Source organism: Nocardia vulneris (assembly GCF_001613425.1).
Taxonomy (GTDB): domain Bacteria; phylum Actinomycetota; class Actinomycetes; order Mycobacteriales; family Mycobacteriaceae; genus Nocardia; species Nocardia vulneris.
In genome coordinates, this window is sequence record NZ_BDCI01000017.1 from 113,329 (window position 1) to 227,819 (window position 114,491).

Sequence of the window (114,491 nt, forward strand, 5' to 3'; positions counted from 1 at the left end):
GCACCCGCCATCAATCCGGTGCCCGCCGGATAGCCCTGATCGTAGAGTCCGCCGACGATCACACCCGCGGCATAGAGTCCGTCGATCGGCTCGCCACCGCCGCGCACCTCGGCGTGCTCGGTCACCGAGAGTCCGCCGTAGGTGAACGTCAGTCCGGCGACCACCGGAGCGAAAAGATAAGGCGGCGTGTCGATATGGGTTACCGCGTCTTTGTCGCCGTTCAGCCGCGCCACCTCGGCACGCAATTGGCCGGCATCGATGCCGAGCTGACGAGCACCGTCCGCCAGAGAGGGGGCGATGATCGACGCCGGGTCGCTGAAATAGCTGTCGGGCAGGCCCCCGGCATTGATCACCTTGCTGTCGAAGATCTGGAATGCGATCTTGCCGGGCTGTTCCATGATCTTCTGCCCGAGCGTGACGTAGGCGAGATTGCTGTACTCGGCGCGTTCGTCGAAGAATCGATGGCCGGACCGGTTGACGACGATGCCGCGCGGAAAGGCGTATCGGGTCAGCTCGTGCGATCGGGACATCTGGCCGGGCAACATATAGCTGGGCAACCCGGTGCCCTGCGGGGTGGTGTGGCATTTTCGCCAGTTGCCGGCCGTGTCCGCGCCCAGCGCGATGGCCGCCGCCAAGGGCAGCCCGTCGTTGAACGGCACGCCGCGCAATTTCACCTCGCGCCAGGGACTGCCCAGGTGGTGCCCGCGCATCTGCGCGTTGCCTTCGAATCCACCGGACGCGAGAATCAGTGCGTCGCAGACGAGCGGGAAGGCCGGTCCCGACCCGAGCACACGGTACTTTCCACCGGCCGCCGGCTCTATGCCGGTTACCGGATTCTCGTAATAGACGACGCCGCCGAGGCGTTCGTACTGATCGAAGTTGCGGTCCTGCAGGCCTTGCCCGCCGCCGTCGAACACGACCGGCACGTCGCCGGGCAGCGGATTCTTTCGCGGCACCCACCGCTGGCCGAGGCCGTGCATCCAGGTGATCGCGCTGTTCGAGCGATGGATGATCGACTCGATGAGTGCGGCGTCGACCTGGCTGCCGGAAACCCGGAGCCAATCGTCGAGGTAGTCGTCCTCGGTGTACTCGCGCCGGCCCGCGAGCAACGTGCCGACGCGACGGTCATCCGGTTCGTCGAGCAGCGCGGCGATGTACGACCGTTCGTGCCAAGGGAACCGCACGCTTTTCGTCAAGGCGCTGTTACCGCCGCGCAGGTCCTTCGGCGCGGCTTCGAGGACGACCACGGACTCCGCACCGGCCTGCCGCGCCGCGATTCCCGCGCACAGACCCGCATGGCCGGCGCCGACGACAACGACCTGCCATTCGTGATGAATACTTGCTCGGGCATTCATGCAGAACCCTCCTATGTCGAATCCCCCTGGGCAGCAGGCTGCCGACGATGAATACGAATCCCCCGTGTGGGTAAACCCCGTCCGACCGCACCGTGCGTGTCCGGTCCGTGATCGCAAACTGGTCGTTCTAGTCTTGCTTCGACTGTGCAGTCCGCCAAGGGTTTTCGCTGTTCAGGCCGCGTTCGAAACAAGCAGGACACGTTCGCGAACACACTCGAACGCGCACCGATCGCTTCGGTCGCGGCGGCTGCCAGCGGTGATGCGCGGCACCGGCACAACGATTCGCGGCCTGTACGAAGCAGAGCGTGAACGAGCGTTCGACCCGCGCCGCACATTCCCCACACGTCACGTGCACAAGCGGCGCGTCATCCGGTGCCGTGCCCGCCGGAGCCGAGCGGCCACCGGAAGAACAAGCCGTGCAGCGCATTTGCGACAAGCCCCGCAGCGACTACATGGGAGTTTCGCCGCAATCCGTTGCGCTCCAAGCAGTTCGACCCCTTAGGGGGTGTTCGTCTGGGGGATACCGTTTCGCGACTTCTGCCATGCTGGAAGCTATGGAGCGAGCGGAGGAGGGTGGGGCCGCCCCATCGCCTGGTGACCTACCTGAGCCGGGCGGGGCCGGTTCTCCTGTCGAATTCATCGCCGTGCTGCGGCTGCTGAAAACGTGGTCCGGGTTGGCTTACCGGCAGCTGGAAGGAAAGGCCGCGGCCTCCGGTGACGTGTTGCCGTCCAGCACGATCGCGACCACACTCGGGCGCGACACCCTGCCCAGGGAGCGATTCGTCATCGCGTTCACCCGCGCCTGCGGCCTCGACGACACCCAGGTGCAGAAGTGGCTCGAGGTGCGTCGTCGCCTCGCCATGCGTGACCAGGTACCGGTTCGGGCCGTCGTCGAGAGTGCGGCCGCCGACGCGCCCGGACCAGTCGCCGAGACGCCGAAACCGGCACGGCGAAAACGTCTTTCGCGCTGGCTGTATCCGGTCGGCTGCGCCGTCGCCGCGGCGATCGGCATCGTGGGGACGCTGGCCGTGCAAGGCTGGGTGCTGCACACCCATGACGACACGCTGCCCACGGCGAGCCAACCGCTGCCCGGGCTGGCGCTCGCGGACGTGGGCAGCTGGGTGCGTATCCAACCGGCCCGCACCCCGGAACTGTGCCTGGCCGAGGGACGCGACCGCACCCAGCGCTACCCCACCGCCATCGCGGCGCAGCGCGTCTGCACGCCGGCGTCGCCGCGGGTCTACCTCGATCCGATCGATGAGGGCACGGTCCAGATCCAATGGCACCACTCGAAATACGGCATCGGCTGCCTCACCGTGCTGGCGGGTGGGCCGGGCGACAACTTGCTCGAGCCCAGGGACGACTGCGCCGACGACAATCCCGCCCAGCAGTTCCGGATCGAGCCGACGGGCCCGGCCTCGGCCGCCCGCTTCCGCATCCGCACCACCGCCACGAACCACTGCCTGGCCCTGCGCGATCAAGACACCGCCGACGGCACCGAAATCGTCCAGGGCCGCTGCTCCGGCGCCCGCGACCAAGAATTCCTGATCCACCTCATCCCACCCGCGTGAACCGGGCACGCGCGGACAACCAGCGTGGGAGTTATCGCGGCCGCCGGTGGTTCAGTGGCCGAGGATGCGAGCGCGTAGTTCTGTGGACCATTGCACATATTCGACGATTGCGCCGTCGGTGTGGCGGAGGTAGACGTAGCGGCCGGTTGCGCTGTGCGCGGGACCGCCGGTGATGGTGGCCCCGGTCGGGGTGAGTGCGGTGATCAGCTCGTCCAGGTCGTCGACGATCACCGGGCCGGTGGTGGCACGGTAGCGGTCGGTGTGTTCGGGCGCGCCCGCGATGAGCAGGAAGTCACCGACCGCGGCGAGTTCGGCCTGTTCGAAGACGAATCGGAGATCGGCTGGGGCGCCGACGAGTTTCTCGTAGGTCGGCAGGGCGGTGTCGAGATCGGTGACGAACAGCCGGGCGTAGGTCTTCAGAATCTGCACGTCGGCGACGCTACGGTGGAGTCGGCGGGCGCGGAACTTGTCGCGACGATTCACGCGTTGTGCGGATGGTCGCGCACCCACCTGGACGAACTTCTCGCCGCCCCGGCGCACCGGCCCGCCACACCCTGACCCCGGCTCTGCCACAGATCCGGACACCTTGGGGCGAAGCAGGTCTGGCGGGCGCTAGAAAGGACAGGTGAATTCCTCTGCCGAACCGTTCCTCTACGACCGTTCGGGTCGCCGCTACGAGATCTCGAGCCCGCGCTGGCGCGGTGACGACGGCACGCCCCTGGCCGTCAGCCCCATGCCGGGTATCGCCCCTGAGCAGATCGTGACGTCCGAACGCTCACTGTGGCGGTATCAGGCGGCGATCCCGGTTCCGGCGCGGCATCGGATCAGCCTCGGTGAGGGTGCGACGCCGATGGTGCCGCTCGACTGGGATGGCCGACGGGTGCACTTCAAACTCGAATGGTTCAACCCCACTTCGAGTTTCAAGGACCGCGGGGTCGCGGTGATGATGTCGCATCTGGCCGGTCAGGGCGTCACGAAGGTTCTCGAAGACAGTTCCGGCAACGGCGGTTCCGCGGTCGCCGCCTACTGCGCGGCCGCCGGACTCGACGCCAGGATCCTCGTGCCCGAGCTGACCTCGGCCGCGAAGATATTGCAGGCCAAGGCCTATGGCGCCGAGATCGAACTCGTGGCAGGCACCCGCGACGAGGTGGCGGATGCGGCGATCCGCCAGTCGGCACAGCTCACCTACGCCAGCCACAACTGGCATCCGTTCTTCTTGCAGGGCACCAAGACCATCGCCTATGAGATGTGGGAGGACCTCGGGTTCCGCGCACCGGACAATGTCGTGCTCGTCGCCGGAGCCGGCAGCAACGTGCTCGGCTGCGATATCGCGTTCGGCGAATTGCTCGCGGCGGGCCGGATCGCACGCCTGCCCCGGCTGCTGATCGGCCAGCCCGAACACTGGGCCACCATCGCCGACACGTGCAACGGGCTCGACCCGGCCGACCGTGCACCACGCGAACCCACGATCGCCGAGGGCGCCGCCATCGCCGACCCGGTCCGGTTGCCCGAGGCAGTCGCGGCGGTCCGCCGATCCGGCGGCGCGGCCGTCGCCGTTCCCGATGCGGCGATCCGGGCCGCGGTGCGCAAGCTCGCGGCCCGTGGGCTCTACGCCGAACCCACCAGCTGCGTCGCCGTCGCCGCACTGGATCACTTTCTCGCCGAAGGCCTCATCGCCGCCGATGAGACCACCGTCGTCGTGCTCACCGGCGCCGGACTCAAATCGTCGGAGCAGATGGCCCGCGTCTTCGACCGATCACCGGCGGTCGAGTGATCCCCCGGCCGACCTTCCGGGACTGACGGCAGAATGTGACCCGGGGGCGTACTAGCCGAGGAGGGCCGATCATGCGCCGGTTGGTGGACATCTCTGTGCCGTTGCAGGCGGATATCGCCTCGGACCCGCCCGGGCATCTGCCGGAGATCGACTATTACACCCACGCGGAGACGGCCGCGGACATGCTCGGCTTCTTTCCCGGAGCGACCCGGGCCGACCTGCCCGACGGCGAGGGCTGGGCCATCGAACGGGTCCGCATCAGCACCCACAACGGCACGCATCTCGATGCGCCGTACCACTATTCGGCCACCATGGACGGCGGCGCACGCGCCATCACCATCGACGAGGTGCCGCTGGACTGGTGCCTGCAACCCGCGGTGAAACTGGACTTCCGGCACTTCGCGGACGGCTACGTCGCGACCGCCGACGATGTCGCCGCCGAATTGCGCCGCATCGGCCACCAGTTGCGCCCGCTCGACATCGTCGTCGTCAATACCTCCGCCGGAACCCGCTACGGCAGTGCCGATTACGTCTCCTCGGGCTGCGGGATGGGCCGCGACGCCACCCTCTACCTCTTGAACCAGGGCGTGCGCCTCACCGGCACCGACGCCTGGAGCTGGGACGCGCCGTTCGTGCACACCGCCGCCCGCTATGCCCGCGACCACGACCCCGCCGTCATCTGGGAGGGCCACCGCGCCGGCCGCACCATCGGCTACTGCCACCTGGAGAAACTGCACAACCTGGAATCCCTGCCGCCCAACGGCTTCCAGATCTCCTGCTTCCCCGTCAAAATCCACGCCGCCTCCGCGGGCTGGACCCGAGCCGTAGCCATCTTCGACGACTGACGGAGCGGGAGCCGCCGCCGCGCCGGCGGGCAGTAATGTGAAACGTCCATCTTGCACGGCCGGACGGAGAACCGACTACCCATGGGCGACGAGCGTCAAATCCTCACCCCCGGCGAAACCTGCTGGCAGATCGCACGTGCCGACCGGCTGGCGTGCATCGTCGACGCGGCCGACTACTTCCGGCACGCAAAGTCCGCGATGTTGCAGGCCCGCAAGCGCATCGTGCTGATCGGCTGGGACTTCGACACCCGGATCAAGTTCGAGCCGCGGGAGCAGACCCTCGAGGGACCGAACCGGCTGGGCAAGTTCCTGTCCTGGCTGCCGAAGCAGCGGCCGGATCTCGATATCTACCTGCTGAAATGGAATGTCGGCGCGTTCGCGGCGATCGGTCGTGGCATGACGCCGATCTTCGTCGTCAACTGGCTGACCGATCGCCGATTGCATCTCGAGATGGACGGCGCGCATCCGATCGGCTCGGCCCATCATCAGAAGATCGTGGTGATCGATGACGCGCTCGCGTTCTGCGGCGGCATCGATATGACCGTCGACCGCTGGGACACCAGCGACCATCAGGACGACAACCACTATCGCACCGAGCCGAACGGCCACCGCTACGGACCGTGGCACGACGCGACCACCGCCGTCGACGGCGAGGCGGCGAAGGCGATCGGCGAACTGGCCCGCGCCCGCTGGAAGGCGGCGACGGGCGAACAACTGGCCCCCGTCGACGAGATCGCCGGGCAGACACCGTGGCCGGACGGACTCGCGCCGACCATGCGCTCGGTGGCGGTGGGCGTCGCACGGACGCTGCCCGAACTCGCCGACCGCGCCGAGGTGCGCGAAATCGAAGCGCTGTATCTGGCGGCGATCGCGGGCGCCACCCGCTCGCTGTACATCGAAAGCCAGTACCTGGCCTCGCGCACCCTGGCCGAGGCGATCGCCGCGCGGCTGCGCGAGCCGGGCGGTCCGGAGATCGTGCTGGTGCTGCCGCGGCACGCGGACGGCTGGCTCGAACAGCAGACGATGGACGGGGCTCGCCGTCGCCTCCTGCACCTGCTGTGGCAGGCCGACACCGAACACCGGCTGGGCGTCTACTACCCGGTGACCGCGGCCGGTGCGCCGATCTACGTGCACGCCAAAGTGCTCGTGATGGACGATCGGCTGCTGCGAGTGGGCTCGTCGAACCTCAACAACCGGTCGATGGGCTTCGACACCGAATGCGATCTGGCGGTAGAGGTCACCCCCGGCACCGCGGACGGCCCGGTGCTGCGGGAAACCATTCTCGGGATCCGGCGCCAGTTGATCTGCGAACATCTCGACGCCGAGCCCGCGAAGTTCGACGCCGCCCTCGCCGAGACCTCGTCCCTGCTGCGCACCGTCGAGACGCTCCGCTGCTCCGGCCGCACCCTGGTGCGGTTCGAACCGGAAACCGTTGCGAACGAAGACAGTCCGCTCGCCGAGAACGAGTTGATGGATCCCGAGCGCACCCCACCGAGCCTGTGGGACACCCCGGTGCTCAGCCGCAGCCTCCGCAGATTGAAGGCGGGCGCGGTGCGCTGGTAGGCACGGCTAGACGCCGCGGTGCCCGTCGGGACCGGTGCCGGGGAGCCGCACCGTCACGATCAGCCCGCCGTCGAGACGTGGTGTGAGGGTGAGGATTCCGTGGTGGGCCTGGGTGATGCTGTGCACGATCGCCAGGCCGAGGCCGACACCGGAGTGATGCGTGCGCACGCGTTGGGTGCCGCGTTGAAACGGCTCGGTCAGCGTGGCAACCATCGGCGGGCTGAGCTTTTCACCTGTGTTCTCGACCGCGAGCACCACCGCGCCGGGCTGCGCGTAGGTGGTGATCCACGCGACGCCGTGTTCGGGCAGGTTGTGCACGATGGCGTTGTGCACGAGGTTCGTCGTCAGCTGCAGCAGCAGGGCGTGCGATCCGACGACGGGGGTCACCTCGCCCGAGGTCTCCAGCGTGACACCGTGCTGTTCGGCAAGGGCGAGCAGCGTTTCGGTGGCTTCCTCGGCGAGCAGCGACAGATCGACGTGCTCGCGCGTGAACGACCGTCGGTCGGCGCGGCTGAGCAGCAGCAGGGCTTCGGTGAGATCGATGGCTCGCGCGTTGACCGTGTGCAGGCGATCGACCAGTTCGCCGGCGTCGCGCCCGCGATCGGTGCGGGCCACGTCGAGCAGTGTCTGTGTGATCGCGAGCGGGGTGCGTAGTTCGTGTGAGGCGTTCGCGGCGAACCGCTGCTGTTCGGCGACGTGTGCTTCCAGCCGGGCGAGCATCGTGTCGAAAGCGTCGGCGAGTTCCCGGAATTCGTCGCGGCGACCCGGCAGCCGGATCCGGTGCGACAGCGACGCGTCGGCGGCCAGCCGCACAGCATCGGTGATGCGGGTCAAGGGGGCGAGCATCCGGCCGGCGAGCAGCCAGCCGCCCGCGAGCCCGAACACCAGCAGGAAGCCGAGCACGGCGACCACGAACGGCGCGAACGCACGGACGAGGACCGAACGGTTGATCCAGAAGTTGCCGTCGGTGTCGATCCAGCCGGCGGGCATGAAATACAAATAGAAGACCAGCAGGGCCGTGAGCAGCAGCACGCCGGTGAGCATGAGGAAACCGGCGTAGCTGAGGGTGAGTTTGAGACGAACGCTCAAACCCGGTGCCCTATCCACCCTCCCCGCCCTCCGCGCCCGGGCCGATGCGGTAGCCGACGCCGGGCACCGTCGTGATGAGCCACGGTTCGCCGAGGCGTTTACGCAGCGCCGAGACCGTGATGCGGACGGCGTTGGTGAACGGGTCGGCGTTCTCGTCCCAGGCCCGTTCCAGCAGTTCCTCGGCGCTGACGACCCCGCCCTCGGCGGCGACCAGCACCTCGAGCACCGCGAACTGTTTCCTGGTCAGCGCGACGTAGCGGCCGTCGCGGTAGACCTCCCGCCGGAACGGATCCAGCCGCAACCCCGCGATTTCGCGCACGGGCGGTCTGCTGTGCGCGCGGCGCCGGTCCAATGCGCGCAGCCGCAGCACGAGTTCCTGGAGCACGAACGGTTTGGTGAGGTAGTCGTCGGCGCCGAGGCCGAAGCCGCTCGCCTTGTCGTCGAGCCGATCCGCGGCGGTGAGCATCAGGATCGGCATACCGCTGCCCGATGCGACGATGCGTTTCGCGATCTCGTCGCCCGAGGGCCCCGGAATGTCCCGGTCGAGCACGGCGATGTCGTAGGAGTTGATGCTCAGCAATTCCAGCGCGGTGTCACCGTCGCCGGCGGTATCGGCGGCGATCGCGGCCAAGCGCAGGCCGTCGCGAATGGCTTCGGCCAAATAGGGTTCGTCCTCGACGATCAATACACGCATAGACTCTCGATTCTGCCAACCGGGACATATCGCGGGCATATCGAAAACCACATACGCGCCGGCAACACCGCGCTGCCTTCACTGAAGGCATGAAACACCATCGATCAGCCCGGCGGACCCGATCGCGGGTTCTCGTCGCGCTCCTGTTCGTCGGCGCGCCCGTCGCGGGCGTCGCCGTCTACCACTCGCTGGCACCGTTGACCTTCTCGGCCGCGCGGTCCCTCGGTGACCACTACGGCCCGCACCGGTCTGCGCCCTCGCCCGGCGCGACGGTTTTCGACGACCGAGCGCCGTCCGTCGCCAACCTCGACCCCGACCTGCTCGATGCCCTGCGCCGGGCCGCCGGCGACGCCGCGGCGGACGGCATCGAGTTCGTCGTCAACAGCGGCTGGCGTTCGGCACAGGACCAGCAGCAGCTGCTCCGCGAAGCGGTCTCGAAGTACGGCTCCGCGCAGGAAGCCGCCCGCTGGGTAGCCACCCCCGACACGTCCGCGCACGTCTCGGGCGACGCGGTGGACATCGGGCCCACCGACAGCGCGGCGTGGCTGGCCCGGCACGGCGCCGCCTACGGGCTGTGCCAGATCTACGACAACGAACCCTGGCACTACGAACTGCGCCCCGAAGCCGTCGAATACGGTTGTCCGGCAACGTATGCCGACCCCACCGAGGACCCACGGATGCAGCGCTGACCAGCACGGCCGCCCCGGCAGCAGCACCGAGGTGGAGTGCCGGTGCGACCCAGGCACCGGTGAAGAGTGCCTTCGTAGCTGCCTGGCAGGTTCACAGCACTACGACCGAGCGCAGCACCTCCTCGTTGCGTAGTTTTCGGAACGCGTCTTCTACCTGGTCGAGCGGGATGGTCTCGGTGACGAAGGCATCCAGATCGAGGCAGCCCTGCCGGTACAGGCCGATCAGGAACGGGAAGTCGCGAGAGGGGAGGCAGTTGCCGTACCAGGCGGATTTGAGTGCTCCACCGCCGACCCGCAGGTCGAGCAGCGGGATGTCGAGCACGATATCGGGGGTGGGCACACCGAGCAGCACGACCGTTCCCGCGGTATCGCGGCTGTAGAAGGCCTGCTTCCAGGTGTCGAGCCGTCCGATCGCGTCGATCACCACGTCCGCGCCGTGACCGCCGGTGAGTTCGCGGATGCGGGCGACCGGTTCGGTGGTGCGTGCGTCGACGAGGTGCGTGGCACCGAACTGCCGGGCCCAGCCGAGCCGGCGCCGGTCGGTATCGACCGCGATGATCTGCTCGGCACCGGCGATGCGGGCCCCGGTGACCGCGGCACTGCCGATTCCGGCGCAACCGATCACCGCGACGGTGTCGCCCCGATCGACCGCGCCGGTCCACAGCGCGGCACCCACTCCCGTCGCGATACCGCATCCGATCAACGCCGCCGCCGCGGGCACGACATCGGGGTCGACTTTCGTGCACTGCCTGGCGTGCACGAGCGTTTTCTCGGCCAGCGCCCCGAGCCCGAGCACCGGCGTGAGCGCGGTGCCATCGGCCAGGGTCGGCCGCTGCCCGGCGGTCAAGGGCGCGGCACAGTTCCAGGACTTGCCGCGCCGGCAGGCCCGGCAGGCCCCGCAGACCGCACGCCAGTTGAGGATCACGAAATCGCCCGGCCCGATCTCGGTCACGCCCGCACCGACCGCCTCGACCGTGCCCGACGCCTCGTGTCCCAGCAGCATCGGGAAATCGCCGCCGCCGCTCCCGTCCCGGTAATTCGCATCGGTATGGCACACACCGCAGGCCTGGATCCGGACTACCGCCTCGCCGGGTCCAGGGTCCGGAATTACTATCTCGGCCACCACGACCGCGGCGCCCACCGACCTCGCGACCACGCCGAGAACGGTCTGCACCATGCCTGCCTCCTCCGACTGAGCCGAGTTCTCGCAGTTCACCGCCAGTGACGCTCTCGACGGAAGCTACCGTGCCGCGGCTCGCCGGGCGCGCAACGCGGCGGGTTTCGACCCTGCCGTCCCGCGAGTCCGTTCAGAAGGGGCGGAAAGCGCGATCGGCGTCGGGGTCTGCGGCGGCGGTGATGATTTCGGTGAGCACGGCCCGGACCATGGCGATGTGTTCCGGGCCGACCCGGGCAGCCAGTCGCCGCTCGTAGTCGGCGTGGAACTCGCGCACCTTCCGCAAAATATCGCGGCCCCGGTCGGACAGGTGCAGGGTCTTGGCGCGTTTGTCCGCCGGGTCCGGTCTGCGCTCGACGTACCCGTGCCGGACCATCTCGTCGACCACCTTGGCCGCGCCCTGCGCGGTGATACCCAGCTGCCCGGCCAATTGGCTTGCGGTGAGCGGGCTTTCGGCCAGGGCGCGGAGCACGTAGCCGTAGGAGGCGCCGGTCAGGTGGTAGCCGAACGTGGCGAGATGGGCGTGCAACTCCCGCACGAACCCCTGGTAGGCCTGTCCGAGCATGATCCCGAAATCCATCCTTGACGCTCCTGCCGTCGATATGTTCAACTCTAGTTGAACACCCTAGTTGAAGATCCGGAGTTACACCATGCCAGTCGTCACATCCGCCACCGCACCCACCTTCGAGGCCCCGTTCATGACCGCCGTCGGCCTGGCCGCGCCGAGCCGGGGATCCACCGAGAACAGCGTGTGGCGCTTCGTCATGCACCCGGGCAATCCCGGTCATGCCCATGCGGTGTCGCGCGAGGAGATCTTCGTCGCGCTGTCCGGGCAGGCCAGCGTCACAATCGACGGCGAGACGCGCGAATTGCACGCGGGCGACGCCCTGATCGTCCCGGCGCACACCGTATTCAGCGTCTCGGTCCCCGGCGACGAACCGTTCGAGGCGGTCGCGATCCTGCCCGTCGGCGCGTATGCCCAAGCACCCGGCGGCGATCCGATCAGCCCGCCGTGGGCTCAATAGTCCCATCCAGCAAGAGTTTTCACAGGAGAAACATGCCTTTCATCACCGCCGCCGAAGCCCCGCGCTTCGAGAACGAGCACGCAAGTTTCATCGGCCTGGCCGCACCCAGCCGCGGTGCCACCGAGAACTGCGCCTGGCGGCTCACCCTCGAACCGGGCGTGGACGCCCCGCCGCATGCCCTCGACCGCGAGGAGATCTTCATCGCCGTCTCCGGCGCGATGACCGTCACCATCGACGGTGAAACCCACACCGTCGCAGCCGGAGACGCCCTCATCGTGCCCGCACACCAGCAGTTCGCGATGGCCAACCCGCACGCCGAACCGTTCGAAGCCGTCGTGGTGCTGCCGGTCGGCGGGCAGGGACTCATCCCCGGCCAGCCGCCGGTCACCGCGCCTTGGGCGCGCTGATCCACAGTGCCGCAAGCATTTCCGCACCGACATCAGGAATGCAGCGTCTGACGCGGGCTGCGGCCGTAACTGGTGCGGTACTCGCCCGCGAATCGGCCCGGGTTGGTGAAGCCCCAGCGCGCCGCGATCACCGCCACCGTGATTCCGGCGGTCGGGTCGGCGCGCACGAGATCGTCGTGCGCGCCGGCCAGCCGCGCACGCCGCAGATACTCGGTGGGCGTGGTGTCGAGGTGGTGCCGGAAGGCCGCCTGCAGCGCGCGGGTGCCGATCCGCGCGGCCGCGGCGATATCGGTGAGCCCGATCGGATCGGCGAGGTGGGTATCGATATAGGCCTTGGCGCGCCGCACCACCGCGGGTGCCGCGAGCTCATCGATCCGGCGTAGTCGGTCCTCGGTCGGATTGGGAAAGGTTGCCAGCAGCGCGATCACGAGATTGCGCGCCGCCTCGTGCATACACAGGGCGTTGGTCGCCGCGGCCGCGTTGCCGATCACCTCGTCGCTGATGTACCGCACCACGGATGCCCAATATCGCGCCTGCTGCGCCGAACGCGGGTGCGCGAAGCTCAGCTCCGCCGGCACCAGCGTCACCTCGGCGATCTCGGCGGCGACGCGCACCGCCAACTCCCGATCGATGACCACCACGACCGCGCGCAGGTCGTCGAAAAGGGCGGACTGTGCCTGCCGTTGATCGCACAGCCCGATGCTGCCCGTACCGAATTCCAGTGACGCACCACCGACGGTGTAGTGACAGCGTCCGTAGAGAATGTGAAATGCGGCCAATCCGTGGAGATCCTGCGCGGCCAGTTGCAGCCGCCCGGTGTTTGCTATTCGATCTATACGAAATCCCGGACACGCTGCCGTGCGAACGCGGAAATCCAACCGTCCAGCATCATCGCAGGCGCAGGAGCCACCCCCACCGTAGGCTCGACCGACGAAGTCTTCGGCCGCATCGACGTCGGTGATGTGGAGCTCACTGAAACACACCAGCGAGCTGTCTTGGATATCCATCAGCCCTACCTCGAAGTTTCGCTGCGACGAGAAACAGTCGGCCTGGCCACGACACCTACCGGGGAAGTATACGAAAGACGAAGCGATTGCGCGACAGGCGAACTCGAGGTCGGGCGATCGCCGGGTACCACGCACATCGTAGCCGCCGAGCAGCGCGCCGAGGGCACAGCCGCAATGCCCGACACTGTACGACGCGCGAAAGCGTTGTCCAACATGCGCATACCGCTGAATACTTCAGTACCCATCGGCATAATTCTTTTATCCGGTCTCCGGCGGACAACCAGGCGAAGGCTCGAGCAACAGGGTCTATTCGCGGTAACTGTTCGTCAGCATGGAGGAAATGTGACTGTCGACGAGGGCGCCAGCACCGTCACGGTGATTCCGGCGGCCATTCATATCGGCACGGCCGTCAGCGTGGATCCCGATGGTTACGCGGCCGTGGTCTGCGGTACCGCGACAAATAGATACCACGATCCCCGGCGCATCGAACTCGTTCTCGAAGAACACTACGGCCGCACTGCCGCATTCGGCAGCGGTGTCAGCAGCGCTATTCCCCCCGACGGTGCCACACACCCATGGAGCGTACTGATCACGACCGACGGCGACCCCTTCTGCGCGCACCATTCCGGCTGTGCCACAGCCGAGTTCGAGCACGAACGGCACGCACCGGCCGAGGTTGCGGCAGCGCGCGTGCATTTCTATTGACCCGGACCGTTCGATGGTTCGGCTGTCCATGGATTCGGTTGCCCGGTAAGAACTTCGGCCTGGAGTAGACCATGACCGCGACGTACTCTCGACTCGCCGAACTCTGGACGGGTCTGCTCGAGCTGCCCGCGATAGCGCTCGAGGACGATCTGCTGGCGACCGGGGCCAGCTCACTCGATATCAGCCGGTTCATCTATGCGATTCGACGGGAGTTCGGCACCACCTTGTCGACGCAGACCGTGTACGACGCGTCGACCATTGCCGGACTCGCACGAGCGTTGACCCGCGCCGCTCCCGCCGACGAACAGCCCTGCGCGGAAGACACTTTCGTTCGGCTGCCGCGCCCGCAACGACTACCGCTGTCCTCGGGGCAGGCCGCATTGCGGTATATCGAAAGACTGAATCCGGCCTCGGCCGCGTATCACATTCCGCTGACGATCCGTGTCCCCGCGGTGCTCGACCACACAGTGCTGCAGGCCGCGCTCGACGACTGCGTGACACGGCACGAGAGCCTGCGGACCCGGTATCCACTCGTCGCCGGAAAGCCTTGCCAGCTCATCGTTCCCGCCGTCGACGCCCGGGTTCCGTGCGCAGTGCGCACGGTCGCGACCGAACAGTACGACCGCGTCGTGACTGAGCTGACCTCGGCACCGTTCGAGCTGGCCGAGCAGCTCCCGCTGCGTGCGACACTACTGCGTACCAGCACGACGGAATCGGTTCTGCTGCTGGTGCTGCACCATATTTCGTTCGACGGCTGGTCGGTGACGCCGTTCTGCCGCGACCTCGCCGCCGCCTACGCCGCTCGCGCGAACGGGCACGCGCCGGAGTTTCCGCCACTACCCGTCCACTACGCCGATTATGCCGTCTGGCAACAGGATCGGTTCGGCGACGCGACCCGGCCCGGCGCTGCCCGCCGACTCGACTTCTGGACCACGACGCTGCACGGCCTGCCACCGGAACCTCGCACGCTCGCCGACCGGCCACGGCCGCCGATCCCGAACGGACCTGCCGGGACGGTGCAGGTGGTCTGGCCGGCCGAGCTGCACACACCGCTGCTCGCCCTCGCGCGAGCGCGACGCGCGACCCTGTTCATGGTGCTGGCCACCGGCTTGGCCGCCGCCCTCACCCGGCGCGGCGGCGGCACCGATATCGCGCTGGGTACCGCGGTCGCCGGACGTACCGACCGGATCTTCGAGGATGTCGTCGGCTTCTTCGTCAATCCCCTGACATTGCGCGTCGATACCTCGGGCGAACCGTCTTTCACCGAATTGCTCACCCGGGTGCGCGGGGTGACTTCGGCGGCCTTCGACAATCAGGACGTGCCGTTCGAACGGGTCGTCGAAGCGGCTGCTCCAGCCCGTACCGCCGGACGGAATCCGCTATTCCAGACCGGCTTGGTGTTGCAGGGATTCCCTTGGCCCGAAATACACTTGGCAGACGTCGCCGCGGAGGTGGCGCTACCACCGACCGGGTGGGCAAAATTCGACCTGTATTTCGAATTCCGCGAGAAACGGGACGCGACGGGTGCGCCGAGCGGCCTCGCGTGCACGGTCGAATACAGTCGGGAGCTCTACGACGAACAGACCGTGCGGGACCTGCTCGTCGAAATGCGCGCGGTGCTGGACGAAGCGCTCCCGGAAGTTTCGGCCGCCACCGGTAACGGCCATCGGCCCGCCCGCGGCCCCACACTTGCCGAGTTGTTCGAGCGGGAAGTGGCCGAACATCCCGACACTGTCGCGGTCCAAGCGCCCGACGCCGAACTGACCTACCGCCAACTCGATTGCCGAACAGCACATCTGGCTCATCGGCTGATTGCCGCCGGGGTCGGCCCGGACGTACTGGTCGGCGTGGCCCTCCCCCGCTCCGCCCAGCGGATCGTCGCCACGCTCGCGGTGCTCCGCGCCGGCGGTGCCTATCTCCCACTGGATCTCGACTATCCGAGAAAGCGGCTGGAGCATATCGTGCGCGATGCCGCACCGCTATTGATCATCGTCGGCAACGACGGCGCCGAGAAATTGTCGGATCTCTTACCGACGGCGGCGACATGGAATGCCGAGTCGCTCGGGCCGCCCGACGAGCCGTCCGGCGAATTCTCGGCCGAGCACCGATCGCGGCCTGCGCATCTCGCCTGCGTGCTGTACACCTCGGGATCGACGGGCCGCCCCAAAGGAGTGCTGCTCACCCACGCCGGCATTGCTTCGTTCGCGCTGGACAGCCGCTTCGCCACCAGCGCGCACCAGCGGATGCTGCTGCACTCCCCGTTCGGGTTCGACCTGTCCACCTACGAGATGTGGGTGCCGCTACTGCACGGCGGGCAGGTGGTGGTGTTGCCGCCCGGCGACGCGGACACCCCCGCGCTGGCTCGCACCATCGAACGCGAGCGGGTCACCGCGTTGTGGCTCACCGCCGCGACGTTCCAGCTGATCGCCGCCGAGGAGCCCGGTTGCCTGCGGCAGGTCCGGCAGGTGTGGGCCGGCGGCGAGGCGGTTCCGCCCGAATCGGTGCGGCAGGTGTTCGCCGCCTGCCCGGAGATCGTCGTGGTCGACGGCTACGGACCGACCGAGGCGAGCACGCTGGTGACCTGTCACGCCGTGCACCGGGCCGACCGGCTCGGCGCGACCGTCCCGATCGGGACCGCGATGGACGGCGTCGGAACGGCCGTGCTGGACGAACGCCTGCGACCGGTGGCGCCGGGCGCGAATGGCGAACTGTACGTCTCGGGGGCCCGGATCGCCCGGGGCTATCTCAATCGCCCCGGGCTCACCGCCACCCGATTCGTCGCCGATCCCGCCGGCGCACCGGGAACGCGGGCCTACCGCACCGGCGATCTGGTGCGGACGGGTACCGATGGCCTCCTGGAGTACACCGGCCGCGCCGACGGACAGGTGAAGGTGCGCGGACGCCGGATCGAGCTCGGCGAAGTCGAGCACGCCATGAACCGGCACCCCGAGATCCGGCAGTCGGCCGTTGTCGCCGAGGGCAACTCACCGCTCGAGCGGCGGCTCGTCGGCTACTTCACCACCGACGGTGACCTCGCTACCGCGACACTGCGGACGTACCTGGCGGACCGCCTACCCCGGCACCTGGTGCCGGATCGGTTGATCCGGCTCGAACGACTGCCGCTCACACCGCACGCCAAGATCGACCGTGCCGCCCTGCGCGCCGCGACCGGCCGTCGACCCCGACCAGAAACTCTCGCAACGCTTTTCGAAAGCCGCGTCGCACAGCACCCCACCGGCACCGCCCTGAGCATCTCCGGCGGCGGCGAGGTCACCTATGCGGCGTTGAACGAGCAGGCCAACCACCTTGCCCGCCTGCTGGTTTCCCGGGGCGCCGGTCCCGAGCGGGTGGTGGCGCTGCTGCTGCCGCGGGGACGCACGCTGATCACCGCGATCCTGGCCGTCGCGAAATCCGGAGCGGCCTTCCTGCCGCTCGACCTGGACTCGCCGCCGGACCGAATCCGGTTCGTGCTCGACGACATTCGACCGCGGCTGGTTGTGCGCCTGGACGAGGGGACGGGAACCGAATGCGGCGCAGAGGAAATCGTGCTCGACCGAACCGGGGGCGCGGATCGGTGGCCGGGCCATGATCTGACCGACGACGAGCGGTGCGCCGCCCTCGCGCTGAACCAAACCGCATATGTGCTCTACACCTCCGGTTCCACCGGGACACCCAAGGGCGTCCTGATCACCCACGGCGGGATCGCCGGGCTGGTTCGCACCGCCGAAACACAGTTCCGGGCCGACGAATCCAGCAGAGTGCTGCAATTGTCCTCCCCCGGTTTCGACATCGGGATCATGGAGCTGTGTACGTCACTGCTCTGCGGCGGCACACTCGTGGTCGCACCCGCCGAACAGCTGCGGCTCGGCGCGCCGCTCATCGAACTCTGTGCCCGACAACGTGTTACGCACTTGATGCTGGCGCCCACCGCGTTGTCGGCGCTGCCCGTCGATTCGTTGCCCTCGGTTCGAGTCCTGGCCGTCGGTGCGGAGGCCGTGCCGCAGTCCCTCGCGGCCCAGTGGGCGCCCGGCCGGATCATGCTCAACGGTTACGGGCCCACCGAGGCGACGGTGTGCGTGACGCTCAGCGAGCCGCTCGACGGCAGCGTGGTACCGCCCATCGGCCGCCCGCTCCCCGGGGTCAGCTGCCACATCTTGGACGACAGCCTGCGTCCCGCGGCGAGCGGCGAAATCGGTGAGCTGTACCTCTCCGGCCCCGGCGTGGCCCGGGGATACGTCGCGCGTCCCGCGGTCACGGCCGGGCGCTTCGTCGCGAACCCGTTCGAGCCGCCCGGTGCGCGGATGTACCGGACCGGTGATCTGGTTCGCGCGCAGGACGCCGGCGACCTCGCCTACATCGGCCGCGCGGACGAGCAGATCAAACTCAACGGAGTCCGGATCGAGCTCGGCGAGATCGAGGCGGCGCTCGGCACGCATCCCGCGGTGCACGCCTGCGCCGTGACGGTCCGCGAGGACCGTCCCGGCATCCGCTACCTGGCTGCCTATTTCGTCGCCGCGCTCGGCACTGCGCCCACCCCGGCGCAATTGCGCGAGCAGCTGCGCCCGGTGCTCCCCGCGAACATGATTCCCTCACGCTACGTCGCGGTCACCGAGCTGCCCCGCACGCTGAACGGCAAGATCGATCGCACAGCGCTGCCGGAGCCACAGTCGGATCGATCCGCCGAGTCACTCGACGAGTCGAGCGAGTTGGCCGCCGAGATACGCCGCATGTGGTGCGAGGTGCTCGGCCGGGACGCGGTGGGACTCGACGAGCCGTTTTTCGAAGCCGGTGGCACTTCCCTGCTACTGGCGCAGCTGCAACAGCGTTTGACGGATCTCTTCGATGCCGAGGTCGATATCGCGGACCTGTTCGAGTACCCCACGATTCGCGCCTTCACCGCGCAGCACAGCCGGATACCGTTGCGGCAACCTACTTCTCGCGCCGATCGGGCGACCACCGAGCAACGGATCGCCGTGGTCGGTATGGCCACCCGGGTGCCGGGCGCAGCCGATATCGATCAGTTCTGGACGATGCTGACCGAGTGCGCCGAGGGAATCGTGCACGGCCCGGCCGACACCGACGGCTTCGTCGCCGCGACCGGCGTGCCACCGGGTGCTCGCGTCTTCGATGCCGAATTCTTCGGCTACTCACCGGCCGACGCACAACGGCTGGACACACAGCAGCGGTTGTTCCTCCCTCTCGCCTGGGCGGCACTGGAATACGCCGGATACGATCCGCGGGCACTGGACCGGCCGGTCGGCGTATTCGCCGGTGCGGGCCTGCCCTACGACTGGCTACGCGCCAATGATTGGCGCGGCCAACCCGATCCGGCCGCGCTGCAACGCATCGGACTGGGAAATCCGCTGCAATTCTTGAGCGCCCACACCGCCTATCGGCTCGGGCTACGCGGACCGGTGGTCACGGTCAACACCGCATGCTCCACCTCGCTGGTGGCCGTACACCTGGCCTGCGAGAGCCTGGTCGCGGGGAAATGCACGATGGCACTGGCCGGCGGAGTGAGCCTGCGACCCGACGGGGAAACCGGCTACGTCTATCAGGAAGGCGGAATCCTGTCCCCGGACGGCCGGTGCCGCCCCTTCGACGCCGACGCCCAGGGCACGATATCCACCGGCGGTGCCGGAATCGTCGTGCTGAAGCGGCTCGCGGACGCGCTGGCCGACGGCGACACCATCCACGCCGTGCTCCGGGGCTCCGCGATGAACAACGACGGCGACCGCAAGGTCGGCTTCACCGCACCCAGTGTCGACGGCCAGGCCGAATTGCTCGACGCCGCCTATCGGAGCGCGGATGTCGATCCCGCCACGATCGGCTACGTCCAAGCCCACGGCACCGCCACGGCCCTCGGCGATGTCGTCGAGGTGCGCGCGCTCGCCAGAGTCCTCGGGCGCTCCGGCGGACAGGCGCGACGCTGCGCGCTGGGCTCGGTGAAAAGCAATATCGGGCACACCGATTCGGCCGCCGGGGTGATCGGGCTGATCGCGGCGATCCTGGCGGTCCGGCACGGTCGCATCCCGGGCGTGGTGCATTACCGTCAACCCAATCCGAAGCTGCACTTGGACCGGACTCCGTTCTACGTCAATGCTCGAACGATCCCCTGGGAGACCGCCGAGGGAGCGCCCAGACGCGCTGGTGTCACGGCCATCGGACTGGGTGGCACGAACGCGCACGTCATCGTGGAGCAGGCAGCCGCACCGGACCCGCGCCCGGAACCCGAACGCCCGCAGATACTGACGATCTCCGCCAGGGATGCGGTAGCGCTGCGGCAAGCATCCGCGCGTCTCGCCGACCAGCTGCGCGACGTGGCAGGCCAGTCACTGGCCGACCTTGCTTTCACGCTCCAGAGCGGCAGGCACGCGTTCGACCATCGACACGCCGTTGCCTGCCGCACCGTCGACGAGGCGATCGAACGGCTGGGCGAAAATTACACCGTCGCACCCGCCTGCGATAAGCCGAAGGTGGCCTTCCTGTTTCCCGGCGGCGGCTCCCAGTTCCCCGCCATGGGCCGCACCCTCTACGCCGAAGAACCTGTCTACCGTGCCGCGTTCGACGAATGCTCCGAACTGTTCCGCAAGCGGCTCGGGTGCGACCTGCACGCGTTGCTCTTCCATGCCGAAACCGGTGATCGCACAGCCACATTGCTGCGCCGCCCCTCGCTCAACTTCGCGGCCGTCGTCACCACCGAAGTGGCCGTCGCGGCGCTGCTCGCGTCCTACGGCATCACGCCCGCGGCGCTGATCGGTCACAGCCTCGGCGAATTCACCGCCGCCCATGTCGCGGGCGTCCTGACGCTCCCGGACGTCGTAGACCTGGTCGCTGCCCGCGGTCTGCTGTGCGACAAGCTGCCGGCCACGGCGGTCGTTTCGGTCTCGCTCGGCGAGGACGAAGTGCGACCGATGCTCGACCCGGCGTTGTCGATCGCGACCGTGAACAGCGTCCGGCACTGTGCGATATCCGGGCCGGTGGACAAACTCGCGGAATTGCGGGAAAGGCTGCACCGCAACGGCATTCAGGTCAAGTCCGTACCCATCGACATGGGCGCGCACTCCGCTGCCACCGATCTCATCGCCGACGAGTTCGCCCGCGAATGCGCGCGCTATCGATATAGCGCACCGGTCATCCCGCTGATCTCCGGACTGAGCGGCGACTGGACGCCCACGGACGAGCCGTTCTCCCCGGACTATTGGGTCCGGCATCTGCGCGAGACCATCCGATTCGCCGACGGGTTGGACACTGTGCTCACCGATCCCGGGTTGATCGCGATCCAGGTCGGCCCCGGGCAGGCGCTGGCCCAGCTCACCCACATGCATCCGCGCTGCGGCGCGGACCGGCTGGTGCTGCCGACCGTGGTGGCCGAGCAGACCGAAACCGACACGGCCGCTGAGCTGCTCGCGCGACTGTGGGAACGCGGCGTCGACATCGACTGGGACGCAGTGCGACACGGCGCACGCCGCCGCCGGGTACCCCTGCCCACCTACCCCTTCGTGCCGGATGCAGGCACCGCGCCCGCACCACTGGTGACGCAACCTGTTGCCGCGCCGAAGCACTCCCCGCCCGATCACTTCGAACAGGTGCTGGCCGAGCTGTGGCGCGAGTTGATCGGCGTGCCCGAGGTACGCGCCACCGACGACTTCTTCCAGGCAGGCGGCGACTCGCACCTGGCCGTGGTATTCCGCAGTCGGATCAAAGATGCTCTGGGCGTCCAGGTTTCGGCGCACGCCTTCTTGCAGTACCGGACCTTCGGCGCGCTCCTGGATCAGCTGCGCCCGGCACCGGCCCCGAGGCCTGCGGAGGCGCCGGTGCTGATCACGCTTCAGCACGGCAGTCCGGACCGGGTCCCGCTCTACCTGGTCCAAGCCATCGGCGGCACCGTGTACTCCTACCGGGACCTGGTCGACTGTCTCGGCGCGGACCGACCGGTGCAGGCGTTCCGTGCCTACGGCATCGAGCCCGGCGAACCGGTCCCGGCGACCATCGCCGAGGCCGCGACCCGCAACGTCCGGGCGCTGCGCGCGGTGCACGCGGGCGGGCCGATCGTGCTCGGCGGACATTCCTCCGGCGGGGTGCTGGCACACGAGATGGCCCGGCAACTGCTCGACACCGGTGAGCCCGTCCGGCTGGTCGCCCTCATCGACACGACGACGTTCACCGACGCGCGTAAGTACAACCTGCGCAACGCCGAGGACGTGCTGGCGGCATTCGAGAGCTTCCGCGACACCGCTCCCGACGCCTGGCGCGCGTTCACGACGGCGATGAACGACGACGCGAATATCCGCGCCGTCATTGTCGCGACCAATACCGCGATCCGCGAACACGAGGCGGCCACCGTCGCGGCCGATCTGCTGTACCTGCGCGCGGCGCAGACCAATGCGGTGTTCGATCCGCACCCGGAAACCGAATGGCGGCAGCTGTTCTCGGGCCGGACCACGGTGCACACCGTCCCGGGGAACCATTTCACGGTGCTGGATCGGCCGCATGTCACCGCGGTGGCGCAGGAACTCCGCCGCGCCCTCGCCGTGTACGACACCGATTCGGCGGGAGCCGCTTCCCCCACTCCGGCCGACCTGTATGCCCTCACCCCGTCCGGGATCCGGATCGGCGGGCTCACCCTGGCCCAGACGATCGAACTGATCAGAGCGACCGGCGGCCTGCCCGAGACCACGGCACTCGACCACCACAAGCACCCCATCGAGCACAGCGAGGACCGAGGCAGGCCATGAACAATCCAGCGACCGGCGACCGATTCGCCACCTACGGTGCGACGTACGCGGAATCCGAAGAACTCCCGTTGCGCAAACATCTGGAAGCGCCGAGCTTCCTGTCCGTGCTCGGCGACCTGACCGGGCGCACGGTCCTCGACGCGGGCTGCGGCAGCGGTTTCTACGCCCGCACCTTCGCCCGGTCGGGCGCGGCGCGGGTGACCGGGCTGGACATGTCCGAAGGCATGCTGGCGGTCGCCGAGGAGCGCGAGCGGACCGACGCCTACGGCATCACCTACGTCCTCGGCGATCTCTCCGATGCCGTGCGACTCGGGCCGGTGGACATCGTCACCGCCGTCTATGTGCTGCCCTACGCGACCTCGCTCGCCCACCTGGCGGCGATGTGCCGCGGTGCCGCCGACGCGCTGCGGCCGGGCGGGCGCTTCGTCACCTTCGCCGTGAACCCCGATTTCGCCACCGATCCGGCGTGGTACGCACCGTACGGCTTCGCGTTGCGCTGTGCGCACACCGGCCAGGAGGGCGAACCGGCCACCCTCGTTTCGGGCATGTTCGATCCCCCGCTGGCGGTCGAGTTGCGCCGCTGGTCGCGGCAGGCGCACGAGACCGCTTTGCGGGCAGCGGGTTTCGACGACATCACGTGGTCGTCGCCGCAGCCGTCGGCCGCGGGGCTCGCCGAATTCGGCGCCGCGTTCTGGGAGCCGTACACCCGAATCCCGCACGCGCTCATCGTCACCGCCCGTCGGCATCGACCGGATCGAACCGGGGAGGAGTAGCCATGGCATCCGAACACGACGTGATCGTCGTCGGCGCGGGGCTCGCGGGGCTGACCGCCGCGACCACGTTGCAGCTGGCCGGACAGCAGGTCAGGCTGATCGAACGGGCGGACCGGGTCGGCGGGCTGTGCGGTAGCTTCACCCTCGACGGCTATCCGTTCACCATCGCCTGCAACGATTTCGGGCACTCCCTCGTCGATGTGCTGACCGAGCTGGGTGTACACGTCGACTTCGCCGGTCCCGGATCACTCGTCTGCACGCCGGGGCGCACCTATCGGCTGCCGATCGGCCCGGCGACGGTGTGGCCGTTGATCCGCGAATTACCCGATATCGTCCGCTTTCTGCGCGCCCTGCGCCGCAGCCTCGAATCCGACCACACCGTGTTCGTGGCAGACCTGCTCCGAAAGGTGAAAGGCCGCACGGTCGCCGACTTGATCGGCATCTGGTGCTGGGCGTTCGGCACCCCACCGAGCCGGTTCCGCAGCGACAAGTTCGCGGCGCTGTTCGCCAAAGACCCTGGCTACGGCTACGACCGGATGGTGGTCCCGGTCGACGGCCCGCAGGCCATCGCCGATGCCCTCGCCGACCGCTTCATCCAGCTCGGCGGAAAGCTGGAGTTGAGCACCGACGTGCTCGACATCGCGACCGGCACAGACGGAAAAACGGTCACCACGGCAACCGGCCGGTACCTGGCGCACCAGGTGATCTCCAGCCAACCCCGGATGGACCTCTATCCGGCGGATGCGGTGCCCGGTCTGGCGGTGGGCACCCTGCACCTCGCCACGGACCGGGACGTGCCGTTCCCCGCCGATGTGCACACGATCGCGCACGTACCACACGGCGTACCGGAGATATTGGACCGGCTCGACCGCGGCGAGCTGCCCGCCGATTTCCCGTTCAACATCTTTCCCTGTGCCGCAATCGGTTCCGACGGCCCGGACGTCCGCACGTTCAATGCCTATCTCGCCTTCCCCCGTGGGATCGACGAGCTGGATCGGCGCGAGCGGGCGCGGGTCGAGCGTTATCTGCTCACCTACATCGAGACCATGATTCCCGGCTTCACCGCGCGGATCCGATACCACCGGCTGGTGTCGCCGCGCGAGTTCGCGGTGTTGCACGGCACATCCAGCACCGCGACCCCGGTGATCATCCCGCTCGGCTTCGACAAGCCCGACGGCTACGACCCGGTCCGCGATATCCACTACATCGGCAATCACGTGCAGCCGGCGTGTGAGCACGCGTGCAGTGCCGTCGCCTCCGGCCGCCGCGCGGCGCGCGCCGTAGCGGCCACCAAAGCCCCTGTCCCGCAATGAAGAGAAAGCAGCACAACCGACCACTACAACGACTGCAGGAGCAGGTCATGAGCACCCATGACGACAATCCACTCAGACGGATCTCACTGTTCGACACCACCCTCCGAGACGGAGAGCAGGCGCCCGGCAACGCCCTGTCCCCCGCCCAGAAACTGGAGATCGCGCTCGCGCTGGAGGCCATCGGCGTCGACGTGATCGAAGCCGGGTTCCCGGCGTCGTCGCCGAGCGACTACGAGGCCACGACGCTGCTGGCCGAAGAACTGACGACGGCGCGGATCGCGACGCTCAGCCGGGCAGTGCACGAGGATGTCCGGCTGGCCATCGAGGCGGGCGGCACCGAGAACCATCACCTCCAGATCCTGGCCACCGGTAGCGAGACGCACCTGAAGTACAAGCGCGGCATCGATCAGGCCGAGGCGGTGCGCGAGGTCGTCGACACGATGCGCTACGCCCGCTCGCTCGGCGCGCAGCACCTGACGCTCGGCATCGAGGACGCGACCCGAGGTTCGGACGCGCTGCTGCGCGAGTTGATCGAGGAATCTCTCACGGCGGGCGCGGATCTCATCGCGGTCGGGGACACCACCGGATGCCTGACACCGGGCGAATACGGTGCGCTCATCGCGAAGATCCGGTCCTGGGTCGGGCCCGATATCGCGATCGGCACGCACTGCCACGAGGACCTCGGGCTGTCACTGGCCAACGCGCTGGCCGGAATTCAGGCCGGCGCCGACGAGGTGCAGGCGACCCTGGCAGGCATCGGCGAGCGGGCGGGCAACACCGCGCTCGAGGAACTCATCGCGGTGCTCACCTACAAGAGCCACGAGATCGGGGCCACCACCACGGCGAAAACCGAAGGGCTGTACCAAGCTTTCGAGGTGCTCAGCCGGGCGATCGGCTTGACCGCGCCGCGCAACAAGGCGATCTTCGGCGTCAATGCCTTTGCGACCCAAGCCGGTATCCACCAGGCGGGTATGTTGCGCGAGCCGATCACCTACGAGTACATCGAGCCCGCGCGCTTCGGCCGGACCCGCTCCATGCTGGTCGGCCGGAACTCGGGGCGTGCGGTGCTGCGCTACGTCTACCACGAGATCGGCCTGCCCGTGGACGAGTCGGTCGTGGAGCACCTCTATCAGGATTACGTCGCCAACCGCACCAATGGCGATTGCCTCGACCTGCAAGGCGTCCGCGAGTTGATCGTGCGGCTTCACCCCGCGTCGAAGGAGGTCCGGATTCCATGAGCGGCGCGCGCACTCTGATCGAAAAGGTCTGGGACGACCACGTGGTCCAGTCGATCGACGAGCGGACCGATCTGCTGTACATCGATCTGCATCTGGTGCACGAGGCCAGTTCACCGCAGGCGTTCGACGGGCTGCGGCTGGCCGAACGCCGGGTCCGCAGGCCCGATCTGACCCTGGCCGTCGAGGACCACAACGTGCCGACCCGGTCGCTGCTGTTGACCGACGCCATGGGCCGCGGCCAGGTGGAAACCTTGCGGCGCAACTGTTCCGAGCACGGCATCGAATTGTTCCGGCTCGGTGATGCCCGGCAAGGCATCGTCCACGTCGTCGCGCCCGAACGCGGATTCGTACATCCGGGCATGTCGGTCATCTGCGGTGACAGCCACACCTCGACCCACGGCGCGTTCGGTGCGCTGGCCTTCGGCGTCGGCACCTCCGATGTCGAGCACGTGCTCGCCACCCAGACCCTGCCGCTGGCTCGGCCGCGCACCATGGCGGTGGAATTCACCGGCGAGTTGCCCGATGCGGTCACGGCCAAGGACATGGTCCTGGCGCTCATCGCGCACATCGGCGCGAACGGCGCACACGGCCACATCATCGAGTTCCGCGGGCAGCCCGTCGAGCAGCTCTCGATGGAGGCGCGAATGACCATGTGCAACATGAGCATCGAAGCGGGGGCGCGAGCAGGGATGGTCGCGCCGGACGAGCACACCCTGGCCTATCTCAGCGACCGCCCCGCCGCACCGCACGCGGACGCGTGGGACGAGGCCGTCGCGCGCTGGCGCACGCTGCGTACCGATCCGGACGCGGCGTTCGACCGCACCGTCACCATCGACGTCTCCGGCTTGACCTCGTTCGTCACCTGGGGCACCAATCCCGGTCAGGCGGTACCGATTTCGGGATCGGTGCCCGACCCGGCCGAACTCACCGACCCGGTGGCGCGCGCCGCGGCCGAACGCAGCCTGGTCTACATGGATCTCGCGCCGGGCACACCCATGACCTCGGTCGAGATCGACACCGTCTTCCTCGGATCGTGCACCAACAGCCGGATCGAGGACCTGCGTGCCGCGGCCGCGATCCTGCGCGGCCGCAAGGTTTCCCCCGGGGTGCGGATGCTGGTGGTGCCGGGCTCGCTCGCGGTGCGCGAGCAGGCCGAACAGGAAGGGCTGGACGCCGTTTTCCGTGCGGCGGGCGCACAGTGGCGGCTGTCCGGATGTTCGATGTGCCTCGGCATGAACGAGGACCGGCTCGTCGGCGTCCACCGATGCGCCTCCACGTCGAACCGGAACTACGAGGGCAGACAGGGCACGCACGCCCGAACTCACCTGGTGTCGCCCGCGGTGGCCGCCGCCACCGCCGTCACCGGCCGGCTCACCGACCCGGGCACCTGGGAGCAGCGATGAGACCACTGACCGAACACGTGGGCCGCGCGATCGTGTTGCGGCGCAGCAACGTCGATACCGACCAGATCATCCCCGCCGAGTACTGCAAGCGGCTCACCAAGAGCGGATACGCGGATGTGCTGTTCGCGGGCTGGCGATCCGATCCGGACTTCGTGCTCGATCGGCCCGGCAGCGCGGGAGCGAGCATCCTGGTCGCCGAGCACAACTTCGGCACGGGCAGCTCCCGCGAACACGCGGTATGGGCATTGCGCGACTGGGGTTTCGCGGTAGTCGTCGCGACCAGTTTCGGCGACATCTTCCGCCGCAATGCCTTCAAGAACGGGTTGCTCGCCGTAGAGCTACCCGCCGATGTCGTGGGTGGTCTCTACGCCGCGATCGATCACGACCCGCGCCTGCCGATCACCGTGGACCTGCGGCACTGCGAGATCCGGGCAGGCCGAGTGCGGCACGACTTTTCCGTCGACGCGCGGGCCCGCCGGTTGCTGCTCGACGGCCTGGACGAGATCGCGGTGACGCTCGAGCGCGACGACGCGATCAGCACCTACGAACGGGCACGCGCCTACTGGCTGCCCACCGTCCGGCCGAGCGACCCGGTGCTCATCGGCGAGGCGCGGTCATGACCAGGATCGCGGTGCTCCCCGGCGACGGTATCGGCCCGGAGGTGACCGCGGAAGCGGTGCAGACCCTGGACGCGCTCGCCCTCGGGTTCGATTTCGACGTGCTCGAGCACGTCAACGCGGACAACTATCTGAAGACCGGTATCGCACTGTCGGACAACGACTTCGAACGGATAGCCACAAGCGACGCCGTCTTGCTCGGCGCGGTCGGCGACCCCAGGGCCGATCTGGCCTACGCGCGGGACGTGCTGCTGCGGCTGCGCTTCGAACTCGACCTCTATGTGAATTATCGTCCGGCCACGCTCTGTCACGATCGGCTCAGCCCGCTACGCGAAGCGTCCCGGCGCGCGATCGACTGCCTCGTGATCCGGGAGAACACCGAGGGGCTCTACGCGGGAATCGGCGGCCGATTGCGCCCGGCGACCACCTACGAGATCGCGATCGACGCGGAAACCAGTACCTACCACGGTGTCTCGCGCATTCTCGAGTTCGCGTTCACCGTCGCGCGGCGCTCGGTGTGCCTGGTGGACAAGTCGAACGCGGTCCGCCACGGCGGCGCGCTGTGGCAGCGCTGCTGGGCCGAGGCCCGCGAAAAGTATCCCGCGATGCCGGCGCGGCATCTGTACGTCGACGCGGCGGTCATGCACCTGGTGCACGATCCGACCGCGTTCGACGTGATCGTCACCAACAACTCCTACGGCGACATCCTCAGCGACCTCACCGCCGAACTGGCGGGCGGGCTCGGCACCGTCGGTTCGGCGAACATCAACGGCAGCAACGGTTTCGGGCTCTTCGAACCCGTGCACGGCTCCGCCCCCGACCTCGCGGGGCAGGGCCGCGCCGATCCGATCGGCGCGGTGCTGACCGGTGCGCTTCTCGTCGAACACCTCGGTCACGATGACGCCGCCCGCGCGATACGGGCGGCTGTCGGGCAGGTGATCGCGGACCGCCAGGTGACGCCCGACCTCGGCGGGCACCTGTCGACGAAGGACGCCGGGGCGGCGATCCGCGCACAGCTGAGCGGAGCGCAGCGGAGGACCGGGACATGACGGCCCCGCCGGGCCCTCCGCCGGCCACCAGAGTCGCAAACCTGGCCTCCGGCCAGCTCTTCCGGCTGCTGAGCGAGGCGCGGGCGTGCGCGGCCATCGATCTCGCGCTCGGCGTGCCGCAGGAGCCGTCCACGCCGTCGGCCATGATCGATGCCGCCTGTGCGGTGCTACGCGGTGGACAGCACCACCAGTACGCGAACCCCTTCGGAAATCCTTTGCTGCGCAGAGTGATCGCGGAGAGTTCGGCCACTCCGGCGGATCCCGAGACAGAGATCACCGTCACCGTCGGCGCGACCGAGGCCCTGCACGTCGCGGTGCTCACCGTTGTCGACCCGGGTGACGAGGTGATCCTGTTCGAACCGATCTACGACAACTTCCTCAGCGCTATCGTGCTCGCGGGCGGCATACCTCGACCGGTGCGGCTGCGCGCGCCGCAATGGCGCCACGATCCGGCCGAATTGCGCGCCGCCTTCGGCCCGCGCACCCGCGCGATCATCGTGTCCACTCCGAACAACCCCACCGGCCATATGCTTTCGCCCGCCGAATGGTCCGAGATCGCCGAGTTGTGTCAGCGGTGGAATGCCGTCGTGATCTCCGACGAGATCTATCGCGGCTACGTCTACGACGGAAAGCGACACGTCTGCGCCGCCGATATCCCCGCCCTGCGCGACCGCAGCTTCATCGTGGATTCACTGTCCAAGAGTCACGCTGTATGTGGCTGGCGCATCGGCTATCTCAGAGCTGCCGCACCGTTGACCGCGGCGGCGCGACGCGTCCACACGGCCGTCTGTGGCGGCACCGCAGCACCCCTGCAAGAGGCGGTGGCACGGGCGGCCGCCGCCGACCCGCACTTCCCTCGGCCGAGCATCGACCTTCAGGCGCAACGGGATCGGGCCGTCGAGGTGTTCGCCGCCTTCGGCTTCGGTTGCCTCGCCCCCGACGGCGGCTGCTACGTGATGGCCGACATCACCTCGGTCACCGATTCCGACAGCGAAACCTTCAGCCGTCACCTGCTCCGCCATCCCGGCGTCCTCGTCGTCCCCGGCAGCTACTTCCGCCTGAACGCCACCGGTCGCGACACCTTCGTCCGGATCGCCTTCAACCGCCCGCTCCAGGTCTTCGATGATGTCGAAAAGCGGCTCGGCACCGCGCCACTCACGCCCGCACCGCTTCGTGGCTGACCTGCCGCCGCCCCGGCGGCAAATTCCCGATTCCAGTTCTCCGGCAGGCACAAACGTTTCTTGTGGACCCACCAATAATGGCTGTTTTCCCCATGCGAATTTTCGCCATAACGTTGCGGGAGTCTACTGACGAGTACAACCAGATCGGAGTTCGAAAGTGGCACAGAGTTTGCAGGGCAAGTCCGCTGTAGTCGCGGCAGGCGCGAAGAATCTGGGTGGGCTGATCAGCCGCACGCTGGGCGAACGTGGCGTCGACGTGGTCGTGCACTACAACAGCGACAGCACCGAGCCGGACGCCGACAAAACTGTCGCCGCGATCGAGGCCGCGGGCGCCAAGGCCGTGAAATTCCAAGCGGACCTGACGGTTCCGGCGAATGTGGAGCGGCTTTTCGAAGTCGCCGTCGACGCATTCGGTGGCGTCGATATCGCGGTGAACACCGTCGGAAAGGTATTGCGGAAGCCGATCATCGAGACGACCGAGCAGGAATACGATTCGATGTTCGCGATCAACGCGAAATCGGCGTACTTCTTCCTCAAGGAGGCGGGCAAGCGGCTCAACGACAACGGTCGCGTCGTCACCGTGGTCACCTCGCTGCTCGCGGCGTTCACCGACGGCTACTCCACCTATGCGGGTGGCAAAGCGCCGGTCGAGCACTTCACCCGGGCGGCGGCGAAGGAGTTCGCACCGCGCCTGATCTCGGTGAACACCGTCGCGCCCGGCCCGATGGACACCCCGTTCTTCTACGGTCAGGAAACGCCGGAGCGCGTGGAGTTCCACAAGTCGCAGGCGCTCGGCAATAGCCTGACCAAGATCGAGGACATCGCGCCGCTGGTGGAATTCCTGGTCGGCGACGGCTGGTGGATCACCGGACAGACCATTCTCGCCAACGGCGGCTACACCACCCGCTGAGGCGAGACCGAGGACACCATTCGCGCCTGGACCAGGCCGCTCCGACGACTGACCGGCTGCCCGACGGGCGGCCGGTCAGTCGTTGCCGGACCGTGCGCTGAGCAACAGGTCACGCACGTCGGAGGTGGTGTGCGGCAACCACAGTGCCTGGGTCGCCGCCACCGGGCCCTCTTTCAGTTCGATCACCTGCACCCGGCCCCCGAGCGCGGGTCCGGCGGGGGCGGTGACGATGGCGACGTGCTCGGTGTCGACCACCGCCGTCACCGGGGGTGTGCCCTGGATGTGATTGACGACGAACCGCGGCTCGAAACCGGCTCGGCGGCAGGTGCTGAGGATGAAATCGGTGTAGTACGACGCGCCCGGCGGCGCCCAGATGACGATCTGCTCGTCCTGGAGGTCGCACACCGTGACCGCGGCACGATCGGCCAGCCGATGTGTCCGGGCGACCGCCACGCGGACCTGGTGGTACGCGATCACCGCGGCCGCCAGATCGGGCGGATTCGCTACCGCCCGCCGCAAGGCGACGTCGATCGTCCCCTCGTGCAGGGCCTGGGCCAGGGCGTCGGGGTACATCTGGCGCACGGTGACCGACACGTCCGGGCGGCCGGTCCGCACGGGTGCCAGCAGGTCGTACACCTCCTCGGCGGTGATCGCCGGGGTGTGCCCGACTACGAAGGTCGGCGGCGCGGCGATGCCCGCCTCGTGCGTACGGCGAGACAGCGCGTCCGACGCCGCCAGCAGCGCCCGCGCCCCGTCGCGCAACACCCGGCCCGCCTCGGTGAGTACCAGTTGCCTGCCGCTTCGATCGAACAGCTCGACCCGGAGTTGCTTCTCCAGCTGGCGCACGGAACTGCTCAACGCCTGCTGGGTGAGGTGCAGCTCCGCCGCCGCAGCAGTGAAACCGGCCAGCTCCGCGACCGCCAGGAACTGGTGCAGCCGATGCAGATCCAGCACTCTGCCGCTGGAGCCCAACTCGACCGGAACCATGCGATCCATCGTAAGGCGAGCTCGAGCGGGGCTCGGTCGCTGATGCTGGAAGTTCGCGGTCGGTACCTTCGAAGCATGGAACTCGGGCGCTTCGGCGATGCATGGCTATTGGTGACCCGCGTACCAGACCGGCCGCCGCCGGACTGACCCTGACGATGGTCGGCGCGCTCTGGTTCTCGGTGGCGCCCGCCATCGCCGCGAAGGCGACGACGACCTTCGGCTTTCTCGGCAACTTCTTCTACGCCTCGGAGTGGCTGTTGATTCTGGCCCTGGCGGCGATCGTGCTGACCGGAACCGGTCGCCTCAGTGCGGACGCCGCACTGGGCCGTCGCCGGTAAAACACGAGTGCGCGTTCGGATCGAACGATAATTCCCTTGAAGTGTACGAAACTGTCTCGTACGCTTCACGGCATGATCAGAGGGCAACAACGAGTCGATGCGATCCTGGCGGCGACGCTGGATCTGGTCGCCGAACAGGGCTACCCGGCCCTGACCATGGACGCGGTGGCGGCGCGGGCCAATGCCAGTAAGGCCACCATCTATCGCCGTTGGCGCAACAAGGCCGAACTGGTCAAGGCGGCACTGGACGCCTACGACGCCGACCACAACGCCGCCATCCCGGTCACCGGCACCTTGCGCGGGGATCTGCTGGCCGTCCTGGAAGCGTTGTGCACCAAGGCTTCCGAGCGCTACACCACGATGATCGGCGGGTTGGTCGCCGCCATGCAGTACGACACGGACCTCGCCGCCGCGCTGCGCGAGCACATCGAAGACGAGGAACTGTCTCCCTTCCACGATGCACTGCGGCGCGCGATGGACCGCGGCGACCTGCCCGCGGACACCGATGTCGATCTGATCCACGACGTCGCCGAGGCGATGATGTTGCGCCAGACCCAACTCGGTTCCGGATTCGACGACGCGTTCATCGCCCGCCTCGTCGACGACGTCCTACTCGTTCTACTCCGGCACGAAGGAGTAACCCGGTGACGGTAGTGATCGTCGGGGCAGGCCCGACCGGACTCACCCTCGCGTGCGATCTCGCGCGTCGTCAGGTGCCGTTCCGCCTGCTGGACAAGGCGCCGGGCGTGTTTCCCGGCTCGCGTGCGAAGGGATTGCAGCAGCGCACGCTCGAGGTCTGCGCCGACCTCGGCGTGCTCGACGCCGTCCGCGCCGGCGGTGCACCCTTCCCCGAGTTCCGCCTGTACCGGGGACGGGAGGTGCTGTGGGAACGGTCCCTCTCCGAAATGCTCGGCACGCCAGAGCTTTCGGCCTCGGTCACCGTGCCGTTCCCGGATCCCTGGCTGATTCCGCAGTGGCGGACCGAGGAGATTCTGCACCGCCGCTTGGTCGAACTGGGCGGGCAGGTCGAGTGGAACACCGAAGTCCTCGCTGTGGACCAGGATGCCGACAGCGTCATCGCGCACACGGCGAACGGCCCGATCGAGGCCGCCTATCTGGTCGGCACCGACGGCGGGCACAGCACCGTTCGCAAGGCGATCGGGGTCGACTTCATCGGCGACGCCGCCGAATCCGAACGCACCCTGATCGGCGACGTCCGGGTACGCGGTCTCAACGGGCGCTACTGCCATATCCTCACCGGCGGTGGTGATGTGGGCCAACGATTTTCGCTGTGGAACCTGCCCGGCAGCGACTATTACCAGTTCGTCGTGTCGCTACCGGCCGAGCAGACTCCGGAGCTGACGTTGGACGCGGTACGGCGGCTGTGCGCGCAACGCAGCGGCCGCACCGATCTCGAGCTGTTCGACCTGCGCTGGATCTCGCTGTACCGCTTGAACGTTCGCATGGTCGACCGGTATCGGGTCGGGCGGGTGCTCCTAGCGGGCGACGCGGCGCATGTCCATTCCTCGGCCGGCGGCCAGGGACTCAACACCGGGATACAGGACGCGTACAACCTCGGCTGGAAGCTCGCGGCCGCCGTCGACGGCACCGACCCCGGGCTCCTGGAAACCTATGCGGCCGAGCGGATGCCGGTCGCCGCGAACGTCCTGGGCCTGAGCTCGCTGCTGCATCAGCAGGATTTCCGCGGCGGCAGCACCGCACCCGCGATCCACCAGCTCGATATCTCCTACCGCGACGGCCCGCTCGCCCTCGACGACCGCGCCGACCCCGGCACGCTCCGCGCCGGAGACCGCGCACCCGACGGTCTCCTGCCCTCCGGCACAACACTTTTCGACGCCTTCCAGGGACCGCACCACACCCTGCTCGCGTTCGACGCCCCCACCCCGAACCTCGGCCTGCCGACGCTCACCCTGTCCCCGTGCGAAGGCTACGACGTCTCCCCCGGCACCTACGTCCTCGTCCGCCCCGACGGCTACATCGGCGCGATCACCGAAAACGCGGCGGTCCTCGCGCAATACCTGCGTGTTTGAGGTCGGTGCGCGGGGGTAGGACGCCGCAATGGTGCGCAGTGATCGAATTGCCGAGCCGTGGGGTGTCCGGACGCCGTACGGGCGCGGTGAAAAGTGGCCTGTTCGGACCGACATGTTCCTCGAAGACGGGGTCCGCGCGGAAACGGTCGACCGATGGGTGCCGTCGGCGTCGGTACTGCATTCGAACGGCGACGCGATGGATATCGCGGTGCGCGACGGCCGGGTCGTCGGCGTCCGGGGACGGGCGGACGACCGGGTGAACCACGGCAGGCTCGGCCCCAAGGATTTGTTCGGCTGGCAGGCCAATCGTTCCGCGCAGCGGCTGACCCGCCCGCTCGTCCGGGTCGACGGGCAGTTGGTCGAGACGGACTGGGACACCGCGATGGATCGCATCGTGCGACACAGCCGCGAACTGCTCGCCGGGCCCGGGCCCGAGGCGATCGGGTTCTACACCAGCGGCCAGCTCTTTCTCGAGGAGTACTACACGCTCGGGGTGATCGCGCACGGCGCCATCGGCACCCCGCACGTCGACGGGAACACCCGCCTGTGCACCGCGACCGCGGCCGAGGCGCTCAAGGAGTCGTTCGGCAGCGACGGCCAGCCGGGTTCCTACACCGATGTCGACCATGCGGACGCGATCGCGCTCTACGGACACAACGTCGCCGAAACCCAAACCGTGCTGTGGGCGCGGATCCTGGATCGGCTCGCCGGCTCGGACCCGCCCGCCCTGCTGTGCGTCGACCCGCGGCCGACCTTGGTCGCCCAGCACGCCACCGTCCATCTCGCGCCGTTGCCGGGCACGAATATGGCGCTGATGAACGCGCTGCTGCACGAGTTGATTGCGCACGATCAGCTAGACCACGAGTATCTCGCCGCGCACACCGTCGGCTTCGACGCACTCGCCGAACTGGTGGCGTCCTGGACGCCGGAACGGGCCGGGCACATCTGCCGCCTCGAGCCGCGCGAGATCCGGCGGGCGGCGCAACTGCTCGGCACCGCGCCGCGACTGCTCTCGACCGTGCTGCAGGGCGTCTACCAGTCTCATCAGGCCACGGCGGCCGCCGTGCAGGTCAACAATGTGCACCTGCTGCGCGGCATGCTGGGCAAACCCGGGTGCGGTGTGTTGCAGATGAACGGGCAGCCCACCGCGCAGAACACCCGCGAATGCGGAGCCGACGGGGACCTGCCGGGCTTCCGCAACTACGCGAACGCCGAGCACGTCGAGGAGCTGGCGCGGCTGTGGGATGTCGCGGCGGAGGACATCCCGCACGACGGTCCGCCGACGCACGCGATGCAGATGTTCGAGCTGGCCGAAAAGGGCTCGTTACGCCTGCTGTGGGTCTCAGCGACGAATCCCGCGGTATCCCTGCCGCAGTTGGCCCGGATCCGCCGCATTCTGTCCCGGCCCGATCTGTTCCTGGTGGTCCAGGACATCTTCCGCACCGAGACCGCGGAACTCGCCGATGTCGTGCTGCCCGCGGCGGCCTGGGGCGAGAAGACCGGCACGTTCACCAATGCCGATCGCACCGTGCATCTTTCGGAGCAGGCGGTGGTGCCGCCGGGTGCGGCCCGCGCCGATCTGGACATCTTCCTGGACTACGCGCGCCGCATGGACTTCCGGGATCGTTCGGGAAACATGTTGCCGCCGTGGACAGATGCCGAGACCGCCTACGCGGCGTGGCAGCGATGCAGTGCGGGGCGGCCTTGCGACTACACGGCGCTGAGCTACGCGAAACTTCGTGCGGGCGGCGTGCAGTGGCCGTGCACCGAGGCGCGACCCGACGGCACCGAACGGCTCTACACCGACGGACATTTCCCCACCGAACCCGACTATTGCGAGAGCTTCGGCAAGGACTTGGTCAGCGGCGCGCCGGTCGGCGAAAACGACTATCGCGCACACGATCCGCACGGCCGCGGGATCATCAAGGCCGCCGACTACCAGCCGCCCAACGAGCCCCCGTCCGCGGGCTATCCGCTCGTCCTGATCACCGGCCGCACGCTCTACCACTTCCACACCCGGACCAAAACCGCGCGCGTACCACAGCTTCAGGACGCCGCCCCGCAGGTGTGGGTCGAGTTGTCCGCCGACGACGTGGCCCCGGCCGGCATCACCGAAGGGGACCTGGTCGAGGTGTACTCGGCGCGCGGGGCGGTGCGCGGCCGTGCCCGCATCACCGCGATCCGTCCGGGGGTGGTGTTCCTCCCGTTCCACTACGGCTACTTCGACGATGAGGGTGAACACGACAGGGCCGCAAACGAATTGACCCGCACCGAACTCGACCCGGCTTCGAAACAGCCGCTGTTCAAGACCGCGGCCGCGGCCATCCGGCGCATCGAGCCCGGCACCGGTCCGGCCCCGGCGCCGACCACCACGGCGTCGAAGCCGTGCGGCGCGGCCGTACCCGAGACCGTCGGCGGACCGGCCGCGCTGGCCGAGCACGACCTCGGCGGGTGACATCGCGCCGCGCTCAGTCGGCCAAGGCTTCGGTGCGCAGCGCGTCGAGTGTCCGCGACAGGATTCGGGAGATCTGCATCTGGGAGACCCCGCACTGCTGACCGATCTGCGCCTGGGTGAGCCCCTCGAAGAAGCGCATGTGCAGGATGCGACGCTCCGCCTCGGGCAAGGCCGCCAGCAACGGCGCGACGGCGAGGGCATTCTCGGTGAGTTCGTAGTTCCCGTCGTCGCCACCCAGGTTCTCGGCGAATGCCGCAGCGCCCGTATCACTTCCGGCGTCGGCCGCCGGATCCAGCGAATCGGTCCGGTAGCAGTTGGTGGCGATCAGCGCCTGGGTCACCTCGGTCAGATCCAGGTCCAGCTCGATCGCGAGTTCCATCGCCGTCGGCGGGCGGCCGAACCGGTGCGACAGCAGTTCCACCGTCGGCCCGATCCGCTGCTGAGTTTCCTTCACCCGGCGCGGCACCCGGACCGCCCAGGTGTGATCACGGAAATGCCGCCGTACCTCGCCCATGATCGTGGGCACCGCGAAGGCGAGAAACGGGCTGCCCCGGGACGGATCCAAACGATCGACCGCCAGGACGACGCCCACGGACGCGATTTGATAGAGGTCGTCGTAGGTCTCGCCGCGACCGCTGAAACGCCGCGCGATGTGATCGGCCAGCGGCAGGCAGCGGCGCACGATCGTGGCACGCAGCTCCGGGTGACCCGGATCGTCACTATCCAGGTCCGACAGTTCCAGCAGTGCCGGTTCGATGTCGTCGTAACTGTCCGCGCCGTGCCGTCGGTCGGCGGTCTTTCGGGTTGCCGAGAAAGCAGCCATTACGGAGACCTCGCTTCGGTTCGTCGCACGGAACCGCAGCGACACCGTGGACTCGATGTCGAGGCGTCCGCGATGCGCCGTACGTCAATCCTGCTCGACGCGAAGCGCGGCGTCAGTGCGCTGAACGAAGCAGGCGAGCCGTCGCGGTCCACAAAACGAAGGTCACCGCGCTACGGCTCAGACCGCGCGCCCGGTGGCCTCGGACAAGGCGACGAGCACCTGGTGGAAGTCCGGCGCGACCAGCACGCGCTCACGGATCAGCACAGTGGGCACGGTGCGGTTCCCATCGGCCACCGACAAGACGTAAGCCGCTGCCGCGGTGTCGCTTTCGACATCGATCTCGGTGAAAACGACACCGACGCCCCGCAGTTGACGTTTGAGTCGCCAGCAGTACGGGCACCAGGCGGTCGTGTAGACCACCACCTCGGGTTGTTCGATGTTCGGCATCGGATCCACCTCCTGAAGTCAGCGCAGCCGAGCACGCAGGGTGTCGACACCGGGGCCGTGCAGATCCGCCAGCGCGGCGGCACGGCCCGCGATGGCCATGAAGATGGCTTCGCCAGGGCCGGTCACCGCGGGCCCGGTACCGTGTTCCCAGTCGACATCCGTTGCGGCGAAACGCAATCCCCGCATGCGCGGGCCGGGTCGCAGGAACGGGTCGGGGTGGCGCAGCAGGGTGAGCAGGCGATCGGCCGGTACGGTGCGCGGGCGCGCGAGCGGGCGGCGGATGTCCTGGTGATGAATCATCAAGTCCGCCAGCACGTTTCTCGGTGCGACCCGGGCGCCCAGGCCCTGCCCGTGGATCGATTCGAACGCGGCCAGCAGTTCGCCGGTCGTCTTGGTCGCGCCGCGGCGGATGTAGAGCTCGTTCAGCCGGTCCATCGACCCCCCGCTGCGGACGATCTCGAAGACGTACCGCAGCGGTGGGGTCGCCTCGTAGAGCACATGGGCCACGACATCACGGACCCGCCACCCGGCGCAGAGGGTCTCGGTTTCCCACTCCTGCGGCGTGAGGGTACGCAGCAGGTCGGCGACGTCCCGATACTCCTGCGCCAGCATCGCCCTGGTGCCGGTCTGCACTGCGGTCATGGCAGCTCCTGATCCACGGAAGGTCGACGTCCACCCACAATGTAATCGCCGATCACTTTGTTACTATAATTCACAGACGACAGGTCGCTGTCAATGGCACGCCGGCGTGGGCACTGTTCACAGTGTGATCAGCTTGTACGGGCAACGCTAGACTGCTCCGCAGCAGCCGCGAGCCCTCCGGAAAGGACCACCGATGCCCACCACCCCCGCCGCTACGCCGGGCCGGGCCACCAGACGGAGCGAACGCCGCGCCGAGACCATCGCCGAGATCAAATCCCTTGCCCGCGGGCAACTGGAGACCGAAGGCACCGGCGGCCTTTCGCTGCGCGGCATCGCGCGGGCGATGCGCATGTCCCCCGCGGCGATCTTCCGCTACTTCGACAACCAGTCGGCGCTGATCACCGCGCTGTGCGTGGACGCGTACGACAGCATGGCCGATGCGATCATCGCCGCGCAGCAGGACGCCGGCCCCGAACCGGCGGCGCAGTGGCGCGCCTGCTGCGACGCCGCCCGGCAGTGGTCGCTGCACAACCGAGCCGACTTCGCCCTGATCAACGGCACGCCGATCCCCGGCCACCAGGCCCTGCCCGAGGAAACCGGGCCCGCCGCCGGCCGGACCGTCATCGCCCTGGGCGCCGCCTACCTGTCCGCGGTCAGCTCCGGGGCCGCCGACCCCGAACGAACCGCGGTGCCCCCCTTGGCGATCGGCCCGCTGATGAACGCCCTGCTGGACGGCGAAACACTGCCCGCCACTCCCCTGCCCGGCATCGTCGCCAACGCCTGGGCCTCGATCCTCGGCTTCATCTCCGCCGAAATCTTCGGCAGCCTCACCGCCCTGATCCCCGACACCGACCCCCTGTGGCACAGCCACGTCACCACCGTCATGCGCGGCATGGGCTTCCAACAACCCTGACGCGCGTTATCGGGTGAGGGTGGATGGGACCGGGGTGGGGGCGGGGCCGCCGCCGGGGAAGGGTTCGGTGGTGGAGCAGGCGAGGGTGACGACGGTGTATCCGTCGCCTACGCCGAGCAGCACGTCGAGCAGGTAGCCGTCGGCCGGGCGGACCTGGGTCTCGGTGGCGCCGTTGGGGTATGGGGGTTTGCGGACGAGTTCCCAGCCGAAGGATTCCCACGCGGCTTCGGCGCCCGCGTAGACCGCCGACGAGCTGTCGCTCAGCAACCGGTAGCCCAGCGAATAGTGCTCGGCGCGCGGCAAGAAGGCGCTGCCGGTACCGGTCTGCAGGATATGCCCGGGCGGCAGCGAACTGTCAGGTGCCGCCTCGAGGTAGGTGCCTTCGGGCATGGCCCGGATGGTCTGCAACAGATAGTCGAGGCAGGTATCCCGCGCTTGCTGCGCATTGACGGGTGCCGCGTGCGCGGGCGCGGCGCAGGCCAGGATCGCGAGCAGTGCGCCCGGTACCGCCCTCATGACGAGTTTCTTCATCGGACTCACATCCTAAAATCCAAATTACCGAATGTTGCTGATCGGTAGCCTAGCACTCGATCGGACGAATCGGCGCGGATTTCGCTGGAGTCGGAACGACTGCCGGACGCGAGCGCCCAGACCGGGGGTCAGCCCCCGTCGGGCAACTCCGCGTGCAAGTTCAGCTCGATGCCGAGCCCGCGGAGCCGATGGTCGATCAGCAGCCACGCTTCGGTGGCGAGCTGCTCGATCAGCTCGTTCCTGCTCATGCCGCGATGCACCAGCCACCAGCGCACCGAGGCATCGATGAGACCGAGCAGGGCGACGACCAGACGATCGGCCGCCAGTGGATCGGCGCCGAACTCCGGCATGTAACGGGTTGCGGCGGCGGAGATCTCGGCGGCGAACGCACTGCCGCCGACCCGCGGCTCGTCACTGCCGTGCCGATAGTTGCGCTCCAGCAGGAACCGGTACAGGTTCGGGTGTTCATCGGCCCAGCTGATGTGCTCGGCGATCGGCGCCCGGATGATCGCGTAGGGCGAGCCCTCGATCTCGAGCGCCGCCCGGATCTGCCGCTTCAGATCGTCGTACGCACGGCGGGCCACGGCCAGATCCAGCTCTTCTTTGCTGGCGAAATGCCGGTAGACGTGGCTGCGCGCCAAACCGGCCCGATCCGCGATCTGGCCGGTCAACGCGTCGGGCCCGTGCTCTTCGATGGCCGCGATGGCCGCGTCCACGATGACCCGTCGCCGCTCGTCCCGGCCCGGCGCCCGGCTCGTCGAGCGCCGCGCCGCGGCGGTGTCGGTCCAGCGTCGTTCTGCCACGAGGTCTCACGGTATCGGAATGCGGGCAGCTCGACGGGCAGGAACTCTTGCCCGCACGGCGTAGGTGGTACATGCTGTACCCGCCGGGTACATGCTGTACCCGCAAACACTGGTTACATATATCCAGCGTTGGCGCCCGAACCAAAGGAGACTCGATGGCCGCCTACCGGTCGAGTTGGATGAACGACGACCTCGACGCGCTGCGCGAGCTCGCCCAAGCCTTCTTCGCGAAAGAGGTCACGCCGAACATCGAGAAGTTCATCGGCCAGCACCATGTCGACCGCGACCTGTGGACCAAGGCGGGCGAACTCGGCCTGCTGTGCCTGTCCATTCCCGAGGAATACGGCGGCGGCGGTGGCACATTCGCGCACGAGGCGGTGCTGATCGAGGAGCAGGCCAAGGCCCTCGACACCGCGTGGGGCGCCAGCCTGCACAACGGCATCGTCGCGCACTACCTGCTCGCCTACGGCACCGAGGAGCAGAAACGACAGTGGTTGCCCAAGATGGCCACCGGCGAGGTGGTCGGCGCGATCGCGATGACCGAGCCCGGCACCGGCTCGGACCTGCAGAACATCAAGACCAGAGCGGTCCGCGAGGGCGACGAGTACGTCGTCAACGGATCCAAGACCTTCATCACCAACGGCGCACAGGCCGACCTCATCATCGTGGTGGTCAAGACCGATGCCACGCAGGGCGCCGCGGGCGTCAGCCTGGTACTCGTCGAGGCCGAACGGGCCGGGTTCCGGCGCGGCCGGGTGCTCGACAAGATCGGCCAGAAAGGCCAGGACACCTCGGAGCTGTTCTTCGAGGACGTTCGGGTACCGGTGACCAATCTGCTGGGCACCGCCGAAGGCCAGGGCTTCGTCCAGCTGATGCAGCAGCTGCCGCAGGAGCGCCTGATCATCGCGGTCGGCGCGGTCGCAGGCATGGAAACCGCGCTGGCGCACACGATCCGCTACACCAAGGAGCGCGAAGCGTTCGGCCGCACCATCTTCGGCTTCCAGAACACCAAGTTCAAGCTCGCCGAGGTCGCGACCGAGACCAAGATCGCGCGTGTGTTCACCGACGACTGCATCGTCAAACATATTGCGGGCGAACTCGATATCGCCACCGTCGCGATGGCCAAGTGGTGGACCACCGAGCGGGCGATGTCGGTCGCCGGCGAATGTCTGCAACTGCACGGCGGTTACGGGTACATGACCGAGTACCCGATCTCGCGCATGTGGGTGGACAACCGGGTGCAGATGATCTACGCGGGCACCAACGAGATCATGAAGGAGATCATCGCCCGGACGTTGTGAGCGGCATCGCCTGCCGTGGTCCGGTCGATCAGCGTCCCGGGGTCTGCCCGGGACGCAGTGCCGGACCGCAGGAATCGGACGCGCGGAAGCCTGGCCAGAGCGGCGGCAAGACGCGGCCCGCGTAGTCACGCAGCTGTTGCAGTTGGTTCTCGTCACGCACCACGTCTTTGCGGACCCAGTCCTCGTCCGGGCGGTCCGGGTCCGGGGAGCGATGAATTCGGTAGTAGTCGCGCTCGATTCGCGGATCGATGGTGATCTGATTGCCCATCCAGGCGCCGTGTGTGTGCACGAAGGTGGGTTCGATCTCGTCGAAGATGTAGTCGCTGAGATCGGTGGGGTCCTTGCCCGCATAGATATTCGCGATCCGGGCTTCGACCAGCCCGGCCATATCGATCAGCCGCAACCGCGAGGTCAGCGAGCTGCCGCCCATGTCGGGGGTGAACAACGACCCGTGGTCGAGTTCCAGGATATCGGCGTAGCCGTTGAAGACCTCCCCGAAGCGCAAGACGATCCAGCACAGCGGCACATCGGAATTCGCGCGATACGAGCCGGACGCGTCGGCGAACGCGACGCCCGACGGGATCAGCGCGCCGACCAGGGCGAGCACGACCAGCACCCGGCGGTACAGGTGCAGCTTCGCCAGCAGCTCGCCCGCCGAGATCGCGAAGACGAGGGCTCCGAGCGCCCACACCGGGGTGGCGAAGCGGAATTGAGCCATCCAATCCGGTTCCAGCACACAGTAAGCGACCATCGCCAGGGCCAGCGGCACCAGTAGCGCGACGGCGCCGTCCCGCCACTTCCCCGGCGAAGCCAAGGCGAGCCCGACCACACCGACCGCCAGGATGACGGCGGGGGCGCCGGCGTACTGCACCAGATCGCCGATCCTGCTGAGGTCCTGCACGCTGGGCATTTCCTGGTTTTTCGCGACCGCGGTGTTCGCCACCAGCCTGCCGAACTCGCTGTAGCGCCACGCCAGGTAAGCCCCGAACGGAAGCGCGAACGCCAGTCCCGAGTACAGCACCCCGCGCAGCGCGGCGGTCCACGTCGCGCGCCGCACCAGCAGCAGCGAAATCGCCGGGTAGGCAACGAGATAGATGAGGCCGTCCGGGCGGGTCAAGGCGGCGAACGCCGCTATCGCCCCGGCGAGCACGGCCGCCTTGGGCGTCCACAACCGCTCGTCCAGCACGGCGCGAAACAGGTGCACCGCCAACGCGCACGCCGCCAACGCGAACAACGAGTTCTCCAGCCCGGAGAAGCACCAGATCACGAAGGAAGGGATCGCGGCCAGCAACACCCCCGCCGCGAAGGTGACCAGCGCCGGCCAGCGCGAGACTCGCCGGGCCGCGAGGTAGCAGGCGGCGAGAATGCCCGCACAGCACAGCAGCGCAACCGCTTTCGGGTACAGCACGTAGTCGGGCACGCCGAAGATGCTGCCGCGATCGAAAAGTCCACACCAGGAGCCCACCACGAGCACGAAAAGCCAAGTGGGATTGGAGAACCCTTCGACGGGTGGTGCGCCCGGCTGCAGCACCGGCCCCAGACCCGCGGCGACACTGCGGGCGTAGGCGAACGTGATGCCCGCGTCGTCGACCATCCAACTGCCGTACTTGCTCGCCCGCCAGCCCAGTACCAGGGCACCGCCCGCGATCGCCGCCACCGCGGCCCACCACGACCAGCCCCCTCGTTGCCGCAAGCCTGCCCACCATTCGACCGAAGCTTGCAACCGCGCTCTCAACACCCCTACCAATCCGTCAACCGGCCGCCAAACTTACCCGACCGGCGTCGGCAAATCAGCACCGGTGCGGGCGGCGACCGGCCCCGTCGACACGCGATGCCGGGGTCTGGGCATTGGAACTCTGCACGCGGGACATCGCGGAGCTACCCGCGCAAACGGTCGGTAAACGAGATGTCCGGGCAACCGCCGTACGCGCCGACGACCTCGGTTTGCTCGAGAAAACCCCGGGTAGATCGGCATCGACTCAGCCACATGATCGTTTGGAAAAGGGGTGCAATGCCATGCAGATCGACACAGGTAGGCCGCCCGTTCACCACGATGTCGGCATCGGTGTCCAGCTCGGCTTCGAAGCGGTTCGCTACGCCGGGACCTCGGCATGACCGCCGTCGCCGATGCGCGAACGCAGGTACGGAACGCGACATTGCGCGTCGCGTCGGTGCCTGCCTCGCACGTCTACGTCCGGCACCTGTCCCCGCTCGACGGGGCCGACGGGGTTGTGCGGCTACCGGATCCGCGACCGGCCGACGGCCGCACGGTGCCGGGCGGTTGGTGGCCGCCGGTCATGCTCGATCCGCAGTGGATCCGGCGCAACCACCGGCGCTTCGACGTCTTCCACGTGCACTTCGGCTTCGACTCGGTACCGACCGAGGTGCTCGCCGATATCGTCGGTGAACTGCGCGCGCACGGCAAGCCGCTGGTCTACACCGCGCACGATCTGCGCAATCCACACCAGCCCGATCCGCGTCCACATCGCGAACAGCTGGACGTGCTGATACCGGCCGCCGACGAGATCATCACGCTCACCCCGTCGGCGGCGGCACAGATCGAGCGGCACTGGGGCCGAACGCCGCACGTGCTGAGCCACCCGCATGTGGTGGCCCGCGAGCTGATCGAGGCGCCACGCGGGACCGGGCCGTTCGTGCTCGGCGTGCACGCGAAAAGCCTGCGCGCCAACATGGATCCGCTGCCGATCCTCGAGGTGCTGGCCGAGACGATCGCGACGCTGCCCGATGCCCGGTTGCGCATCGACCTGCACGACGAACTCTTCGATCCCGAAAACCACTGGTACAACCCGACCGCGGGCGCGGCCCTGGTGGACTTCGGCCGCAGGCCCGGTGTGTCGGTCCGGGTACACGAGTACTTCACCGACGACCAACTGTGGCAGTACCTTTCGTCGCTGACGGTCTCGCTGCTGCCGTACCGCTTCGGCACCCATTCGGGCTGGCTGGAGGCCTGCTACGACCTGGGTACCGCGGTCGTCGCGCCGAGTTGCGGCTGCTACGCCGAGCAACGCCGGTGCGCCGTCTTCGGTTTCGACGAGACCCACTTCGACGCCGCTGCCCTGGACCGCGCGGTGCGCGCGGTGTACGAGGGTCGCGCCGAGCGCGCGGACTGGACCGCGCGCCGGGTCGAGCGCACCGCGCTGGCGGCGGCGCACCGCGGCATCTACGAGCAGGCGCTGTCCCGATGATCACGAACGAAAGTCGTTTGTCCATCGCATTACTCGCCTCCAACCGGCATCCGATCCGGCAACCCTTCGCCGGCGGGCTCGAAGCGCACGTGTGGCATCTGGCCCGCGCCCTGCAAGCGCGCGGCCACCGGGTGACGCTGTTCGCCGCCGACGGCAGCGATCGCGCATCGGCGAGTGCGGCCTTGCGGGTGCGCGCCTTCAGCCCGAGCACCGCGGCCGCCGCCGACGCCTCGATGCAGCCGCGGCAATTCCTCGCCGACCATCACGCCTACCTGACCGTGATGACCGACCTCGGCGCCATCGGGCCCACCTCGTTCGACGTGATCCACAATCACAGCCTGCACTACCTGCCGGTCGCCATGGCGCCCGCGCTGGGCGTCCCGATGCTGACCACACTGCACACCCCGCCGACGCCCTGGCTCGAATCGGCCCTCGACGTCAGCAAGGGGCTCGGGTCGGCCTTCGTCGCCGTCAGCAGGCATACCGCGCAGTCCTGGCGACACGTCGTGCGCCGGGTCGGTGTCGTCGCCAACGGGATCGACCTGCGCGCGTGGCCGCAGGGGCCCGGCGGTACCGACCTGGTCTGGTTCGGGCGACTGACGCCCGAGAAGGGCGCGCATCTCGCGATCGCCGCCGCGCGGCGCGCCGGACGGCGGCTGCACCTGGCCGGCCCGATCAGCGACGCCGGCTACTTCCGCGAGACCATCGCGCCACGACTCGGCGAAAACACCGTCTACCACGGCCATCTCGATCAGACCGCGCTCGCGGGCCTGGTCGGCTCGTGCACGGCCGCGCTGATCACCCCGCTGTGGGACGAACCGTACGGCCTGGTCGTCGCGGAAGCCCTGGCCTGTGGCACGCCTGTCGTCGCCTTCGAGCGCGGCGGGATCCCGGAGATCGTGGATCCGGCGTGCGGCAGGCTCGTCGCGCCCGGTGACATCGACGCCATGGCCGCCGCGGTAGCACCGGCCGCGGCACTCTCGCGAGCCGCCGCGCGGGCCAGGGCGGTAGCGGTGTGCGGCATCACCACCATGGTCGACAACTACCTGCAGCACTACCGGCGCCTCATCGCCGGCGCGACCTACGCCGAAACCCGGAAGGGGGCAGCATGATCGGCTACTACATTCATCATCACGGCGCGGGTCACCTGACCCGGGCGCGCACCATCTGCGCCGAACTCGCCACGCCCGTCACCGCTCTCACGTCGCTGTCGGTCGCGGATCCGGTGTTCGCCGACAGTGTGCGGCTGCCACCGGACGACGCGGCCCCGGCCGTGCTCGATCCCACCGCTTCGGGTCGCCTGCACTGGGTGCCCAAAACCGATGCGGGACTGCGCGATCGGATGGCGCGGATCGCGAACTGGATCGCCACCGAACGGCCCGCGGCGCTCGTGGTCGACGTCTCCGTCGAGGTCGCGCTGCTGGCCAGGCTGCACGGCGTTCCCGTAGTCGCCATGGTGCTACCCGGCACCCGCGTCGACGCACCGCACAACCTGGTGCACGATCTGGCCGACGCTCTCCTCGCCACCTGGCCGCAGGCACGCTACGACCCGCCCTGGTTGCGGGCCTACGCGGACAAGACCCATTACGTCGGCGGCGTCAGCCGCTTCGCCGGGCAGCCGCCGCCCGCCCGTCGCGGAAGCGCGGATCGCCCGACCGTGCTCGTGCTCGCCGGCGCCGGCGGCAGCCGGTTCACCGCGGCGACCATCCGCGAGTGCGCCGCCATGCATCCGCAATATCGCTGGCGCACAGCGGGTTTGGGCGACTGGGTGGACGACCCCTGGCCGCTGCTGTGCGACGCGGACGTGGTCGTCGCGCACGCCGGACAGGGTGCGGTCGCCGATATCGCGGCCGCCGCCAAACCCGCCGTGCTCATTCCCGCGGACCGCCCGTTCGGCGAACAGCACGCCACCGCGACGGCGCTCGCCACCGCCGGACTGGCCGTAGTCGCCGACGCGTGGCCTGCACCGGACCGGTGGCCCGCACTGATCGAGGCGGCCCGGCGCACGAACGCCGGACGCTGGCGGGAGTGGCGCACTGACGGCGCGGCGGCGCGCGCGGCCGCCGTCATCGATCGGGTGGCCCGCAGCGCCACCCGGGCTGCGGCATGACGCCCCCGACTACCGTCATCACGGTGGCGGCGGGACGAACCGGCCACCTGCGCAACCAGTTTCGCGGTCTCGCCGCGAGTGGCGTACCCGCCGGACGAGCACCTCGTGGTGGCGATGGGCGATCCCGCCGTCCTCGACCTCGCCCGCCGGCACGGCGCGCACGGCGTCTGGCTGGACGCGCGCTCACCCCGGCTACCCCTGGCCCAGGCACGCAATCTGGGGGCCAGGACGGCGCTCGCGCGGGGCGCGGAACTGCTGGTCTTCCTCGACGTGGACTGCATTCCGAGCCCCGGCCTGCTCGCCCGCTACCAGGCCGCGGCGGACGCCGAGCCGCGGCTGCTGTGCGGGCCCGTGACCTACCTCCCGCCCGCCCCGCCCGGCGGCTACGACCTGTCCGCGCTGCACCGGCAGCGCGACCCGCACCCGGCGCGACCGGACCCACCGGCGCGGACCCACGCCGACAGCACGGATTTCGACCTCTTCTGGTCACTCTCGTTCGCCGTCACCGCGGAGACCTGGCGCCGGGTGGGCGGCTTCTGCACCCGCTACCGGGGTTACGGCGGCGAGGATACCGACTTCGCCTACAAGGCGGCGGCCGTGGGCGCGCGCCTGCGCTGGGTGGGCGGCGCGGACGCCTATCATCAATACCACCCGGTCTCGGACCCGCCGATCGAGCACCTCGACGAAATACTCGGCAACGCAACAACTTTCCATCGTCGCTGGTCGCGCTGGCCGATGCGGGGCTGGCTCGACGGCTTCGCCGCCGCCGGGCACATCGCCTACGACGACGCGGCGCAGCGCTGGAACCTGGTCCGCACACCCGTCGACAGCACTGCCGTCGGACATCGATAGGAGGTCAGCAATGCAACGGAGTTCCGGCCGCGACCCGCGGGTGCGCACCGCCCGTGGTCTGGCGGTCGTGCTGGAGGTACCCGGCTATCGGGAATTCGTCTTCAGTGCCGACCGGGTACGGGTGCCCACCGTCGACGGCGTCCACGTGCTCGAGCCGGGCCACGACCGGATGGACGTGGCCCTCGACATCGGGGTGCTCACGGTGCGGGCCGGCACGCGCGAGTGGCTGGCGGCGCTGCACGGCGGCGAGCTACGCGCGGTCGACGACGAGATCCGTTTGACGGCACAGGGATTGGAGTTCGCGGAACGCATCGATGTGGTCCGCGCGCGCACCGCGCAGACCGACGCGGCCCAGCGGCTGACCGACGATCGCTCGGACGACGAAGCCCGAGCGGCCTTGCAGCGCGCGAATGTCCGGCTCGCGGTCGCGGCGCGGGTGCACTGCTGAGCGGGCCGCTCAGCTCGCGACCGCGCCGCCGCCGATGCCCAGGAAGACGGTCATGAGCACGAACAGGAACCATCCCGCGCCCTGCCAGATCGGCCAGTTCCGGCCGCGCCGCCACTGCTGATACGTCCGGAGGAAAGCGCCGATGCCGCCGAGCAGAACTATCGCTGCGGGACCGGCCAGCACCGCGGTCTTGGCGGTGGTGTCACACAATGTGCTCGCCGCGGCCGCACAGGCCGCCCGATTCGCCGCCCACACCGTGGTCGCGACGAACACCGCCGCGGCCACACCCAGCACCGCCAGCACATAGGTCGCGGCTTGGCGGAACGTACCTTCGTCGGTCCAGCGCTTCTCGACGTCCTCGGTCCGCATGTCGGCTCCTCCGTTTCGTTCCGGCTAGCCGACGTCCGCGACCGGCACGACGGTCTTCAACCAGCCGGTCTCGCGGCGATCGAAGGTTTCGTAGGCATCGATCATCGACAGCGGATCGGCGTGCTGAGTGATGAACCGGGTCGGGTCGATATCCCCGCGGGCGACCCGGCCGAGCAGTCCGGGCACGTAACGGTGGTGATTGCAGTTGCCGCCCTGCACGGTGAGGTTGCGGTTCACGACGAGCCCCAGCGGATAACGATCGAAATCAGGGGGATACACACCGATGACTCCGATCGAACCCGCTTTGGCGACCGCTTGTACGGCCCAGCGCGCCGACAGGCTGGGCGCGTCGCCGACGAGCCATTGCCCGTCGTCGGTATTGCCCGCCGGCGCGGCCAGCTCGCGTTCTGCTTCGAAAGTCTCCGCATCGACCGGCAGGTTTGCCGCCGCCGGCCCCGAATGCGGTCGCTGCGCGTCGACCCCGACGGCATCGATCACTCGATCGACGCCGATGCCGCCGGTCAGTTCCCGCACCGTGGCCACCGGGTCCTCGGCGTGGAAATCGATCGGCTCGGCGTGCTGTGCCCGCGCCGTCGCGAGACGGTCCGGGAGCCCGTCGATCACGAGAATGCGTGCGGCACCCTGTCTTTCGGCCGCGGCGATGGCACACTGCCCGACCACTCCCGCGCCGAGGACCAGCACCGTGTCACCTTCGCCCACCTGGGCGAGGCGCGCCCCGAACCAGCCCGTCGGCAGCACATCCGAGACCATGATCGCTTGGTCGTCGGTCACCGAATCGGGCACTTTGACCAGGGTGTTGCTCGCGTGCGGGATGCGCGCGTACTCGGCCTGCAACCCGTCGATCGGCCCGGTCCCCTCCGGACCACCGAAGAAGCTGGTACCGGCTTGCGGGCCATTCGGATTGGCGGTGTCGCACTGAGCCGGATAGCCGCTGCGGCAGTAGGCACAGTACCCACAGGAAATCGTCGAACAGACCACCACACGGTCGCCCGGCGCGAACCCGCGCACCGCCGCGCCCACCTCGACGACCACACCCACCGCCTCGTGTCCGAGGACCGTGCCGGGCACCATCCCGGGCATCGTGCCGCGCACCAGGTGCAGATCGGTGCCGCAGATCGCGGAGGTCGTGATCTGCACGACGGCATCGGTGGGCTCGTGCAGTTTCGGGTCGTCGACCTGCTCGAGGCGAATATCGCCGACGTCGTGCCAAACTACCGCTTTCATTGTCGATCCTCCTGTGCCTACGACGGGTGTGCTCGGTGGCGATCGGGGGCTACTCCGGCGTGGTGTTCGCCGCGTCGCCGATCAGTCGCCGGGCGAGCAGCGTCTTGCCCTGTTCGGCGCCCTTGCGGCTCTCCGCTTGGGCACGCCGGAAGAACTCGGCCAGTTCGCTGTCACCGTTCGTCTCGGCGTCGCGGCTGTATTCCTCCATGCGCAGCGCGTTGCTGAGGCACGCCTCGGTGAACCAGATGAGGTCGTAGTCCTTGTCTTTGGTGCCGGTGAACCGGCCGGTTTCCTGCGCGGTGGACATTGCGTGTCCTTTCTCGGGTCGCGCAGCGACCACAGGCCGCTGCCGGACGACGGCACCGTGCCGAAAGGCCGGTCGTCACCGCCGCCTGTTTCGGCACTACCCGGTGGGCTGCCGTCAAACAGGTGCGGGTGCGGTGGCCGTGCGCATGATCGCAATCACAACGGCTGTCGCCGGATCGACTGATTGCGCGGACCGAGGCCGGGTAGCGCGTGACTGTGCCCCACCCGACAAGGCCCCACCCGACAAGCGAGGAGGATCATGGTCAGCCACGACGTCATCGCCCAGCTTCGCCAGGACATCACGACCGCGGAGAACGCGGGTGATCAAGCCGCCACCGATCGCCTGCGCGCGGAACTGAGCGACGCGATCGACGCACTCGACAACACCGATTCCGGCGACGGGAACGCCGGCGGTCTCGCCGGTACCGGTGCCGCCCCGCAACCGTCCGAGGCGCCCCGGCGCGCGGCCGCCGATCTCGGTCCGGGCAGTTACGACGGCACCGACGATCTTCCGGCCAATATCCCGGGCGCGGTCCCCGAGGACGCGCAGGAGCCGCCGGATTGAGGAAAGGAACGAGCATGGTTTCGATGGATCCCGACCCCGCCAAGACCCCCGGCCTGGAGCCGGGCGGCGGCGTCGCGCCGGGCACCACACCCCCGGACACACCGCAGACCTCCGGGCTGTCGGCCCCTGAGCCACGCACCCGGAATCGGTTCCCGATCACCGGCATCGCGGCCATCGTCGCGGGGGCACTGATCGTCGTGGTCTTCGCGGCGGTGGCGATCGGCCTCGTCGTCATGGCGATCGGTTAGCCGCCTCCGGCCGCAGCGCGCTGCGGCAGTTCCTCACGTTCGGGTTCGATGCCGCGGCGGCGCAGGTCGTCGCCCGAGAGCAGCGGCCAGCCTTTACGCAGCACGTAGTCCAGCCAGAAACCGCAGGCCTGGGAGGTGAGCACGGCGGTGAGGACCAGCGTCGTGTAAAAGGTGGCGTTGATGATGCCCGCGTCGAAGGCGACCGAGGCCATGACGATGCCCGGGCCCCCGCGCGCGTTCTGCGTGACCGCGAGATTGACGATGTCGAGCCGGTTCATCCCAGCCAGTTTGGCCCCGAGGCCGACGGACAGGAACACCACCAGTGAGGTGCCGAGCAGGAACCCCGCGAGCATGAGCGGGTCGAACGTCTTGGTCAGGTCGAGCCGATAGCCGACGATGGCGAAGTACAGCGGGACGAAGAAGTGCCCCGCCACCTCACCGAGCGCGTGCATGGGTGCCTGAAACCGTTCCTGCTCGGTACCTTTCATCCCGCCCATGACGCCGAAACCGGCCAGCAGGGCGGCGAAGGCGAGCGTCACGTCCAGCGCCGCGGCAAGCGAGACGTAGCCCAGGAATACGACGAGCATCCACGCGATGGGCGAATTGCGCGCCACCACATTCCATCCGGCGCGCGAGAGTTTGCGCAACACCGCGGGCATGACGGTGAGCGCCAGCACCACGAAGCAGGCGTTCACCGCCATGTGCTCGCCGATGGTGGCGGTCAGGTCGCCGCCGGCGGACAGCGAACTCGCCGAGGCGATCGCAGTGGCCACCGACAGCACGCCCCACAGGGCGATGTCCTCGAGCACGGCGGAGCCGAGTTGCAGGCTGGCGAAGCGGGTGTGCAGGATGCCCAGGTCGTAGAAGATCTTGGTGATCACCGGAATCGAGGTCACCGCCGTGGCGGCCGCGAAGACGAGCACCACGGCGTGCGTACTGCCCGCAGTGCCGGTGAACGCGCCGAGCGGCAGCAGCGGTGCGGCGCCGAGCGCGAGGAAGAACGGCAGCGGGGTGCCGATGCCCAGAATCCAGGCGGTGGCCCTGCGGTTCTGCGACCCCAGCAGATGCTTTGCGGCACAACCCGATACGAACATCAGCAGGAGCAGGCCGAGGTGGTACAGGAAGCCGAGCAGCACCGCTCTGCTGGCCGCGTCGTCGGTGCCGAACAGCTCGGTCGCGAAGCCGGGCGCGAGCTGTCCGAGCACCGTTGGCCCGAGCAGGATTCCGGCCAGGATCTCGCCGACGACCTTGGGCTGACGCAGCTTACGGAACAGCTGCCCGAGCAGATTGGCCGCCAGCAGCAGCACCAGGACGGCCAGCAGCACCTGCCCGAGTTGCGGATTCGTCATCGAAACCTGCGGCTTTCCTGGTCGGGGCGACGCGGTTACAGCAACTCGTGCTCGAGTTGTCGTAGTGCCTGATAGCACCGCTCGATCTCGGCGGCGTCCGCGTGCACGAGGAACACGACACCGGGCGAGGAGTTGAGATCGACCGTCGGCCTGGTCAGCGTCTGATCACCGATCCGGAAGCGCACGCTTTCCACGGCGGGCAGGCGTTCGAGTTCGTCCCGGAGCACGGGTGCGGGTAGCGGAACCTCGCGATGCGCAATGAGATTCACGCAGCGCGCGTGTTCGTGGCGGGCGTACACGGCCGGCTGGGTGGCCAGCGCGTTCCCGCCGCCGAGGTAGCAGTCCATCGTCAGGTCCACCTGATTCACCCCGGTGCACCGATCGAGGGCCCGCGGGTTGGCCAGTCCGGATAATCGGGCCCCGGTCTCCAGCAGCACCGGACCTGCTGCGGTATAGATCAATTCGGTGTGCGCGGGTCCGTTCACGATGCCCAGCGCGTCCAGCACACCGGCGACGTAGTCGAGGATCTCGTCGAACCTCGGGTCCGACCGCGCGAGCAGGTCCTCGTAGTCGTAGATCCTGCGGTTGTCCCGGACGGTCTTCTTGTGGCTGATCCAGGCATCGGTGAACCAGTGCATGCCGTCGCGGCTGACGGAGTTGACGATGTACTCCTCCCCCACCAGAAACTCCTGGGCCAGCACCGCCGCGTTGGTCCGCAGCATCAGGTTCGTCTTGCCGATGATCGTGCGGACCGCGGTGCGCACCTGCGCCTCGGAGTCGCTGATGAACACGTCGTCGGAGCCCGCGCTGTCGAGCGGCTTGACCACCATGCGTTCGAGCCCGGCTGCGCGCCGCCAGGCCAGCAGGTCGGCCACCTCGCTGGTGCGCCGCTGCCGCGCCGTGCGCAGTCCCGCGGCGCCGACCGCCTCCAGCATGTGGAACTTGTCCCGCCGCACATGCGACAGCGCCGGATCGTTACCGCGCAGGCCGAGTTTCGCGGCGATCTCGTCGGCCACCTCCACCCCGAACTCGCTGGCCGCGATGACCGCGATCGGGGCGAGTTCGGCGAGCCGGCGCATGACGTCGTCGGCGTGGTCGGTGTAGGCGAAGTCCTCGGCGAACAACTCGGCGGGCAGGCTCGCCGAGAAGGTCGCGGGCAGCCGAGCCCGGGACCGGACGTGGATCAGCCGGTACCGGTGCCAGGCTTGCAGGGCGAGCAGCGCGCCCGTGGAGAACGCGTCCACCAGGACCACAGTGGACGGATTGTCTTCGGACATCGAGCTTCCCATCTGGGTTGTCACGGAATCAGGCGGCTGTCATAGCTGTTCGCGACGTGGTCGAGCATCCCGTACAGCGCGTCGGAGCCGAGCCGGGCCAGGTCGGCACGACCGGCGCTGGGCGGCAACGGAAGTCGGCCCAGCTCGCCCCAGCGCAACGCGCCCTGTTCGTCGAGCACGGTGGTCGCGGCGCCGAGGTTGTCGTTGTGCAGGCAGAACGGGACGTCGAGCAGCCCGGTGGCGAACGCCCGCAGCAGTGCCTCCCCGACGTCGGCGTGCAGATCGAGCACCGTGTCGATCAGCAGGCGCGCCTCGGCGAGCACCTCGGCGAAGTACATGTCCGCGGCCGGGGAGGCCGGATCGAGCGGTCCGGCAGCCTCTTCCGCGGCCATGCGCAAGGCCGCGATGTTCTCCGGCACGGACGGAATCTGCCAGGCCTCCGACACCGTCTTCACGATCATCCGCTCACAGCCGGTGGCGATGGCCAGCCGGGCGCTGTCGCGGATCAACCGGCTCGCGCCGTCGGGTGTGCGCGGGAACAGTCCCATATAGGTGTAGAACACGACGTGCCAGGTCACATCGCCGAGGTACTCGGCGGCCAGGGTCCGCAACGCCCGCAGCGCGCCGCGATCCTGTTCGGCCAATGTCCCCTGCGCGTAGCTGAACGACATGTAGCGTAACCCGTGCTGCCGGAAGAAGCAGCCCTCCAGCACGCCCATCGCGACCAGCAGCGAAGGTGGGCAGAGCTGGCCGAGCAGACAACCCCCGAAACTCTCGATATGGCCGAATTCGGTAGCGCCGGCGAGGAACCGGGTGCTTTCCGCCCAGGCGTCGATGGCCTCCCGCAGCGGCAGCCTGCTGTAGGGCAGGCAGTACGAGACCGGCCCGCCCTCGGTCGCGTCCAGGCCCACTTCGACCAGCCGCTCGAAGACCCGCAACGGCAGGGCGGTGCCGTGGCGCACCTGGACCGGGAAGTTCGGCCCGTACAGTCCGGCGAGCAGTTTCCTGGTCTCCGCGACCGGATGCGAGACGAGCGGGTACCCGTTCAGCTCCTCCCCCGCGGCCAGACGTTCCAGCGGCGTCCGGTAGTCGCCGACGCGGGTGTAGCTGTCCAGCGTGAGCGTGCCTATCACCGGAAAATCCAGGTAGGCCACCCGGGCGAGACCGGACCGCATCGCCGACAGGCTGCCGAACCCCATGCGCGGCTGGACCACCAGCTGCCCGGCCGCGGCCCGGTCCGCCACGAAACGATCGAAGTACCCGGCCACGTCACCGGCCCGAGATCAGCTCTAGCGTCGGCAATCCGGAGCGCGGGTCCACCGTGCGCACCTGGGACTTGTGCGGATCGCCCGCGCGCACCTTGGCCATCACGGTGTCCCCGGCCGCGAAATCGACCAGGGCACTGCGATAGAGCGTGCGCAGATGGGTGACGGACAGCCCGGACACCTCGGTCAGCCACGCGGCGGCGTGGTCGTCGCCGGACTCGCCGCGCAGCACGGCGTGCAGCGCGGGCAGGTCGCCGCGCCGCTCGGGATGACAGCGTTCGACGAATTCCGTAAGGCGCGCACCCTCGTTCGTGAACGGCGAGAAGACCAGCGCGACCAACGCGTCCTCGCCCAGCCCGAAGGCCTTCTCCGCGAACGCCGCGGCCACCTCCCGCCGTGCCACGATCTTCTCCGGCGAGTCGTAGCGGGCGAGGGCCAGCTCGATGAGCTGGTCGGGCATCTCTTTCTTGCGCATCATCGTCTCGGCGAATTCCAAGTACTCGGTGATGCCCGCCTGGTAGGTGCGGCCCTCCACGTACTGCACCCGCAGACCACGGATGTGCGCCATGAGAGTCGGGTTGGCGCAATCGGATTCGGTGAAGCTGAAAGCCAGGTCGTCGAACCGGAAACCGAGGAAATCGACGATCAGGTCCCAATGGTCGTGCACCCGATAGCTCACCAGGTCGTAGATGGAGACGAAGGTCGGCTGCACCGAGCGATCCCCCACCGCGACCTCACGCTCGGCCGGTTCTTGTTCGGCGGCGCCGAACAGCTCGTGGAAGTAGGCGTCGCCGACCCCGCGCAGCGCCTGCAGCAGATCCTGGAAGGTCATGCCCTTGCGCTGTACGTCGATGCCGATTCCCTTGGCCAGCCGCAGAATCCACGCCGCGTACAACGCCTGTTCCCGGCGCGAGTCGCCGGTCATGATCGCGTCGACCCCGCCCTGCCACCAGGCCGCGCGACCGTAGAAGTCGGCAACCGCCAGGTTGCAACTGTTGCAGAAGGTGGGGCGGCCGTCGCCCGCCGAGCGGTGCCCGTTCATCAGCACGTCTAGCCGGTTGATCGCCACCAGCTGGTCCGGCAGCGGCAGATCCACCCGGAAGCGGCGGATCTCGGTGTGGTCGATGGTGAGCAGTTCGGCGCGCTCGTCGGTCAGCAGACCCAGCGCCGAGTACACCCGATCGATGTTCTCCATGACCGCGCCGACCACGCCGGCATGGCGCATGTTCGCCACCCGCATCAGGAACGTACTGCCGTGCGCGAGTTGCAGATGCAGCTGCACGGCCCGCACGAACGCGACGACGTAGGTGCTGTCCTTGCCGCCGCCGTAGGCGACCATGACCTTGTAGCCGTCGAGGCGGTCCACCCCGCCCGCGGCCTCGACCAGCTTGTCGCCGACCGCCGCGACGCCGAGTTTCTCCTCCTCGGTGAGGAATCCGATCAGCTGCTCGTAGCGCGTCCGATCGTCGATACCATGTGCACTGTTCACAGCGATTCCGCCTCGAAGTCGAAGTTCTCGATGATCTTCCGGATGCCCGCCTCGACGACGTGCTCGTCCTCGTGCAGCAAGATGAATCGCCCACGATGCAATGCGTCGTAGGCGCCGCCGGGCGCCAGCACCTGGCCCGGCGCGGGCAACAGCTCCCGCCAGAGCGCCGGCACCTGCTCCCGCATCGAGGACGCGCGCACCACCCGCTCGGCGTGCTCCTCGGATTTGGGCATGATCAACCAACCCCCGGAGGCGTCGGCATAGTCGGGAACCTGCGGGACCGGGTCACCGGCCAGCGTCCGCAGGAACATCTCGTACAGGTTCACCCCGAACACCCGGTACAGCAGGTGCGGGACCTCGGCGCCGCCCACCCGTCCGCCGATCTCGAGGAACACCGGATCACCCGCCGGGGTGATGAACACCTCGAGGTGAAAAGGCAAGCGGCGCAGATCGAGTGCGGACACCACCTGCTGGCAGAAGTCCTCGAGCATGGTCCGTCGCGGCGAGGACCGCAGCAGGACCGAGCCCAGCGGCTCGCCCTGGGCAAAGGACAAGCAGTCGTTGATATACCGGGAGACGGCCTGGAACACGACGTGGGCGTGGTCGTCGACGAAACCGTCGATATGGTAGATCTCGCCCGCGACGAACTCCTCGACCTCGTAGCCGGACAGGTCCAGAACATCTAGTGCCGCATCGAGTTCCGCGTCGTCGTCCACCCGGCGCACGCCGATGCTGGCGGCGGCGGCCAGCGGCTTGAGGATCAGCGGAAAGCCGCGGTCGGCCGCGAACGCGCGCACCTGCTCGGCGCTCACACAGGAAGCGAAGCGCGGCACCGGGATTCCCGCCTTCTCCAGCACCTGCTTCATCCGGACCTTGTCCCGGTAGACCGCGACCTCGTCCAGCGACGGCCCCGGAATATCCAGTTGCGCACGGACTTCGGCCGCGATCTCCAGCGTGAATTCCGACAGCGCGATCAGCTCGTCCACCGGGCCGACCCGCTCGATGATCTCCCGCACGGCCGCACCGAGCGCCGCCACGTCGTTGACGTCGGCGACCCGTACCTGCCACGCGATCTTGCCCGGATCGATCAGCACGCCATCGGCACCGGGACCATCCACGACGTAGCTCACCCGGTTCGCGTCGTGGTCGATGAACTCCTCGTAGCGGGTGAGTTCGTTGTCCCAGCGAATCCCGTCGAAGAACCGTGGCCACCGGTTGACGATGACGATATGCATCAGAAGACCTCTCGCGATTCCGCGTTCTCGCTGTCCCACGGCGTGATCACGGCGCGATCCGCGCGCCAGGCCGAAAACCCTTGGGCCATACCGAAACGCAGGAAACCGCGGAAGCGATCGATGGCGTCGTCACCGAGGAACACATCGGTGTAGCCCAGCTCGAGCAGTGCGCGCCGCACCCGGTCGTCGTCGGACACCGCGGTGGTCAGCTTGCCGCCGATGGCGCACGGCACCTCGAGTCCGCGCTCGCGCAGTGCGGACAGCAGCACCTGGGCACCGTGGAACCCGTGCCCGTTGACGCTCGACACGACCAGCAGATCGGGGCGATCCGCGCGGATGGCCTCGGCCACGCTCTGTACCGGCGTGCATGTCCCGAGGTTGCGCACCTCGGCGCCGTGCTCCTCGAGCAACTTCTGCAGATAGACCAGATTCCAGAGATGGGAATCGGATTCGACGGTGCTCAGCACGCACCGGAAAGTGGCGTTCATGTCACGACCTCGACGTTAGCGTTCTCGCGGGCCAGGAGTGCTTTACGGAAACTGGCCATCGTCAACGGCAGGAATACCGCGCCGAACAGGCAGAGCAGGCAGCCCAGCCACAGCGCAAGTCGTTGGGGGCCGATGGTGGCGCCCAGGCCACCGATCAGCAGACCCGCGATCGGATAGGACAAAAGGTTGAGCAAATAGAACGGCCCCATCACCTTGCCGAGATGTTGGCCGGGGATCACCTTCACCCGCTGGGTGCGGTTGTAGATGTTGTAGAGCGCGTCGCCGACGAGCATCGCGACGAAGGCGGGCGCGTAGATCCAGTAGGACGGGGCCAGCGCCGCGATCAGGAACGCGACGCACATCAGCCAGAACCCGGTGGCGCCAATGGGTTCCACGCCGACACGGCGCAGCAGCGCGGGCATCAGCAGCAGGTTCAGCAGCCCGGTGACGCCGACCGCCGCGTTCAGCAGACCGTACGCGGAGTCGGGCGCTTTGAAGACGTCGGTGACCAGGGCCGCGTTCGACACGATCAACACCCCCACCACCAGATTGATGGTGAAGTTGAGGATGCCGAGCAGCAGGACCGGACGGATGCGCACCATGAGCTGCCACCCGATGGCCAACTCCGCCAGCACTTTTCGGGCCGCCCACTCCACCCGCTGCCGGGTCTGCGGGCGGGGCAGCGGCAGCCAGGTCAGCGCGCTGATGCCGAAGGCGGCGGACGCGACGAGCAGCAGCCACAGCTTGCCCAGGAATGCCGCGGCCACGATCGCCAGCGCGGGCCCGAGCGCCATCGCGAGCAACTCCATGTTCTGCACCAGCGACTGCACCGTGGCGATCTGGGAGTCCTTGGCCAGCTGGGGCACCATCCGCTCGATCGACATCCGGATCGGCGCCACACACAGCGACAGGAACGCACCGCCCGCCATCAGCGCGGGCACCATCCAGTCGGGCTGGACGACGCAGACGAACACGACGGTCAGCAGGATCAGCGCCCGCAGCACCGCGACCCGGGTGAACAGCCTGGCCCCGCCGTCGCGGTCGGCGAGCAGACCGGCGAACGGGTAGGCGATCAGGGCGGGCGCCCATTCCAGCGCGAACGCGAAGCCGAGGGTGGACACCTGCTTGGTGTCGTGAAAGATCAACAGCGGCACCGCGAACAGCACCACTTGTTCGGCGACCAGCCCGAGCAGAACGCCGGTGGCGAACAGCGCGCTGTGCCGCGGCACCGCTCGCGGCGTCATGCCAACCGTCTCTCGTGTTCCCGGATCAGGGGCAGCACGTGGGTGTAGAAGATCCGCATCTCGTCCCTGGTCGGCCAGCCGGAGAAGATGAACTCGCTGACCCCGTGCGCCTTGTACTGGTAGAGGTAGTCGGCGACCTCCTGATAGCTGCCGACCACACACAGCGCGGGGCCGCCGCGATACGGCACGAACCCGGAGTAGATCATCGGCGAGAGCCAGTCGCCGTCGGCTTGTTCGGCGAGCCGGAAGGAGGTCTTGACGGCCTCGGAGTCCGAGGCCGCGACGACCTCGGCAACCCACGCCTTGTGCGCCTCGTCCGGGTTCTCCTGCATGGCGGCGAGATCGGTGAGCGCCTGCTCCCGGGTCTCTCTGGCCAGCACGTGCATCCGGGTGCCGACCCGAATACCTTTGTCCAGCACCGGCCTTGCCGCGGCGCCCATCCCCTCCGGGGTATCGCCGTAGCGCAACCAGCAGTCGCCGAACATGGCGGCCGTCTCCTGCGCGACCCCCGACGCGCCGCTCAGATAGATCTCGGGCCGGCCGCCGTCCTTGTAGCCGAGGCCGAGCGCCGCCTCTTTGATGACGTAGTGGTCGCCCTCGTAGGTCAGCGGCTTCTCGCCACGCCAGAACCGGTGGCAGATCTCCAGGAACTCCTGGGTGCGGGCGTACCGCCCGTCGTGCGCGACGAAGTCGCCGTAGCCCGCCTGCTCGGCCGGGGAGATGCCGGCGACCAGGTTCAGCGAGATCCGCCCGTTCGACATCCACGAGATCGTGTTCACCACCTGGGTGAACAGCGTCGGCGACAGCAGGCCGGGCCGGTAGGCGAGGATGAAGGTGACGTTCTCGGTCTCCCGGACCAGCGCGCCGATCATCGGCAGCGGATCGGGCATGTAGTCGGCGATGCCCATCAGCAGGGAGTCGACGCCGAGCGCGTCGGCCTCCTGCACGAAGGAGACCATCCCGTCGAAGTCGAGTTCGCCGACTCGATACTTCTCGGTGGCCTTTTGCTGCCCGCTGTCCAGCGGCGCACACCAGTGGAACCTCAACTCGCCGCGGTCGGCCTCATGTGTATGAGACAGCGGAGCAAAGGTTGTACGGTCGTAGTTCATTTTTATCGGGATTCACTTCCGGTATCGCAGCGGAGGCTGGAGAAGGTGCTCAGCATCAATTCAGACAACGACTGATCCAAGTCCACCCTCTCAGAATTCACACACCCGGAGCTGCACCCCCCAGATGCTCCCGAAGGGAAGTCGCACCCCATTCCAACTCCCCGGCCCTGTTAAAGCCAAGTTACCTCGGCCCACACCGGCTGTCAAAGGGAAGCGAGAAACCCCCGCCACCTCGGATTCTGCAATTCGAGTGAAAAAGATCTTGCGCGTCAGACCCCCCGGACGGGGGGTGGACAGGACGATCCCCCAGGGGGAGAATGGGCCAGTGACCAGTGCATATGTAGCCAGTCCACGGGGAACGGGGGGTTCTATGAAAGCTTCCACGCAATAGTTTCCCGCCAGTTACCGGGTATTCGGATAAACGTTATCCCAGAGCGGGACGATTGCCTACGAGGGCACGGGCGTAAATAAAGGCGCAATCGCGGATCGGCGGCTCGACGCTGGGGCTCGAGCACGCTTTCCGATAATTCCGCTACACCCGCACGGACTATCGAACGGATCGAACTTTGCCTGAAACGACGGAACCAGCGAGATCGGCTCTACCACTGCCGCGCGCGCATCTCACCTCGAAACGAACCATCGCCGCATTGACGGTGCAGGCTCGATTCCTGGCGGCCGCGCGGGAATTCCTGACCGCAGAGGGCTTCACCGAACTGCTGCCACCCATCATCGGTCCGGTGACCGATCCGGGCGCCCGCGGCGCGAAACAGGTCGACATCGACTACTACGGTCATCGCTACAAGCTGATGACCAGTGGCATCCTCTACAAGCAGTCGTCATTGCTCGCCTTCGAGAAGATCTTCCACGTGGCGCCGAACGTACGCCTGGAACCACTGGAGACCGCGGTGACCCACCGCCACCTCGCGGAGTTCCACCAGCTCGACGTGGAGATCGCGAACGGATCCCGCGAGGACGCCATGGATGTGGCCGAACGCGTGACGAAGTACGCGGTGGAATACGTCCTGAGCAACGCCCAGACCGAGCTGGAGGTGCTCGGCCGCGATCTCGAACAGTTGAAGCAGGTGATCGCGGCACCCTACGGTCGCACGCGCCACACCGCCGCGGTGCAGCAACTGCGCGAGCTCGGCTACGACCAGCGCGAGCACACCGAAATCGATTGGGCAGGTGAGGAAATCATCTCCGCGGCGGCCCCCCGACCGTTCTTCATCACCGACTACCCGAAGGGCTCGCGCGGCTTCTACGACAGCGAGAACCCCGACGAGCCCGGCATGCTGCGCAATTTCGACCTGATCTTCCCGGGTGGATTCGGCGAGATGATGAGCGGTAGCGAGCGCGAGTCCGACTACCGCACGCTGCTCACCCGGATGCGCGAAACCGGTGAGAATCCGGCCAAATACGAGTGGTACCTCACCCTTGCCCGCGAAGGCCTTTCGCCCAGTGCGGGTTTCGGGCTCGGCGTGGAGCGGTTCACTCGCTTCCTGGCCGGGCTGGACGCGGTCTGGCAAGCCACCGCCTACCCGAAGGTGCCCGGGGAGCCCCGGCCATGAGCGTGCTGTCGGCGCCCGGTTTTCCTGAACACGAGGTGCGGGCGCGGGCGCGGGCGGCGGCGGGCGCGGTGTTTCCCGACAACGCGCACTACGGCTCCCGGCTGTTCGGGCAAGGCCGAGCGGAGGCGCCGCACGCGGGCAGCATCGATGCGATCGATCGGGCCCGGCTGGTGCCGCCGGTCTTCGTGCCGCTGCGCGAGGAGAAACTGTTCGACCTCGGCCGCGAGCCGCTGGCCGGTGACGTCGACCTGAGCACCACCATCGGCGGCCTGCGCTCGGCGTTGCCGGTGTATGTATCGGCCTTCGGTTCGACCGCGGTGGCCGACGGCGATCTGGGCGTGGCGGTGGCCGCGCAGGCCGGTGCGGCCGGGGTGCCGATGGTGATCGGCGAAAACATCGTTCCCGTATCGGGTTACGGACGGATGGTGGCGGAAGCGCCGAGCTCGCTGCTGCGCAGGCTGACCGAATACACCAAACGCGCGGCCGACGACGCCGGCGGCGTGATCGTGCAGCAGAGCACCGAGGACGCCGACGCCGAAGTGTGGAACCTGGTGTACAGCGACCCGTCGAGCGAACCATTGCTGGCCAGTGGGCGTTTGGCGTTCGAATTGAAGGTAGGGCAGGGCGCGAAACCGGGCGTCGGCGGCATGACCCTCGTCCCCAGAGCACGTGCCGCCGATCTTTCGGCCCAGTACGACATCGTGGACATCTACGACACCGCCGACGCCCCGATGCTGCGCTGTGCCACCCCGGGCACGTTCACGCCGGAGATACTGCGGCAGCAGATCCGGTTGATGCGCAACAACTATCCGCGCTGCCGCGTCTGGGTGAAGCTGCCGCCGGCCCGGGACGTGGGTGAGGCGGCGGAGGTCGCGTGGGCGGCGGGCGCCGACGCCGTGACGGTCGACGGCGCGGAAGCAGGCACCGGCTGGGCGCCGCACGGCTTCCTCGACCATGTCGGCCTGCCCTTGGCCGAATGCCTGCACCGGGTCGCGGGGCGCGACCGGCAGGGCCGCAGCCTGCTGGTCTCCGGAAGGTGCTGGGAGGGAACCCGAGTCGTCAAATGCCTGGCGCTCGGCGCCTCCGCCGTCGGCCTGGGGCGGGCCGCCCTGGTGGCCGCCGACGAGAACGCCGATCATGGACTGACGAACCTGCTGTCCGCGTTCGAGTTGGAACTGCGGCTGCTGATCAGCGCCCTCGGGAAATACCGGGTCACCGACGTGGCGGCCGAGGACATCTGGTTCTCCGCGACCGACGAAAGGATCCCATGAACGCAGTGCAGCCAGGCACCATGAACGCCGTGCAGCCAGGCACCATGAACACAATGTCGCCATGGCGGGTGGCGGTACTCGGCCCCGGCGGTGTCGGCGGGCTGGTGGGCGCGCTGCTGGCGCGAGCCGGTCACCGCGTGCTCTTCCTCGGCGGCGAGGCGACCACCGACGCCGTGCGCGAACACGGAATCCAGGTGCGCAGCAAGCTCTTCGGCGACTTCACCGTAAAAGCCGAGGCGGATACCGAGCTGCGCGAACCCGTCGATCTGTGCCTGGTGACGGTGAAACAGAATGTGCTCGGCGACGCCGTCGAGCGGGTCGCCCCCGCACTGCTCGGCGACGGCCTGGTGCTGCCGCTGCTCAACGGCATCGAACACCCGGCCGCCCTGCGTGCGCGGTACCGGCCGGAACTCGTGGTGCCCGGAGTGATCCGAGTGGCCTCGACCCGGGTGGCCCCCGGTGTCATCGAGCACGGCAGCCCGTTCGTGGAGATCGATCTGGCAAGTGCCGCAACGCCGTCCGAACGCCTCGCCGCACTCGCCGCCATGCTCGCCGAGGCCGGGGTCAAGGCCACGGTCCGCCCGGAAGAGGCCGCGATGCTCTGGGGCAAGTTGTTCTTCCTCGCGCCGTTCGCCCTGCTGAGTACGCGGCACCGGTGTCCGGTCGGCGAGCTGCGGACCGTGCATCGCGGCGAACTGGTCGATGTCGTCACCGAGATCGCCGCGGTGAGCCGGTCGGCGGGCGTGCCCGCCGACGTCGAAGCGGCCCTGCGGTTCTACGACACTTTCCCGCCGGAGGCCAAGTCGTCGATGCAGCGCGACGCCGAGGCCGGGCGGGCACTGGAACTCGACGCCATCGGCGGCGCACTGCTGCGTATCGCCGCACGACACACGGTGCCCGCGCCGCTGACCGAGCAATTGGTCACCGACTTGACACCGCTGAGCGAAGGGTCGGCGTCCGCCCGCTGACCCACGCTGCCGGCGACTGGGTAGCCGGCCGAGCAGCCCCCTCCGACCTCGTCGGAGGGGGCTGTTTTCGGTGTGTGGCGCGCTACGGCCGAGCGCTGCTCGAGTACCGGTCCAGCCGGCTCGAGAAAGATGCGGTTAAAGTATCGGGGCTCTACTACGAATACCCCAGCGTGTGTCACCGTAGGAATAGGAGCTCGAATTGTTGCAGGCAGGTCAGTTCCCCGCGATAGCGCATCCGTTCCGCCGCACTCCGCGTCGCTAGACCGTTGGCCGTCGAGGAGAAGGTCTCCCGCGCGGACAATGGCGTCGGCACCGTGACGCTGGCGCTCTGCGCGATTGCCGCCGTTGTCGTTCTGGTCTGGCATGTATTCGCGCTGCCGATCGGTAACGGATATTACGGACTTTTCGGCAACAACGTCGACCTGTGGGTATACCGAGCGGGCGGTGACGCCCTGTTGCACGGCAGCGGGCTCTACGCCGGACCGGTGTTCTTCGAAATGGAGTTCACCTACACCCCGTTCGCCGCGCTCGCGTTCGTGCCGCTCACGCTCTTGAGTTTCGGCGTGACCGAAATTCTCTGGTGGATCGCGATATTCGCGGCCCTGGTCGGGATCGTCCGCTGCTGTCTGCGCACCCTCGGTTATCCGAACACCCGGCGTACCTGGATTTTCGCGGTACTGCTCGCGGTGGTCTGCACCTCGTTCGAGCCGGTGCGAACCACCATCTGGCTCGGCCAGATCAACGTCTTCCTGGTGTTGCTGGTCCTCTGGGACCTCACGCGAACGCGTTCGGCGGCGCGCGGCATCGGCGTGGGCATCGCCGCCGGAATCAAGCTGACCCCGGCCTTCTTCCTGGTCTACCTCGCGGGCACCCGGCAGTGGCGCACCTGGCGGATCACCGCCGCGACCCTGCTCGCGACCGTCGCGATCGGCTTCCTCGTGCGGCCGGCCGATTCGTGGAGTTACTGGGGGCAGCAGTTCACCCGGTCGGGTCGCGTCGGGCTGGTCGATTCCCCGGCCAATCAATCCGTCAACGGTTTTCTCGCGCAAATGCTGAGATTTTATGATGTGCAACGTTTTTCGTCGCCGCTGGGCACCACGACGGTCTATCAGCCGCCGCTGTGGATGTGGCTCGCGGTGACCGTTCCGGTGGCCGCCCTGGGAATGGCGGCGGCAGTTGCCGCTTTCCGCCGGCGCCACGAACTCCTGGCGATCACCCTGACCGGAATGACCTCGGCCTGCGTTTCCCCTTTCTCCTGGGGACACCATTGGGTCTGGTTGGTGCCGCTGTTCGTCCTGACCTTGCACCACGCCCGCACCGCGCACACGAAATGGCGTTTCTTGCCGGCCGTCGCGGTGCTGATACCCAGCTTCTGCTGGTGGTGGAACTATTGGGGCGGCCCAGCCCAATTGGAAGCGCCGCACCCCATCGGCATCGGATTCTTCATGCTCCCTCGCGACGCCCCTGAATGGTGGATCCACGCCCTGGTCCCGCTCTATTCCGGTTGCTACCCGCTCATCCTGATAGCAACCGCCACCTATGTCCTCGTCACGGCACGCGCCGCGCGCGCCGCCGATCCGCAGGTGCCCATCCGACCGATACCGCTGGACGTACCGGCTACCACTTGAGCATCGGCAGCGGCGACAGCGGGTGACTGCGGATCCGCTGGACGCCCAATTGGGCCAGCCTGCGGCGGAACCCGGCGTCGGGGAAGCGCCGGGCGATGGTCCGGTACTCCGCGCGCGGCAGGCCGAAGCGGCGCAGCCCGGCCGAGACGTCGACCAGGTCCGCCCGGCGGAACACCTCCACATCCGGATGTCCGGGGGCGCGACGGATCTTGTGGTGCTCGTCGATCATGGTGGCGACCAAGGGGATCGACGCGTCCTGCCCATGGTCGGTCAGCCAGCGCGCGGCGAGTTCGATCGAGGGCGGCAGGTAGTCGAACGTGTGATGGGTCCACACCCCCAGGTCGTGGAATGCGGCCGCGACTTGGAAGTGCGGCTGCGCGCTGGGTGCCGCAGCCCCCGCGGTGCCGGCCAACCCGTCGCAGAACGACAGCACCCGCAACACGTGGTTGGTGTAGGCGACCCGGTCGGCACCGAGGTCGGACTCCCACTCGCTGAGAATCGCGCGGATGGCCTGCTCGAACGGCTGCGGCACGACCGGCACCCCTTCCACTGATAGCAATCAGAAATCACAGTGCGATCAGTGTTCACCGAATAGCGTCGACCGTCAACCGTCATCCCTGTTCGAGGAACATATCGCGCAGTGCCTCGGCCGGATTGTCGCCGACCATGCCGCCGAAGAATTCGACGGCCTCGGCCGCGATCGCGGTGCTGCGGGCGAACATGGCCTGCTCATACTCGGCGAACGCGGCCTCGACGTCGCCGAGGTGTGCGGCCAGGGCATTGCCGAGCTCCGCGCCGTCGAGCATCGCCAGATTCGCGCCTTCACCATTGGGGGCCACGAGATGCGCCGCGTCACCGAGCAGCGTCACTCCCGGCATCCGTTCCCAGCGGAACTTCTCGGGCAGCATGTAGTGCGGCCGGAACACGGGCGCGCTGTCGGCCTCGGTGATCAGCGCGGTGAGTTCCGGCGCCCACCCTTCGAATTCGCGCGCGACGCGGGCGATCGCCGCGGGGGCGTCGGCGAAATCGATGTCGGCGAACCATTCCAGCGACTCCCGCAGCACCACATAGGTGTGCAACGTGTCGCCCCGTTCCCGGTGTGCGTGGATCTCCCGCTCCGGGCCCGGCGCGATCAGCGATCCGCCGCCGACCGCCCGCGCCGCCGCCGGGTGCCGGGTGTCCGCCTCGAACAGGTACGTCTCGACGAACGCCTCGCCGGCATATTCCGGCACCGCCGCGGACACCAGCGACCGGACCTTCGACCACGCCCCGTCCGCGCCGACCAGCAGGCGCGTGCGGATCGGGTCACCCGCCGCGAAGCTCACCTCGTAGTCGCCCGAACCGACGGCTTGCACGCCGGTGACCTTGTGCGCCCAGCGCACGGTGCCGGGCGGTAGCGAGTCGAGCAACAGCTGCCGCAGGTCGCTGCGCTGGATTTCGGGACGTCCGCCCGAGCCGTCGTCGAGCTTCTCGAACAGCACGGTCCCGTTCGGGTCGAGGACTCGCATCGCCTGCCTGCCGTCGAGCACGAGACCGCGGAACTCGTCCAGCAATCCGGCCGCCGCGAGCGCGATCTGCCCGTTGTAGTCGTGAATGTCGAGCATCCCGCCTTGCGCGCGTGCCGTCGGCGAGGCCTCTGCCTCGTAGACCGTGGCGGGTATGCCGTGTACGTGCAGCACGCGGGCCAGCGTGAGGCCGCCCAGACCCGCGCCGATGATCGTGACCGGTGTCGTCATGATGATTCCTTTCCTGAGCTTTATGGAACGCCGTTCCACACGACCATGTTGGAACAACGTTCCAGACGTGTCAAGATGGGCTGGTGGCGACCAAGAAGCAGCGGGCCGAGCGACGCACGGACGCACTGTCGAAGCAGCGGATCGTCGAGACGGCTGTGGCGCTGCTCGACGCCACCGGCGAGAGCGGCCTGACCTTCCGGGCCCTGGCCGAGCGCCTCGCCACCGGCGCGGGCGCGATCTACTGGCACGTCGCGAACAAGGACGAACTGCTCGCCGCCGCCACCGAGGCCGTGGTCGCCGCCGCCCTCGCCGTCGAGCCGAGCGGCCCCGCGAGCACACCGCAGGACGAGATCCGGGCCGTGGCCCTCGGCCTTTTCGATGCGATCGACGAACACCCCTGGCTGGCAACCCAACTCGCGCTCCACCTGTCCCGCGCCCCGATGGGACCGGTGACGCCCCGCCTCTTCGAACGCATCGGCCGCCCGGTGCGCGCCCTCGGCACACCCGAAAGCAGTTGGTTCACTGCGACTTCGGTGCTCGTGCACTACATCCTCGGCGCGCTCGGCCAGAACTCCGCCAGCGCCCGCACCCTCGGGCCCGCCACGGACCGCGCCCAGTTCCTCGACGCCGTGGCCACGGCGTGGGCAGCGCTCGATCCCGACGAGTACCCGTTCACCCGCGCCATCGCCGAGCAGGCCCGCGACCACGACGATCGGGAACAATTCAGCACCGGCATCGACCTCGTGCTGCGCGGAATCGCCGCACTCGCCTGATCGGAATCGACTCGGACCGATTGAAAGCCGCTGGACGGGTTACTGTTCAGACGGTAGTGATTCGGGGCTCGGTACGAGGAGATCCAACGCCATGCTGGTGCTCAACGGCGCTCGGGACGACATGCCGGAGCCGCAACGGCTCGTCATCGAGTGGCTGCACACCTGGACCGGACCGTATCTGATTCCCGGCGTGGCGATCTCGGGATACTCGCTACCCGAGGGCCCGGCGACCGATCTGCTGGTGATCACACCCAATGCCTGCATCGTCATCCAGGTCGAGGGAATGCTGCTGAAGGAGAGCGGCACTCTGCGCTGTCCCGCCGAAGAGCGCTGGCAGCTGACAGGTTTCGACGGTGACCCGGTGCGGGTGCCGGCGGGCGACCCGAACCCGCTGCCGCGGGTACACGCCGCGATGGACAGCCTGGCACAGCATTTGGCGAGTGCGGCCGACATCGACACGAACGTCACCGGCCTGGTGCTGGTGCTGCCACAGGTCGGTACCGCCGTCACGGCGGACCCGGGCGGACCGCTGCCCGCGGGGATCGAAGTGCTCGCCGGGGAACTCCGGGAATTGCGCGGCTGGTTCCGCACCACCGCCCGCCGCGAGATCGCGTGGACCGCCGAACAGGTGCGAGCCGCGTTGGCGGCGTTGCACTTCGCCGATGCGGTCACCGTCGCCCAGCTGGCCGCGGAGGGGTTCCGCAGCGCGGAGGCCGACAAACCACCCGCACCGACGCACGCTCCCCCGGTCTCCCCCGGCCCGCCGCCGACCTTGCCCGGCCCCGCCGACGCCCCGCCGCCCACGGAACCGAGCCCGGCGCCGCTGTCGACCACCGGTGCCGCGCGCGCCAAACGCCCCGCCGACAAACCCAAACCCACCAAAACCGGCTCCGCCAAACCACGCACGAACCGCGGCCCGCTGCTCCTGGCGATCGGGGCCGTGGCGGCGGTGCTGATCCTCGGCGGTGCCATCTGGCTCTTCGCGAAATCCGGCCCGGCCGTGGGTCCGCCCGACACCGGCAATCACAGCGTGACCGAGCCGCCGCCGCAACTGCCCATCGAAGTGCCGCCGACCACCTCGGAACCCACCACCGGACCGCCGTCACCCCGTACCCCGCAGGGCTGCTTCCCCTTCCAACCGGACTGCTGAACAGCCGACCTGCGCGGTGTCAGGCCGGGTCGGTGATCAGGTGGAGGTAGGCGGTGTCCAGCGGCATGTCGACGGCGAACCAGGCGGCGGGACGATCGTCGTCGCGGGCGCACCACGCGGTGGCGATGCACAGGCGGGCCGCTTCGGCGGGGCTCAGGTCGGGGAGGTGCCAGGCCACGCGAGCCGGGTCCGCGTACCGTACGCCGTAGTCGGCGCTGCTGTCGTCCTTGGGCAGCAGGCGCGCCCAGCGATACGGAAACAGCCGGCCGTCCTTGGCCTGCATGGCGAGCAACTCGGTGTCGGGACCGCCGATCGACACCATGAAATGCTCGTTCTCGACACTCACCGCCGCAAGGCATTCGCCGGAGTCCGGGCCGCCGTACGCGTCGGCGGGCAGGTCGGTCAGTTCGGCCACGACCACCAACCCCGGCACTTTCGCGTGCGCCTGTACCTGCCAGATGCCGGCCCACACCGGAATCGGCGCGCCACCGTCCCACGGCGTCACGTCGACACTGCCGAGCAACAGATCGATCGTCGCGGCCTGCTGTTGCCATCTGTGTAGATGCGTGCCATTGGGCAAGCGCCACAGCGCATTCGATTCCGCGGGCAGTGCTTCCGACCCGATCCGGACGGAGAACTCGACGGTGCCGAGCGGCGTGTCGACCACAGCGGGTCGACGGTCTACCTGAGCCAGGTCGTCGGTAGGAAGCATGCGCCCATCATGCAGGTCCGGGTTCAGGCCGATGCGACCCGGACGAGTTGCTTGCCGATGTTGCGCCCTTCGAACAGACCGCGCAGCGCCGCGGGCGCGGATTCGAGACCGTCGACGATGTGCTCGGCCACCACGATCTTCCCCGCCGCATGCCACCCGGACAGTGCACCGAAGGCCTCGGGGTAGCGGTCCACGTAGTCCAGCACGATGAAACCTTCCATCCGCGCGCGCTGCATCATCAACTCCGGGTAGTTGCGCAACGCGTACGCCGCGCCGCCCGCGGTGTAGCCCGAGGCGATGCCACCGCACAGCACCACCCGGGCCTGCCGCGCGAGATTGGCCAGCCCGTCGTCCAGAATGCTGCCGCCGACGCTGTCGAAGAACACGTCGATGCCCCCGGAAGCGGTGTCTGCCAAGCGTTTCCGCACATTCTCGTGCTTGTAGTCGATGGCGACGTCGAAGCCGGCCCGCTCGGTGAGCCAGGCACACTTCTGCGGCCCGCCCGCGATTCCGATCACCTTGCAGCCCAAGGCTTTCGCGAGCTGCCCCGCAACGGAGCCGGTGGCCCCCGCCGCGGCGCTGACCACCACGGTGTCGCCCGCGCCCACCCGGCCGATCTCGACCATGCCGAAGTACGCGGTCAATCCGGTGACCCCGAACAGGCTCAGCATCAGCGTGGGGTCGACACCGCCGGGCACGATGTTCAACCCGAACAGCCCCTGCCCCGAAGCCACGGCGTAGTCCTGCCAGCCGACCATGCCCGCGACCCACGCACCGACCGGATAGTCCGGATGGTTCGACGCGACGATCTCGCCGACGCCGCTGCCGCGCATCACCGTGTCGAGCGGCACGGGATCGATGTAGTTGTCGCCGTCGTTGAGCCAGCCCCGCTGGGTGGGGTCGATGCCGAGCCAGTGCACCCGCACCAGCGCTTCGGCCGGGCCGATCTCCGGCACGAGTGCGTGCACCAGCTCGAAGTCGCTGTCGCGCACCACATCTACGGGACGACGTCGCAATATCCATTGCCGGTTACCGAGTTCGAGGTGGACAGCAGCCATGTCACCGAGTGTGTCAGTGTGGGCAAATCCTTTTTGTGACCACCACCAGCATCGGCAAGGCCGGGTTGTGCCGGCGCCAAAGGTTTCCCACTTTGTGGACTGTCGGCTCGCGCACCCGGGCGTGCCGTGAAAACATCTGCGCCAGTTGGCTGCCGGAGTGCGGGGACCGGGACCGCATCGTTGTACAGCCGAGAATTCGAGGAAACGACAATGCTCTTGTGGGCAACCACCGCAGGCGGCGCGCTCATCGTGCTGCTGCTGCTCGCCGCGACCGCGCGGGCCATGGATCCGCAGAGCCGCGCCGAACGCCGTCGCCGCCACGACCCCGTCCCGCAGCAGCAGTGGCCACACACCCGGCACCCCGGCTCCCGGCCGTAGTCCACCCGATCCGGCGGTGTCCGGACGCGGGTCGACCGACCGAACACGAGCACAGCGGGTAGCCTGCGGATAGCTCAGTGATCTTCTGACCTGTAGGCAGCTGCCGGATCGGCGACCGGGACGGAGTTGTCCCGGCACGGACGGCAATCCCCCGAGGGGCTCGGATGACCGTTCGATGTGCGCGACCGATCGCCATGCTGGCGCTGACGGCGCTGGTGCTGCTCGCGGGCTGCGGGAGCGAGAAGAGCGAGCCCCCGGCGCGCGAACCCGGGCAGGTGATCGAGACTCGTCCGCTGATGGTCGGTGATGCGCTCGCCGCCGCCGGTACCGCGACATATCTGCGCTACGTCTCGACGGCGGCCTCGGGACAGCCGATCGAGGTGTCCGGCGCGGTCTTCCTGCCCGCGGGACAGGCGCCGCGCGGCGGCTGGCCACTGGTCGGCTTCGGCCACGGCACGGCGGGCGTCACGGCGCGGTGTGCCCCGACCGGGTCGCCGAATCTGTTCGGCGCCGCCGGCACCGTGGCGGAGCTGCTGCGGGCCGGTTACGCGGTCGCCATGACCAATTTCCAGGGCCTCGACGGTCCGGGCGCCGCACCGTATCTCGACTCCGCGAGTTCGGGCTACAACGTGCTGGACGCGATCCGCGCGGCAGGCCACCTGAAGCTGCCGCTCTCGGAAAAGGTTGCCCTGCTGGGTGTTTCGCAGGGCGGCCGCGCGACCGAGGCGGCCGCGGAGTCGGCCCCGCGCTACGCACCGGAGCTGCAACTCGTCGCCAACGTGCTGATCTCCCCCGCGCTGCGGCTGTCGATCGCGTCGAACATCGATGCCGGAACCTTGAGCACGGACCAGTACCTGGTGCTGCCGTACGTCGTGTCCGGCATCCGCGCGCAGCGACCGGATTTCGGCTTCGATCAGATCCTGCACGGCCAGTTGCTGGCCGCCGCACCGGCTTTGGCCACCCGCTGCACCGGCGACGTGCTCGACAGCGACGTGGCCGCCACACTGACCCCGGATCAGGCCCGGTTCACCGATGCCGCCGCGCGCGCCGTCGTCACCGACTTCCAGCAACGCACCGAGCTGCCGCAGTCCCAGAGCACGGTGCCCACGCTGCTGCTGCGCGCGAACCGGGATGTCCTCGTCGAGACGGCCTGGTCCGATGCCGCGGCGGCGAACATGTGCCGCAAAGGAATTCCGCTGCGCGACGTGGTACTGCCCGGCGACCACAACGGCTTCGAATCCGGCGGCGACCAGTGGCAGCCCTGGCTGGCCGACCGCTTCGCGAACCGCCCGGCGCAGGGCTCGACCTGCGGCTGACCTACCAGAAGTCCGGATGTAGACCCCAGGCGGCGAACTCCTCCTCGACGAAGCCGCGCAACACTTCCCGGGTGGGAAAGTGGTCGGGGTCGGCCGCGGTGACCGCGAGGAACACCTGTTCGCCGTCGCTGCACCAGGACATGTTCAGCCCGGCCTCGGTGCGCCGGTACAGTTCGGTCTCGGCTTCCTTCAGCATGGGTCGCAGCAACACCGCGCGGGCCCGGTGCGCGCCCAGGTTCAGCAGCGGTCCCGCCGCGCCACCCAGGTTGGTGCACAGGCACAGCGGCGCTTTGGAGGTGCGCGCGAGTTTGCGGGCGATCGCGTCCGGGATCACCATCTGCAACGGTTGCAGGTGCTGCAGCGGCGGTATCCGATCAGGGTCGTCGTACGCGGTGATCGCGGCCTTGGTCGCGGACCGGATCGCGCCCAGATCGGCGAGTTCGCCCTTGCGATAGGGCACGCTGATCGGTATGCCGGTCGTCGCGTTACCGCGCGGATCGCCGGGCACGCGCAGCGACCGCGGGATCTCGATGCGCGCCAGGTCGCCGTCGCGGATCCGGCCGCTGCGTCCGAGCACCCCGAGGGCCGCGCCGAGCATCAACCCGTTCGCGGTGCCACCGTGCGCGGCGGCGGCGTTCTCCCATTGCGCGAGTGGAACATTCAGGATCACCTCGGCCGGGTGATAGCGCTCCCCCATCGGTACCACGAGGTCGTCCGGCCGGGGCGGGCGGGGCGGCTCGGTGATCCCACGTGCCCGGAACGCGCGCACGATGCCGGTGCCGATGGCGCGCAGTTGACCTGCCGCATCGGCCAGATTGTGCCGCCACACACCGCTTTCGGGTGCGTCGCCGACCAATGCGCCCGAGCTGTCGGCCCGGCGCACCGGCAGCTCGGCGGCGACGCGTGCGAGCGCGTCCCCGATCGCGCCGACCGCGCCGCTGCCGTCCGCGGCGATATGCGAGATCACCAGGGACAGCACGTGTCCGGTGCCGTACGGCGCGACCGAGAGCCGCCAGAGCCGGCCGGTCGCCGGATCGAACTCCACCTCCGCCTGGTCGGCCAGCCAATCGACCAGTGCACCGTCACCGACCGGATCTTGCTGCCAGACAAGCGGAATCGACCCGTGGGCGGGCTGCCACCAAGGCCGCGCCAGCGGAATGCGGGAGGTGACCACGCGCCGCGCGAGGAATCCGGCGGCGAGGTGGGCGTGCAAGGCCTGCACCACCGCGCGATCCAGGGGTCGATCGAACAGCAACGCGAACTGGTTGACGATGACGGAGCCGAAAAGCCGGTCCACTCGGCGAAACAGGTCGTCGTCCGGGGTGAGACGATTCATCGGTGCGGGCATCGGTATTCCTTCCGCGATCAACGTGGACGCAGCGCTTTGTAGGTCAGTGGCGCGAGCACCGTCACCACGATCAGTGCCCCGATCAACGACCACCACGCGTCGGCGCCGAACCGGCCGGTGTCGGCCAGCGTGCGCACCGCCGACACCAGCCGCGAGACCGGATTCACCGCCGAGACGCGGCGCAACCACTCCGGCATCGCCGCCGTCGGCACCAGCGCGTTGGAGACCAAGGTAAGCCCGAGCAGGATCAGTGTCGAAATGCCCTGCACCGCGGTCGGTCTGGCGACGGTCACGCCCACGTAGGCGAAGATCCAGCTCAGTGCCACGGTCACCAGCACGACGAGCAGCACCGCCACCGCACAGCCGATCGGGTGTTCGGGCCGGTAGCCCATCACCGTCCCGACGAGCACCACGATGACCGCGGCCATGCCGTAGCGGACGATCCCGGCCAGCAGCGCGCCGATGATCGGCGCCAGCCGCGCCAGCGGCATCGCGGAAAACCGCTCGTGCACACCGGAACTCATGTCCTCACACAGTTGGACGCCGGTCGCGACCGAGGAGGTGAGCACGATCTGCACCAGCACGCCGGGAATAAGGGTCGGCAGGTACGCCTGCAAACTGCCCGCCACCGCGATGCCGAAGATGTTGCCGAACAACACCGGTCCGAGAATGGGCAGCAGCGCCGCATCGAACAGCAGTTGCGGGCTGCGCCGGAAGATCAGCAGACCGCGCAATGCCATGATCAGCGACTGATACACCGCCGCTCGGGTGCTGAGGTGGCGGACCCGTGGCCGTCGATCGATCACCGGTTTCTCGCGCGCCTGGTCGGCCGCCGCGCCTGCCGTCACTACCGCCATCGCATCCTCGATTCCTGAGCGTCCAGTACCCGCGCCATCAGACCGGCGCTCCGTGCGGTGCCTGCGCCCGGTTGGTCAGCGTGAGGAACACTTCGTTGAGTTCCGGCCGGTCGACCCCGAAGCCGCGCAAACCGACACCCGCACGGCGCAATTCGGTCAGTACGACGGTCGCGGTGTCGACATCGCGCAGCGGCACCGAGATCGTCGCACCCTCCGGGCTGATCCGTACCGCGTTCCCCGCCAGGCGTTCCGCGATCAGGACCGCGGTCTGCACGCCCGCCTGGTCGAGCAGGTCGAGCCGGAGCACGTCCGCACCGACTGCCGCCTTGAGATCGTCGGCACTGCCCTCGGCGACCACGGAGCCGTTGTCGATCACGGCGATCCGGTCCGAGAGCATGTCGGCTTCCTCGAGGTACTGCGTGGTGAGCAGCACCGTCACGCCCTCGGCGACCAGCGCGCGGATGGTGTCCCACATCCGCATCCTGGTGTGCGGGTCGAGCCCGGTGGTGGGCTCGTCGAGAAACAGCAGCGGCGGCGGAATGATCAGGGAGGCAGCCAGATCCAGCCTGCGCCGGGTACCGCCGGACAGCGTGCGCGCGGGGCGATTCTGCGCCGCCGTCAGCTGGAACTGCTCGATCAGTTCCGCGGCCCGCGCGTTCGCCGCCCGCCGGGACAGGCCGAGCAACCGGCCGAATATCTGGAGATTCTCGGTGGCGGAGAGGCTTTCGTCCACCGAGGCGTACTGCCCGGTGAGCCCGATCATGGACCGCACCGCGGTCGCGTCCGCGGCCACGTCGTAGCCGAAGATGCGGGCGCTGCCCCGGTCGGGCCGCAGCTGGGTGGCCAGCATTCGCACGATGGTCGTCTTACCCGCCCCGTTGGGACCGAGCAGCGCGAACACCGTGCCACTGGACACCCGCAGATCGACCGCGTCGACCGCACGCACGCCACCGAAAGACTTGCCGAGTCCCTGTGTTTCGATCGCGATATCGGTGGCGGCGGTCATCGGAGTCCCCCTGCGTTCGCGGTGCCGGCCGATCGGACGGGTAGCGCCTCGACCAGGGCTGCCGCCCTATGCACGCCCGCCCCCTGGAATCCGGTGGCGAACCGAGCGGCGCGCGCTGTGACATCCGGACCCGTCACCTGATCCAGCGCGGCCGCGAGCCTCGCGGTGGACAGACGCGAAAACGGCAGTGCCACACCGAGGCCGAGAGCCTGCACCTGCTGTCCCCAGTACGGCTGATCGGCCATGAACGAGCACACCACCGCGGGCACGCCCGCCCGCAGCGCCGCCGCGGTGGTGCCCGCCCCACCGTGGTGCACCACGGCCGCGCAGCGCGGCAGCACCGTCGCATGGTCGACGCTGCGGAGCAGGGCGTACTCCGCGGAGTACTCGCTCTCGGCGGCGGTGGCGCCGGAGACGAACAGCAGCCGCCGGCCGACCGCGCGGCACGCGACCCGCACCTGTTCGATCGTCGCGTCGATATCCGGGACCGGCATCGAACCGAAACCCACGTAAACCGGCGCGGGCCCGGCCGCAAGCCAATTCGTGAGGTGCGGATCTTCCGCGGCCGCGGCGGCGGGCGGCTGGGTGAAGAAGCCGGTGAACGGCCGGTCCGGGCCCCACTCGTCGCGCAACCCGGGGAACAGCCGATCGTCGTAGGCCTGAATCGCGATATCGGGCAGCGTCGATTCCCGCGGCGTCGCGCCGTACAACTGCTCGACATCCGGCGCGATCGCCCACGCCCGCGCCGCGCCCAACACCGACCAGCAGCGTCTGTTCAGTGCACCGGAGAGCTTCGCGCCGAACCCGTTCGGCACCACGGGAACCGCGCGGTTGGGCCGGATCGGGAAGTAGTGCACCGCCGCGAACGGGACACCGGCGCGCGCGGCCACACCGCGCGCCACCTCCTCGTTCGCCATCGCCCCGACGATCACGTCCACACCGGCCGCGGCCGCCAGCAGGTCGTCGGCCATCTCGGCGAAGCCCTGCCGATTCACCGCGCGCAACGCGCGCACCCGGGCGATCGGCCCGCCCTGCCCGGCGTTCTCGAACTGGGCGCGCAGCAACTCGTCGGTGTCCAAACCGAAAGGCGTTGCGGGCACTCCGCTCTCGGCCGCGAGCCGGACCAGGTTCGGCGACACGGTGAGCCGCACGTCGTGGCCGCGCCCGATCAGCTCGCGCGCCAACGCGATACCGGGCTGTGCGTCACCCCGGCTGCCGCCGAAGGCCAGCAGTGCTTTCATCGACTCACCTCGTGTTCTGGGACAGAGCCCGTTACAGGAAGACCGGGGCGAGCCCGTAGTCGTCCAAAATCGATCCGACCGCAGCCGAGAGCTGCTGCCGGTCGAGCGGGTGCGGCGGATGCAGCCCTTGGATCCGCAGGCAGATGGCGTCGTTCGAGGCGACGAACCCGCCGAACAGGTATCCGCCGCACCGGTAGACCTCGTCGAGCGCCTCGAGCCGCTGGGTGATCAGTCCGAGGCTGAAGATGCTCGCCGGGACGCCGGCCACGGTGCGCACCAACGGATCCGGACAGGTGACATACGAACAGCCGGTGGTGACCTGATCCTTCGTCAGGTCACGCGCCAGCTTCCGGAACACCGAAGGCGGTAGCACCAGGGCCAGTTTCAGGAGCGCGGCGTAGGCTCGCCCATCCGACTCTCGGCGTTGCAGTTTTCGTTTGACCTCGGCCCTGATCTCGGTGAGGTCGTCGTTCGCGCCGGTCCGGTCGACGACGAGATCGATGGCGCCGAGCGCGTTTCCCCGGGTGTCGTGCTGCGGCTGCCGGATGCTGACCGGCATCGCGATCCGGGCCCGCCCCTGCGCGTCGGTGCGACCGACCCGGGTCGCCAGCTCGGCCATCACCGCGACCGCCAGCGACGCGTCGTTGCCGCCGCGCGCCTCGGCCTGTTTGCGCCACTGGTCGGCGGGCACCACTGCGAGCACGAACGGCAGGGTGAAATCGGTGGGCAGCGTTGCGGTCAGCGGCGCCGGCGGGGGCGCCACCGAGCCGTGGTGCGGCTGCTGCCTGGACTCCCGGATGAACCGCGTGACCGTGGGCACGGCGGGCGCCAGGGCCGCCACCCGCCGTACCGCGGCGAACAGGTCGGAGACGAAGAGCCGGAACCGGCCGACCCGGTCCGCTTCGAACGACCACGCCCGCGGTGACGACGCGGCGGCTTCCTCGAGCGCCCGGATCAGCGCCAGCCCGTCGGTCAGCGTGTGCGAAACCAGCAGGGACACAGCGGATCCGCCGTCGTCCAGGGTGGTCACCGAGAGCCGCCAAGCCGGACCGCCGTAGGTGTCCAGCTCGCCGCGGGCCCGCTCCGCGATCCAGTCGGTCACGTGCTCTCTGGGCAGCGCGCCCGCATAACGTTCCACCGGCGCGAACGCGTGCGCGCGCACCCAGCGGTCACCCGCGGTGCCGATGAACGGTGTCGCGGCGACCCGGCCGAGCACGCCGCGCTGCAAGAGCCGGTGGAAACGGTCGAGCGTCGCATCGCTGAGCGCGGTGTCGAACAACCAGATCGCATGGATCGACACGGTGTCCGAGCGCACCTGCGTGCGTGCGCTCGCACAGTCCAGATCCGCCATGCGGTGCGGCACGATCACTCCGACCATCTCGGCCCTCCTTCCGATCGATGTGCCCGCGTCACTGCCAGATGCCGGATATCGCGGCGAGCGGGCACGCACTGCGGTAATCACCGGTCTCCGCGATCGAGACCAGGATCCGGCGCAGCCGCTGCACGTAATCCCCGGCCTGTTCCCAGGTTTCCGGCAGATCCGGCGCGCCGATGCAGACGAAGTATTCGGTGTTGTTGCGCCCCAACCAGATCGACACCGTCGAGGTGGTGCCGTCGGCGGTCAGGATGCGGGTGTCGGCCTCCGCGCCCAGCGCCTCGTCCACGGTGCGCAGGTCGAGCAGGGTGACGAAACTCGGCTCCCGGGTGACCAGGTCGGCGCCGTACCCGCGGGCGAACAACTGGGCGATCGCACCGTGTGCGGGCAACCGCGACATCTGCCTGCCGCGCTCGAGCGCGTCCCGCGCGATCGGCAGCGTCGCGGCGAAGCTCGGCACCGGCGGCAACTCGAACGAGACCGGGACGAAGTTGCAGAACCAGCCCTGCGCAGTGCGGAAGCGCGCACCGAAGCGGGTGGACAGCACGTTCAGCGACCAATAGAACTCGCTGCCGGTCGTTTCGAAATCGGCCAGCGCCAGCACGCTGAACATGGCCGCCGCGACGCTCGCACCGGTGCGCGCGAGTGCTTGATCGAAGGCCTGGACCAGGTCGGCGTCGAGCAGTACCGAACCCTCGACCCGGCGGCGATGCCGTTTCGGCGCGGGACCACCGCGTTCGATGGGCGACACCGGCAGCCGAAAGTCGTTCTCGGCCAGCGCATCCTGCCAGTACGGATACAGATCCGCCGCGAGCGCGTCCGAGGCACGGGCCCGTTCGTCGGCCGCGTAGTCGGTACTCGACCCACCAGGGCCAGGCCAGGACGCGGCGCGACCCGCCGTCCTGGCCCGATAACGCTCGGTGAGTTCGAGTGCCGCCAGGGCCTGCGACATGCCGTCGCTGAAGGCGTGATCGACGGCGAAGACCACCTCGAACCCCTCCGCACCCGGCAGCACCGCGAAGGCCGCGCTCGGCCACTGCAGCGGCGAGGACACGGCATCGAAGTAGTCGGTCAGCGCCACGGCCCAGTCCCCTTCGGCCCCAGCCAGTTCCCGCGTCCCGAACTGCACATCCTCGGGCGCGAGGATGTGGCGGATACAGCCCAGCGCGGTCGGCTCGAACCAGGTGCGCAGACCGTCGTGCGCCTGCACGAAATCGGTGATCACCACCGTGAGCGCGGCCAGATCCAGCGCACCGGAGATCCGCGTGACCATGCCCAGGTACACACCGTCGGATACACCGCCGAGCACACCGTCCAGGTGGTCCTGCTGCAAGAACGAAGGCGGCACCGCGGAGGTCGGCGCGGATTTCGCGGCTCTGGCGCTCGCGGCGGTGGGCGCGACGATGATCGGGCGGCGTGTCGGCCGCAGCGCGAAATCCACGCCGCCGATGCGGATCACGCGGCCCCGCAGCCGACCGCGGCGTCGATCACCTCGAGTGCCGGGACCGCGCCGCCGGCGAATTCGCGTAAGCCGCCGACGAATTCGCCGATGAACCGGTCCATCTCGCTGAGCGGGAACGAGGCCGGGAAGCGCGTCGAGATGTTCAATCCGTCCACGGTGCGCCCGACCCAGAAGTAGACCTCGTCCGGCGAATACGACTCGGCCCGCAGCAGGCGGTGGCGCAGGCTGCCGATCGTGTCGACACCCGGCACCCGGCGCATGTCGACGAACGACACACCGAAGCGTGGGGTATCGGCGATCTCCAGCAGTTCACAGACCGGCCCCGCGGGCACCATGGTCAGCGGCCGGACCGCCTTCAGCGCAGCCGCGGCATCGTGCAGTGCGGAGTCGAAACTCCGGTCCGGGCCCACCGTGACCGAGAGCGGCACGATGTTGACGAACCAGCCCATCGACTCCGCCCACTGGGCGCTCGGCCGGGTGGCCACCGGCATGATCGTCCGGAATTCGCTGGTGCCCGAGACACGATAGGAGGCATAGGCCAACGCCGCGAAGATCACAGCGGTGAGCCGGTAGCCGCGGGCGGTCGCCGCCGCCTCGATCAGATCCGATTCGGAATTGTCGAGCAACCAGCGAGAAAAGCTGTTCTGCTCGGATTCCCGGGCCGGGTCGTACACCGTCGAAGGCAATGGCGGAAAACTCGGGAACTTTCCGTCGCAGGAATCGAAGAAATTCCGCCATGCCAGCGTCGCCGGGCAGTCCGCGGTGACCGTCGCCGCGGCCTGCCGCTCCAGCACGGCGTAATCCGCAGAACTCGCGCACGTGGTCAGCGCCTCGATGCGCGAGCCGTCGAGCAGCGCCCGGTACAGCGCACGGAACTCGTTGATGATCAGTGCCTGCCCGTAGGCGTCCATGACCGAGTGGTCGGCGGCGACCAGCACCGTGAAATCGTCGGTGTCGTGGTGCTCGATGGTCGCGACCAGGCAGTGCGGCCAAGCCGCCGGGGACAGCCGCCGTTCGAACTCGGCCGACAGGTACGGGCCGAGCTGGTCGCCGTCGGAGACCGCGTCGACCACTTCCCGAATGACCTTGACCCCCAACGCCGCGCAGGTGAATCGCGCCGGGCGAGCACCGGGCGCCGCCACCCGCGCCGTGGTGCGCAGGCCCTCGTGCCTGGCATGCCAGACCCAGATGAGATCGCGGACCGCCCGCCGATCCAACGGCGCGTCCATCTCGAATATCGTCCCGATCCACTTGCCGCGCCCGGGCCGTTCGTCGAGCGAATCGAATTCCCCGCAATACTTCTCGTGCTGACTCGTCAGCGGCCGATTATCCAATTCCCAGGCCTCGGCGGTTTCCGCCTCGGTACGCCACAGGGTGAGATTTCCCGATCGGATGGGAAAATCGGACAGGCAGGTATATTCCATTTCGCCCTCATCTATCGATCATCCTCGGACAACTTCGCCGGGCCGAGGAGGGTGGCAGATTCAGAGATGATCACGCGTGAAATGCAATTCTTGGTACCGCTCGATGAGGATATAGCACGATCCGACGGCCCAGCAGCGTGATGCCCGTCACCCGTTTGCCCTGCGGAAACGCATTCGAAACCATTTTTCAGCAATGTTTCAGCTCATTCGGATATGCCGGACCCTCGCGACTAATTGGACATTTCCGCAAACCCCACTGCACACCTGGAGTTGAATCACACCTCCCCCAGGTTAATTCTGGATGAAAGGATTGGTTCCGGCCGCCGAGCGGCAACGCAGTGCGAGGAGACCGGGCACCGGGCGGCCCGTGCGAGATCATGGGTATCTTCGACCGCGACGCCCGACGCGGCCACCAGCGCGGCGCGGACGGCGCACAACCGAACTGATCCTTTGGACGAACGGGAGGCCGAGGTGGGCGAGACGACGGTGGCCGGCGTGCTGGCCGAGTTGGCCGGCCTGGAAGATCCGAAGATCCGGGCCGTCAACGAGAAGCACGGCGACGAGCACGGGGTGAATCTCAGCCAGTTGCGCGCGGTGGCGAAGCGGCTGAAGACCCAGCAGGAGCTCGCCCGCGAGCTGTGGGCCACCGGCGACACCACCGCCCGGCTGCTGGCGACCCTGATCTGCCGTCCCAAAGCGTTCGAGCGCGACGAGCTGGACCGCATGCTGCGTGCGGCGCGCACCCCCAAGGTGCACGACTGGCTGGTGAACTACGTGGTGAAAAAGAACCCGCACGCCGAAGAACTGCGCCGGTCCTGGCTCGCCGACCCGGATCCGGTGGTCGCGAGCGCCGGCTGGGCGCTGACCACCGACCGCGTCGCGAAAAAGCCCGACGGCCTGGACCTTTCGGGACTACTCGACGTGATCGAGGCGGACCTGAAGGACGCACCCGAGCGCCTGCAGTGGGCGATGAACCACTGCCTGGCCCAGATCGGCATCGAGCACGCCGAACATCGCGCCCGGGCGATCGACATCGGCGAACGCCTGCAGGTGCTCGCGGACTACCCGACGCCGCCGAACTGCACGTCTCCGTTCGCCCCGATCTGGATCACCGAGATGGTCCGGCGGCAGGGCGGTTGACCGGCTCGATCTCTCGTAGAACATTGGATCCGCAATGGATTTCGCCGCCGCCCAGGTGCAGAGCCGCCCAGTCGTCCACATAGCGCACCGTCAGTCCCACCGATCGGTAGACCTCGGTGACCGCCGCTTCGAAGACATCGCGACCGTCGACGATCGGGCCCCACTGGCGGGGAGCGACATAGTTCGAGGCGTTCATCAGCACGCCGTTGACGGCACCCGGGTAGAAGGCAACCAAACCCTCCGGCGCTTCCGGGACACCACCGGATTCGTAGAGTCCCGGGATCCGGACGAACTCCTCCGGCCGCAAGCCGACCTCGCGGACCAGGCGCTCGACGTTCTCGTCGATCTTGCGGGCGGCGACTTCGTTTCGTGCGACGAACTTTTCGTCCAGCAGCACCTCGTCGATGGTGCGATCGGAGACACCCGGGCGCGACAGCGCCCGTTCGCCGCCGTGCCCACCGCGCTGCTGTTCGCGCAGAATCTCCAGCCCGCGCCGCGGATCGGACACAGCAGGCCGCCAACCGCGACCGCCGGTTGCCGGCAGGAACTGGACGAACTCGTCGACGTGGCCCACCACCAGCCATCCGGCGTCCAGCAGCACCGGCGCCTGAACCTGCTGCGCGGCAAAGAATTTCTCCAATTCCCCGCTGCGTACCGCAGGGTCGTCCGCGTTGCCGGTGCCGATGATCACCCGGCCGGTGCGGAACTCGCGCCCGTTGTGGCTATGCGGCGGTATCGTTTCGACGTTTCCGAACGCGTCCACCAGCCGGTCACCGAAGCCGCCGAGCTGAATCGCGCCCACGCCGGGGCCTTTGAGGTCGAAGACGGCGCGGCCGCCCTCGCGCTCCGGCTGCGGCGAGCGGATCGCGACGCGCAACGAGACGTCCTTGCCGCCGGGTCCGGGCATCGACACGTAGCCGATCTCCACGAAGTCCTGTCCCCAGGTGTCGGTGGTGCGCAGCCGGATCAGGGGTGCATCGATCCCGGAAGCCTTTGCGGCCGCGCCGAATTCACCCACGAACTGCTCGTGCGATCGATCGTCGCCGCTCTCGGGCACCAGCACCGACTGCGCGGGCTGGGTGTGGTTGTGCAGGACGACCGGCGCGACCCGGAGCACGACATCGTCGGTCTCCGTGCGGGCGCCCCGCCGGACGGTGAACCGCACGGTAACCAAGCCGTCCCAGATTGCCTTGTCACGCACCACATCTCGGGCGTCGACACCGAGGGTGGCCCCGTCCCGCAGCTCGATCTCGGTCAGGTTCGTGTCGGGTCGCAGCGGTACCCACGTGTCCTGCCGTTTGGCGAATATCCGGATCTTGTCCGCCCCGGCGCCTACTGCGGCCACCTGCCCCGTCGCGTCGGCGGTGGCGCCGATCGGCCTCGTCACCAGCGGCGCCAGGTATTCCGGTGCGCGCGCCACGTCGTCGGCGGCGTCGTGGCAGGCCGCCAGCTCCGCATCGGAAAGCTCGCTCGCGCTCGACGGGCAACGCCGCGCGACGTCGCCGATATTCGGCAGGATGATCGCGCCGTTCGACTCGGCACCGGCGTCCTTGTCGTCGACGACCCCGTCCCGATTGCTGTCGGCCCGGATCTCCGCGACGAGCCGATCCGCGGTCGGCGCCGAGCAGCCGGACAGTGCCATCGCCGCGACGCCGGCGAGCAGCAAGAACCTGCGATATGCCATGACAACTCACTTTCGGAGTCCGGGAGGGCGTCCGCCGGCCTCGACCGGTATCGGTCGGCCCGGTACGTCGCCACCGAGGGAGCGCTGTGGCATCCGAGGCCGGCGGACGGAAGTGATCAGCCGTGCCGCGCACGGCGAAACCCGAGGGGGATAGCTGGTTTCGCCGCCCTGATATGCAGGGTCCCGGCCGATCACCGGTTCCCACAGTAGGGCCCGCGCGGCCGCCCCCACACCCGTCGACCGGGTGTTTCGACCAGCCGACCGGCGGGTGCCGGATCCGTCGCCGGCGGGTTTACCACCGCAGATGCCGGGCAATCGAGTTCTGTCGTGGCGCCACCGCCACCGATTCTCGACGCATTCCGATGACTTGTTCGAGCAGGAGGAATAGCGCATGAAAGCAGTACTGATCATCCCGTTCGCGGCCGCCGTGGCCGTGGCGACCGTGGCCTGCGACGACGACGGGTCGCCGGCCGCGACCGGTACGACGACCGCCGTACCGGCCGCGAGCAGCTCGGCGCCCGGGGGCACCGATACCGCGCGCGTGGACCTCGCGAACCACACGTTCCCGATCAGCGCGCAGAACGCCCTGGATGCGGCCCGCAAGAAGTTCGACGGCACGTTGACCGGCCTGGAGCTGGAACCCGAGGGTGTCAACACCCGCGACACCTACGTGTACAAGGTGAAACTGACCTCCGACACCGAGAAATACACCGTGCAGCTGACCGCCGACGCGGGCACGGTCGTGACCGAACACCGGGAGAACCTCGACGCGGACGAGCAGCGCACCGAACGCACGCGCGAGGCGATCAACCTCGACGCCGCCGTGCCGTTGCGCGACGCGATGGCCACCGCGACGAAGGCTCGGTCCGGCCGGGTCGAGAAGTGGAAGATCGAGGGCAAGGACAACGCGGCCCAGTACGAATTCGACATCCAGGCCCCCGGCGACACCGACGAGGACTACGAGGTCCAGGTCGACGCCTACACCGGGCAACTCAAGACGGCCGGATAGCGCACCGGGGTCTAACCGCGCGAGTCGACGGGCGTCGGCTGGGTATCACCCACTCGTGACCTTCGACCTGACGCCCACGGCCGCACAGCACGACCTGGCCAAACGTGCACACGAATTCGCGCGGGACTGCATCAGGCCGGTGGCCGCGCACTATGACGAAGCCCAAGAGTTCCCGTGGCCGGTGCTCGAAGAGGCGGCCGAACGCGGGTTCTACAGCCCGCTGTTCTACCGCGACCTGATCGGCGACCCCACGGGACTGTCTCTGCCCATGTTCATGGAGGAGGTGTTCTGGGGTTGCGCCGGGATCGGGCTCGCGGTGGTGATGCCCGCACTGGCCCTGTCGGCGATCGGCAAGGCCGCCACGCCCGCGCAGATGCTGCGGTGGGCGCCCGAATGTTTCGGTACGCCAGGGGATCTGAAGCTGGCCGCGCTCGCGATCTCGGAACCGGAAGGCGGCAGCGACGTACGCAATCTGCGCACCCGGGCGACCCGCGACGGCGACGACTGGATCATCGACGGCCACAAGATGTGGATCGGCAACGGCGGCATCGCCGATGTGCACGTCGTCAACGCGGTGGTGGACGAGGAACTCGGGCATCGCGGCCAGGCACTGTTCGTGATCCCCGGCGGCACACCGGGATTGGAGCTGGTCCGCAAGCTCGACAAACTCGGGTGCCGGGCCTCGCACACGGCGGAGCTGAAATTCGATCGGGTGCGGATACCGGGAGACCATCTGCTCGGCGGCCTGGACAAGCTCGAACACACGTTGGCCGCGCGCCGGGCCGCGGCCCGCGGCGACGGACGTTCCGGCTCGGTCACGCTGGGGACGTTCGAGCAGACCCGCCCGATGGTGGCGGCGCAGGCGCTGGGCATCGCCAGGGCGGCTGTGGAATACATGACCGGGTACGCGAAAGAGCGGGAGGCGTTCGGCGCGCCGATCATCGACAATCAGGGCATCGCCTTCCCGATCGCCGATCTGGCCACCCAGCTCGACGCCGCGCGGCTGCTGACCTGGCGTGCCTCCTGGATGGCGGCCAACGGGGTGCCGTTCGACCGCGGCGAAGGGTCGATGTCGAAGCTGGCGGCCAGCGAGGTCGCGGTGCGCGCCACCGAACGCGCGATCCAGACCCTCGGCGGCTGGGGCTACATCACCGATCATCCGGTGGCGAAGTGGTACCGAGATGCCAAGCTGTACACCATCTTCGAGGGCACCAGCGAGATCCAGCGGATCGTGATCTCGCACGCCCTCGGCGCCGCCGAAGGCCGACCACCGCTGCATGTCGACCTCGCCCCCTCCGGCGGACCGCTCAGCAAGGTCTTCGGCCGCGGCACCGCCACCAGAACCAGAGCCGCGGCAGCGGCCCTGAACCTGAAAGACCGCGTCCCCCAGCCGATAGTCCAGGCCGCGATGCGCTTACTGCGCCCGCCTCGATGAGCGCACACTACGGCTCGATGGCCAAGGGGTGGTGGAAGATGTTGCGGGGGTCCCACTGTGCTTTGGCGCGTTGGAGGCGGGGGTAGTTGTCGCGGTAGTAGAGGGTGTGCCAGGGGGTGCCGGAGGTGTTCCAGCGGGGGTCGCGCAGGTCCGGGTCCGGGTAGTTGAGGTAGGCGCCGCCGTCGGTTTCGCCGGGGACGGGGACGCCGCCGGTCGCGGCGTAGACGTCGCGGTACATTTCGCGGGCCCAGCGCAGGTAGGCGGCATCGTCGGCCGCGTTGCGCCAGGCCGCGTGGATGAGCATCTTCATGAACGAGTCACGCACCGGCATGGCGGTCGCCGCGGCAGGTCTGGCGTTGATCGCGCCGCCGAAAGGCAGGAATTCCAGCTGGGATTCGCCCAGGAAGCGCAGGTCGGTCAGGTAGCGGTACAGCGTGCGCACTTGCTCGGGGGTGTACGGCCGACGCAGGTACGCCGATTTCACCTTCACCCGCGGCGGCAGCGGACCCTTGCCGTAGTACACCTGAGATACCGTGTCCAAGTAGGACTTTCGTTCGAGCGGCGGCACGAGCGGCGGCGGCCACACGCCGTTCCCGACGGCCGCGACGAACTCGTCGTAGCGCGTCGCGGCGTCGGCCTGCGCGCCGTCGAGCAGCACCAGAATGTCGCACGCACCACCGGGTTTGACGTGCAGCGGCGCGTAGAGGCCGGTGCAAGGACTGTCCGGCGCACTGTTTCGCGCGAAGAAGTCCAGGTAGTTGCCGACGAACCGCACGAACGACCCCTCGCTCGTGATCGGTAGCACCAGCCGGGCGTGCAGCATGCTCGTCGGCGGGCGAGGCAGCGGCCGACCCGGCTCCGCATCGGGTGAGCGCAGCAGAAACCGCGTCACCACACCGAAATTGCCGCCCCCGCCGCCGGTGTGCGCCCACCACAGCTCCGGGTTCGGGCCGTCCGCGGTGGCGGTGTGCACCGACGCGGCCCCGGACGCGTCGACCGTCACCACCTCGATGCCGTAGAGGTGATCGGCGGTGAGCCCGAGCCGCCGCGACAGCGGACCGTACCCGCCGCCGCACAGAAACCCGCCCGCGCCGACGCCGAGGCAGATCCCGGCGGGCACGGTTACCTCCCAGCCGCGCGCCAGGCGCTCGTACATCGTGCCGAGTTCCACACCGGCCCCGACGGAATAAGCGCGGTGCCGCTCGTCGAACGTCACGGCGTCGAGCCGGCTCAGATCGATGAGCGCCTGGGTTTCCGGATTGTCGACCAGGCCGTCGAAGCAATGGCCGCCCGAGCGGACCGCGATCCGCAGCCCTTCGGCGACCGCCTGTTGTACCGCGTCGCGCACCTGCCCCGCGTCGACCGGCACGAAGATCTTGCGTGGCGCGGCGACGAATCTGCGGTTGTATCCGCGCATTGTGAGCCGCGCGTATTCCGCATCACCGGGCACGACAATCTCAGGCCCGGCCACCTCCGCGTGCGCGGCACCCGCCAGCGCGCCGCCGACCACGATTCCCCCGGCCCCGGCTCCTGCCGCACCGAGGAATCGCCGCCGCGACAATGGCATCCGCACACCCTCTCGTTCGAGCCGAGCGACGGACGTTCAGTCGTTGCGGAAGCCTTCCGCACGATGCGACAGCCGTTCAGCGAATGTTTCCGACCATGCCACCGATTCCAGTTCGTCGGCCACGCGCGGCGTGCGCCGCGCCGCCGGGGCGCGGACCGCGGAGTGGTGCCGCGCACCACCTTCCGGCCTGGACTCCAGCGCCAGCAGCCGCACACCCCAGCAGACGTACGCCTCCAGGCTCATCCCCGCACACTCGGCCGCATACTTCAGAGCGCGCCACTCGCTCTTGTCCACGGTCACCGTGATATCCCTGGTTGCCATGCGCAACCACGGTAGTCCGACAAGGCCGCGCGCAAGGCGGTTCGCGCTTTTGTCGCCGGACGCTAGGCGTGTCCGCACGGGCTGATCTGCTAAAACGCGTCAGGGCAGCCGCACGAGCCGCGGGTCTCGAGTTCCGCGGCCAGACTCACGACGCCGGGTTCGGCCGCTCCGGTGTCGATCTGGCGCAGCAGCAGCTCGACCGCGAGTTCGCCCATCTTCCTGGTCGGCTGCACCATGGTGGTCAGGCCCGGCCTGGTGTATCGGGAGTACTCGATGCCGTCGAAGGCGACGACGGCCAGATCGTCCGGAACGCGCAGACCAGCGTCGTAGGCCGCCCGCAGCATGCCCATCGCCTGCAGATCGCTCGTCACGAAGACCGCGGTCGGCGCGGGCGTGCCCGCCATCAGCCTGCCGAGCGCGTGATAGCCCGCCGCGCCGCCGAATTCGGTACGCACGATGACACTTTCGGGCAACCCGGCCCGGTGCAAGGCCTCCCGATAGCCCGCGACGCGCTCCTCCGCGGTGGACACGTGCGGTCCACTGAGACAGGCGATGTCGCGGTGCCCGTGCGCGATCAGATGCTCGACCGCGGTGCGCGCGCCCGCGACGGAATCGCACATGACATGCGCGCACCGGAGCGGATCGATGATCCGGTCCACCGCGATCAGCGCCATGTCCGCCGCCGCACACGCCTCGGCGACACCGGATTTCCAGGACGACGAAATCGCGAGCAGCCCTTCGACTCTGCGGTCGATGAACGAGCTCACGTACGCGCGCTCGCGCGCCTCGTCGCCCGCGGCGTTACCGACGATGAGCGGGTAGCCCCGGGCGAACGCCGCCGCCTCGATCACGGCGGACAATTCGGCGAAGAACGGGTTCGCGCCGTCGGGGATGACCATGCCGAGCGCGTGCCCGCGGTTCATCCGCAGGCTGCGCGCGGACAGGTTGGGCCGGTAGCCGAGTTCCTCGATGGCGGCCTCGATCCGCGCGCGGGTGGCGGGTGCGACCTGGCGCGGACCGCCGTTGATCACATAGCTGACCAAGGCGGGTGAGGTGCCCGCGCGCCGGGCGACATCGGCTCGGGTGACTGCCATCGCGATTTCTCCTGTCTGCCTTGCCATTCTCGCGAACTGGCCGGAAGACCCTTGACAGCTCGTGACACAGGTCACACACTACACATCAACACGTGTTGTCAACACGAGTTGAGAATGAGCCCAGGATAGGTCGAACACCAGATGAACTCACGATTCAGGTACGCGGTCGCCGGCATGGCCCTCGTCAGCGCGGTCGCGCTCACCGCAGGCTGCGGCCGTGGCGAGCACGCGTCGTCCGATTTCAAGATCGCGGTCGTCACGCGCAACTTCACCAACCCCTACTGGGCCGCGCTGCGCGACGGCGCGAAGGCCGAGGGTGCGCGGCTCGGGGTCGATGTCGCGGTGCAGGCCGGGCAATCCGAGACCGACGCCGACGGCGAGAACGCCCAGATCTCCACCCTCGCGGCCCAGGGCTACGACTGCTTCGCGGTCGTTCCGGTGAACGGCACCAACGTGATCACGCCGCTGGTTCCGGTGGCCCGCAAGAACATTCCGATCCTCAACCTGGACACCCAGATCGATGCCGAAGCCTCGAAGCAGGCGGGCGTCGAGTACGCGAGCTTCATCGGCTCCGACAATCTGGCCGCGGGCCGGATCGCGGCGGAGAAGATGCTGGAGACGCTGGGCGGCACCGGGAAAGTGGTGGTGCTGCAAGGCATCGCCGGTGAACAGAACGGCATCAACCGGGACAAGGGCTTCAGCGACGCGGTCGCGGGCAAGCTGGAGATCGTGCAGCGCACCCCCGCCGACTACGAGCAGGACAAGGGTCTCACGGTCACCGAGGCGATCCTGAAGGCGCACCCCGACATCACCGGCATCTTCGCCGCCAACGACACGATGGGCCTCGGCGCCGCCCAGGCGATCAAGAACGCCGGCCGCACCGGCCAGATCAAGGTGATCTCGGTGGACGGCATCCAAGCCGCCCTCGACGCGGTCAAGGCGGGCACGCTGTACGGCACGGTGACCCAATATCCTTACGCGGAGGGCGAACTCGCGGTGCAGGCGTGCCTCGCCGAACACCAGGGGAAGGACATTCCGGCGCGCGTGGTCGCCCCGATCGCGTTCATCGGCAAGGACAACGTCGAGCAGCAGATCGCCGCGTTCCCCAAGCCGATCACCGCGTTCGACAATCCGCTCGCCGGACTGGTGCACAAGTGAGCAGTGTCGCCGCCGTCGCCGCCGATCGGGGTGGCGACCGGCGCGTCTCCGCCCGCCTCGCCGAGTTCGCGGCGCCCATCGCCCTGGTCCTGGTGTGGGTGGCGTTCTTCATCGCCACGCCGAACTTCTTGACCGCCAGTAATATCGACGATCTGCTCGTCGCCTCGACGATTCTGACGGTGCTCGCGCTCGGCCAGCAGTTCGCCGTGGTCGTCGGCGGCATCGACCTTTCGGTCGGCGCGACGCTGCCGTGGTCGGCGGCGCTGCTCGGCTATCTGACCAGCCACGGGTATCCGGTGAGCGTCGGCATCGTGGCCGCGATCGCCGGCGGGCTGGTCGTCGGGGTGGTCAACGGCGTGCTGATCGGCCGGTTCCAGATGACCGATTTCGTGGTCACGCTCGGCACCCTGAGCGTGCTCAGCGGCTGCACCCTTCTGCTCACCAGCGGCAACAGCGTCGCGGTGAATTCGCCCTTCCTGCAAAGCCTCGCGCTCGACGGGGCGGGCCCGTTCCGCTGGTTCTGGCTGCTGGCGCTGGTCGCGGCGCTCGGCGTGGCGGGCATCCTGTTCCGGACGCGGCTGGGCACCCACCTGCTCGCCACCGGCGGCAATATCGACTCCGCGCGCGAGACCGGTATTCCGGTGCAACGCATCCGGTTGATCGCCTACCTGGCGTGCGGGCTGCTGTGCGGCGTCGCCGGCGTCATGCTCGTCGCGCGCAACGGCGGCGCGGACCCCTCGCTGCAGACCACCTATCTGCTGAGTTCCATTGCGGCCGTGGTGCTCGGCGGTTCTTCGCTCAGCGGCGGCAAGGCCTCGGTCCTCGGCACCGTCTGCGGCGCGGTCCTTTTCACGTCGCTGATCAACGGGTTCACCATTCTCGGGATCTCGCAGTACTACCAACCGGTCGCGGTGGGCGCGGTACTGCTGCTCGCCGCGGCGATCTCGCGCTTCCGAAAGTAGTTGATGTGATGACCAAGCCGATGGTGCAGGCGCACGGCCTCACCAAGTCGTTCGATTCCGTCCGGGCCCTCGACGGCGTCAGCCTGACCATCCCCGAGGGCGAGGTGACCGCGCTGGTCGGGGACAACGGCGCGGGCAAGTCCACCCTGGTGCGCTGCCTCACCGGCGTGCATCCGCCCGATACCGGGGAGATCCTGTTCCGTGGTGTGCCGGTGCGGCTCGGGTCACCGGAGGATGCCAGGAGGATGGGCATCGAGACGGTCTACCAGGACCTCGCACTGATCGACGATCTGGCGGTCTGGCAGAACCTGTTTCTCAATCGCGAACTCGTGCACCGGATCTGGCCGCTGAAGATCCTCAACCGCACGGCGATGATCGCGCAGAGCGTGGACATCCTGCGTGATCTCGACGTGGACGTCCCCTCGGTACGGACCACGGTGCGCCGGATGAGCGGCGGTCAGCGCCAGAGCATCGCGATCGCGCGCGCGGTCGCCTGGGGTAAGGCCATGGTGATCATGGACGAGCCGACGGCCGCGCTCGGCGTGCGGGAGACCGCCGCGGTGGAGAAGCTGGTGCGCGGACTGCGCGACCGCGGGGTCACCGTGCTGATCATCAGTCACGACCTCGCGCAGGTCATGCGGATCTGCGACAACGTCGTCGTGCTGCGCCGCGGCCGCTCGGTGGCCGCGCACCCGGTGCGCGAGATCGACGGCGACCGGCTGGTCGCGCTGATCACCGGTGCGGCACCGGGCAATCTGGAGGCGAGCACCGCCACGAAGACGGAGGTGTCGTGACGGGTCAGGTCGCCGTGATCGGCTCGATCAATCAGGACATCGTCTGCGAAGTGCCCGCGCTGCCGGGCCCCGGCGAGACCGTCTTGGCCGTCGCCGCGCGAACCAACTTGGGCGGCAAGGGATCCAACCAAGCGGTGGCCGCGGCGAAGGCGGGCGCGACGGTGCAGTTCATCGGGCGGATCGGCAGTGATGCGACGCTGTCGCGCTGCCGCGAAGCCCTGACTGGCATCGAATCGGCCACGCTGCGCGAGGTTCCGGGCGCCCGGACCGGGACGGCCTACATCACGGTGGCGGCGGGTGAGAACCAGATCGTGGTGGACCCCGCCGCGAACTACCACTGGGAGCCCGCCGCCGTCCTGGACACCATGCCGGAGGCCGCGCTGCTGGCCGGCGCCGATGTCGTGGTGGCGCAACTGGAGATCCCGCTCGCCGTGGTCGCCTGGGCGGCGAGCCGCGCGCGCCGATTCGTGCTGAATGCCGCGCCGGCCGCGGTACTCGACGATGCGGTGCTGCGCCGGTGCGACCCACTGGTGGTGAACGAGCACGAGCTGGCACTGATCAGTGGCCTGCCGATCGGCGACCGGGAGCAGGCCGCCCGGGCCGCGCGCTCGCTGTGTCTGCGGGGCGCGCGCTCGGTGGTCGCGACCTTGGGGGCGGCCGGTTCCGTCGCCGCACGCGATGGTTCGATCCTCACGTATCACGAAGCACCCCAGGTGGACTCGGTGGATTCCACCGGGGCCGGGGACGCCTTCGTCGGCGCCCTCTGCGCCGCCCTCGCCGACGGACTCGACCTCGATGCCGCCGTCACCTACGCCACCGCCGCCGCGGCTCTGTCGGTCCGGTCTCCCGGAACGCACGCGTCCTATCCGACCCGACCGCAGATCCTCGCCACACTGGCCACCGTGCCACGCCCCGTTCCGCTCGACCTGCCGGACCCGGCCGCGAGCCCCCTCCAGCCGAGATAGGAAATCCTCATGCGCACAAGCGGTCTGGTTCACGCCGAGCTGATCTCGGCCCTGGTCGCCCTACGCCACACCGACACCTTCGCGGTGAGTGACTCCGGACTGCCGGTGCCGCCCGGCGTCCGCGTCATCGATCTCGGTATCAGCTACGGGTTGCCCCGTTTCGCGCCGGTGGTCGAGCTGATCCTGGACGAGGTCACCATCGAAGCGGCGTGGGGCAGTGCCGAGGTCACCGCGACCAACCGAGAGGCGGCGGATCTGCTGAAGCGGCTCGACGCCGAACTGCTCGACCACGCGACGTTCAAGCAACGAATCGGGCAGTGCCGCTTCGTGGTTCGCACCGGCGAGGCCCTCCCCTACGCCAACGTGCTGTTCCGCGCGGGCGTGCCCTGGCTGTAGTCGCCTCGCTCACTTCGTTGCGAGCCGCGCCGCGTGCGCGGCGAGGCCGTCGGCCATCTGCTGCATCACGCGCTGCATGGTGCTCTTCATCAGCCAACCCATACCCCATCTGGGGGTGTAAGTGCCGTGCCAGTGGATGGCCGTGTGGCCCTCGGGTGTGCCGGTCAGGTCGATCACCGCGCGGTACTCGCGGATGGCCGGGTTGAACGCGTCCTCGTAGGTCAGCTGTCGCTCCTCGACGAGCCCGGTCAGCCGTTCCCCGGTCACCACGCGCCCGGTGCGGAACGCCCGCACCGCGCCGACCGCATCGTGGCCGTCCCGGTCGAGCCCGCGGGAACGTTCGACCTCCAGACGGTCCACGGTCGACCAGACGGGCCAGGTCCGGGCGTCGATCAGCAGGGCCCAGACCACGGCGGGCGGCGCGGCCGCGGTCGCGACCGCATCGTAGCTCTGCCTCATGGGACTCCTTCCGCCTGCGCGAGGTGTGGCATCGGCTCGAACCTATCGCCGCGACGGCACCGGGCACGATGCGCGCAATTGCCCGGCCTCGATCAGTTCTTGCGCACCGCACGCGCACATACGCGTTACCGCTTGTAACAATCAGATTCTTGGTAGTACGATCGGTCTATTCATGCTCCGGCAGCGAGCAATCGTGTACGAGGCCCATCGCAGGAGGAATCCGTGTCCGCAGAGCAGACGCGTCGCCCAGAGCCCGAGCAGCCCGCCGGTCCCGCCGCGCAGGAGTGGCACAAGTCCGCCTGCATCCTGTGCGAGTGCAACTGCGGCATCGAGATCAAACTCGACGACCGCAAGCTGAGCCGGATCCGCGGCGACAAGGACCACCCCGCCTCCGGCGGCTATACCTGCGAAAAGGCCCTGCGCCTGGACTTCTATCAGAACGGCAGGCACCGGATCACCACTCCCCTGCGCCGCCGCGACAACGGCACGTATGAGGAAATCACCTGGGAGACAGCGATTTCCGAGATCGCCGCGAAACTGCTGGCGGTCCGGCGCGAGCACGGCGGCGACAAGATCTTCTTCTACGGCGGTGGCGGACAGGGCAATCACCTCGGCGGCGCCTACGGCAAGTCGCTGATGGCGGCGCTCGGCGCGAAGTACTACTCGAACGCGCTGGCGCAGGAGAAGACCGGCGAGATGTGGGTGGACGGCAAGCTGTACGGCGGCCACACCAAAGGCGACTTCGAGCACTCCGAGGTGGTGCTCTTTCTCGGGAAGAATCCGTGGCAGTCGCACAGCTTCCCGCGAGCGCGGCCCACCCTGAAGGCCATCGTCGCCGATCCGCAGCGGGCGATGATCGTCATCGATCCGCGACGCAGCGAAACCGCGGAGATGGCGGATTTCCATCTCCAGGTGCGGCCGGGCACCGACGCGTGGTGCGTCTCGGCCATGCTGGCGGTGCTGGTCGAAGAGGATCTGCTCGATCACGAATTCCTGCGCAAGCACACCGCCGACGTCGCGCCGGTGCTCGCCGCGCTGGCCACCATCCCGGTGGCCGAGTTCGCCGCGCACTGCGGCGTGCCGGAAGACCTGCTGCGCACCGCGACTCGGCGCTTCGCCGCGGCCCGCAGTGCCACCACCTACGAGGACCTCGGCATCCAGCAGGCCCCGCACAGCACCCTGGTGTCGTATCTGAACAAGCTGCTCTGGATCCTCACCGGCAATTTCGGCCGCCCCGGCACGATGTATCTGCATTCGACCTTCGCCGCGGTCGCGGGCACCGGCGGTGCGCCGAAAGGCAAGCCCGCCTCGGGTGTCCGCAAGCAGCTGAAAAAGTTTACGTCCGAAACGATGTCACGCGGCGCGGCTGCTTTGTCCGCGCTGCTGCCCACCCTCGCGTCGACACCCGGGACGGCCGCACCGACCCGGCGGCTCACGCGCACGCTGCTGCGCACCGCCGTGCCGACGCTCGCCGCCGGACTCGGCGGGCTGGGCGGTGGCAGCGCCGCAGGCGGCAAGACCACGCCGGTCACCGGCGCCCGCATCATCGCCGGACTGGTACCCGCCAACTCGATCACCGAGGAGATCCTCACCGATCACCCGGACCGCTTCCGGGCGATCTGGATCGACAGCTCCAATCCAGTGCATTCGCTGGCGGATTCGGAGCGGATGCGCGAGGCGATGCGCAGCCTCGAGCTGTCGGTGGTGATCGATGTGGCGATGACGGAGACCGCGCGGGCCGCCGACTACGTGCTGCCCGCGAGCAGTCAGTTCGAGAAGTGGGAGTCGACCTTCTTCAATGTCGAGTTCCCGCACAACACTTTTCAGCTGCGCCCGCCGGTGCTCACCCCGCTGCCGGGCACGCGGGCCGAATCCGATATCTACACCGGTGTGGTTCGCGCACTGGGACTGGTCGATCCGGCGCTGGTCGACCGTCTCGTCCGGGCGCGGCAGATCGGCAAGGACGAATTCGCCCTGACCTTCTTCAGTGCCGTCGCGGGTGACCCCGCCCTGATGAACCTCGCGCCCTATCTGCTGCACGAGGCGCTCGGCCCGCACCTGCCCGCCGGCGCGGCCAACGCGGCGACACTGTGGGGAGCCGCGCACCTGTGCGCGTTCGCCAACCCCGCCGCGGTCCGCCGCGCGGGGTTCACCGGCACCGGAATCGAGCCCGGCGAGAAGCTGTTCGAGGCCGTCCTGACCCAGCACGCCGGCGTCACGTTCACCGTCGACACCTGGGACGACGTCTGGGCCTACGTCAAACGGCGAGACCGCAGGTTCACCGTGCACATTCCGGAGTTGCTCGCCGAACTCGATCAGTTGCGCACCACGCCACCGGATTTCACCACCGCGGAGTATCCGTTCACGCTGTCGGCGGGCGAGCGGCGCTCCTTCACCGCCAACACCATCATCCGCAACCCCGAATGGCGGCGGCGCGGCGGCGCGGGCGAACTACGGATAAGTCCCGCCGACGCACAGCAACTCGCTCTCGATGACGGAGCGCGCGTCGCCGTCGTCACCGAAACCGGCCGGGCGACAGCGATCGTCGAGATCAGCGCCATGATGCAGCCGGGCCATATCTCGCTGCCGAACGGCATGGGCCTGGACACCACCGACGGCAGCGGGCAGCCGATCCGAACCGGTGTCGCCGCAAACGAATTGACCTCCGTCGAGCGACGTGACCGGTTCGCGGGCACGCCCTGGCACAAGAACGTGCCCGCACGGATCGAGCCGGTACGGGACTGACCCGCGAGCTACTCGACCCGGCCGATGCGCTGGTTCATCCAGTCGCCGAGCCACTGCACGGCGTTGCGGCCGGAGTCGTCGACGATCAGCGCGCCGTAATTGGTGTGCGCCCCGGACGCGACAAAGCTTGCGGCACTGAGCCCGTCGCGGATGAGCGTGCCCAGGTTCAGGTCGCGGAAGCTCAGCAGTCTGGTGAACGGCGCGATCGGGTCGTCGGCGGGAATGTCCGGCGCGGCGATGGAGCGGGCCGGGACATCGGTGCGCCGGCCCAGCACGTTCGGCGGTTGCTGCCGGGGCTTGGGCCTGAGCAGATCAGCGGCCGCGGCGGCCAAGTCCTGCCCGATCGGCAGCAGGCCGGACAGCGCGACGCCCGCGCCCACCAGGTCGGGAGCCTGCCCGGGTGCCGGGACCAACCGTTGCAGCACCGACGACGCGACGTCCTGGATCCGGCCCACCAGTTCCGCGAGCCGTTCGATATCGACCCCGGACAGGATCGAGGTCACCGTCGCGGCGACGCCGGTGAAGCCGAGCGCGTCCGGCAGCACCGCCAGGACCTGCGAGATCCAGCCGAGATCGACGGTGCCGACGAGCCGGACCAGCGGCTGCAACTGTCCGCTCAACGCGCCGGCGACCTGGTGCACGCCCTCGGCGTCCATCGCGATCACCCGCTGGGGCAGCAGTGCCAGGTTGGCGATGATCGCGGGGAGATCGAAGCCGGTGACCGCGGCGGCGACGTCGAGGGCCTGATCGACCAGCACGGTGGGTTTGAGCAGCGACAGCGGTCGCGTCGCCGCGCCGAGCACCTCCGGTGGCGTGGCCGCCAGCGGCGTGATGCGGTCGCTCACGGCCGTGGCGGCGGCCCGCAGTGCCCGCGCTTTCGGATCGCTCGGCCGGAGTTCGCCCACGCCGCGGCTCAGCATCTTGTCCGTGATCTCGGCGACCTTCGCGACCACCGCGGCGACACCGGGCAGGTTGGACTGCGCCGCGCGGGACAGCACCTCGCCCGCCTGCCGGTCCGCGGTGCCCTCGGGCGCCGCCGACAATGCGGCCGTGGCAGCGGGATTCGCCGCACCCGAGCCCAGCAGATCGACGAGCGGAGTGAGGGTGTGCAGCACCGTGCCCGCGCTGGTGCGCACCCGCGCCACGTCGACACCCGCCGGGGCGCTCAGCGCCGCGGTCAGGCCGGCGATCGCCGGCGCCAGACCTGGGAGATCGGCTCGCGAGAAGTCCGCGGTCAACGCCGAGGCCAGCGGGAAACCGGCGTCGGCGGGCAGGGTGCCGCTCAACGCCTTGCTCAGGATCGAACCCAACGCGCCGAGCAGCGGGTTGTTCCCCTTCTGGATCGAGCAGTACAGGTCCTTCGGATCGCAGATCGAGGTGACGCGCCCGGTCAGTTTGCCCATGCCCTGCGGCCGCGGGTCGGCGATGCCCGTGCCCGCCGCGCCGGGACCGACGGCGAGCTCACCGTTGGTGCCCGCGCCGGGATCGGAGAGCAGGCCGACCGCGAGCACTCGATCGGCCGGGATCGGGCCACGATCGTTGCCGATATCGGCCGCGATATCACCGGCCGCGTCGGCCCCCTGGCTGTAGCCGTTGATGGTGAATCGCGCGGCGGGGCAGCGTGTTCCATAGTCCAGTAACACCGAACGCGCATTGTTCAGGGCGGTGCTCTTGCTGTCGGCGTAGGTGTAGCCGTTATCGAAGGCCCGGGCCATATAGGGCGTGAAATAGATCGCCGAATTCGCGCCCTGTCGTTGCCGGATGGCCTCCGCGATCGGCGCGAGCATGCCGACGGGTCGCGCCGGGTCGGCGTCCTCGTCGGTTTCCCAGGTGCCCGGAATGAACAGATTCATCGTCGCCACGCAGGGCATCGGCTCGGCCCGCGCGAGCCCGGGATCGGCGACCACAGCCGAACCGACGGCGACGCCTACGGTCACCAATGTGGTGGTCACATACCGTTTCGACGAACGCATGACAGGTGTCTGCCCCTCACTACAGTGCTGATCGGTGCTTGTTCTCCGCTGGCCGGACCGGCACCACGGTAAAACAATTCGCAGCGGTTCGAGGGCTGGGCATGGCCCCACTTACTGTGCTTAAGAAGCACTTTCAGAAAGAGCGGCGCAATTGTTAAGGCGCGGCTACAGTCCGGGACGATTCAGTCCCACTCGAGCATCGGTGCGAGATAGCGTCGCGCGAAAGCCCTGGCCTGTTCCGCGGTGTCGAGTTCGATGACCGTTTGCGGCGTCAGCAGCAGCGACAGCGTGATCCGGATGTGCAGTTCCGCGACGGTCCGCAGATGCTGTTCTTTGTCTGCCGAAATCGGTGCGTCACCGTAGAGTTCGCGTTTCCACAGAGCGAGGCAGAATTCACGGAAGGCTTCGAGCAGCAGGCCCGCGTCGGTGGTGAGTGCGGGCAGGATGGCATCCGGCTCGGTTTCGAGCAGCCGCCGCACCAGCGGATGGTTGCGCAGGTATTCGACTGTGTAGGCGGTGCTTTCGGCCATCCGCTCGGCGATATCGGTGCGCCCGGCGACGGCTGCGGTGCTGCCCGCGAGGTAGTCGCGGAACTCGCTGTGCAGCACCGCCTCGGTGAGCGCTGCTTTCGACGGGAACCGCCGATAGACCGTCGCGCGCCCCAGCCCCGCGCGTTTGGCCACGTCCTCGACGGTCGAGCGGCGCCAGCCCGCGACCCGCATCTGCTCGATCGCGGCGGCGAGTATCCGCTCGGTGATCTGATCCGCGTCGTCCAGTAGGCGCAGCACCGCCGCGTCGGGCGCGGTCAATTTGCTGAGCAGCGTGTCCTCGGTCACTCGCGGCACCGGCCTCCTTGTCTGGGTCTCGACCTCACTATATCGTCGGGAGACAAGGAGACGCACTTTGTCTCACACGTATCGAAGCTTTCTGAGCAATGCAGCTGGAGGCAACGCGTCATGACCACGTTCGCGAACATCCGACCGTCCCGGATCTGCACCGCCACCGACGGTGTGCAACTAGCCGTGTACGAATCCGGGCCCGCCGACCTGCCCATTGCGCTGCTCGTGCACGGCTGGCCCGACGATCACCGGGTATGGGACGGTGTCGTCGCACTGCTCACCGATCGCTTCCGGGTGGTCACCTATGACGTGCGCGGCGCAGGCAACTCCGGGCGGCCGAATTCGACTGCCGCCTATCGCATTCCGCAGCTGGTGGCCGATCTCGCCGCCGTGCTCGACGCGGTCGCGCCCGACGGCGCACACCTGCTCGCGCACGACTGGGGATCCATCTTCGCCTGGGACGCACTCGCCGACCCTGAAATCGCCTCTCGGATAAAGTCGTTCACCAGCATCTCGGGTCCGTCGCTGGACATGACCGGCACCTGGCTGCGCGGTATCCGCCGTAACCCGCGCGACGTGCTGACCCAGATGCGGCACTCCTTCTACGCCCTGCCGTTCCAGCTGCCCGCGCTACCCGAGTTCGCCGTGCGACGTGGCCTCGTGTCGCGCATCGTCGCGGCGTCGAGCGTGCGGGGCGAGCCGGAAACCGCCACCCCGCACACCATCGGGCTGGCCGACACCCTCGACGGCATCGCGCTGTATCGGGCCAATATGGCTCGGCGCGTGCTGTTTCCGAAGCCCCGCCCGATCACCGTCCCCGTCCAGGTCCTCGCGCCGCGCGACGATATCCACGTCTCGGTGGCCTGCCAGACCGAGGCGCCGCGACCGTTCGCGGCGAACCTGCGGACCCATGAGATCGATGGAAACCACTGGGTCCTCGCGCAACGTCCGGCCGTGATAGCCCGCTGGTTCGGCGAATTCGCCGACGCACACCGGTGATCCACCGGGCCGTCCGGCGGCGCACGCACTGCCAGATCTCCTGACACGATCGCGATCTCCGGCGAGGTAGGGCCCCGCTACGGCTCTTCTTCCGAGAGAATGCAACTCGATGACTGACATCGACCGACACACGCAGGGGATCGCGGACCGGGTCACCACCCGGGACGGGCGGCAGCTGTACGCCATGTGGCTGCCCGGCCCGGAGACCGCCGACCGGACCACGCCGACAGTCGTATTCGAGGCCGGCGCCGGTGCCAGCCGATCCAGCTGGGCCCTGGTGCAGCCGGCGGTCGCCCGGTACGCCCGGGCAATCGTCTACGACCGTTCCGGGCTGGGTAACAGCGCACCCACCCCGGGCTCCCGCACCTTGAGCACCATGGCCGACGACCTGAACGACGTGCTCGACCACTACGCGCCCGGCCCGTTCCTGCTCGTCGGCCACAGCGCGGGCGGACCCATCGTCCGGCTCGCCGCGGCCCGGCGTCCCGATCGGATCGCCGGACTGGTGCTGGTCGATCCGACCGACGAGGCCGCGACAGCTCTGTTCGGCGCCGGCTTCCGCCGCACCGAACGCCGGATGATCGCCACCGCCGCCGTGCTGGCCCGGCTCGGCCTGCTCAAATTGCTGTACCGCAAGCAGATCCGCGCCTCTCCGCCCGATGTGGGGCGCGACCTGCAGCGGGAGGGCTTCGGCCCCGGCGTGGCGCGCACCATGCGGCAGCAGGCCCGCACCTTCCTGGACGAACTCGCCGCCTGGCGCGACAACCCGCCCGACGACGCCGGTATCCCGGTCACCGTCATCTCGGGCGGCCAGGCGGGCGACGGCATGAACGCGACGTGGCGCGCCGAGGCCAATGCCGCGCACGCCCATCGCGCCGCTCGCGCGCGGCACGGCCGTTACGTCGTCGCCGAGCGCTCGGCGCACGTCGTCCCGCTCACCGAGCCGGAGGTCATCGTCCGCGAGATCACCGACCTGCTGCCGTAAAGCGGCCGCGGTCAAGCAATCCGGAAGACGATCTTGCCCGCGACACTCGCACCGAGCATCGCCCGGAAACCCGTTGCGGCGTCCCGCAGCGTGAACTCGTGGGCGATGCTCGGGCGCAGGCCGGTGCGCACGAGAAAATCCATCAGTGCCGCCAGATCCTCCGCGGTACCCATGCCGGAACCGACCAGGCGATGTTCGGCGAAGATCAAGGTGTGCAACGCTCGCGCGGCGGCCACGGTATCGAAGCCGGTGATCGCGCCCGCCCGGTAGCCGGAACACACGATGGGCGCGCCGGGGCGCAGCACCTCGATCGGCCACCACCAGTCCGCGACGTCGATGCCCGCGTCGAACGCGGCGTCCAAGCAACTCGGCAGCGGCTGGTCGGCGGTCGTCACGACGGCCGCGCCGCTGCGCCGCGCCAACGCGTGATCGGCGGCGTCGGCCCGGACGCAGACCTCGACGCCGGCCGCGGCGGCGAGCGCGATGAGCGCGGTCGCGATGCTGCCCAGGCCGCGGCGGCCGCGCACCACGATCGTCTGGCCCGCGCGAATCCCCGCGGTGACGAACAACATTCGATAGGCCGTCAACCACGCGGTCGGCAGGCACGCGGCTTCGGCGAAGGAGAGTTCGGGCGGTTTGGGCACCGCGTTGCGGCGGGGAATCGTGGCGCTGCCCGCGAACGTGCCCTGATGGTAGGAGCCGAGCACCATCCGGTCCGGGTCGCGAGCCTCGGGCCCGGTCCAGCCCGCCGACCCCACCGACGCGTGCACCACCACCTCCGAGCCGTCCGCCAGGACGCCCGCGCCGTCGTTGCCGAGGATGAGCGGATAGGCGTGCGCCGGCACGCCGATACCGCGCAGCGTCGCGATATCGCGCATGTTCAGCGACGCGGCGCGCATCCGCACGGTCGTCCACCCGACCGGCTGCGCGGGCTGCGGGCGTTCCCCGAATCGCAGCGCGGCCAGCGGGTCGGCGGGGTCGGGGCGCTGACAATAGACGGCGTCCATCACGGCGGTCTCCTCCGGCCTCAGCGTGGGCGGTAGTGCGGCAGCAGATCCTGGTCCAGCAGTTCGGCCAGCGTCGCTGCGCCACGGTCGTTCTCGGAAAGGACGGGTTCGAACCCGGTGGTCAACGGCAGACCGAGGGCCGGATCGAGCACGTTCACGGCGAGTTCGCTGCCCGGCGTGTACAGCGTCGAACACTGGTACAGCACGCGGGTGTCCTCGGCGGTCGCGACGAACGCGTGGCCGACGCCGGGCCCGAGATAGACCCCGGCGGTCATCCGCTCGTCCAGCGCGACCAGTTCGAACTGCCCGAAGGTCGGCGAACCGACGCGCAGATCGACGGCGATATCGATGATCGAGCCGCGGACACAGGTCACCAGCTTCGACTGTCCCGGCGCACTGGCCACCACGTGGATACCCCGGATCACCCCGCGGTGCGAGACGGAGATGTTCACCTGTTCCAGCCGGACCGGGTAACCGGTGATCTCTTCGAGCACATCGGTGCGGCTGAGCTCCTGAAAATGCCCGCGCTCGTCCGGAAACCGGCGCGACCGCAGCAGATAGACATCCGGCAGCCCGAGCGCGGTCGCGACGATCGTCGCCGGTCGTACGGCGCCGCGCGGCCCGGCGTCCGGCGCCGCGGTGTCACCGTCTCGGTGGGGCATGGCGGCGAGGCTAGGGTGGCGCGCTCGAGGATCTTTCGGGGCGCGCTCCAGCCGCGCCGCAGGCCGCCGGGCCCCATCCGCGTCCCAGTGGTTCTCGAACGACCGGCCGGACCCTGTCCGCATGGGGAATGCCGCACAGGTCGAGCAGCAGTCGGTGGCCGCCTTCGACGACGAGCTGGCCTGGCGGTTCGCCCGTTCGGCCGCGGTCACCGCGACCCCGCTGTGCTCGGTCGAGGGCTTCCGGGACTGGTTCGCCGCCTGCCGCCGCGCCGATCAGCTGGCGGTCGAGCCGATACCGTTCGCGGACCTGGTCGGCTGGCGGTTCGACGAGGACGGGAATCTGCGCCACGACAGCGGCCGGTTCTTCACCATCGAAGGGCTGGACGTGCACACCGATTTCGGTTTCGTCGAGCACTGGCAGCAGCCCATCATCAATCAACCCGAGATCGGCGTGCTCGGCATCGTCGTCAAGGAGTTCGACGGGGTGCTGCATTTCCTGATGCAGGCCAAGGCCGAACCGGGAAATATCGGCGGCGTGCAGCTCTCGCCGACCGTGCAGGCGACGCGGAGCAACTACCTGCGGGTGCACCAGGGGCGCGCGGTGCCCTACCTCGAGCATTTCCTCGACGCGAAGCCCGAGGCGGTCCTCGTCGACGTGCTGCAATCCGAGCAGGGCGCGTGGTTCCTGCGCAAACGCAATCGCAACATCGTGGTGGAGGCGACCGGTCCGGTCGAGACGCTGCCCGGCTTCTGCTGGCTCACCCTCGGCGTGCTGCGCGAACTGCTGCGCCAGGACAACACCGTCAACATGGACGCGCGCACGGTGCTGTCCTGTGTGCCGTGGCGCATCAGCCCGGCGCAGGCCGCCGCCGGTGACGAGTTCACCCGCGCGTTGGCGCGCGGCCTCGATCCCGGGGCCGCCGCGCGGCACGGCGCCGCCGAAATCCTGCACTGGCTCACCGATTTGAAGGCCAGGCACGAGCTGCGCCAGCGCCTCATACCGCTGGCCGCGGTCGCCGACTGGCAGCGCGGCGCGGACGAGATCGCCCACGCCACCGGCAAATACTTCCGGGTGATCGCCGCCCGGGTGAGTGCCGGTCAGCGCGAAGTAGATTCGTGGACCCAGCCGCTGCTCGCCCCGGTCGGCCAAGGCGTCGCCGTCTTCCTCGCCACCGCGATCGGCGGCGTGCTGCATCTGCTGGTGAACGCCAAACTCGAAGCGGGCGTGCTGGATGTCGCGGAGCTCGCACCGTCGGTGCAGTGCCAACCGGCCAATCATGAGGACCTGCCCGTGCCTCGGCAGCCCGCGTTCCTGCGCGATGTGCTCGACGACGGACTCGGCACGGTGCGCTACAGCGGACTGCAGTCCGAAGAAGGCGGCCGCTTCCAGCACGCCGACAATCTCTATCAGATCCGCTTGCTCCCTGCGGATTTCCCGATCGCCGAGCCGCCGGGCTTCCGCTGGATGACGCCCGCGCAGATCACGAACCTGCTCATCCACAGCAACTACGCGAATGTGCAGGCGCGCAGCCTGATGGCCTGTCTGCTGGCGAGTTGGTGAGCCCGATGCTGCGCTGGGGAATCCTGGGTACCGCACAGATCGCCGAGCGGCGCATGATGCCCGCGCTGTCCCGGCACCCGGCCGCCGAGCTGGTCGCGATCGGCAGCCGCGATCCGCTGCGCGCCGCGCAGTGGGCCACCCAGCACGGGTTGCGCATCTCCGGTGGCTATCGGCAGGTACTCGACGACGACGCGGTCGACGCGGTCTACCTGCCACTACCGAACGCGCTGCACGGCGACTGGATCGAACAGTCCCTGCGGGCGGGCAAAGACGTCCTGGTCGAGAAGCCGATGCTGCCGCCCCGGCTGGATGGGACCGAGATCGCCACGGCACGCAGGCTTTTCGCGCTCGCCGCCGACCAGGGCCGAACGCTGATGGAGTGCATGACCTTTCCCCGGCACCGCCAGCACACCGCGGTGCGCGAGCTGGTCGCGGCGGGCGCGATCGGCGAGCTGCGGCAGCTCACCGTGCGCTTCACCATCCCGGAGCGCGCCCCGGACGATTTCCGGTATCGCGCGGACCTCGGCGGCGGCGCGCTCGCCGATCTCGGCTGCTACGCCCTGCGGGCCGCGCAGTTCTTTCTGGGATCGGAGCTGCGCGTGGAACATTCGCGGATGCGGCGGGACGACCGCTTCCCCGGTGTCGATCTGTCGGGTTCGGCGCGGTTACGCGACGCGGCGGGCGCACAGGCCGATCTGGAGTTCGCGATCGGTGCGCCCTACCGCTGCGAGTACCACCTCGCGGGCAGCGCGGGCTCCCTGTCGGTGGAACGCGCGTTCACCCTTCCGCACGATCTCGCGCCGCGCGTGTTCCTGGATCGAGCCGGTGACATCCGGCAACTCGAGCTGGCGCCCGACGACCAGTTCGGCAATATCCTCACCGATTTCACTGCCGCCCATGACGGCGAACAGCCCGACGCCGCAGCGACATTGCGCACGATGGAGCTCGCCGCGGCCGTCCTCGGCGTGGGTTCGCGATGAGCGAGTACACGCCGCGGCGCACCGCCCTCGTGCTCGGCGGCACCGGTTTCGTCGGCGGTCATATCGCGAACACGCTGCGGGACAACGGCTATCGGACCGTCACGGTATCGCGCCGACCGGCGCCGGCCGGTGCCCCGCACTGCGCGCTCGACCTCGAAACGGGTGACGCGCAACCTTTGATCGAGGTGCTGCGCACCCACGAACCGGCGCTCGTGGTGAACGCGGCCGGATCCTACTGGGGCCTGGACGAACCACAGTTGCGCCGATCGTTCGTGACCGCCACCGAGACCGCGCTCACCGCGTTGGCCGCGCTGCCCGACCGGCGCCCGCGCTACGTCCACCTGGGCAGCGTGATGGAGTACGGTCCGCTACCCGAGCTGGGCGCGGTCGACGAATCCGTGCCGACCGACCCCGAATCCGCCTACGGGCGGACGAAACTGGCGGCGACCGAGCTGGTCCGGGCGGCGACCGCGGCGGGCACGGTGGACGGCGTCGTGCTGCGCGCGACCAACAGCATCGGCCCCGGCGTGCACCCGGGCAGCCTGATCGGCAAGGTCGGCTCGGCACTGGCCGCGAACCGGGACGGACGGGCCCGGATCGAACTGTCGCCGCTGGCCGCCCACCGCGACTACATCGACGTGCGCGACCTGGCCGAGGCGGTCCTCGCCGCGGCGCGCACCCGCGACACCGTCGAGGTGGTGAACATCGGTCGCGGCCAAGCCCTCTCAGTGCGGGAGCTGGTCGACCGGCTGGTCACGATCAGCGAGGTGCCGGTCGATATCGTCGAGTCCGCGGCCGCGCCGACCGCGCCGGGCACCAGCTCGATCTGGCTGGAGGTGGCCACCGAAACCGCCGCGCGGACCCTGGGTTGGCGGGTGAGCCGCAGCATCGACCAAGCGCTGCACGACTATTGGCGCACGCTCACGCGCTGAGCGCCGGGCTCACAGCCAGCCGTTGTCCTCGGCGAACCGGATGGCCTCGATCCGGTTGCGCGAGCCCGTCTTCGAGATCGCCGCGGTGATGTAGTTGCTGACCGTGCTGACCGACAGATGCAGATGCGCGGCGATCTCGGCGACCGTGTCGTGCGAGCGCGCGGCCACCAGCACGTCGCGTTCCCGTTCGGTCAGCGGGTTCTGCCCCACCGACATGGCGGCGCGCAGCTGCTGATCCTCGATGAGCATGCGGCCCGCGACGACCTCGCGGATCGCCTGCGCGATATCCCCGACCGGCGTGTTCTTGGTGAGGTAGGCCCGCACGCCCGCCTCCAGCGCGCGGCGCACATAACCGGGACGCTCGAAGGTGGTCAGGATCATCAGCAGCGGCGGTGCGGGCCGTCTGGCCAGTTCTTCGGCGAGCGCGAGCCCGCTCTCCTCGCCCATCTCGATATCGAGCAGCACGACATCGGGCCGAGTGTCGTCGACCATCTCCGGCACGCCTGCCGACGAGCCGAGGTCGGCGACGACCGTGAGATCGGGTTCCAGCTCGAGCAGCGTGCGGATGGCCCCTCGCAACGTTGCCTGGTCCTCGACCAGCGCCACACGAATCATGCCGACGATTCTGCCGGTCGGGTGGCGGGCAGCGGCACCGACACCGCGAGCCGGAAGCCGCCGTTCGCCGTCGGTCCCGCGGTCACCGTGCCGCCCAGGCCGCGGGCCCGCTCGGCCAAGCCGAGCAAACCGTGCCCGCCGCCGGTGCTGGCGCGGCCGAACAACTCGTCGTTGTCCACCGTCAACTCGACCGCGCGCGGCTGCTCGCGCACCCGGACCGTGATGGCGCACCGGCTCGCGTCGGCGTGCCGCAACACATTGGTCACCGCCTCGCGCACCACCCAGCCGAGCAACGTGTCCACCCGTTCGTCCCACACCCGTTCCGGTATGCGCACGGTGAGCCCGTCGCGCAGCAGGGCGAGGCTCTGTTTGGCGCGCGCCACCTCGTCGGCGAGGGTGGTGGCCCGGTAGCCGCGCACCGCCTCCTGGACCTCGAGCATGGTCTGGCGGCCCACCTGCTGCACCTCCGCCGAGGCCGCCGCCGCAGCATCCGGATCGATATGCGCGAGCCGTTGCGCCAGTTCGGCTTTCACCAGCATGGTGGCCAGGCTGTTGCCGAGCAGATCGTGCAGATCCCGGGCGATCCGCAACCGTTCGTCGCCGACCGCGGCCGCCGCCATCGCCTGCCGGGTCGCCCGCGACTGCACGATCTCCAGCAGCAGCCGGCCGCGCAGCACCGCGATCATGCCCGCGCCGAACACCACCAGCGCCGCCCCGCCCTGGCCGAGGATCGCCCAGGTGAGGCTGCCGACCGCGACCACGCCCAGTACCGAACCGAACACCAGCGGTAGCAGATTGACGCACGCGACCGCGGTGAGCATCAACGCGACCACCCAGGACGTGCCGAACGCGGCGGTACCCGCACCCGCCACCGCGGCCAGCGCCGCGAGCAGCCCCACCCGGAAACCCATCGGACGCCCCGCCATATCCGACTGACTCCAGACGAACAGCGCGCCGAACCCGGCGACCGCGCCACCGGAGGCCGCCAAGCGGCCCACCGGCCACGTGCTCGCCTCCCACAGCGGCAACGCGAGCGCGATCAGCAGCACATACATGCCGCCGGGCCCGGTGTCGCCCACGCCGACACCCAGGTTCCAGATCCGGCGACGTACCTGGACGACCACTGCTTTCGCGCGATCAATCGGTCGCATACCGCGAATCTACCGGCCGCGTTCGCCCCGATGCGGGACCGATAGCGCCGATAGGAGAAAACTCCGCCCCGATTGCGGACCTTCCTCCATTGTCGAGCGCCGCTCGCGCCGCCGATACTTTCCGGAGTCGATCATGTTGTCCAGCAGGAGGTACGGATATGAGCGGGCCGATGCAGGGGCTGATTCTGGCCATTATTCTGATCACCTTGTTCGTCATTTCCCAGATCATTCAGCGGCGGCGGAAGCAGAACCGCAAGGACTGAGCTCGCAGACCCCGCGTCAGCGGACCCGATGGACCGGGCGGGTGGCGAAGTCCCGGATGACGGTGACCATGTAGTCGATCATCTCGTCGGTCAGCCCGGGATAGACACCGACCCAGAAGGTGCGCTCGGTGACGATGTCGCTGTTGGTCAGGCGGTCCGCGATGCGATGCGGTGCGTGCCGATAAGCAGGTTGGCGCAACAGGTTTCCGGCGAACAGGAATCTGGTGTGGATGTTGCGGGCGAGCAGGTGGTCCACGATCGCGCGCCGGTCGAACGGCGCGTCCTCGGCCACCGTCAGCACGAACCCGAACCAGCTCGGCTCGCTGCCCGGCGTCGCGTGCGGCAGCAACAGCCAGGGGACACCGGCGAGCCCGTCGCGCAACCGGGTCCAATTACGCCGCCGCGCCGCCACGAATTCCGGCAATTTACGCAATTGACTCAGTCCGAGACCCGCCTGGATATCGGTGGTCTTCAGGTTGTAGCCGATATGGGAGAACACATATTTGTGGTCGTACCCCGAGGGCAGCGCGCCGAAATCCTGGTCGAACCGTTTGCGGCACCGGTTGTCCTCCCCCGGCTCGCACCAGCAGTCCCGGCCCCAATCACGCAGTGATTCGACGAGTTTTGCCAGCACCAGGCTGTCGGTGAGCACACAGCCGCCCTCGCCCATGGTGAGGTGGTGGGCGGGATAAAAGCTGACCGTCGCGAAATCACCGAACGTGCCGGTGGTCTGGCCCTGATAGGTGGACAGCACCGCGTCGCAATTGTCCTCGATCAGGAAGAGTTCGTGCTCGGCGGCCAGTTCGGCGATCTCCGCGACCGGGAACGGATTACCGAGCGTGTGCGCCATCATGATCGCCTTGGTGCGCGGGCCGATCGCGGCGCGCACCCGGTCCACCGTCGTGTTGTAGGTGCCCAGTTCGATATCGACGAACACCGGCACCATGCCGTGTTGCAAGATCGGGTTCACGGTGGTCGGGAAGCTGGCCGCCACGGTGATCACCTCGTCGCCGGGTTTGAGCGCGCGCTCCTCCAGTTCCGGGGTGGTGAGCGTCGCGAGGGCGAGCAGGTTCGCCGACGACCCCGAGTTCGTCAGGTGCGCCCGGCGCACGCCGATGGCCTTCGCGAACAACCGCTCGAAACGCAGCGCGGTCGCCCCGGACGCGATGCGCAGCTCCAGCGCCTGTTCCACCAGTGCGACCCGATCGTCCGCGTCCAGCACCGCCCCTGAACTGAAGATCGGGGTCACGCCCGGCTCGAAGGCCGGCGGCCTGCGCCGGTGATGCAGTGCGCGCACCAGTTCCAGGACATCGTCATCCGCCGGTATCGGCTCACTAGGCACAGCTCATGTGTTACTCGCACCGGTTCGAGCCTCACTGGTGTAGCGCCAGAGCGCCCGCAGCGCGTCGTCGAGACCGAAGCGCGGCGCCCAGCCCAGACACCGACGGGCCTGCTCGATCGAGATCGGCGGCACACCGGCCGCCGCGCGCGGCGAGCCACCGCCGCCGGTCGGCACCACGTGCACCGCCACGCCACTGACTTCGATCAACCGGCGTACCGCGAACTCGACCGGCACCGCAGCGCCCGAAGCGATATTGACCACCTCGACGCCCGGCACCTCGGCCGCGGCGTTCGCGGCCGCGAGCACCGCCGCGCCGAGATCGCGCAGATCCAGCACGTCGACCGTGCCACGCAGCGCGGGCAGTTCGAGCACATGCGGCGCGGCCGGATCGGTCGGCGGCGTGGCCAGCCGCTGCGCCACCGAGCCGAGCAGACCGGCCCGCGGCGCCCCCGGGCCGACCACCGTCGAGCAGCGCAACACGACACCGGAGCCCGGCCACCGCCGCATGGCTTCGGTAGCGGCGAGTTTGGTTCGGCCGTAAGTGGTTTCCGGACGCTCCGGCGACGACTCGAGCACCGGGCCCGCATGTCCCGGGCCGTATTCGTACACCGAGCCGAGCTGCACGACCCTGGCAGGTCGCGCCAGCATGCTCACGGCTTCCAGCAGCCGTTGCACCAGCACGGTATTGGCGGCCACCATCTGCTCGTCGGTCACCTGCCACAGCGCTCCCGCGGCGTTGACGACGACGTCCGCGCCGGACAGCAACTCGGTCAGCGCCGCGATCGGCTGGGCCGCCACATCGAATTCGGTGCGCCCGAACGGCACCACCCGGAACTCGTGTGCGGCGAGAAACGCACCGATGCCCCGGCCGAGATAGCCCGTGCCGCCGATCACCACCGCCGTTCGCGTCACCGCCGCCTCCGCTCCTGCTGTGCGGTGATCGTGGCCGCCCGCGATCGAGAACGATCGGAGCGCGAATCCAGTGGCGCTCGAGACGCCCCTGTCATGGTGTGGTCTGCGAAAGGAGAAACCGTGGTCAGGGTTGTGGCGACTGTCGTGGTGGTGCTCGGCAACGGAGTACTGGCCGGGGTGCTCGTGGCGGTGGCGATCGGGTTGGTCCCGATGTTCGCCGCGTTACCGGCGCCGGATTACGTGCGGGTGCACACGCTCGCCGGACGATACTTCGACCGGATCATGCCGCCGATGGTGGTGTGCAGCATCGCGGCGGACATCCTGCTCGCCGTCGACACCGACTCGGCCGCGGCCAGGCCGCTGTTCGCCGGCGCCGCACTGACCCAGCTGGGCGTCTCACTCGTCTCGCAGTTCGGCAACGTGCCGCTGAATCACCGGACCCGCGCCACCGACCCGGCCGCCATCCCGCCCGGGTGGGACGATCCGCGGGCCCGCTGGCGCACCCTGCACCTGCTGCGCACCGTGCTCGCCCTCGTCGCCCTGCTCGCCAACGCGATCGCGGTGGCCGTGCGATGAGCCTGCCCGAACTGCGCGACGCCGCCGCCATCAAACAACTCGCCAACGCCTTCTGCCACGCCAAACTGCTGCTCACCGCGCACGAGGTCGGCGTGTTCGACTGGCTGGCCACCAACGGGCCCGCCGACGCGGACCGGATCGCGGCGGGCACCGCGCTGCACCCGCGCGGCGTCGGCGACCTGCTCCGCGGCCTGACCCTGCTCGGCTTGCTGGTGGAAGAGCCTGCGGGATACCGGAATTCGCCGCTCGTCGCGCGCACCCTGGTGCCCGGCACACCCGAGTACCTCGGCGGCTTCCTGCGCCGCGCCGACCACATGCTGTATCCGACTTGGGGATCGCTCGACGCCGCGCTGCGCACCGGAGCGCCCCAGGCCGCCGGTGCCGGACCGGAAGCCTTCCTGCGCATGCTCGACGATCCGAAACAGCGGGCCCAATACCTGCGCATGATGGATTCGGCGTCTACGCCGGTCGCGCACCGGCTCGCCGAGGTGGTGGACTGGTCGCGATACCGGACGGTCGCCGATATCGGTGGCTGCCGGGGCAACCTCGCGGGCATCCTGCTCGCGCACCATCCGCATTTGCGGGCAACGGTTTTCGACCTCGCGCCGATGGGCCCGGAACTCGACGCCCACCTGTCCGCGCAGGGCGTCGCCGACCGCGCGACCTTCGTCGCCGGTGACTTCTTCGCCGATCCGCTGCCGGACGCCGACGTGCTGATTCTCGGTCACGTGCTGCACAACTGGTCGAGTGCCGAACGAGCGAAGCTGGTCGACAAGGCTTTTCAGGCCGTGCGGCCGGGCGGGGCGCTGCTCGTCTACGACGCCATGTACACCGGCGAGCCCGCCGATCTGGCGCGAGTACTGGTGAGCCTCAACATGCTGCTGGTCACCGAGGGCGGTTCCGAATATCCGGTCGCCGAGGCTGTCGGCTGGCTCACCGCCGCCGGATGCACCAGCCATACCGCGGTGCCGCTCGGTGGCGCGGACACACTGGTGATCGCGCACAAGGAGACCGAACGATGAACGAAACCGGCGGCGGGCCGCTACTGAACCGGCGAACAGCGTTGCGGCTCTTCGCTGCCGCGGGACTCGCCGCCGCGGTCGCCCGCACCCCCGCCCGGGCGGCCCCCGAATCGTTCCTCGATATTTCGCTGAATCTCCGTGACATCGGCGGCTATTCGGGTGCCGACGGCAGGCGCATCGTCACCGGCGCGGTGTACCGTTCCGCCGCACTGTCCCAGGTGACCGATCAGCAGTTCGCGGTGTTGACCGAGCTGCGGCCGCATTCGGTCGCCGATCTGCGCTCCACCCAGTCCCGCGCCATCCACGGCCCCGACCGGCTGCCACCCGGCGCCGTCCCGATTCTCGCACCCGTCGGTGATCCCGATCCCGCACCGCTGAAGAACAAACTCGCCCAACCGGATTCGGACACCCTCGCGGAGTTCCGGAGCTACGTGACCGTCGCGTCCAACCGGGCAG

103 protein-coding genes and 1 pseudogene (2 of these 104 only partly in view) are annotated in these 114,491 nt (G+C 68.8%); 55 read left to right on the plus strand and 49 right to left on the minus strand.

The features are described from left to right. A protein-coding gene (locus NVU01S_RS18270; protein ID WP_082032034.1) for an FAD-dependent oxidoreductase crosses the window boundary here: on the minus strand, positions 1–1,355 show its 5' portion. It extends 64 nt beyond the left edge of the window; the window shows 1,355 of its 1,419 coding nt (coding positions 1–1,355); its start codon is at positions 1,353–1,355; the stop codon falls past the left edge of the window. A 554-nt stretch (positions 1,356–1,909) separates the two neighbouring features. Here NVU01S_RS18270 and NVU01S_RS18275 point away from each other — a divergent pair. Beyond that, positions 1,910–2,926 carry an RICIN domain-containing protein gene (locus NVU01S_RS18275; RefSeq protein WP_244467235.1) on the plus strand — a complete coding sequence of 339 codons (1,017 nt, stop codon included), beginning with the start codon at positions 1,910–1,912 and terminating at the stop codon, positions 2,924–2,926. Positions 2,927–2,977: 51 nt separating this feature from the next. Here the strand turns inward: NVU01S_RS18275 and NVU01S_RS18280 are convergent, their stop codons facing one another. Continuing rightward, positions 2,978–3,355, minus strand: coding sequence for a VOC family protein (locus NVU01S_RS18280; protein ID WP_043670393.1), 378 nt, complete (start codon positions 3,353–3,355; stop codon positions 2,978–2,980). Between the two features lie 196 nt (positions 3,356–3,551). Between NVU01S_RS18280 and NVU01S_RS18285 the strand changes: the two genes are divergently transcribed. The 3 genes from NVU01S_RS18285 (at position 3,552) to NVU01S_RS18295 (ending at position 7,108) form a co-directional block, all read left to right on the plus strand. Beyond that, positions 3,552–4,700: a threonine synthase gene (locus tag NVU01S_RS18285; RefSeq protein WP_043670217.1), complete on the plus strand. Its 1,149-nt coding sequence runs from the start codon at positions 3,552–3,554 to the stop codon at positions 4,698–4,700. Positions 4,701–4,771: 71 nt separating this feature from the next. Further along, entirely contained in the window at positions 4,772–5,545 is a 774-nt protein-coding gene (locus NVU01S_RS18290) for a cyclase family protein (protein WP_043670221.1), read from the plus strand. 81 nt (positions 5,546–5,626) lie between these two features. Beyond that, positions 5,627–7,108, plus strand: coding sequence for a phospholipase D-like domain-containing protein (locus tag NVU01S_RS18295; protein ID WP_043670225.1), 1,482 nt, complete (start codon positions 5,627–5,629; stop codon positions 7,106–7,108). Positions 7,109–7,114: 6 nt separating this feature from the next. Here the strand turns inward: NVU01S_RS18295 and NVU01S_RS18300 are convergent, their stop codons facing one another. Both NVU01S_RS18300 and NVU01S_RS18305 read right to left on the minus strand, forming a co-directional pair. Next, complete coding sequence (locus tag NVU01S_RS18300) at positions 7,115–8,197, minus strand: sensor histidine kinase (protein ID WP_043670229.1); 1,083 nt, start codon at positions 8,195–8,197, stop codon at positions 7,115–7,117. 10 nt (positions 8,198–8,207) lie between these two features. Next, the gene (locus NVU01S_RS18305) at positions 8,208–8,891 is read right to left on the minus strand and encodes a response regulator transcription factor (protein ID WP_043670232.1); all 684 of its coding nucleotides are present in this window, start codon (positions 8,889–8,891) and stop codon (positions 8,208–8,210) included. 89 nt (positions 8,892–8,980) lie between these two features. Here NVU01S_RS18305 and NVU01S_RS18310 point away from each other — a divergent pair, with 89 nt between their 5' ends. Beyond that, a complete protein-coding gene (locus NVU01S_RS18310) occupies positions 8,981–9,580 on the plus strand; it encodes a M15 family metallopeptidase (RefSeq protein ID WP_043670235.1) in 600 nt (199 codons plus the stop codon). 91 nt (positions 9,581–9,671) lie between these two features. Here the strand turns inward: NVU01S_RS18310 and NVU01S_RS18315 are convergent, their stop codons facing one another. Together NVU01S_RS18315 and NVU01S_RS18320 are read right to left on the minus strand one after the other, a co-directional pair. Continuing rightward, complete coding sequence (locus NVU01S_RS18315; RefSeq protein WP_043670238.1) at positions 9,672–10,757, minus strand: S-(hydroxymethyl)mycothiol dehydrogenase; 1,086 nt, start codon at positions 10,755–10,757, stop codon at positions 9,672–9,674. A 130-nt stretch (positions 10,758–10,887) separates the two neighbouring features. After that, positions 10,888–11,334: a MarR family winged helix-turn-helix transcriptional regulator gene (locus tag NVU01S_RS18320; protein ID WP_043670241.1), complete on the minus strand. Its 447-nt coding sequence runs from the start codon at positions 11,332–11,334 to the stop codon at positions 10,888–10,890. 70 nt (positions 11,335–11,404) lie between these two features. Here NVU01S_RS18320 and NVU01S_RS18325 point away from each other — a divergent pair, with 70 nt between their 5' ends. Then, positions 11,405–11,779 carry a cupin domain-containing protein gene (locus NVU01S_RS18325; RefSeq protein WP_043670396.1) on the plus strand — a complete coding sequence of 125 codons (375 nt, stop codon included), beginning with the start codon at positions 11,405–11,407 and terminating at the stop codon, positions 11,777–11,779. Between the two features lie 32 nt (positions 11,780–11,811). Beyond that, positions 11,812–12,186, plus strand: coding sequence for a cupin domain-containing protein (locus NVU01S_RS18330; RefSeq protein ID WP_043670245.1), 375 nt, complete (start codon positions 11,812–11,814; stop codon positions 12,184–12,186). A gap of 32 nt (positions 12,187–12,218) precedes the next feature. On the opposite strand, the gene NVU01S_RS18335 is transcribed toward NVU01S_RS18330, so the two are convergent. After that, positions 12,219–12,965, minus strand: a complete 747-nt coding sequence (locus tag NVU01S_RS18335) for a helix-turn-helix transcriptional regulator (RefSeq protein ID WP_167829382.1) — start codon at positions 12,963–12,965, stop codon at positions 12,219–12,221. Positions 12,966–12,968: 3 nt separating this feature from the next. Here NVU01S_RS18335 and NVU01S_RS44230 point away from each other — a divergent pair, with 3 nt between their 5' ends. The 10 genes from NVU01S_RS44230 to NVU01S_RS18385 all read left to right on the plus strand — a co-directional run bounded on the left by NVU01S_RS44230 (position 12,969) and on the right by NVU01S_RS18385 (position 31,120). Then, positions 12,969–13,898, plus strand: coding sequence for a hypothetical protein (locus NVU01S_RS44230; protein WP_167829383.1), 930 nt, complete (start codon positions 12,969–12,971; stop codon positions 13,896–13,898). A gap of 71 nt (positions 13,899–13,969) precedes the next feature. Then, positions 13,970–22,636: a hybrid non-ribosomal peptide synthetase/type I polyketide synthase gene (locus NVU01S_RS18345; protein ID WP_043670251.1), complete on the plus strand. Its 8,667-nt coding sequence runs from the start codon at positions 13,970–13,972 to the stop codon at positions 22,634–22,636. Further along, positions 22,633–23,409, plus strand: a complete 777-nt coding sequence (locus tag NVU01S_RS18350; protein WP_052280577.1) for a class I SAM-dependent methyltransferase — start codon at positions 22,633–22,635, stop codon at positions 23,407–23,409. Before NVU01S_RS18345 ends, NVU01S_RS18350 begins: the two co-directional genes overlap by 4 nt. Before the next feature lie 2 nt (positions 23,410–23,411). Further along, positions 23,412–24,722, plus strand: a complete 1,311-nt coding sequence (locus tag NVU01S_RS18355; RefSeq protein ID WP_043670254.1) for a phytoene desaturase family protein — start codon at positions 23,412–23,414, stop codon at positions 24,720–24,722. Positions 24,723–24,769: 47 nt separating this feature from the next. After that, complete coding sequence (locus NVU01S_RS18360) at positions 24,770–25,960, plus strand: LeuA family protein (protein ID WP_043670256.1); 1,191 nt, start codon at positions 24,770–24,772, stop codon at positions 25,958–25,960. Then, positions 25,957–27,363 (plus strand): 3-isopropylmalate dehydratase large subunit, encoded by a 1,407-nt coding sequence (leuC, locus tag NVU01S_RS18365; RefSeq protein ID WP_043670259.1) that lies wholly within the window; start codon positions 25,957–25,959, stop codon positions 27,361–27,363. Before NVU01S_RS18360 ends, leuC begins: the two co-directional genes overlap by 4 nt. Then, positions 27,360–27,983 carry a 3-isopropylmalate dehydratase small subunit gene (leuD, locus tag NVU01S_RS18370; RefSeq protein WP_043670260.1) on the plus strand — a complete coding sequence of 208 codons (624 nt, stop codon included), beginning with the start codon at positions 27,360–27,362 and terminating at the stop codon, positions 27,981–27,983. The genes leuC and leuD overlap by 4 nt, the downstream gene beginning before the upstream one ends. Further along, on the plus strand, positions 27,980–29,029 hold the full coding sequence (locus NVU01S_RS18375; protein ID WP_043670263.1) for an isocitrate/isopropylmalate dehydrogenase family protein: 1,050 nt from the start codon (positions 27,980–27,982) through the stop codon (positions 29,027–29,029). Before leuD ends, NVU01S_RS18375 begins: the two co-directional genes overlap by 4 nt. Beyond that, positions 29,026–30,210 carry a pyridoxal phosphate-dependent aminotransferase gene (locus NVU01S_RS18380; protein WP_043670265.1) on the plus strand — a complete coding sequence of 395 codons (1,185 nt, stop codon included), beginning with the start codon at positions 29,026–29,028 and terminating at the stop codon, positions 30,208–30,210. Before NVU01S_RS18375 ends, NVU01S_RS18380 begins: the two co-directional genes overlap by 4 nt. 157 nt (positions 30,211–30,367) lie before the next feature. After that, positions 30,368–31,120 (plus strand): SDR family oxidoreductase, encoded by a 753-nt coding sequence (locus NVU01S_RS18385; RefSeq protein ID WP_043670267.1) that lies wholly within the window; start codon positions 30,368–30,370, stop codon positions 31,118–31,120. 75 nt (positions 31,121–31,195) lie between these two features. On the opposite strand, the gene NVU01S_RS18390 is transcribed toward NVU01S_RS18385, so the two are convergent. After that, on the minus strand, positions 31,196–32,107 hold the full coding sequence (locus tag NVU01S_RS18390) for a LysR family transcriptional regulator (protein ID WP_052280591.1): 912 nt from the start codon (positions 32,105–32,107) through the stop codon (positions 31,196–31,198). A 101-nt stretch (positions 32,108–32,208) separates the two neighbouring features. Between NVU01S_RS18390 and NVU01S_RS18395 the strand changes: the two genes are divergently transcribed. The 4 genes from NVU01S_RS18395 (at position 32,209) to NVU01S_RS18410 (ending at position 36,951) form a co-directional block, all read left to right on the plus strand. Further along, positions 32,209–32,445, plus strand: coding sequence for a hypothetical protein (locus tag NVU01S_RS18395; protein WP_043670269.1), 237 nt, complete (start codon positions 32,209–32,211; stop codon positions 32,443–32,445). A gap of 72 nt (positions 32,446–32,517) precedes the next feature. Beyond that, positions 32,518–33,093, plus strand: coding sequence for a TetR/AcrR family transcriptional regulator (locus NVU01S_RS18400; protein ID WP_043670272.1), 576 nt, complete (start codon positions 32,518–32,520; stop codon positions 33,091–33,093). Continuing rightward, positions 33,090–34,496 carry an FAD-dependent monooxygenase gene (locus NVU01S_RS18405; protein WP_043670275.1) on the plus strand — a complete coding sequence of 469 codons (1,407 nt, stop codon included), beginning with the start codon at positions 33,090–33,092 and terminating at the stop codon, positions 34,494–34,496. Before NVU01S_RS18400 ends, NVU01S_RS18405 begins: the two co-directional genes overlap by 4 nt. A 28-nt stretch (positions 34,497–34,524) precedes the next feature. Continuing rightward, entirely contained in the window at positions 34,525–36,951 is a 2,427-nt protein-coding gene (locus tag NVU01S_RS18410; protein WP_043670277.1) for a molybdopterin oxidoreductase family protein, read from the plus strand. A 13-nt stretch (positions 36,952–36,964) separates the two neighbouring features. Here the strand turns inward: NVU01S_RS18410 and NVU01S_RS18415 are convergent, their stop codons facing one another. The 3 genes from NVU01S_RS18415 to NVU01S_RS18425 all read right to left on the minus strand — a co-directional run bounded on the left by NVU01S_RS18415 (position 36,965) and on the right by NVU01S_RS18425 (position 38,863). After that, positions 36,965–37,774, minus strand: coding sequence for a SigB/SigF/SigG family RNA polymerase sigma factor (locus NVU01S_RS18415; RefSeq protein WP_043670280.1), 810 nt, complete (start codon positions 37,772–37,774; stop codon positions 36,965–36,967). 177 nt (positions 37,775–37,951) lie between these two features. Beyond that, entirely contained in the window at positions 37,952–38,221 is a 270-nt protein-coding gene (locus tag NVU01S_RS18420; protein ID WP_043670406.1) for a glutaredoxin family protein, read from the minus strand. 18 nt (positions 38,222–38,239) lie between these two features. Then, positions 38,240–38,863: a maleylpyruvate isomerase family mycothiol-dependent enzyme gene (locus tag NVU01S_RS18425; RefSeq protein ID WP_052280579.1), complete on the minus strand. Its 624-nt coding sequence runs from the start codon at positions 38,861–38,863 to the stop codon at positions 38,240–38,242. A 193-nt stretch (positions 38,864–39,056) separates the two neighbouring features. Here NVU01S_RS18425 and NVU01S_RS18430 point away from each other — a divergent pair, with 193 nt between their 5' ends. Then, positions 39,057–39,776, plus strand: a complete 720-nt coding sequence (locus tag NVU01S_RS18430; RefSeq protein WP_043670282.1) for a TetR/AcrR family transcriptional regulator — start codon at positions 39,057–39,059, stop codon at positions 39,774–39,776. Positions 39,777–39,782: 6 nt separating this feature from the next. Here NVU01S_RS18430 and NVU01S_RS18435 read toward each other — a convergent pair whose 3' ends face one another. Together NVU01S_RS18435 and NVU01S_RS18440 are read right to left on the minus strand one after the other, a co-directional pair. After that, positions 39,783–40,292, minus strand: a complete 510-nt coding sequence (locus tag NVU01S_RS18435) for a hypothetical protein (protein WP_156161574.1) — start codon at positions 40,290–40,292, stop codon at positions 39,783–39,785. A 143-nt stretch (positions 40,293–40,435) separates the two neighbouring features. Further along, complete coding sequence (locus tag NVU01S_RS18440) at positions 40,436–41,110, minus strand: TetR/AcrR family transcriptional regulator (protein WP_043670288.1); 675 nt, start codon at positions 41,108–41,110, stop codon at positions 40,436–40,438. Positions 41,111–41,265: 155 nt separating this feature from the next. On the opposite strand from NVU01S_RS18440, the gene NVU01S_RS18445 reads away from it, so the two are divergent. Next, on the plus strand, positions 41,266–42,411 hold the full coding sequence (locus NVU01S_RS18445; RefSeq protein WP_043670291.1) for an acyl-CoA dehydrogenase family protein: 1,146 nt from the start codon (positions 41,266–41,268) through the stop codon (positions 42,409–42,411). Positions 42,412–42,439: 28 nt separating this feature from the next. Here NVU01S_RS18445 and NVU01S_RS18450 read toward each other — a convergent pair whose 3' ends face one another. Then, entirely contained in the window at positions 42,440–44,104 is a 1,665-nt protein-coding gene (locus NVU01S_RS18450) for a hypothetical protein (protein ID WP_244467236.1), read from the minus strand. 418 nt (positions 44,105–44,522) lie between these two features. On the opposite strand from NVU01S_RS18450, the gene NVU01S_RS18455 reads away from it, so the two are divergent. From NVU01S_RS18455 to NVU01S_RS18475, 5 genes and pseudogenes are all read left to right on the plus strand, one after another. Continuing rightward, positions 44,523–45,617 (plus strand): glycosyltransferase, encoded by a 1,095-nt coding sequence (locus NVU01S_RS18455; RefSeq protein ID WP_052280580.1) that lies wholly within the window; start codon positions 44,523–44,525, stop codon positions 45,615–45,617. Next, complete coding sequence (locus tag NVU01S_RS18460) at positions 45,614–46,729, plus strand: glycosyltransferase (protein WP_043670297.1); 1,116 nt, start codon at positions 45,614–45,616, stop codon at positions 46,727–46,729. Before NVU01S_RS18455 ends, NVU01S_RS18460 begins: the two co-directional genes overlap by 4 nt. After that, positions 46,726–47,727, plus strand: coding sequence for a glycosyltransferase (locus NVU01S_RS18465; protein ID WP_043670300.1), 1,002 nt, complete (start codon positions 46,726–46,728; stop codon positions 47,725–47,727). Before NVU01S_RS18460 ends, NVU01S_RS18465 begins: the two co-directional genes overlap by 4 nt. After that, positions 47,724–48,579, plus strand: a pseudogene (locus tag NVU01S_RS18470) (glycosyltransferase family 2 protein). The gene NVU01S_RS18465 and the pseudogene NVU01S_RS18470 overlap by 4 nt, the downstream one beginning before the upstream one ends. Before the next feature lie 10 nt (positions 48,580–48,589). Beyond that, a complete protein-coding gene (locus NVU01S_RS18475) occupies positions 48,590–49,027 on the plus strand; it encodes a F0F1 ATP synthase subunit delta/epsilon (protein WP_052280581.1) in 438 nt (145 codons plus the stop codon). A 9-nt stretch (positions 49,028–49,036) separates the two neighbouring features. Here the strand turns inward: NVU01S_RS18475 and NVU01S_RS18480 are convergent, their stop codons facing one another. From NVU01S_RS18480 to NVU01S_RS18490, 3 genes are read right to left on the minus strand one after another with little or no spacing between them, the layout of a single operon-like run. Next, on the minus strand, positions 49,037–49,396 hold the full coding sequence (locus NVU01S_RS18480) for a hypothetical protein (protein WP_043670302.1): 360 nt from the start codon (positions 49,394–49,396) through the stop codon (positions 49,037–49,039). Positions 49,397–49,420: 24 nt separating this feature from the next. After that, positions 49,421–50,641, minus strand: a complete 1,221-nt coding sequence (locus NVU01S_RS18485) for an alcohol dehydrogenase catalytic domain-containing protein (protein ID WP_043670305.1) — start codon at positions 50,639–50,641, stop codon at positions 49,421–49,423. Between the two features lie 49 nt (positions 50,642–50,690). Beyond that, positions 50,691–50,948 (minus strand): hypothetical protein, encoded by a 258-nt coding sequence (locus NVU01S_RS18490; protein WP_043670308.1) that lies wholly within the window; start codon positions 50,946–50,948, stop codon positions 50,691–50,693. A gap of 258 nt (positions 50,949–51,206) precedes the next feature. Between NVU01S_RS18490 and NVU01S_RS18495 the strand changes: the two genes are divergently transcribed. Beyond that, entirely contained in the window at positions 51,207–51,512 is a 306-nt protein-coding gene (locus NVU01S_RS18495; protein ID WP_043670311.1) for a hypothetical protein, read from the plus strand. A gap of 14 nt (positions 51,513–51,526) precedes the next feature. After that, positions 51,527–51,760, plus strand: a complete 234-nt coding sequence (locus tag NVU01S_RS18500; protein ID WP_043670314.1) for a DUF6480 family protein — start codon at positions 51,527–51,529, stop codon at positions 51,758–51,760. Here NVU01S_RS18500 and NVU01S_RS18505 read toward each other — a convergent pair. Genes NVU01S_RS18505 through NVU01S_RS18540 form a run of 8 tightly spaced genes read right to left on the minus strand, consistent with a single transcriptional unit; the run spans position 51,757 to position 61,153 of the window. After that, positions 51,757–53,109 (minus strand): cation:proton antiporter, encoded by a 1,353-nt coding sequence (locus tag NVU01S_RS18505; protein ID WP_052280582.1) that lies wholly within the window; start codon positions 53,107–53,109, stop codon positions 51,757–51,759. The genes NVU01S_RS18500 and NVU01S_RS18505 overlap by 4 nt on opposite strands. A 35-nt stretch (positions 53,110–53,144) precedes the next feature. Beyond that, positions 53,145–54,386: a biotin carboxylase gene (locus NVU01S_RS18510; protein ID WP_167829384.1), complete on the minus strand. Its 1,242-nt coding sequence runs from the start codon at positions 54,384–54,386 to the stop codon at positions 53,145–53,147. A gap of 20 nt (positions 54,387–54,406) precedes the next feature. Further along, positions 54,407–55,654 (minus strand): methylaspartate mutase, encoded by a 1,248-nt coding sequence (locus tag NVU01S_RS18515; protein WP_043670319.1) that lies wholly within the window; start codon positions 55,652–55,654, stop codon positions 54,407–54,409. Position 55,655: 1 nt separating this feature from the next. Next, positions 55,656–57,140 carry a hypothetical protein gene (locus NVU01S_RS18520; protein ID WP_052280583.1) on the minus strand — a complete coding sequence of 495 codons (1,485 nt, stop codon included), beginning with the start codon at positions 57,138–57,140 and terminating at the stop codon, positions 55,656–55,658. Continuing rightward, a complete protein-coding gene (locus tag NVU01S_RS18525; RefSeq protein WP_063048142.1) occupies positions 57,137–58,375 on the minus strand; it encodes an ATP-grasp domain-containing protein in 1,239 nt (412 codons plus the stop codon). Before NVU01S_RS18525 ends, NVU01S_RS18520 begins: the two co-directional genes overlap by 4 nt. Next, positions 58,375–58,863 carry a cobalamin B12-binding domain-containing protein gene (locus NVU01S_RS18530; protein WP_043666360.1) on the minus strand — a complete coding sequence of 163 codons (489 nt, stop codon included), beginning with the start codon at positions 58,861–58,863 and terminating at the stop codon, positions 58,375–58,377. The genes NVU01S_RS18525 and NVU01S_RS18530 overlap by 1 nt, the downstream gene beginning before the upstream one ends. Beyond that, a complete protein-coding gene (locus NVU01S_RS18535) occupies positions 58,860–60,107 on the minus strand; it encodes an MFS transporter (protein WP_052280309.1) in 1,248 nt (415 codons plus the stop codon). The genes NVU01S_RS18530 and NVU01S_RS18535 overlap by 4 nt, the downstream gene beginning before the upstream one ends. Continuing rightward, positions 60,104–61,153, minus strand: a complete 1,050-nt coding sequence (locus NVU01S_RS18540) for an LLM class flavin-dependent oxidoreductase (RefSeq protein ID WP_043666363.1) — start codon at positions 61,151–61,153, stop codon at positions 60,104–60,106. Before NVU01S_RS18540 ends, NVU01S_RS18535 begins: the two co-directional genes overlap by 4 nt. A 629-nt stretch (positions 61,154–61,782) precedes the next feature. On the opposite strand from NVU01S_RS18540, the gene NVU01S_RS18545 reads away from it, so the two are divergent. The 4 genes from NVU01S_RS18545 (at position 61,783) to NVU01S_RS18560 (ending at position 66,651) form a co-directional block, all read left to right on the plus strand. Continuing rightward, a complete protein-coding gene (locus NVU01S_RS18545; RefSeq protein ID WP_043666366.1) occupies positions 61,783–62,784 on the plus strand; it encodes an asparagine synthetase A in 1,002 nt (333 codons plus the stop codon). Then, positions 62,781–64,055: a glutamate synthase-related protein gene (locus NVU01S_RS18550; RefSeq protein WP_043666370.1), complete on the plus strand. Its 1,275-nt coding sequence runs from the start codon at positions 62,781–62,783 to the stop codon at positions 64,053–64,055. Before NVU01S_RS18545 ends, NVU01S_RS18550 begins: the two co-directional genes overlap by 4 nt. Then, positions 64,052–65,023 (plus strand): ketopantoate reductase family protein, encoded by a 972-nt coding sequence (locus NVU01S_RS18555; protein ID WP_244467148.1) that lies wholly within the window; start codon positions 64,052–64,054, stop codon positions 65,021–65,023. Before NVU01S_RS18550 ends, NVU01S_RS18555 begins: the two co-directional genes overlap by 4 nt. Before the next feature lie 266 nt (positions 65,024–65,289). Next, complete coding sequence (locus NVU01S_RS18560) at positions 65,290–66,651, plus strand: glycosyltransferase 87 family protein (RefSeq protein ID WP_052280310.1); 1,362 nt, start codon at positions 65,290–65,292, stop codon at positions 66,649–66,651. On the opposite strand, the gene NVU01S_RS18565 is transcribed toward NVU01S_RS18560, so the two are convergent. Together NVU01S_RS18565 and NVU01S_RS18570 are read right to left on the minus strand one after the other, a co-directional pair. Next, positions 66,641–67,183, minus strand: coding sequence for a phosphohydrolase (locus NVU01S_RS18565; protein WP_156161467.1), 543 nt, complete (start codon positions 67,181–67,183; stop codon positions 66,641–66,643). The genes NVU01S_RS18560 and NVU01S_RS18565 overlap by 11 nt on opposite strands. A 79-nt stretch (positions 67,184–67,262) precedes the next feature. Further along, on the minus strand, positions 67,263–68,387 hold the full coding sequence (locus tag NVU01S_RS18570) for an FAD-dependent oxidoreductase (RefSeq protein ID WP_043666373.1): 1,125 nt from the start codon (positions 68,385–68,387) through the stop codon (positions 67,263–67,265). An 83-nt stretch (positions 68,388–68,470) separates the two neighbouring features. Between NVU01S_RS18570 and NVU01S_RS18575 the strand changes: the two genes are divergently transcribed. Both NVU01S_RS18575 and NVU01S_RS18580 read left to right on the plus strand, forming a co-directional pair. Next, positions 68,471–69,160, plus strand: a complete 690-nt coding sequence (locus NVU01S_RS18575) for a TetR/AcrR family transcriptional regulator (protein WP_043666376.1) — start codon at positions 68,471–68,473, stop codon at positions 69,158–69,160. 91 nt (positions 69,161–69,251) lie between these two features. Beyond that, positions 69,252–70,310 carry a hypothetical protein gene (locus tag NVU01S_RS18580; protein WP_043666380.1) on the plus strand — a complete coding sequence of 353 codons (1,059 nt, stop codon included), beginning with the start codon at positions 69,252–69,254 and terminating at the stop codon, positions 70,308–70,310. A gap of 19 nt (positions 70,311–70,329) precedes the next feature. On the opposite strand, the gene NVU01S_RS18585 is transcribed toward NVU01S_RS18580, so the two are convergent. After that, positions 70,330–71,022 (minus strand): hypothetical protein, encoded by a 693-nt coding sequence (locus tag NVU01S_RS18585; RefSeq protein WP_156161468.1) that lies wholly within the window; start codon positions 71,020–71,022, stop codon positions 70,330–70,332. Between the two features lie 23 nt (positions 71,023–71,045). Further along, positions 71,046–72,080, minus strand: coding sequence for an NADP-dependent oxidoreductase (locus tag NVU01S_RS18590; protein ID WP_043666386.1), 1,035 nt, complete (start codon positions 72,078–72,080; stop codon positions 71,046–71,048). 210 nt (positions 72,081–72,290) lie between these two features. Here NVU01S_RS18590 and NVU01S_RS43425 point away from each other — a divergent pair, with 210 nt between their 5' ends. Both NVU01S_RS43425 and NVU01S_RS18595 read left to right on the plus strand, forming a co-directional pair. Further along, complete coding sequence (locus NVU01S_RS43425; RefSeq protein WP_156161469.1) at positions 72,291–72,458, plus strand: hypothetical protein; 168 nt, start codon at positions 72,291–72,293, stop codon at positions 72,456–72,458. A gap of 164 nt (positions 72,459–72,622) precedes the next feature. Then, positions 72,623–73,774, plus strand: coding sequence for a lipase family protein (locus tag NVU01S_RS18595; RefSeq protein ID WP_043666391.1), 1,152 nt, complete (start codon positions 72,623–72,625; stop codon positions 73,772–73,774). Between the two features lies 1 nt (position 73,775). Here NVU01S_RS18595 and NVU01S_RS18600 read toward each other — a convergent pair whose 3' ends face one another. The 7 genes from NVU01S_RS18600 to NVU01S_RS18630 are packed head-to-tail and all read right to left on the minus strand — an operon-like array spanning position 73,776 to position 82,487. Then, positions 73,776–75,122 (minus strand): condensation domain-containing protein, encoded by a 1,347-nt coding sequence (locus tag NVU01S_RS18600; RefSeq protein ID WP_043666393.1) that lies wholly within the window; start codon positions 75,120–75,122, stop codon positions 73,776–73,778. 17 nt (positions 75,123–75,139) lie between these two features. Then, positions 75,140–75,979: an ABC transporter permease gene (locus NVU01S_RS18605; protein ID WP_043666396.1), complete on the minus strand. Its 840-nt coding sequence runs from the start codon at positions 75,977–75,979 to the stop codon at positions 75,140–75,142. A gap of 37 nt (positions 75,980–76,016) precedes the next feature. Beyond that, a complete protein-coding gene (locus NVU01S_RS18610; RefSeq protein WP_043666398.1) occupies positions 76,017–76,985 on the minus strand; it encodes a daunorubicin resistance protein DrrA family ABC transporter ATP-binding protein in 969 nt (322 codons plus the stop codon). Further along, entirely contained in the window at positions 76,982–78,226 is a 1,245-nt protein-coding gene (locus NVU01S_RS18615; RefSeq protein WP_052280312.1) for a glycosyltransferase, read from the minus strand. The genes NVU01S_RS18610 and NVU01S_RS18615 overlap by 4 nt, the downstream gene beginning before the upstream one ends. A 31-nt stretch (positions 78,227–78,257) precedes the next feature. Beyond that, positions 78,258–79,604 carry a hypothetical protein gene (locus tag NVU01S_RS18620; RefSeq protein WP_043666400.1) on the minus strand — a complete coding sequence of 449 codons (1,347 nt, stop codon included), beginning with the start codon at positions 79,602–79,604 and terminating at the stop codon, positions 78,258–78,260. 31 nt (positions 79,605–79,635) lie between these two features. Next, the gene (locus tag NVU01S_RS18625; protein WP_043666402.1) at positions 79,636–81,060 is read right to left on the minus strand and encodes a condensation domain-containing protein; all 1,425 of its coding nucleotides are present in this window, start codon (positions 81,058–81,060) and stop codon (positions 79,636–79,638) included. Further along, positions 81,057–82,487, minus strand: a complete 1,431-nt coding sequence (locus NVU01S_RS18630) for a condensation domain-containing protein (RefSeq protein WP_043666404.1) — start codon at positions 82,485–82,487, stop codon at positions 81,057–81,059. The genes NVU01S_RS18625 and NVU01S_RS18630 overlap by 4 nt, the downstream gene beginning before the upstream one ends. A gap of 471 nt (positions 82,488–82,958) precedes the next feature. On the opposite strand from NVU01S_RS18630, the gene NVU01S_RS18635 reads away from it, so the two are divergent. Beyond that, positions 82,959–83,627, plus strand: a complete 669-nt coding sequence (locus tag NVU01S_RS18635) for a DNA alkylation repair protein (protein ID WP_043666730.1) — start codon at positions 82,959–82,961, stop codon at positions 83,625–83,627. On the opposite strand, the gene NVU01S_RS18640 is transcribed toward NVU01S_RS18635, so the two are convergent. Continuing rightward, entirely contained in the window at positions 83,596–85,311 is a 1,716-nt protein-coding gene (locus tag NVU01S_RS18640; RefSeq protein ID WP_052280313.1) for a protein-arginine deiminase domain-containing protein, read from the minus strand. The two genes, NVU01S_RS18635 and NVU01S_RS18640, sit on opposite strands and share 32 nt — an antisense overlap. Before the next feature lie 391 nt (positions 85,312–85,702). Here NVU01S_RS18640 and NVU01S_RS18645 point away from each other — a divergent pair, with 391 nt between their 5' ends. Together NVU01S_RS18645 and NVU01S_RS18650 are read left to right on the plus strand one after the other, a co-directional pair. Next, positions 85,703–86,320, plus strand: a complete 618-nt coding sequence (locus NVU01S_RS18645) for a PepSY domain-containing protein (RefSeq protein WP_043666406.1) — start codon at positions 85,703–85,705, stop codon at positions 86,318–86,320. A 55-nt stretch (positions 86,321–86,375) separates the two neighbouring features. After that, positions 86,376–87,755 (plus strand): acyl-CoA dehydrogenase family protein, encoded by a 1,380-nt coding sequence (locus NVU01S_RS18650; protein ID WP_043666408.1) that lies wholly within the window; start codon positions 86,376–86,378, stop codon positions 87,753–87,755. A 7-nt stretch (positions 87,756–87,762) separates the two neighbouring features. Here the strand turns inward: NVU01S_RS18650 and NVU01S_RS18655 are convergent, their stop codons facing one another. The 3 genes from NVU01S_RS18655 to NVU01S_RS18665 form a co-directional block, all read right to left on the minus strand. Then, positions 87,763–89,322 carry an FAD-binding oxidoreductase gene (locus NVU01S_RS18655; protein ID WP_043666410.1) on the minus strand — a complete coding sequence of 520 codons (1,560 nt, stop codon included), beginning with the start codon at positions 89,320–89,322 and terminating at the stop codon, positions 87,763–87,765. A 36-nt stretch (positions 89,323–89,358) separates the two neighbouring features. Next, positions 89,359–89,643, minus strand: coding sequence for a hypothetical protein (locus NVU01S_RS18660; protein ID WP_043666414.1), 285 nt, complete (start codon positions 89,641–89,643; stop codon positions 89,359–89,361). Between the two features lie 89 nt (positions 89,644–89,732). After that, on the minus strand, positions 89,733–90,737 hold the full coding sequence (locus NVU01S_RS18665) for a LacI family DNA-binding transcriptional regulator (RefSeq protein WP_051727421.1): 1,005 nt from the start codon (positions 90,735–90,737) through the stop codon (positions 89,733–89,735). A gap of 141 nt (positions 90,738–90,878) precedes the next feature. Between NVU01S_RS18665 and NVU01S_RS18670 the strand changes: the two genes are divergently transcribed. Genes NVU01S_RS18670 through rbsD form a run of 5 tightly spaced genes read left to right on the plus strand, consistent with a single transcriptional unit; the run spans position 90,879 to position 95,012 of the window. Beyond that, positions 90,879–91,895, plus strand: coding sequence for a sugar ABC transporter substrate-binding protein (locus NVU01S_RS18670; RefSeq protein ID WP_043666416.1), 1,017 nt, complete (start codon positions 90,879–90,881; stop codon positions 91,893–91,895). Then, positions 91,892–92,857 carry an ABC transporter permease gene (locus NVU01S_RS18675; RefSeq protein ID WP_043666418.1) on the plus strand — a complete coding sequence of 322 codons (966 nt, stop codon included), beginning with the start codon at positions 91,892–91,894 and terminating at the stop codon, positions 92,855–92,857. Before NVU01S_RS18670 ends, NVU01S_RS18675 begins: the two co-directional genes overlap by 4 nt. Before the next feature lie 8 nt (positions 92,858–92,865). Continuing rightward, positions 92,866–93,651: an ATP-binding cassette domain-containing protein gene (locus tag NVU01S_RS18680; RefSeq protein ID WP_082031909.1), complete on the plus strand. Its 786-nt coding sequence runs from the start codon at positions 92,866–92,868 to the stop codon at positions 93,649–93,651. Beyond that, positions 93,648–94,616, plus strand: a complete 969-nt coding sequence (locus NVU01S_RS18685; RefSeq protein WP_052280315.1) for a ribokinase — start codon at positions 93,648–93,650, stop codon at positions 94,614–94,616. Before NVU01S_RS18680 ends, NVU01S_RS18685 begins: the two co-directional genes overlap by 4 nt. Positions 94,617–94,625: 9 nt before the next feature. Then, a complete protein-coding gene (gene rbsD / locus NVU01S_RS18690) occupies positions 94,626–95,012 on the plus strand; it encodes a D-ribose pyranase (RefSeq protein WP_043666422.1) in 387 nt (128 codons plus the stop codon). A 9-nt stretch (positions 95,013–95,021) separates the two neighbouring features. Here rbsD and NVU01S_RS18695 read toward each other — a convergent pair whose 3' ends face one another. Next, on the minus strand, positions 95,022–95,471 hold the full coding sequence (locus NVU01S_RS18695) for an SRPBCC family protein (RefSeq protein WP_043666424.1): 450 nt from the start codon (positions 95,469–95,471) through the stop codon (positions 95,022–95,024). Between the two features lie 222 nt (positions 95,472–95,693). On the opposite strand from NVU01S_RS18695, the gene NVU01S_RS18700 reads away from it, so the two are divergent. Next, a complete protein-coding gene (locus NVU01S_RS18700; RefSeq protein ID WP_043666427.1) occupies positions 95,694–98,216 on the plus strand; it encodes a molybdopterin-dependent oxidoreductase in 2,523 nt (840 codons plus the stop codon). 8 nt (positions 98,217–98,224) lie between these two features. On the opposite strand, the gene NVU01S_RS18705 is transcribed toward NVU01S_RS18700, so the two are convergent. Next, the gene (locus NVU01S_RS18705; RefSeq protein WP_043666430.1) at positions 98,225–100,189 is read right to left on the minus strand and encodes a cutinase family protein; all 1,965 of its coding nucleotides are present in this window, start codon (positions 100,187–100,189) and stop codon (positions 98,225–98,227) included. A 182-nt stretch (positions 100,190–100,371) separates the two neighbouring features. Further along, entirely contained in the window at positions 100,372–101,025 is a 654-nt protein-coding gene (locus NVU01S_RS18710) for a TetR/AcrR family transcriptional regulator (RefSeq protein ID WP_082031910.1), read from the minus strand. 120 nt (positions 101,026–101,145) lie between these two features. Here NVU01S_RS18710 and NVU01S_RS18715 point away from each other — a divergent pair, with 120 nt between their 5' ends. Both NVU01S_RS18715 and NVU01S_RS18720 read left to right on the plus strand, forming a co-directional pair. After that, a complete protein-coding gene (locus NVU01S_RS18715) occupies positions 101,146–102,027 on the plus strand; it encodes an alpha/beta fold hydrolase (RefSeq protein ID WP_043666436.1) in 882 nt (293 codons plus the stop codon). Positions 102,028–102,136: 109 nt separating this feature from the next. Continuing rightward, positions 102,137–103,012, plus strand: a complete 876-nt coding sequence (locus NVU01S_RS18720; protein WP_043666439.1) for an alpha/beta fold hydrolase — start codon at positions 102,137–102,139, stop codon at positions 103,010–103,012. Positions 103,013–103,023: 11 nt separating this feature from the next. Here the strand turns inward: NVU01S_RS18720 and NVU01S_RS18725 are convergent, their stop codons facing one another. Both NVU01S_RS18725 and NVU01S_RS18730 read right to left on the minus strand, forming a co-directional pair. After that, complete coding sequence (locus NVU01S_RS18725; RefSeq protein WP_043666442.1) at positions 103,024–104,019, minus strand: quinone oxidoreductase family protein; 996 nt, start codon at positions 104,017–104,019, stop codon at positions 103,024–103,026. 20 nt (positions 104,020–104,039) lie between these two features. Further along, positions 104,040–104,681 carry a dTDP-4-dehydrorhamnose 3,5-epimerase family protein gene (locus tag NVU01S_RS18730; RefSeq protein WP_082031911.1) on the minus strand — a complete coding sequence of 214 codons (642 nt, stop codon included), beginning with the start codon at positions 104,679–104,681 and terminating at the stop codon, positions 104,040–104,042. Positions 104,682–104,802: 121 nt separating this feature from the next. Between NVU01S_RS18730 and NVU01S_RS18735 the strand changes: the two genes are divergently transcribed. The 3 genes from NVU01S_RS18735 to NVU01S_RS18745 are packed head-to-tail and all read left to right on the plus strand — an operon-like array spanning position 104,803 to position 108,154. Further along, positions 104,803–106,242, plus strand: a complete 1,440-nt coding sequence (locus NVU01S_RS18735; protein WP_043666444.1) for an NDP-hexose 2,3-dehydratase family protein — start codon at positions 104,803–104,805, stop codon at positions 106,240–106,242. Positions 106,243–106,247: 5 nt separating this feature from the next. Beyond that, complete coding sequence (locus NVU01S_RS18740; protein ID WP_052280316.1) at positions 106,248–107,222, plus strand: Gfo/Idh/MocA family protein; 975 nt, start codon at positions 106,248–106,250, stop codon at positions 107,220–107,222. Beyond that, on the plus strand, positions 107,219–108,154 hold the full coding sequence (locus NVU01S_RS18745; RefSeq protein WP_043666449.1) for an NAD-dependent epimerase/dehydratase family protein: 936 nt from the start codon (positions 107,219–107,221) through the stop codon (positions 108,152–108,154). Before NVU01S_RS18740 ends, NVU01S_RS18745 begins: the two co-directional genes overlap by 4 nt. Positions 108,155–108,163: 9 nt before the next feature. On the opposite strand, the gene NVU01S_RS18750 is transcribed toward NVU01S_RS18745, so the two are convergent. The 4 genes from NVU01S_RS18750 to NVU01S_RS18765 form a co-directional block, all read right to left on the minus strand. Continuing rightward, the gene (locus NVU01S_RS18750; RefSeq protein ID WP_043666453.1) at positions 108,164–108,769 is read right to left on the minus strand and encodes a response regulator transcription factor; all 606 of its coding nucleotides are present in this window, start codon (positions 108,767–108,769) and stop codon (positions 108,164–108,166) included. After that, positions 108,766–109,920 carry a sensor histidine kinase gene (locus NVU01S_RS18755; protein ID WP_082031912.1) on the minus strand — a complete coding sequence of 385 codons (1,155 nt, stop codon included), beginning with the start codon at positions 109,918–109,920 and terminating at the stop codon, positions 108,766–108,768. Before NVU01S_RS18755 ends, NVU01S_RS18750 begins: the two co-directional genes overlap by 4 nt. Positions 109,921–110,199: 279 nt before the next feature. After that, positions 110,200–111,525, minus strand: a complete 1,326-nt coding sequence (gene rfbH, locus NVU01S_RS18760; RefSeq protein ID WP_052280317.1) for a lipopolysaccharide biosynthesis protein RfbH — start codon at positions 111,523–111,525, stop codon at positions 110,200–110,202. Between the two features lie 3 nt (positions 111,526–111,528). Continuing rightward, positions 111,529–112,437: an NAD-dependent epimerase/dehydratase family protein gene (locus tag NVU01S_RS18765; protein ID WP_052280318.1), complete on the minus strand. Its 909-nt coding sequence runs from the start codon at positions 112,435–112,437 to the stop codon at positions 111,529–111,531. A gap of 120 nt (positions 112,438–112,557) precedes the next feature. Between NVU01S_RS18765 and NVU01S_RS18770 the strand changes: the two genes are divergently transcribed. The 3 genes in view from NVU01S_RS18770 to NVU01S_RS18780 are tightly spaced (each overlapping or abutting the next) and all read left to right on the plus strand, a layout consistent with a single transcriptional unit that may run on beyond the window. Continuing rightward, the gene (locus tag NVU01S_RS18770) at positions 112,558–113,013 is read left to right on the plus strand and encodes an anthrone oxygenase family protein (protein WP_201773642.1); all 456 of its coding nucleotides are present in this window, start codon (positions 112,558–112,560) and stop codon (positions 113,011–113,013) included. Next, entirely contained in the window at positions 113,010–114,035 is a 1,026-nt protein-coding gene (locus NVU01S_RS18775) for a methyltransferase (RefSeq protein WP_043666456.1), read from the plus strand. The genes NVU01S_RS18770 and NVU01S_RS18775 overlap by 4 nt, the downstream gene beginning before the upstream one ends. Continuing rightward, positions 114,032–114,491, plus strand: partial view of a tyrosine-protein phosphatase gene (locus tag NVU01S_RS18780; RefSeq protein ID WP_052280319.1) — the 5' portion only. Its footprint extends 320 nt past the window's final position; 460 of the gene's 780 nt are visible here — the first part of the coding sequence; the start codon lies at positions 114,032–114,034; its stop codon lies off the right edge, out of view. Before NVU01S_RS18775 ends, NVU01S_RS18780 begins: the two co-directional genes overlap by 4 nt.

Excerpts from the sequence above, each read along its gene's own strand:
- NVU01S_RS18500 (WP_043670314.1), top strand. The coding sequence starts at position 51,527 with ATGGTTTCGATGGATCCCGACCCCGCCAAGACCCCCGGCCTGGAGCCG.
- NVU01S_RS18505 (WP_052280582.1), bottom strand. The coding sequence starts at position 53,109 with ATGACGAATCCGCAACTCGGGCAGGTGCTGCTGGCCGTCCTGGTGCTG.
- NVU01S_RS18425 (WP_052280579.1), bottom strand. The coding sequence starts at position 38,863 with ATGACCGCAGTGCAGACCGGCACCAGGGCGATGCTGGCGCAGGAGTAT.
- NVU01S_RS18590 (WP_043666386.1), bottom strand. The coding sequence starts at position 72,080 with ATGGCTGCTGTCCACCTCGAACTCGGTAACCGGCAATGGATATTGCGA.
- NVU01S_RS18460 (WP_043670297.1), top strand. The coding sequence starts at position 45,614 with ATGATCACGAACGAAAGTCGTTTGTCCATCGCATTACTCGCCTCCAAC.
- NVU01S_RS18615 (WP_052280312.1), bottom strand. The coding sequence starts at position 78,226 with ATGAAAGCACTGCTGGCCTTCGGCGGCAGCCGGGGTGACGCACAGCCC.
- NVU01S_RS18535 (WP_052280309.1), bottom strand. The coding sequence starts at position 60,107 with ATGACGCCGCGAGCGGTGCCGCGGCACAGCGCGCTGTTCGCCACCGGC.
- NVU01S_RS18655 (WP_043666410.1), bottom strand. The coding sequence starts at position 89,322 with ATGCCATTGTCGCGGCGGCGATTCCTCGGTGCGGCAGGAGCCGGGGCC.
- NVU01S_RS18315 (WP_043670238.1), bottom strand. The coding sequence starts at position 10,757 with ATGGTGCAGACCGTTCTCGGCGTGGTCGCGAGGTCGGTGGGCGCCGCG.
- NVU01S_RS18430 (WP_043670282.1), top strand. The coding sequence starts at position 39,057 with ATGCCCACCACCCCCGCCGCTACGCCGGGCCGGGCCACCAGACGGAGC.
- NVU01S_RS18415 (WP_043670280.1), bottom strand. The coding sequence starts at position 37,774 with ATGGCTGCTTTCTCGGCAACCCGAAAGACCGCCGACCGACGGCACGGC.
- NVU01S_RS18585 (WP_156161468.1), bottom strand. The coding sequence starts at position 71,022 with ATGCTTCCTACCGACGACCTGGCTCAGGTAGACCGTCGACCCGCTGTG.
- NVU01S_RS18475 (WP_052280581.1), top strand. The coding sequence starts at position 48,590 with ATGCAACGGAGTTCCGGCCGCGACCCGCGGGTGCGCACCGCCCGTGGT.
- NVU01S_RS18580 (WP_043666380.1), top strand. The coding sequence starts at position 69,252 with ATGCTGGTGCTCAACGGCGCTCGGGACGACATGCCGGAGCCGCAACGG.
- NVU01S_RS18620 (WP_043666400.1), bottom strand. The coding sequence starts at position 79,604 with ATGGTCGGAGTGATCGTGCCGCACCGCATGGCGGATCTGGACTGTGCG.
- NVU01S_RS18325 (WP_043670396.1), top strand. The coding sequence starts at position 11,405 with ATGCCAGTCGTCACATCCGCCACCGCACCCACCTTCGAGGCCCCGTTC.
- NVU01S_RS18670 (WP_043666416.1), top strand. The coding sequence starts at position 90,879 with ATGAACTCACGATTCAGGTACGCGGTCGCCGGCATGGCCCTCGTCAGC.
- NVU01S_RS18600 (WP_043666393.1), bottom strand. The coding sequence starts at position 75,122 with ATGCCCGCACCGATGAATCGTCTCACCCCGGACGACGACCTGTTTCGC.
- leuC (WP_043670259.1), top strand. The coding sequence starts at position 25,957 with ATGAGCGGCGCGCGCACTCTGATCGAAAAGGTCTGGGACGACCACGTG.
- NVU01S_RS18610 (WP_043666398.1), bottom strand. The coding sequence starts at position 76,985 with ATGACCGCCGCCACCGATATCGCGATCGAAACACAGGGACTCGGCAAG.
- NVU01S_RS18630 (WP_043666404.1), bottom strand. The coding sequence starts at position 82,487 with ATGGAATATACCTGCCTGTCCGATTTTCCCATCCGATCGGGAAATCTC.
- NVU01S_RS18375 (WP_043670263.1), top strand. The coding sequence starts at position 27,980 with ATGACCAGGATCGCGGTGCTCCCCGGCGACGGTATCGGCCCGGAGGTG.
- NVU01S_RS18420 (WP_043670406.1), bottom strand. The coding sequence starts at position 38,221 with ATGCCGAACATCGAACAACCCGAGGTGGTGGTCTACACGACCGCCTGG.
- NVU01S_RS18525 (WP_063048142.1), bottom strand. The coding sequence starts at position 58,375 with ATGCATATCGTCATCGTCAACCGGTGGCCACGGTTCTTCGACGGGATT.
- NVU01S_RS18275 (WP_244467235.1), top strand. The coding sequence starts at position 1,910 with ATGGAGCGAGCGGAGGAGGGTGGGGCCGCCCCATCGCCTGGTGACCTA.
- NVU01S_RS18775 (WP_043666456.1), top strand. The coding sequence starts at position 113,010 with ATGAGCCTGCCCGAACTGCGCGACGCCGCCGCCATCAAACAACTCGCC.
- NVU01S_RS18550 (WP_043666370.1), top strand. The coding sequence starts at position 62,781 with ATGAGCGTGCTGTCGGCGCCCGGTTTTCCTGAACACGAGGTGCGGGCG.
- NVU01S_RS18445 (WP_043670291.1), top strand. The coding sequence starts at position 41,266 with ATGGCCGCCTACCGGTCGAGTTGGATGAACGACGACCTCGACGCGCTG.
- NVU01S_RS18510 (WP_167829384.1), bottom strand. The coding sequence starts at position 54,386 with ATGTCCGAAGACAATCCGTCCACTGTGGTCCTGGTGGACGCGTTCTCC.
- NVU01S_RS18720 (WP_043666439.1), top strand. The coding sequence starts at position 102,137 with ATGACTGACATCGACCGACACACGCAGGGGATCGCGGACCGGGTCACC.
- leuD (WP_043670260.1), top strand. The coding sequence starts at position 27,360 with ATGAGACCACTGACCGAACACGTGGGCCGCGCGATCGTGTTGCGGCGC.
- NVU01S_RS18725 (WP_043666442.1), bottom strand. The coding sequence starts at position 104,019 with ATGGACGCCGTCTATTGTCAGCGCCCCGACCCCGCCGACCCGCTGGCC.
- NVU01S_RS18290 (WP_043670221.1), top strand. The coding sequence starts at position 4,772 with ATGCGCCGGTTGGTGGACATCTCTGTGCCGTTGCAGGCGGATATCGCC.
- NVU01S_RS18345 (WP_043670251.1), top strand. The coding sequence starts at position 13,970 with ATGACCGCGACGTACTCTCGACTCGCCGAACTCTGGACGGGTCTGCTC.
- NVU01S_RS18480 (WP_043670302.1), bottom strand. The coding sequence starts at position 49,396 with ATGCGGACCGAGGACGTCGAGAAGCGCTGGACCGACGAAGGTACGTTC.
- NVU01S_RS18310 (WP_043670235.1), top strand. The coding sequence starts at position 8,981 with ATGAAACACCATCGATCAGCCCGGCGGACCCGATCGCGGGTTCTCGTC.
- NVU01S_RS18395 (WP_043670269.1), top strand. The coding sequence starts at position 32,209 with ATGGCTATTGGTGACCCGCGTACCAGACCGGCCGCCGCCGGACTGACC.
- NVU01S_RS18740 (WP_052280316.1), top strand. The coding sequence starts at position 106,248 with ATGCTGCGCTGGGGAATCCTGGGTACCGCACAGATCGCCGAGCGGCGC.
- NVU01S_RS18320 (WP_043670241.1), bottom strand. The coding sequence starts at position 11,334 with ATGGATTTCGGGATCATGCTCGGACAGGCCTACCAGGGGTTCGTGCGG.
- NVU01S_RS18485 (WP_043670305.1), bottom strand. The coding sequence starts at position 50,641 with ATGAAAGCGGTAGTTTGGCACGACGTCGGCGATATTCGCCTCGAGCAG.
- NVU01S_RS43425 (WP_156161469.1), top strand. The coding sequence starts at position 72,291 with ATGCTCTTGTGGGCAACCACCGCAGGCGGCGCGCTCATCGTGCTGCTG.
- NVU01S_RS18490 (WP_043670308.1), bottom strand. The coding sequence starts at position 50,948 with ATGTCCACCGCGCAGGAAACCGGCCGGTTCACCGGCACCAAAGACAAG.
- NVU01S_RS18755 (WP_082031912.1), bottom strand. The coding sequence starts at position 109,920 with ATGCGACCGATTGATCGCGCGAAAGCAGTGGTCGTCCAGGTACGTCGC.
- NVU01S_RS18435 (WP_156161574.1), bottom strand. The coding sequence starts at position 40,292 with ATGAGGGCGGTACCGGGCGCACTGCTCGCGATCCTGGCCTGCGCCGCG.
- NVU01S_RS18605 (WP_043666396.1), bottom strand. The coding sequence starts at position 75,979 with ATGGCGGTAGTGACGGCAGGCGCGGCGGCCGACCAGGCGCGCGAGAAA.
- NVU01S_RS18645 (WP_043666406.1), top strand. The coding sequence starts at position 85,703 with ATGAAAGCAGTACTGATCATCCCGTTCGCGGCCGCCGTGGCCGTGGCG.
- NVU01S_RS18530 (WP_043666360.1), bottom strand. The coding sequence starts at position 58,863 with ATGAACGCCACTTTCCGGTGCGTGCTGAGCACCGTCGAATCCGATTCC.
- NVU01S_RS18735 (WP_043666444.1), top strand. The coding sequence starts at position 104,803 with ATGGGGAATGCCGCACAGGTCGAGCAGCAGTCGGTGGCCGCCTTCGAC.
- NVU01S_RS18715 (WP_043666436.1), top strand. The coding sequence starts at position 101,146 with ATGACCACGTTCGCGAACATCCGACCGTCCCGGATCTGCACCGCCACC.
- NVU01S_RS18730 (WP_082031911.1), bottom strand. The coding sequence starts at position 104,681 with ATGCCCCACCGAGACGGTGACACCGCGGCGCCGGACGCCGGGCCGCGC.
- NVU01S_RS18660 (WP_043666414.1), bottom strand. The coding sequence starts at position 89,643 with ATGGCAACCAGGGATATCACGGTGACCGTGGACAAGAGCGAGTGGCGC.
- NVU01S_RS18705 (WP_043666430.1), bottom strand. The coding sequence starts at position 100,189 with ATGCGTTCGTCGAAACGGTATGTGACCACCACATTGGTGACCGTAGGC.
- NVU01S_RS18555 (WP_244467148.1), top strand. The coding sequence starts at position 64,052 with ATGAACGCAGTGCAGCCAGGCACCATGAACGCCGTGCAGCCAGGCACC.
- NVU01S_RS18750 (WP_043666453.1), bottom strand. The coding sequence starts at position 108,769 with ATGATTCGTGTGGCGCTGGTCGAGGACCAGGCAACGTTGCGAGGGGCC.
- NVU01S_RS18495 (WP_043670311.1), top strand. The coding sequence starts at position 51,207 with ATGGTCAGCCACGACGTCATCGCCCAGCTTCGCCAGGACATCACGACC.
- NVU01S_RS18390 (WP_052280591.1), bottom strand. The coding sequence starts at position 32,107 with ATGGTTCCGGTCGAGTTGGGCTCCAGCGGCAGAGTGCTGGATCTGCAT.
- NVU01S_RS18640 (WP_052280313.1), bottom strand. The coding sequence starts at position 85,311 with ATGGCATATCGCAGGTTCTTGCTGCTCGCCGGCGTCGCGGCGATGGCA.
- NVU01S_RS18400 (WP_043670272.1), top strand. The coding sequence starts at position 32,518 with ATGATCAGAGGGCAACAACGAGTCGATGCGATCCTGGCGGCGACGCTG.
- NVU01S_RS18465 (WP_043670300.1), top strand. The coding sequence starts at position 46,726 with ATGATCGGCTACTACATTCATCATCACGGCGCGGGTCACCTGACCCGG.
- NVU01S_RS18380 (WP_043670265.1), top strand. The coding sequence starts at position 29,026 with ATGACGGCCCCGCCGGGCCCTCCGCCGGCCACCAGAGTCGCAAACCTG.
- NVU01S_RS18305 (WP_043670232.1), bottom strand. The coding sequence starts at position 8,891 with ATGCGTGTATTGATCGTCGAGGACGAACCCTATTTGGCCGAAGCCATT.
- NVU01S_RS18355 (WP_043670254.1), top strand. The coding sequence starts at position 23,412 with ATGGCATCCGAACACGACGTGATCGTCGTCGGCGCGGGGCTCGCGGGG.
- NVU01S_RS18330 (WP_043670245.1), top strand. The coding sequence starts at position 11,812 with ATGCCTTTCATCACCGCCGCCGAAGCCCCGCGCTTCGAGAACGAGCAC.
- NVU01S_RS18350 (WP_052280577.1), top strand. The coding sequence starts at position 22,633 with ATGAACAATCCAGCGACCGGCGACCGATTCGCCACCTACGGTGCGACG.
- NVU01S_RS18410 (WP_043670277.1), top strand. The coding sequence starts at position 34,525 with ATGGTGCGCAGTGATCGAATTGCCGAGCCGTGGGGTGTCCGGACGCCG.
- NVU01S_RS18665 (WP_051727421.1), bottom strand. The coding sequence starts at position 90,737 with ATGGCAGTCACCCGAGCCGATGTCGCCCGGCGCGCGGGCACCTCACCC.
- NVU01S_RS18680 (WP_082031909.1), top strand. The coding sequence starts at position 92,866 with ATGACCAAGCCGATGGTGCAGGCGCACGGCCTCACCAAGTCGTTCGAT.
- NVU01S_RS18595 (WP_043666391.1), top strand. The coding sequence starts at position 72,623 with ATGACCGTTCGATGTGCGCGACCGATCGCCATGCTGGCGCTGACGGCG.
- NVU01S_RS18455 (WP_052280580.1), top strand. The coding sequence starts at position 44,523 with ATGACCGCCGTCGCCGATGCGCGAACGCAGGTACGGAACGCGACATTG.
- NVU01S_RS18570 (WP_043666373.1), bottom strand. The coding sequence starts at position 68,387 with ATGACGACACCGGTCACGATCATCGGCGCGGGTCTGGGCGGCCTCACG.
- NVU01S_RS18360 (WP_043670256.1), top strand. The coding sequence starts at position 24,770 with ATGAGCACCCATGACGACAATCCACTCAGACGGATCTCACTGTTCGAC.
- rbsD (WP_043666422.1), top strand. The coding sequence starts at position 94,626 with ATGCGCACAAGCGGTCTGGTTCACGCCGAGCTGATCTCGGCCCTGGTC.
- NVU01S_RS18745 (WP_043666449.1), top strand. The coding sequence starts at position 107,219 with ATGAGCGAGTACACGCCGCGGCGCACCGCCCTCGTGCTCGGCGGCACC.
- NVU01S_RS18695 (WP_043666424.1), bottom strand. The coding sequence starts at position 95,471 with ATGAGGCAGAGCTACGATGCGGTCGCGACCGCGGCCGCGCCGCCCGCC.
- NVU01S_RS18295 (WP_043670225.1), top strand. The coding sequence starts at position 5,627 with ATGGGCGACGAGCGTCAAATCCTCACCCCCGGCGAAACCTGCTGGCAG.